General features: G+C 28.1%; 61 protein-coding genes, 3 pseudogenes, 1 riboswitch and 1 other annotated feature. Of the genes and pseudogenes, 51 read left to right on the forward strand and 13 right to left on the reverse strand.

What is annotated here, in order from left to right:
- Positions 1-74: 74 nt before the first annotated feature.
- The gene (locus LLF98_RS10590; protein ID WP_291703326.1) at positions 75-536 is read right to left on the reverse strand and encodes a spore coat protein; all 462 of its coding nucleotides are present in this window, start codon (positions 534-536) and stop codon (positions 75-77) included.
- 273 nt (positions 537-809) lie between these two features.
- On the opposite strand from LLF98_RS10590, the pseudogene LLF98_RS10595 reads away from it, so the two are divergent.
- From LLF98_RS10595 to LLF98_RS10605, 3 genes and pseudogenes are all read left to right on the forward strand, one after another.
- Positions 810-900, forward strand: a pseudogene (locus tag LLF98_RS10595) (metal-sensing transcriptional repressor); the annotation flags it as partial.
- 263 nt (positions 901-1,163) lie between these two features.
- Complete coding sequence (def, locus tag LLF98_RS10600) at positions 1,164-1,619, forward strand: peptide deformylase (protein ID WP_291703328.1); 456 nt, start codon at positions 1,164-1,166, stop codon at positions 1,617-1,619.
- A 411-nt stretch (positions 1,620-2,030) separates the two neighbouring features.
- Positions 2,031-3,860 carry a S8 family peptidase gene (locus LLF98_RS10605; RefSeq protein WP_291703331.1) on the forward strand — a complete coding sequence of 610 codons (1,830 nt, stop codon included), beginning with the start codon at positions 2,031-2,033 and terminating at the stop codon, positions 3,858-3,860.
- Between the two features lie 162 nt (positions 3,861-4,022).
- Here the strand turns inward: LLF98_RS10605 and LLF98_RS10610 are convergent, their stop codons facing one another.
- Positions 4,023-4,790 (reverse strand): gamma-glutamyl-gamma-aminobutyrate hydrolase family protein, encoded by a 768-nt coding sequence (locus tag LLF98_RS10610; protein WP_291703333.1) that lies wholly within the window; start codon positions 4,788-4,790, stop codon positions 4,023-4,025.
- A 1,002-nt stretch (positions 4,791-5,792) separates the two neighbouring features.
- On the opposite strand from LLF98_RS10610, the pseudogene LLF98_RS10615 reads away from it, so the two are divergent.
- From LLF98_RS10615 to LLF98_RS10670, 12 genes and pseudogenes are all read left to right on the forward strand, one after another.
- Positions 5,793-5,894 (forward strand): annotated as a pseudogene (locus LLF98_RS10615) (LacI family transcriptional regulator); the annotation flags it as partial.
- A 30-nt stretch (positions 5,895-5,924) separates the two neighbouring features.
- Complete coding sequence (gene malQ, locus LLF98_RS10620) at positions 5,925-7,412, forward strand: 4-alpha-glucanotransferase (RefSeq protein WP_291703335.1); 1,488 nt, start codon at positions 5,925-5,927, stop codon at positions 7,410-7,412.
- Positions 7,413-7,414: 2 nt separating this feature from the next.
- Complete coding sequence (locus LLF98_RS10625; RefSeq protein WP_291703337.1) at positions 7,415-9,775, forward strand: glycogen/starch/alpha-glucan phosphorylase; 2,361 nt, start codon at positions 7,415-7,417, stop codon at positions 9,773-9,775.
- Positions 9,776-10,135: 360 nt separating this feature from the next.
- Positions 10,136-11,095 (forward strand): D-2-hydroxyacid dehydrogenase, encoded by a 960-nt coding sequence (locus LLF98_RS10630; RefSeq protein ID WP_291703339.1) that lies wholly within the window; start codon positions 10,136-10,138, stop codon positions 11,093-11,095.
- Positions 11,096-11,205: 110 nt separating this feature from the next.
- A complete protein-coding gene (locus LLF98_RS10635) occupies positions 11,206-13,371 on the forward strand; it encodes a type IA DNA topoisomerase (RefSeq protein WP_291703341.1) in 2,166 nt (721 codons plus the stop codon).
- A 1,148-nt stretch (positions 13,372-14,519) separates the two neighbouring features.
- Positions 14,520-15,752 carry an ammonium transporter gene (locus LLF98_RS10640; protein WP_291703343.1) on the forward strand — a complete coding sequence of 411 codons (1,233 nt, stop codon included), beginning with the start codon at positions 14,520-14,522 and terminating at the stop codon, positions 15,750-15,752.
- Between the two features lie 105 nt (positions 15,753-15,857).
- Positions 15,858-16,751 (forward strand): metallophosphoesterase family protein, encoded by an 894-nt coding sequence (locus LLF98_RS10645; RefSeq protein ID WP_291703345.1) that lies wholly within the window; start codon positions 15,858-15,860, stop codon positions 16,749-16,751.
- A gap of 509 nt (positions 16,752-17,260) precedes the next feature.
- Positions 17,261-18,274, forward strand: coding sequence for an ABC transporter substrate-binding protein (locus tag LLF98_RS10650; RefSeq protein WP_291703347.1), 1,014 nt, complete (start codon positions 17,261-17,263; stop codon positions 18,272-18,274).
- Positions 18,275-18,309: 35 nt separating this feature from the next.
- A complete protein-coding gene (locus LLF98_RS10655; protein WP_291703348.1) occupies positions 18,310-19,077 on the forward strand; it encodes an ABC transporter ATP-binding protein in 768 nt (255 codons plus the stop codon).
- Positions 19,070-19,990, forward strand: a complete 921-nt coding sequence (locus LLF98_RS10660) for an ABC transporter permease (RefSeq protein WP_291703351.1) — start codon at positions 19,070-19,072, stop codon at positions 19,988-19,990. Before LLF98_RS10655 ends, LLF98_RS10660 begins: the two co-directional genes overlap by 8 nt.
- A 641-nt stretch (positions 19,991-20,631) precedes the next feature.
- Positions 20,632-21,474 (forward strand): YitT family protein, encoded by an 843-nt coding sequence (locus LLF98_RS10665; RefSeq protein WP_291703354.1) that lies wholly within the window; start codon positions 20,632-20,634, stop codon positions 21,472-21,474.
- A gap of 187 nt (positions 21,475-21,661) precedes the next feature.
- Positions 21,662-22,822, forward strand: coding sequence for a hypothetical protein (locus LLF98_RS10670; RefSeq protein WP_291703356.1), 1,161 nt, complete (start codon positions 21,662-21,664; stop codon positions 22,820-22,822).
- Positions 22,823-22,919: 97 nt separating this feature from the next.
- Here LLF98_RS10670 and LLF98_RS10675 read toward each other — a convergent pair whose 3' ends face one another.
- From LLF98_RS10675 to LLF98_RS10690, 4 genes are all read right to left on the reverse strand, one after another.
- A complete protein-coding gene (locus LLF98_RS10675; RefSeq protein WP_291703358.1) occupies positions 22,920-23,528 on the reverse strand; it encodes a flavin reductase family protein in 609 nt (202 codons plus the stop codon).
- Positions 23,529-23,627: 99 nt separating this feature from the next.
- Entirely contained in the window at positions 23,628-24,941 is a 1,314-nt protein-coding gene (locus tag LLF98_RS10680) for a D-alanyl-D-alanine carboxypeptidase (protein ID WP_291703360.1), read from the reverse strand.
- Between the two features lie 206 nt (positions 24,942-25,147).
- Positions 25,148-25,870 carry a type 1 glutamine amidotransferase gene (locus LLF98_RS10685; protein WP_291703362.1) on the reverse strand — a complete coding sequence of 241 codons (723 nt, stop codon included), beginning with the start codon at positions 25,868-25,870 and terminating at the stop codon, positions 25,148-25,150.
- 18 nt (positions 25,871-25,888) lie between these two features.
- On the reverse strand, positions 25,889-27,247 hold the full coding sequence (locus LLF98_RS10690; RefSeq protein ID WP_291703364.1) for a Mur ligase family protein: 1,359 nt from the start codon (positions 27,245-27,247) through the stop codon (positions 25,889-25,891).
- A gap of 389 nt (positions 27,248-27,636) precedes the next feature.
- Here LLF98_RS10690 and zapA point away from each other — a divergent pair, with 389 nt between their 5' ends.
- The 4 genes from zapA to LLF98_RS10710 all read left to right on the forward strand — a co-directional run bounded on the left by zapA (position 27,637) and on the right by LLF98_RS10710 (position 35,619).
- A complete protein-coding gene (gene zapA / locus LLF98_RS10695; protein WP_291703366.1) occupies positions 27,637-29,673 on the forward strand; it encodes a cell division protein ZapA in 2,037 nt (678 codons plus the stop codon).
- Positions 29,674-30,082: 409 nt separating this feature from the next.
- The gene (locus LLF98_RS10700; protein WP_291703368.1) at positions 30,083-32,446 is read left to right on the forward strand and encodes a U32 family peptidase; all 2,364 of its coding nucleotides are present in this window, start codon (positions 30,083-30,085) and stop codon (positions 32,444-32,446) included.
- A 57-nt stretch (positions 32,447-32,503) separates the two neighbouring features.
- A complete protein-coding gene (locus LLF98_RS10705; protein WP_291703370.1) occupies positions 32,504-34,864 on the forward strand; it encodes an endonuclease MutS2 in 2,361 nt (786 codons plus the stop codon).
- Between the two features lie 32 nt (positions 34,865-34,896).
- Positions 34,897-35,619, forward strand: coding sequence for a DUF523 domain-containing protein (locus tag LLF98_RS10710; RefSeq protein WP_291703372.1), 723 nt, complete (start codon positions 34,897-34,899; stop codon positions 35,617-35,619).
- Between the two features lie 180 nt (positions 35,620-35,799).
- On the opposite strand, the gene putP is transcribed toward LLF98_RS10710, so the two are convergent.
- Positions 35,800-37,275 carry a sodium/proline symporter PutP gene (putP, locus tag LLF98_RS10715; protein WP_291703374.1) on the reverse strand — a complete coding sequence of 492 codons (1,476 nt, stop codon included), beginning with the start codon at positions 37,273-37,275 and terminating at the stop codon, positions 35,800-35,802.
- Between the two features lie 373 nt (positions 37,276-37,648).
- On the opposite strand from putP, the gene LLF98_RS10720 reads away from it, so the two are divergent.
- From LLF98_RS10720 to LLF98_RS10775, 12 genes are all read left to right on the forward strand, one after another.
- On the forward strand, positions 37,649-37,990 hold the full coding sequence (locus tag LLF98_RS10720) for a zinc ribbon domain-containing protein YjdM (RefSeq protein ID WP_291703376.1): 342 nt from the start codon (positions 37,649-37,651) through the stop codon (positions 37,988-37,990).
- A gap of 379 nt (positions 37,991-38,369) precedes the next feature.
- A complete protein-coding gene (locus LLF98_RS10725) occupies positions 38,370-39,599 on the forward strand; it encodes an exonuclease SbcCD subunit D (protein ID WP_291703378.1) in 1,230 nt (409 codons plus the stop codon).
- The gene (locus tag LLF98_RS10730; protein WP_291703380.1) at positions 39,574-43,065 is read left to right on the forward strand and encodes an SbcC/MukB-like Walker B domain-containing protein; all 3,492 of its coding nucleotides are present in this window, start codon (positions 39,574-39,576) and stop codon (positions 43,063-43,065) included. The genes LLF98_RS10725 and LLF98_RS10730 overlap by 26 nt, the downstream gene beginning before the upstream one ends.
- A gap of 172 nt (positions 43,066-43,237) precedes the next feature.
- A complete protein-coding gene (locus LLF98_RS10735) occupies positions 43,238-43,810 on the forward strand; it encodes a 50S ribosomal protein L25 (RefSeq protein WP_291703385.1) in 573 nt (190 codons plus the stop codon).
- Positions 43,811-44,059: 249 nt separating this feature from the next.
- On the forward strand, positions 44,060-45,787 hold the full coding sequence (locus tag LLF98_RS10740) for a phospho-sugar mutase (RefSeq protein ID WP_291703386.1): 1,728 nt from the start codon (positions 44,060-44,062) through the stop codon (positions 45,785-45,787).
- A 309-nt stretch (positions 45,788-46,096) separates the two neighbouring features.
- Positions 46,097-47,197 (forward strand): tetratricopeptide repeat protein, encoded by a 1,101-nt coding sequence (locus LLF98_RS10745; protein ID WP_291703388.1) that lies wholly within the window; start codon positions 46,097-46,099, stop codon positions 47,195-47,197.
- Positions 47,198-47,439: 242 nt separating this feature from the next.
- A complete protein-coding gene (locus LLF98_RS10750; RefSeq protein ID WP_291703390.1) occupies positions 47,440-48,183 on the forward strand; it encodes a WecB/TagA/CpsF family glycosyltransferase in 744 nt (247 codons plus the stop codon).
- Between the two features lie 40 nt (positions 48,184-48,223).
- Positions 48,224-49,768 (forward strand): murein biosynthesis integral membrane protein MurJ, encoded by a 1,545-nt coding sequence (gene murJ / locus LLF98_RS10755; RefSeq protein ID WP_291703392.1) that lies wholly within the window; start codon positions 48,224-48,226, stop codon positions 49,766-49,768.
- Positions 49,769-49,776: 8 nt separating this feature from the next.
- Positions 49,777-51,084: a glycosyl transferase group 1 gene (locus LLF98_RS10760; RefSeq protein ID WP_291703394.1), complete on the forward strand. Its 1,308-nt coding sequence runs from the start codon at positions 49,777-49,779 to the stop codon at positions 51,082-51,084.
- Entirely contained in the window at positions 51,085-52,251 is a 1,167-nt protein-coding gene (locus LLF98_RS10765) for a glycosyltransferase (RefSeq protein WP_291703396.1), read from the forward strand. It abuts the gene before it with no gap.
- On the forward strand, positions 52,235-53,470 hold the full coding sequence (locus tag LLF98_RS10770) for an O-antigen ligase family protein (protein ID WP_291703398.1): 1,236 nt from the start codon (positions 52,235-52,237) through the stop codon (positions 53,468-53,470). Before LLF98_RS10765 ends, LLF98_RS10770 begins: the two co-directional genes overlap by 17 nt.
- A 101-nt stretch (positions 53,471-53,571) precedes the next feature.
- Positions 53,572-54,219, forward strand: a complete 648-nt coding sequence (locus LLF98_RS10775) for a cyclodeaminase/cyclohydrolase family protein (protein WP_291703400.1) — start codon at positions 53,572-53,574, stop codon at positions 54,217-54,219.
- Between the two features lie 104 nt (positions 54,220-54,323).
- Here the strand turns inward: LLF98_RS10775 and LLF98_RS10780 are convergent, their stop codons facing one another.
- Positions 54,324-54,464: a clostri-philic family protein gene (locus LLF98_RS10780; protein ID WP_291703402.1), complete on the reverse strand. Its 141-nt coding sequence runs from the start codon at positions 54,462-54,464 to the stop codon at positions 54,324-54,326.
- Between the two features lie 282 nt (positions 54,465-54,746).
- The gene (gene pdaA / locus LLF98_RS10785) at positions 54,747-55,634 is read right to left on the reverse strand and encodes a delta-lactam-biosynthetic de-N-acetylase (protein WP_291703408.1); all 888 of its coding nucleotides are present in this window, start codon (positions 55,632-55,634) and stop codon (positions 54,747-54,749) included.
- Between the two features lie 237 nt (positions 55,635-55,871).
- Here pdaA and ychF point away from each other — a divergent pair, with 237 nt between their 5' ends.
- From ychF to pyrE, 13 genes are all read left to right on the forward strand, one after another.
- Positions 55,872-56,969, forward strand: coding sequence for a redox-regulated ATPase YchF (ychF, locus tag LLF98_RS10790; protein WP_291703410.1), 1,098 nt, complete (start codon positions 55,872-55,874; stop codon positions 56,967-56,969).
- A gap of 222 nt (positions 56,970-57,191) precedes the next feature.
- Positions 57,192-57,398 carry a hypothetical protein gene (locus LLF98_RS10795; protein WP_291703411.1) on the forward strand — a complete coding sequence of 69 codons (207 nt, stop codon included), beginning with the start codon at positions 57,192-57,194 and terminating at the stop codon, positions 57,396-57,398.
- Between the two features lie 182 nt (positions 57,399-57,580).
- The gene (locus tag LLF98_RS10800) at positions 57,581-58,558 is read left to right on the forward strand and encodes a type I phosphomannose isomerase catalytic subunit (RefSeq protein WP_291703412.1); all 978 of its coding nucleotides are present in this window, start codon (positions 57,581-57,583) and stop codon (positions 58,556-58,558) included.
- Between the two features lie 116 nt (positions 58,559-58,674).
- On the forward strand, positions 58,675-59,529 hold the full coding sequence (locus tag LLF98_RS10805) for an undecaprenyl-diphosphate phosphatase (protein ID WP_291703413.1): 855 nt from the start codon (positions 58,675-58,677) through the stop codon (positions 59,527-59,529).
- A 217-nt stretch (positions 59,530-59,746) separates the two neighbouring features.
- Positions 59,747-60,844 carry a 6-phosphofructokinase gene (locus LLF98_RS10810; RefSeq protein ID WP_291703414.1) on the forward strand — a complete coding sequence of 366 codons (1,098 nt, stop codon included), beginning with the start codon at positions 59,747-59,749 and terminating at the stop codon, positions 60,842-60,844.
- A gap of 92 nt (positions 60,845-60,936) precedes the next feature.
- Positions 60,937-61,713, forward strand: coding sequence for a serine hydrolase (locus LLF98_RS10815; protein WP_291703416.1), 777 nt, complete (start codon positions 60,937-60,939; stop codon positions 61,711-61,713).
- 356 nt (positions 61,714-62,069) lie between these two features.
- Positions 62,070-62,996, forward strand: a complete 927-nt coding sequence (pyrB, locus tag LLF98_RS10820; protein ID WP_291703418.1) for an aspartate carbamoyltransferase — start codon at positions 62,070-62,072, stop codon at positions 62,994-62,996.
- The gene (locus LLF98_RS10825) at positions 62,997-63,428 is read left to right on the forward strand and encodes an aspartate carbamoyltransferase regulatory subunit (RefSeq protein ID WP_291703420.1); all 432 of its coding nucleotides are present in this window, start codon (positions 62,997-62,999) and stop codon (positions 63,426-63,428) included.
- 55 nt (positions 63,429-63,483) lie between these two features.
- Entirely contained in the window at positions 63,484-64,692 is a 1,209-nt protein-coding gene (locus LLF98_RS10830; RefSeq protein WP_291703422.1) for a dihydroorotase, read from the forward strand.
- A gap of 140 nt (positions 64,693-64,832) precedes the next feature.
- Positions 64,833-65,714, forward strand: coding sequence for an orotidine-5'-phosphate decarboxylase (pyrF, locus tag LLF98_RS10835; protein ID WP_291703429.1), 882 nt, complete (start codon positions 64,833-64,835; stop codon positions 65,712-65,714).
- A gap of 2 nt (positions 65,715-65,716) precedes the next feature.
- On the forward strand, positions 65,717-66,460 hold the full coding sequence (locus tag LLF98_RS10840; protein WP_291703431.1) for a dihydroorotate dehydrogenase electron transfer subunit: 744 nt from the start codon (positions 65,717-65,719) through the stop codon (positions 66,458-66,460).
- A 23-nt stretch (positions 66,461-66,483) separates the two neighbouring features.
- Positions 66,484-67,380: a dihydroorotate dehydrogenase gene (locus tag LLF98_RS10845; RefSeq protein ID WP_291703434.1), complete on the forward strand. Its 897-nt coding sequence runs from the start codon at positions 66,484-66,486 to the stop codon at positions 67,378-67,380.
- A 108-nt stretch (positions 67,381-67,488) separates the two neighbouring features.
- Positions 67,489-68,163, forward strand: a complete 675-nt coding sequence (pyrE, locus tag LLF98_RS10850; RefSeq protein ID WP_291703436.1) for an orotate phosphoribosyltransferase — start codon at positions 67,489-67,491, stop codon at positions 68,161-68,163.
- A 98-nt stretch (positions 68,164-68,261) separates the two neighbouring features.
- Here the strand turns inward: pyrE and LLF98_RS10855 are convergent, their stop codons facing one another.
- A complete protein-coding gene (locus tag LLF98_RS10855) occupies positions 68,262-69,641 on the reverse strand; it encodes a DUF2334 domain-containing protein (protein WP_291703439.1) in 1,380 nt (459 codons plus the stop codon).
- Between the two features lie 567 nt (positions 69,642-70,208).
- A riboswitch (ZMP/ZTP riboswitch) is annotated at positions 70,209-70,287 on the forward strand.
- A gap of 213 nt (positions 70,288-70,500) precedes the next feature.
- Here LLF98_RS10855 and pflB point away from each other — a divergent pair.
- The gene (gene pflB / locus LLF98_RS10860) at positions 70,501-72,732 is read left to right on the forward strand and encodes a formate C-acetyltransferase (RefSeq protein ID WP_291703441.1); all 2,232 of its coding nucleotides are present in this window, start codon (positions 70,501-70,503) and stop codon (positions 72,730-72,732) included.
- Positions 72,733-72,964: 232 nt separating this feature from the next.
- Positions 72,965-73,672 (forward strand): pyruvate formate-lyase-activating protein, encoded by a 708-nt coding sequence (gene pflA, locus LLF98_RS10865; RefSeq protein ID WP_291703450.1) that lies wholly within the window; start codon positions 72,965-72,967, stop codon positions 73,670-73,672.
- 144 nt (positions 73,673-73,816) lie between these two features.
- Here pflA and LLF98_RS10870 read toward each other — a convergent pair whose 3' ends face one another.
- Positions 73,817-73,978: a rubredoxin gene (locus LLF98_RS10870; RefSeq protein WP_291703457.1), complete on the reverse strand. Its 162-nt coding sequence runs from the start codon at positions 73,976-73,978 to the stop codon at positions 73,817-73,819.
- Between the two features lie 115 nt (positions 73,979-74,093).
- Positions 74,094-74,720 carry a 3'-5' exonuclease gene (locus LLF98_RS10875; protein WP_291703459.1) on the reverse strand — a complete coding sequence of 209 codons (627 nt, stop codon included), beginning with the start codon at positions 74,718-74,720 and terminating at the stop codon, positions 74,094-74,096.
- Positions 74,721-75,035: 315 nt separating this feature from the next.
- Here LLF98_RS10875 and LLF98_RS10880 point away from each other — a divergent pair, with 315 nt between their 5' ends.
- Complete coding sequence (locus tag LLF98_RS10880) at positions 75,036-75,989, forward strand: L-lactate dehydrogenase (RefSeq protein WP_291703462.1); 954 nt, start codon at positions 75,036-75,038, stop codon at positions 75,987-75,989.
- Between the two features lie 106 nt (positions 75,990-76,095).
- Here LLF98_RS10880 and LLF98_RS10885 read toward each other — a convergent pair whose 3' ends face one another.
- Entirely contained in the window at positions 76,096-77,070 is a 975-nt protein-coding gene (locus LLF98_RS10885) for a biotin--[acetyl-CoA-carboxylase] ligase (RefSeq protein WP_291703464.1), read from the reverse strand.
- Between the two features lie 221 nt (positions 77,071-77,291).
- Here LLF98_RS10885 and LLF98_RS10890 point away from each other — a divergent pair, with 221 nt between their 5' ends.
- The 4 genes and pseudogenes from LLF98_RS10890 to LLF98_RS10905 all read left to right on the forward strand — a co-directional run.
- Entirely contained in the window at positions 77,292-78,332 is a 1,041-nt protein-coding gene (locus LLF98_RS10890; RefSeq protein ID WP_291703466.1) for a phosphodiester glycosidase family protein, read from the forward strand.
- Between the two features lie 20 nt (positions 78,333-78,352).
- The gene (locus LLF98_RS10895; RefSeq protein WP_291703468.1) at positions 78,353-79,393 is read left to right on the forward strand and encodes a DPP IV N-terminal domain-containing protein; all 1,041 of its coding nucleotides are present in this window, start codon (positions 78,353-78,355) and stop codon (positions 79,391-79,393) included.
- Positions 79,394-79,567: 174 nt separating this feature from the next.
- Positions 79,568-80,206, forward strand: a complete 639-nt coding sequence (locus LLF98_RS10900; protein ID WP_291703470.1) for a site-2 protease family protein — start codon at positions 79,568-79,570, stop codon at positions 80,204-80,206.
- 163 nt (positions 80,207-80,369) lie between these two features.
- Positions 80,370-80,619 (forward strand) — a binding site (T-box leader).
- A gap of 77 nt (positions 80,620-80,696) precedes the next feature.
- Positions 80,697-81,029 (forward strand): annotated as a pseudogene (locus tag LLF98_RS10905) (arginine--tRNA ligase); the annotation flags it as partial.

Here is an 81,029-nt window from a genome sequence, read left to right on the forward strand (position 1 = left end):
AAATCACCCTTACATTAATTTTATGAAAAAGATAAGTTCAATATTTTTAGAGAACTTATCTTTTTTATAAAAATTTATTTTACATTATACATTCCATGGCTATTCATGTAATTAAAAAGTTCTTGACCATGCTTTTGTTCATCTTGTTGAATATGTTGCATTGCCTGCCTAACTATAGGATTAGCAGATTCAAAAACGTCAATATCATAAGTACCTGAAACATATTTTTCTGTAGATAATAAGTCATTACAAAGTATTTTATCATGTTGATTATTTACAGCATCTTGAGTATTACTTTGAGTCAACGGTTGTTTAGCTTGTTGATTGTGACTTAAATTTGGTTGTTGCCCTTGAAGCATTTCATTAATAATATCGTAGTGATGTTGTTCTTCACCAGCAAGTTTATTAAAAAGTTGCTTCAACTGTGCACCTTCAGCTTGCTGAGAATAATTTTTGTATTTTTCAATACAAACTTCCTCTTGAAGCTTTCCATCTTCTAAAAACATTCTTTCTTTTTGACTAAGTCCTATTTGCATATTAATATCACCTCCAGCATATTTTAGACAAAAAATACTTACATTATGTATATAAATTAAGTTTAACTGTGGAGTAGAGGTAGAAGAAGTATTAAAATCTATAGTTTTAGTAGGAGCTGATTCAGAAGTAGTAATATGATTGCTTGATGGAGTAGTAGATGATCCATTATTCTCATTTCTAAAATCATCTTCAAAATATAAAAATAAAATCTAAATAAGAACTTGGTAAAATATAGAGAATCAATTTAATTAAATAAAAATGAAGAGTAAGAAATTTAAGCACTTAAGACATCAAAAGGACAAATTGAAGGAATAATAAAAATGATGGAAGAAGGCAGATATATCAAATCAAATCATTGAAGCATAGTCATTAGATTAAAAAACTAATATACTGATGAAAGTGGTAATCTTGTTAAAAAGTATAGGATAGCTGCAGTTCCTACAATATATTATTTGCAGAAATACTTCAAAATGACTATAATCCCATGTGTTAAAAAAATGCATGGGATTCATTATATTTAATCAAAATCTTGATTGCTTATTTTCTACATATAAAATTCATAAGTTTATGTTAAAATACTGAATATACGAAAGTAGAATATAAAAATTATAAGAGGGGTAATTTAAATGGCATTAAGGCAAATCAGACTTTTTGGTGATGAAATATTAAGAAAAAAAAGTAGAGAAGTTGAAGTTGTAGATGAAAAGATAATACAAATCCTAGATGATATGGCGGAGACTATGTATAATACAGAAAATGGTGGAGGGTTAGCAGCACCACAAATAGGTATACTAAAAAGGCTAGTTGTAATAGATATGGGACAGGGATTAATAAAATTAATTAATCCAAAGATAATTAAGCAAGAAGGAAGTCAAGAAGTTATAGAGGGATGTTTAAGCAATCCGAATGTATTTGGAAAGCTATTAAGGCCAGAAAAGGTAACAATACAAGCACTAAATGAAAAAGGTAGAAGAATAATATTAACAGGTACAGGAGATTTAGCAAAATGTTTTTGCCACGAAATTGACCATTTAGAAGGCATTCTTTTCACTGATTTTGTTATTAAATATATAAAATTATAATAGAATATTAAATTTTCAGATGCCGTATTATTCAGAAATGAATTTGCAGTGTTTTCTACGCAATATGAATAGTATTGATTGTGAAGCTGAGCAGTAAAAAATAATTGCAATAAAAAATTTATGCTAAAAGTTTGAGAATAGCATAAGTTATGAGTTGATAAAAGCAAATATATATATAATAGAGAGTGCTAAGGTAAATTCTTAGCATTCTTTTGTTTCCTACTATCATGCCTTAATTTTTTATAATTAATTTCACACAGTGATATTTTAAGATGATATTATGAAGTAAGAAGAATTATTCGATATATATGAATTAAATATTTCAGATTGCGTATTTTAGAATTTAAAGCATTAAATAAATAATATAAAAATATACATAGTATTAAGTGCGAGTAATATTAGGAGTTAAATATGTCTAATTCACGTGACTGTAATTTATATTATGATCCCAATACAGCAAATTATTTAATTGAATATAGAGGAGATTTTAAAGAAAAAATAGATAAAATATCTTATGCTTGTGGGGATATAATTACAGACACTATTGGGGTTGTATCATTACAGGTTAAAGATTTAGATAGACTTTTAATTGATGTACCAGAAATTGTTTTTTATGCTTTTAGAAATATGTTTGTACTGCAGGATGTTTCACCATCTTCTGTAGATAATATAAATAATATTAAAATTAATCCATACTTGGATTTAACAGGAAGAAATGTACTAATAGGTATAGTAGATACTGGGATAGATTATTTAAATGAAGAATTTATAAGAGAGGATGATACATCAAGAATAATTAATATATGGGATCAAACAATAAAAAATAATACTGATGATTCTGTATATATTGGACAAAATTATTCAAATGAGCAAATAAACAATGCAATTAACGCACATAGAAATAATAAAGATCCATATGAAATTGTGCCTTCAAAAGATGAAATTGGTCACGGGACTAAGGTTGCTGGAATAATAGGTGCGAGAGGATATAATAAAGAACTTCAAGGGATTGCCAATGAAAGTAATTTTGTGATTGTTAAACTTTTTGAATCGTCTAATTTTAAGCAGCAATTAAAAGAAAATAATGTTGCAGACACTCCGGTATATAATGCTTCTGAAATTGTAGCAGGGCTAGAGTATTTAAGAAAAGAATCTATAGAGCGTAGGCAACCTATGGTAGTGTACATTGGTGTTGGAAGTACTGAAGGAAGTCATGATGGCACAGATTTGATTTCTAGATATGTAACATCTTTTGGAAGTAATATAGGACTATGCTGTGTAGCTGGAACTGGAAATGAAGGAGATGCACAAGGACATGCATCAGGAAATATTAAAAATAAAGGAGATATAAAAGTAGTAAATTTAAAAATACCAAGGGAATTAAAATATTTTCACTTTGATATATGGGTACGAAGACCTAATGTTGTTTCACTAAATGTAATTTCCCCTACTGGAGAAGCATCAGCAATCATTGAAGCAAAAATGAGTAAGTTTCAACCAGTCAAATTTGTTTTTTTAAATACTACAATAACAGTTAGGTATTATAATCCTGAACATTTTACTGGACATGAAGTTATAAGTATTACATTCAATGATGTAAAACCTGGAATATGGAGTTTTAATTTAATGGGTAAATACATAACTGATGGAAGATATGACATATGGCTTCCACCTAAAAGTACTTTGCCAGAAAATACAGTGTTCCTTGAACCAGATCCTTTTAATACACTAACAAGTCCATCTGAATCAGTTAATGTAGTTACAGTTGCTTATTATGGAAATAATAATGCTTTAATTGCAGCTTCTGGTAAGGGATTTAATACTAACAATTTAATTAATCCTGATATTGCAACTATGGGAATAAATATTTTAACAACAAAAGTTTCAGGGGGAGTTACAACCTTTTCAGGTAGTTCAGCAGCTACTGCAATAGTGGCTGGAGCTTGTGCTCTTTTATTGCAGTGGGGGATTATTGACGGAAATGATAAATCTATGTATGCAAAAAAGATTACTAGCTATCTTATATATGGAGCGAATAGAAATGAACTTTACAAATATCCAAGTAGAGAAATTGGCTATGGGGATTTTGATTTATTAGGTACTTTTAATATTATTAGTAGGATTTATATGAGAAATAATGAAATGCGTAGTACCAGTAATCTTAATCAAAAAAATATTGAGCAAAATTATGAATTTATTGAATATTATATTAATAAATTATATATAAGGATTCCAAGGTAAGATAGGGAGGAGTTAGATTCAAGGGAAGTATTTCAAAAAAAATGGATATATATCCAAATCCGCAGTGGGGATTTGGAATACTAAATATACTAAAGATGTTTCAAAATATAATATAGTTAATAAATAATAAAACCTAAAATTGTAGCGCAAAATAGTTGATTATTATAATTTAACTTTTTTCTTATTATTTTTAGAAGGTATGTTATTTGATGAAGCAACTATAAATGATTTGAAAAGTTTAAACATATTTTTATCATTATAAACAGTCAGAATTTCAGGATGAAATTGTACACCAACAACAAATTTTTCATTACATTTTTCAATTGCTTCGATTACATTATCTTTAGAATAAGCAGTAACTTTAAAACCAGGAGCTAAATCTTTGATTGATTGATGATGAAAGGAATTAGTGATAATAGAACTTCCTAAAATACTATGTAAAATTGAATTTTCAATAATATTTAGTGTATGAGTTACTGCACCATCTTTTGTTTGTTGTTGATGTTTAATATAACAACCTTCCATATCTGATATATCTTGATACAAGGTACCACCAAAGGCGACATTTAAAATTTGGTGTCCTCTGCATATAGCTAAAATAGGTTTATTAAGTTCACAAGCTATTTTAGCTATTAAAATATCAAAAGTATCTTTATCTGGGAATATATAACCTAATTTAGGGGAAGGTTCTTCATTATATACTAAAGGATTTATATCAATTCCGCCAGAAAGAAGAACACCATCTAGAAGCTCAATTTGCCTTCTAATAGATTCTTCATCACAAAGAATAGGAAGCATAACAGGAATTCCACCTGCTTTAATTACTGATTCTACATAATCATTATTAAGTGATTCTATAACAGAATGAGAATAAGGAGTTTCATGTTTAATAACTCTGCTTGAATTTATACCGATAATAGGTTTTTTCATAATAATAGTACCTCCACTAAGAATGTATATAAATTATACTATATAGAGGCAAGTAAATATTGTCAATTGTAGTTTATTGGTACAAATATAAAGAAATTCTAAAGAATATAAAAATAAATATTTACAAAATAAACAAATCAAGTACAATAGAATTGACGATAATTTATTTCTTGAAGAAACCTAAGATAAAAAGAGCCGTTTAGGTGGATATGTATTAAATGAAGAGATTTTTTTAAATTATCATAATAGTATTTAGCATAATGCAAATTATGACTTTAACAGCCTTTGCATATGAAAAATTTCAGAAATTAGAGGATATAAAAGATAATATTTATAAGCATTTTGAAAATAGAGACGCAAATTTTACTTTTTTTAATACTTTCAGTAAATAAAATAAAAGATTTTTTTGGAAATTACTTTGTAAAATAATTTCTGAAAAAGTCTTTTTATTTTTAAATTTGAAAGTGAAACTTATTGATAATAAACAAGAAGTATACATAAAATATTTAATAAAGTTTACAAATTCAGGTACTTTATTTTTGGCATATATAGATATAAACAGAAGTATTTAATTTAGGGATAGTGTAAAAATGAATATTCGACAAATTGAGTAGTTCAAAAATTATATTTATGTTATTAATATTACAATATTCAGGTCATTAGCTTTTATGAAACTTGAACTACGCCTAAAAAATAATAAAGTTGTATAAATATTCAAGTTTTGTTAAAATGTTATTAAATAAATTTAAAAGAATTTTTATTATATAAACATTACTAAAAAGCAAATGAATATAATAAAACATGCTTAATATTTATTACAGAATTTTATATAAAAATTATAACTTAAGATTAAATTAATTGGAAAACTGCAACGATACCGAGATTATTTTGTATCTAATAGAATAGTACAGTTTTAAGAGTTTTTAATAATCACCCAGATGTTAAAGAAAGTACAAGGCAAAAGGTTTTAGAAATTATAAAGAGGGATATGATGCAACAAGCTATTTAATAAATAAAGGACATAAAAAGATAGTAGTAATTTTGGGTGAAACTAATGATATGAGTGTTAGTTTGTGGAGATTAGAAGGATACAAAAAAGCACTTTTTAAGCATTAATAGGGTGGAGGAATGAGAATGGAAAGAGGTAGTGGAATCATTATGCATATAGCATCTTTGCCAGGTAAATATGGAATAGGTACATTTGGAAAAGAAGCATATGAATTTGCTGAGTTTTTAAAAAAGGCTGGTCAAAGGTATTGGCAGATACTTCCTTTAGGTCAAACAAGCTATGGAGATTCACCGTATCAGTCAGTTTCAGCGTTTGCGGGGAATCCGTACTTTATTGATTTTGATATTTTGGAAAAAGATGGACTGCTAAAAAAAGAAGATTATAATGCAATAAATTTTGGAGATAATTCTGAAGTTATAAACTATGGAGCATTATTTACAGAAAAAATGAAAGTATTAAGGATTGCATATGAGAATTCTAAAAAAAATGAATGCAATGATTTTAAAATTTTTGAAAAAGCAGAATCGTATTGGCTTGATGATTATGCTTTATTTATGGCATTGAAAGTTAATTTTAATTTAAAAAGCTCTCAAACTTGGGATGATAATATTAGGTTAAGAAAAGAAGAAACTTTAAATAAGTACAAAGAACAGCTTACTGATGAAGTGCAATATTGGAAGTTTTTGCAATATGAATTTTTTAAGCAATGGACGAGTTTAAAATATTATGTTAATAAATTAGGCATTGAAATTATAGGAGATATACCAATATATGTGGCTGAAGATAGTGCTGATTTATGGAGTAATCCAAAAGTATTTTTATTAGATGAGAAAACTTTAAAACCAATAAAAATTTCAGGATGTCCACCTGATGCATTTTCAGCAACTGGACAACTTTGGGGAAATCCTATTTATGATTGGAAATATCTTGAGGAGACAAGCTATAAATGGTGGATAAATAGAATTAAACAAAGCTTGAAACTTTATGATGTAATTAGAATAGATCATTTTAGGGGATTTGAAGCTTATTGGTCTATACCTTATGGAAATAAAACCGCAGAAAATGGAGAGTGGGTAAAAGGACCAGAAATGAAATTATTTAGTGCTATAAAAGAAGAATTTGGAGCTATAAATATTATAGCTGAAGATTTAGGTTTATTAACTGAAGAAACTATAAATTTTAGAGAAAAGTCAGGATTTCCAGGAATGAAAGTATTAGCATTTGCTTTTTCTGGTGGCAGTAAAAATGCATATCTTCCACACAATTATGAAAAAAATTCTGTGGCTTATACAGGAACACATGATAATGATACAGTAAGAGGTTGGTTTGAAACTACAGGAGGTAAGGCTGAAGTTAAAAATGCAATTGAATATTTAAAGTTAACAGAAGAAGAAGGTTATAATTGGGGATTTATAAGAGGGATATGGAGTAGTGTTGCAAATACTTCTATTGCACTTATGCAAGATTTTTTAAATCTTGGGAATGAAGCAAGAATTAATATGCCATCAACAATGAAAAATAATTGGAGTTGGAGAGCAAAAGAGAATGTTTTCACTAAGGAGTTAGCAAATAAAATTTATAGATTAACTGAAATTTATGGAAGGTGTGAATAATTGTGGAGAAGCAAAAAATAAAAGATGGTATTGAAAGATACTTAAAAGTAAAACATGGGGTAAAATTGAAAGATGCACAAGATTATGAAATCTTTAATGCAGTTTCACTAACAATTTTGGAAGAAATAATTGACGATTGGAATGCTACAAATGAAACTTATAACAAAGGAAGAATGGCATACTATTTATCAGCAGAATTTTTAATGGGCAGAGCACTAGGTAATAATTTAATGAATTTAGGTTTATATGATGAAGTTAAAAATGTATTAAAAGAATTAAATATAGATTTAAATAAAATTGAAGAAATAGAGGAAGATGCGGGTCTTGGGAATGGGGGGCTTGGAAGACTTGCAGCATGCTTTGTAGAATCATCAGCAACTTTAGACATGCCTTTAGTTGGATATGGAATAAGATATAGCAACGGTTTATTTAAACAAAACATTGAAAATGGATTTCAAACTGAATGTGAAGATACATGGCTTAAATATGGAGAAGCGTGGAGTATTAGAAAAGACGATGAGACTCAAATAATAAATTATTCTGATATGGTAGTAAAAGCTGTTCCTTATGATGTACCAATAATAGGATATGGAACTAAAAATATAAATACATTAAGATTATGGCAATGTGAAGCTTTAAGAGAATTTGATTTTAATTTATTTAATAATCAACAGTATATTGAGGCAGTATCAGGAAGAAATAAGGCTGAAGATATATCAAGAGTATTATATCCAAATGATACAGCGGAAGCAGGAAAAATATTAAGACTTAGACAACAATATTTCTTCTCAAGTGCATCAATGAAAGATATAATAAAGAAACATAAAGCCAAATTTGGAAGCGATTTTTCAGAATTTGCAAAATATAATGTGGCTCAATTAAATGATACTCATCCAACAATATCAATTCTTGAATTTATAAGAATATTAGTGGATGAAGAAAATGTTGATTTCTGGAATGCTTTAGCAATTGCAAAAGCATTCTTTGGATATACAAATCACACTATACTTGCAGAAGCTTTAGAAAAATGGAATATAAGATTAATTGAAAGACTATTTCCGAGAATATTACAAATCGCATATCAAGTTGATGATGCTCTAATGAATGAATTAAGGCAAAAGGGCTATGATGAAGGTGCAATTTGGAACTTTAGAATTATTGCAAACGACCAAATGAGGATGGCTAATTTAGCTATATTTGTAGGAAGAGCTGTAAATGGAGTTGCTGCACTTCATACAGAAATTTTAAAGACAACCGAATTAAATAATTGGTATAATTTATATCCAAATAAATTCCAAAACAAGACTAATGGAATTACTCCGAGAAGATGGCTTAGACTTTGCAACATTGAATTGTCTGAATTTATAACTGACTTATTAGGAAGTGAAGATTGGGTTAAAAAATTAGAATTACTTAAGGGATTAGAAAAATATAAAGATGATGATGCAGTACTCGAAAAGCTTATGGCAATTAAACATAAAAAGAAAGTTGAATTAGCAGAGTACATTAAACTAGAAGAAGGAATTGATGTAGATCCAAATTCATTCTTTGATATCCAAATAAAAAGATTGCATGAATACAAGAGACAATTATTAAATGCTTTATATATTTTAGATCTATATTATAGAATTAAAGAAAATCCAAATTTAGATATACCAAAGACTACATTTATATTTGGAGCTAAAGCCTTCCCAGGATATAGAAGAGCTAAAGGTATAGTTAAATTTATAAATGAAATAGCTAGACTTATTGATAATGACGTAGAAGCTTCTAAGAAAATTAAAGTTGTATTTGTACATAACTATAGAGTGTCTTATGCACAAAAGTTATTTCCAGGTTCTGATTTATCTAAGCAAATTTCTACTGCTGGAAAGGAAGCTTCAGGAACAGGAAATATGAAGTTCATGTTAAATGCAACTCCAACATTTGGAACTTATGATGGAGCTAATATAGAGATTGTTCAAGAAAGTGGAGAAGAAAATAACTATATATTTGGACTTAAAGTTGAAGATATTGAAAGAATAAAGCATAACTATGATCCTAAATGGTATTATAGAGAAAATCCAAGCATTAAGAGAGCCGTAGACACGTTAATTAATGGTACTTTAGAAGATGGTAAGACGGGATATTTTGAAGATTTGTATAATGCATTATTAGAGGAAAGAGATCAATATTATGTACTTGCTGATTTTGACTCATTTAAAAAGACACAGGAACAAGTATTTGAAGATTATAAAGACAAAAAGAAATGGGCTCAAAAATGTTTTGCTAATCTTTATAATTCAGGAGCATTTTCAAGTGATAGAACTATAAAACAATATGCTGATGAGATTTGGAACATAAAACCAGCACCAATTAAATAATATTAAGATATAGAACAATTCTAAAATAAGGTGAAGATTTGTAGATATAGAGATTAAAATACTATATCTATGGATCTTTCTCTATGTGGGGAACTAGATAATTTAATGTATGATGTACAATTCCTTTACTTCACAATGTACTGTGAAGTGTACATTCCAAAGCTGTGTATAAGTTTTAACTTCAGATTAATAGTAGCGTATTTGATTGGGAAATATTAGAGTGTAAGTTTACATTTATTTAGATGTACGATATTATTAAGATAATAAAAGTATAGTTAATAACGTAGAGATTTTGAAGAAAAGTGATATATATAAGATATTAAATTAAGATTACTTTAAAGTTAGAAAAGGGGATTAAATATGAAGAAAATAGTAGTATTAGATGGTAAAACCTTAGGTAACGTAGATTACATTAAATTAAATGAATTTGGTCAAGTAGTTTATTATGATTTAACTTTAAAAGAAGAAGTTGCTGAGAGAATTAAAGAGGCTAATATTGTATTAACCAATAAAGTTGCATTAAATAGGGAAAACTTAAGAGATGCAAATGAGTTAGAGCTTATATGTGAAATGGCTACGGGATACAATAATATAGATATAGAGTATGCTAAAGAAAAGAATATTGCAGTAGCTAATGTTACTGGGTATTCTACTACTACTGTAGCGCAACATACATTTGCTATGTTACTTCATTTGTATGATAATATAAATTATTTTGATAAATTTATTAAAAGCGGAGACTACTCTAAGTCTTTAATGTTTACTAACTTAGAAGCACCATATAAAGATTTGTGTGGGAAAGTATGGGGAATAATAGGCCTTGGAAACATTGGAAAAAGAGTGGCAAAAATAGCTCAAGCTTTTGGTGCAAGAGTAGTATATTATTCAACTTCAGGTAAAAATGCAGATTCAGATTATGCAAGAGTAGAATTTGATTCTTTGTTAAAGCAATGTGATATTATTTCTATACATGCACCTTTGAATGAAAAAACTGAAGGATTAATTAACTACCAAGCTTTTACCAGAATGAAAAAAGATGTTGTATTAATAAATGTAGCAAGAGGTCCTATAGTAGTAGATGAAGACTTGGCTAGAGCTATAGATGAAGAGATAATAGGTGGAGCAGCTTCAGATGTATTTAAAGTAGAACCGATACCATCAGAAAGTCCATTACTAAAAGTTAAAAATAAAGAAAGATTGGTACTGACACCACATATTGCATGGGCAAGTGAGGAAGCTAGAAATAGATTGTTTACAGATTTGTTAGAAAATATTAGTGCGTACAATAGAGGCGAAAAAAGAAATAGAGTAGACATTTAAAATATTGACCTGTATATTTTTAGGGAGAACTTCAACTAGTTTTATTTTTAGTTTAATGTTAATATATATAGTGCTAAAAGTAGTAACTAAAGGAGGATAATAAAAATATCATGGCGAAAGTTATTATTGCGGAAAAGCCATCTGTTGCAAAAAATATTGCAGATGCATTTAAGATAAAAAATAGAAAAGATGGTTATTTTGAAGGTGATGGATATTATATAACATGGGCATTTGGACATCTTTTGCAACTTTATGACGCAAAGGATTATGATGAAAATATGAAGGGTTGGAGATTTGAAAAATTTCCATTTATTCCAGAAAATTTTTTGTATAAGGTAAAATGCGATAGTGAAGATAGAACTATAGAAGATAAAGGTGCGAAAAAACAACTTGGAATAATAAAGAGTTTAATTGATAAAGATGACGTTGATAGTATTGTTTCAGCAACTGACTTTGATAGAGAAGGTCAAGTTATAGCTGATGAATTATTTGGTTATTTTAAGGTGAAAAAGCCTATATATAGATTGCTTTTAAATGAATGGACACCTGATGAAGTTAAAAGTGGTATGGAAGCTTTAAAGAATAATAAAGAGATGCAATCACTTCAAGATGCAGGCATAGGAAGGCAATGGAGTGATTGGATTATTGGGATTAATCTAACTTCTGTAAGTACATTAAAATATAAGTTTGAAGAAAATAAGACTATTAATATAGGTAGAGTTTTATTACCTACATTAAAGATTATTTATGATAGAGATAAAGAAATAGAAAACTTTACAGCAACAACTTACTATAAATTAATATCAAATTTTAAAAATTTAAGTAATGAAGAATTTGAAGGACTTTATTATGAAAATGATTCTGAAAAGTTTGAGAAAAAAGAAGATTTAGATAAATTTATTCCTTTGTTAGAAGGAGCAACTGCTAAGATTATCGATAAACAAACAGAACTAAAAAAGGAATATCCACCTTATTTATTTAATTTATCAAACTTACAAGGTTATGTTACAAGTAAATATAAAGGTTGGACATCTGATAAGGTTTTAAAGGTTGCACAATCTCTTTATGAAAAGAAACTTACAACTTATCCGAGAACAGCAAGTGTAGTTCTAGAGGAAAGTTTGAAGGATAGGGCAAAAAAGGTTTTAGACACATTAAAAGTTGGATTACCATACGAAAAGGACATTAAATTTAATACATCTAAAAGAATTTTTGACAGTTCAAAAGTTGAAAGCCATAGTGCTATAACTCCAACATATATTAAACCATCAGGATTATCTCTAGATGAAAGAATCGTATATGAAGCGATTAAAAATAGATTTATAATACAGTTTATGCCTATTGCTCAATTTGAAGAAACAAAAGTTACTTTGAAAGCAGATAACTCAGAAGTTAAGGGTATATTTATTTCTAAGGGAAAAGTAAAGCTTATAGAAGGCTGGAAGGTAGTAGAAAAAATAGAAAGTAAGGATATAATTCTTCCAAAGATTGAAATAAATGAAAATGTGGATGTTATAAAATCAAGTGTGAATGCAGTTACTAAAAAGCCTCCTAAGTATCATACGGAAAAGACACTACTTAGAGTTATGGAAACTTGCGGAAAAGGTATTGAAGGCAAAGAAGATTCAGAAGAAATGATGCAAGCTATTTTAAGCGGATATAGTATAGGTACACCGGCAACACGTGCAGAAACTATAAAAAAATTGAAGGACATAGGATATTTAAAGACTAAAGGAAAAAATCTTATGTGCACAGACCTTGGAAGAAATTTAGTAGAAATTTTCCCAGTAAAAGATTTATTGGATTTAGAGTATACAGGAAGACTCGAAAAAACTCTTTCTGATATTGAAAAAGGTAAATTTGATAAAAGCGATTTTATGAAGTTAATAATAGATTTTACTATTAAGTCCGTTGATTCAATAAAAAAAGATGATGGTGCATTATCAAGATTTAAAGTAGAAATACCTAAAGATATTGAATGTTTAGGGCCTTGTCCTGTTTGTGGGAATCCGGTGGTTGAAAGTGAAAAAAGCTTTGGATGTAGTAACTGGAAAAATGGGTGCAAATTTACCATTTGGAAAGATGACAAATACATTAAGTCATTTGGTAAAAATGTATCTAAGGAAATGATTGAACTTTTACTTAAGAATGGTAAAGTTGGATTTAGAAACTTAAAAAGTAAAAAAGGAAATACATTTTCAGCATATTTTAAATATGAAAAGAATGAACAAACTGGATATTTTAATTGGAATATTGAGTTTATAGATAATAAATGATTTTAGAGAACACTCCAAAAAACATTGACATTTATAAAGGAAAAATGAAATAATACATATAGGAACTGAAGAATTTTAAATTCGTAGAAAAAGAAGATATATTAAGATGTGCAATGAGGCAGATATTGATTTGAAAGAATTAATATCTGCTTTTTTAATACAAGAAAATATTAAATTATTGAGGTAGGAGATTATATAATTGAAGAAGATTGTGAATTTGCAGAGGGGGTTGAAATTATAAATTTACCTGGTCATACGCCAGGGTTACTTGGATTAGTAGTTCATCTGAAAAATGAAGGAACCTTAATTTTTCCTCAAGATTGTGTATATAATTCAGAAATTTATGGACCACCTATTAAAGTATCTGGTTTACTTTATGATAGTATTTCTTTCTTCAAATCAATTAATAAAGTAAAAACACTAGAAAAAAAATATGGTGCTAAGGTATTTTTTGCACATGATGATGAATTTTTCAAAACAATAAAAATTGCTCCGAAATATTATAAATAATTTAAAGGATTTATAAATTTTATTTTGATAATACCTTTAATCTATAGGATAGTATTTAGTATTAAAAACTACTGAATACTGTCCTAATTAAATTTGTTAATATAAAATGAGAAAGAAGGTTTATGTATAATGAAGAAATATAAAGAAAAATTTAAAAATGTACCTGATGGCTTTGCAGAAACATACAGTATAGAACTTTATATGAAGGAGTAACCGATTATTTTAGAAAATAAATTACTGAAAAATATCGAAAAATATTGTGGAAATGTTAAAGTTATATCTAATGAAAATTGTAAAATTAAAGTTGTGGTTACAGATTTAATGGCAATTATATTAGATTATAATGAAGTTGCATAAATGAAAATTCATAATTTGTAATATTATAGTGCATATGTGAATATGAAATGAAAAAAAAGTTACATTTTGTATTGACATATAAAAGGTATGCTAGTAAACTTATAAAAGTAATTTAAAATAATTTCATATAATTTGTAGAAAACAATGACGTTTTCATTTCTAAGAGAAAGATATATCTAATGGTGGATGTACCTTTTTGAAATGAGGCGTCTTTTTTTATTAAAAAGGAATTTATCAATGAATTAAAAATTTAATAACAAATTATTCAAGGGGGAATAGAAATGCAATTATTAAATGGCGCAGACATGGGATTTGTAATTATTTGTGCTGCATTGGTAATGCTAATGGTGCCAGGATTAGCTTTGTTTTATGGTGGTATGGTAAGGAGCAAAAATGTATTGAGTATTACAGTACAGAACTATGCAGCTCTCGTTATTATATCTCTACAGTGGATTTTTATAGGCTATACCTTAGCCTTTGGTCCTAATGGAAATGGGGTAATTGGCGGATCGGATTGGAGCTTTTTGAAAAATATAGGAATTGCACCTAATGCAGATTATGCAGGTACAATACCACATTTGGAATTTGTAGTATTTCAATTAATGTTTTCAGCAATTACTGCAGCCGTTATTTCAGGTGCTGTTGCTGAACGTATGACTTTTCCAGCCTTTTTGATCTTTATCATTTTATGGAGTACATTAGTTTATGATCCTATTGCTCATTGGGTATGGGGTACAAATGGATGGTTAAAAGATTTGGGCGTACTTGATTTTGCTGGAGGACACCCTGTTGAGATAAATTCAGGTATTTCTGGACTTGTTGCAGCAATATTTATTGGCAAAAGAAAGAAATCAAGTCCAGAGCCACATCATATACCTATGGCAATACTTGGTGGCGGACTTTTATGGTTCGGATGGTTTGGATTTAATGCAGGAAGTGCTCTTGCTATGAATTTTACAGCTGTTAATGCTTTTGTTACTACAAATACTTCAGCAGCAGCAGGCGCAGTTGGATGGGTAGCTTGTGAATGGATTCTTTATAAGAAACCTACAGCATTAGGAATAGTCAGTGGAGCTATAGCTGGATTAGTTGCAATAACTCAAGGTGCGGGTTTTGTAAGTCCTATATCAGCTATATTTATCGGACTAGCTGGAGGAGCTTTAAGTTTCTTTGCTATAGCTGTATTAAAGAAAAAATTAGGATATGACGATGCACTAGATGCTTTTGGCTGTCACGGAGTAGCAGGAATCTGGGGATCTATAGCTACGGCTGTATTTTCATCAAAGGCAATTAATCCAGCAGGTGCAGATGGATTAATATATGGAAACTTTGCTCTTCTAAAAGCTCATTTAATATCAACTTGTGCTACTGCTTTATATGCAGCTATTGTAACTTTTGCAATACTTAAGATTATGAGTTTTGTGATGAATATAAGAGCTACTAAAAATGAAGAAGCAGAAGGATTAGATATCTCTTTACATGGAGAAGAGGCTTATTCAGGATTTAACAGGTAGAAATTAGTTTTAATAAAAAGGTAGGAATTTAAATTGATTCCTACTTTTTTTATATTAAAATACATATATAGTATAGTAACTAGTTTAATGAAGGTAGGATGATATATGAAATATCCTCTTAAATTTGACAACAATGGAAATTTTAAAATTGTTCAATTCACAGATTTACACGAAGGTCCAGATAGAGATAAAGCTATAGATTTAATGAATAAAATATTAGAATGTGAGAAACCTAATCTGGTAGTTTTAACTGGAGATAATGTTGATGGTAAATGTAAAACATTAGATGATGTAAAAAGTGCTATTAATTATATAGCTGAACCAATGGAAACTAGGCATATACCTTGGTCCATAGTTTTTGGTAATCATGACGATGAGCACAATATGATGAGTAAAGAAGAAATGATGAATACCTATATGGCTTTTGAATACAATATAAGTCAAATAGGTTATAAAACTTTTGATAGAATTGGCAATTATAATCTTCTTATAGAAAGCTCAAAAGATAACACACCTAAGTTCAATATTTATATGATGGATTCAGGTAAATATGCACCTTCTTTTATTGGTGGATACAATTGGATAAAATTCACTCAAATTTGTTGGTATAAGAGAACTGCCTTGAATTTAAAACAAAAATATAACAAAATAGTACCATCACTTATGTTTTTCCATATACCATTAAAAAAATTCAAAGAATCATGGAGTAGTGGATTAATAAACGGTGAAAGAATTGAAGCAGAAAGTTGTGCCAAGATAAATTTATGTTTTTTTAATGCTATTGTTAAAACTGGTGATGTAAAAGGTGTATTTGTAGGTCATGATCATTTAAATAATTATTTGGCTGCTATTAATGGAATTAAACTTGGATATGCAGGATATACTGGTTATGGAACTTATGGACAAGATAATATTCCTCGTGGTGCAAGAGTATTTCTTATTAATGAATCAAGTCCAGCTAATTTTGAAACGTGGCTGAGAAAAGAAGGTGATAAATAATTAATAAGTAGCATTTAAGATTATTCATTCATATTATTGTAGTACTAAGTGAAACTTTTTAGGTGGAATTTTAAGATTCAAATACTAAATTACAAGAAGAAAATGCGAAACTTAAAAACCAATTAAGTAAGTTTCAATCATTAGATATTGAAAATACTCTTACAGTGGCTAATGAAACGACTATAGATGTAAAACAACAAAATATACAAGCTTAAAATTAAAGGGCTATTAAAAAATAGAAATTTGATTTCTACTTTTCAATAGCCCTTTAAAGTTTTTAGAAAAAATATTTGGTATATAAGTTTAAAAAAGAAAAATAAAATAATTGAAGCTTCTTTGTTAAAAAATGTTAGGTAAAAATCTTTTTAATAGATTTAACAATACTAACAAGCTCATGAAATTTCAAAAGCCCAAAAGTCCTTTTCTTAACATAAATCATATATATTAGAACAATCTTCGATTAAACGTCATATTATACACCATGAATATTATTAGGAGATGCTTTCTTCGTGAGAAAGAAGTTAAAGGTGTTAACTGCTTTATTAATTTCAAGTGTAACAGCTATATCCATGTTTGGATGTAGTAATGCTAAAACTAATGAAGGTAAAGTAACTGTACGTTTAAATGAAGTAACTCGTTCTGTTTTCTATGCACCAATGTATGTTGCAATGAGTGAAGGATTTTTTGAGGAAAATGGAATTGAGATTGATTTACAAACAGGTCAAGGTGCTGACAAGACCATGCAAGCAGTTTTAAGTAAATCAGCAGATATTGGTTTTTGTGGACCTGAGCAAACAATTTACATTAACAATCAAAGAAGAGAAGATTATCCTATACTTTTTGGACAGCTAACTCAAAAGGATGGTTCTTTCTTGGTTGGTCGAACTAAGGACGACAATTTTAAATGGAAAAATATCAAAGGAAAAGATGTTATAGGAGGCAGACCTGGTGGTGTTCCTGCAATGGCTTTGGAGTATGCTATGAAGCAAAACAATATTAATCCTAAGAGTGATGTTAATATGGTTACTAATATAGATTTTGCAGCAACAGCAGGTGCATTTAAAGGCGGTACTGGAGACTATGTAGCACTTTTTGAACCAACAGCATCAGTTCTTGCAAAAGAGGGAACTGGAACTATACTTGCATCAGTTGGGCAAGAGTCAGGTCTTATTCCGTATACTTGTTACTTCACTACAAAATCTTATATGGATAAAAATTCAAAAGTAATTGAAAATTTTACAAAGGCAATTTATAAAGGTCAACAATGGTTTTTTAGTCACAGTACAGAAGAAGTGGCTGATAGCATAATTCAATATTTCCCAGGTACTGATAAAGAGACAATTATGACTGTTATAGACAACTACAAAAATATTGATGCCATAGCACATACTCCAGAGATTAAAGAAGAAAATCTAAGTAGACTTATGGATATAATTACAGATTACGATGCAAGTTTAATGCCACAAAGACCTGAATTTAATAAGATAGTAGATAATTCATATGCTCAAAAAGTAGTTAAGTAGATGTCATGTAGAGATGAGAAGGTGGTGATTAAAATTTGAGCTTGCTTAAAATATGCGATGTATCCATGAATTATCATTCTATTAAAGGAGAAACACAAGCTTTAAATAATGTGAATTTTGAAGTAAATGAGGGTGAGTTTATTTCTATTTTAGGTCCATCAGGATGTGGCAAATCTACTTTGCTTAATATAATGAATGGATTGTTAGAGCAGTCAAGTGGATATGTATTATACAAAGGTGAAGATATAAAAAATAATTTAGATAAAATAGGATATATGTTTCAAAAGGATCATCTTTTTGAATGGAATACTGTTTGGGAGAATGTAACTCTTGGATTAAGAATAAAAAAACAATTAAATAATGAATCAAAAGAAAAAGTAAATGAATTATTAGACACTTATGGATTATTAAGGTTTAAGGAGCATTATCCAAGTGAACTTTCTGGTGGAATGAGGCAAAGAGTTGCCCTTATAAGAACTTTAGCTTTAAAACCTGAAATACTTTTTTTAGATGAACCATTTTCAGCACTAGATTATCAATCAAGACTTTTAGTATGTGATGATGTTTATAAGATAATAAAAACAGAAAAAAAGACAGCAATTATGGTAACTCATGATATTGCAGAAGCTATTTCTATATCTCAAAAAGTAATAGTATTAACTAAAAGACCATCAAGTGTAAAAGTAGAAATTCCTATAGATTTTGGAAATGATAATTTAACTCCATTTCAAAAAAGGAAATCTCCACAGTTTAGTGACTATTTCAATAGACTATGGAAGGAGTTGGATCAAAGTAATGAGTAAGAAACATGAGATACATTTGTTAAAAAAACAAAAAGAAGAGAATACGAGTAGAAAAAGTGACTATTTAACTGAAAACACTAAAGTGAATAAAAAATATGAAAAAGTTAAAGTACAAGATAAAGTCAGTAACGAACATGAAATATATTTAAAAAAAGTAAAGTCTACTAAAAGAAGAATTGTAATTATTAGAATCCTTATACTTGTTATTTTCATTGCTTTGTGGCAAATGGCTGCTAGTTTAAAATGGATTGATCCATTTCTAACTTCAAGCCCAACTAGAGTTATTAAATCTTTTGTATCTTTATATGAAGATGGAAGCTTATTTAAGCATATAGGTATTACTTGTTATGAAACTATTTTAGGATTTTCTTTAGGTACAATTTTAGGTGCATTAATTGCAGTAATTTTATGGTCGTGCCCTCTTGTATCAAAAATATTAGACCCATATATAGTAGTTTTAAATGCACTTCCTAAGGTTGCTTTAGCTCCAATTATAATTTTTTGGATTGGAAATGGTATGCCTGCTATAATTGTTATTGCACTTTTAATTTCAGTTGTAACAACAGTTATAAGTGTTCTAACTGGATTTAATGAAATAGATAAAGAAAAAATTATGCTAATGAATACCTTCAGAGCATCTAAGACACAAATATTAAGATATTTAATATTTCCATATTCTATTCCCATTTTCATTTCAGCTCTAAAAATAAATGTAGGACTATCTTGGGTAGGCGTAATAATGGGAGAGTTCTTGGTAGCTAAGAATGGATTAGGATTCTTAATAGTCTATGGAGGACAAGTTGCTCAACTAGATATGGTAATGATGAGTATTGTAATTCTTGCTATAATTGCATTTATTATGTATGAAATGGTTGCATTTACAGAAAATAAGTTTGTAAAAGATAAGAATTAAATCTAAGGTTTTCTAAATAAATATGTAATAAGGCATAATCAAAAAATAACAAGTCAGCATGCTAGTCTATTTTGCGTGATACTTCGTCGGTAAGTTTCGCTAATAGCTCACTATGAACGAAACTCACTTCCTTGTCTGACGTAAAGTGAAACTTTTCAGGTGGAATTTTACATTCTAACTGAATCTAGTTGAACCTATCTTAAGGCAAAATATAGATCGCATCATGGACTTGTTATTTTATTTCATATGCCTAATATAAACACAGTCTCAAAATATATAAATATAACGATGTTTATTAAAAACGTAACCTTTGCTTAACGTAAAAGGCAGTTTTACTTATTGAGGTAATAGTAGTAAATTAAATTATATAAGACACATTCAAAAAATAACACACCAGTATGCTTGCATATTTGGTCTGTTATTTTTTTGAAGATATTTACGTAATTGAAGGGTTAAAAATTATTTTAAAACAATTCTTTATTTTTTCATAGTAAATGGGTAATATATGTATTATAATATAAAATTGTTTAGTATAAGCTCAAAACAAATATATTTAATTAAATTCCTACAGTTTATTATATATTAGTTGTTAATTAATATGTGATTTGTAGATGAAATGATTTCAAAATAGGGAGAATGACATGAAAATATTAAAAGAATATGGAATTATAACAATAGGAGTAGTCTTAGTACTTATATCATTAGAGTTTTTTTTCTTTCCAAATAAAATAGCTTCAGGAGGAGTGTCAGGATTAGCATTAGCAATTAATAATATCTTTAAAATAGATACAGGAATAGTAATGGTAATATGTAATGTTATATTATTTGCATTAGCGTTTATATTTATTGGAGGAAATTTTGGAATTAAAAGCATGTATGCAGCATTTGGATTAGCATTTGCTTTATCAATTATAGAAAAAACTTCTAAACCAGTAGCATTTACAAATAACTTAATGCTTGCTTCAATATTTGGAAGTGTACTTTTAGCTTTGGGAACAGCAATTATGCTTACTCAAGATGCTACAACAGGGGGTACTAGTATTACAGCGAAAATACTAAGTAAATATGGAAACATAGATTTTGGTAAGGGACTTTTAATATCTGATTCTATTGTAGTAATACTTGCAATGTATACATTTGGGACAGAACTAGCTTTATTTGGATTATTAAGCATATACTTAACTGGACATTTAATTGATAAATTTATAGATGGATTTAATCTATCAAAGCAAGTTATGGTATTTACTGAGCAAGAAAAACTTGTAGCTGAGTACATAATTAAGGATATAAATAGAGGATGTACGGTGTTTTATGGAAAGGGTGGATACACAGGAAAGCATAGTTGCATGATTTTAACTATATTAAATAGAAGTCAATTTATAAAACTAAAAAAGTTTATTAAAAATAATGATCAAAATGCTTTTATAACAGTTAATGAAACAAGTGAAGTTTTAGGAAAAGGATTTAAAAGTTTAAGTGAATAAAAAATAAAAAACACATTTATATAAGGTTCGCGTATATAATCAGACTACAAAAGTTGTTTAGCAATATTTACTTGTTGATTATTATAATGAGTGCAAATTATAATTATGTAGACAAACTGATTAGTAAGTATAAAAAAGAATTAACAAATGAGGATGTTGAAATAATATATGTGGGAGAATAGTAAAGATGGAGTGTGACGATGAACTACTTATAGCTTACGGGCTAGGGTATGCTTTTGAAAAAAGCAAATTATTAATTATTTCAGAAATTGAAGAAAAAATAGTATTGAAACATGAAATAAATATTATAGAAGAAATAAATAATATTAATAAATTTAAAGAAAAACTTTATACTAAAGGTAATTTTGAATTTCCCAATGATTATATTGTAAACATAGAAGAAGCTTTAGAAGAAAAGTTATCAAAAATCATCCCTATAATTACATCAATAAAACCTAAAAATAAAAGTATAGAAACGCAATCTCATCTTATGGAGGAATATATCAAAAGAGATTTAAGCCAATTGCGATTAAGAAAAGAAGGTTATATACAAAAAGACTCAACTTTAATTAAAGAATATTTAGATAATTGTACCGAAGATTTAGGGACAAATGTAAAAGATAAAAATCAAAAATTCTTAAAATATAATAAACTAATTCTAAAAACTATTCTTACTGCTAGCTTTGGAAATGAATTTAGTCATTTTTTAAGCAAACAAGGACAAGCTGGCATAATGAGTAGAAAGGATAAGCTTATAGAAAAACAATTAGAATATGAACTTGAGAATAACATCTTAATAACAAAGAAGTATAGCGAATTTGATTTTTTAAATTTATTATTATTTCTTGAAGAATGGCAAAAGAAATATTTTATATGGGATGAAAAGTATACAAGCTTAATGTTTTCAATTAGTAAAAATGGTGAAAAATATAATAGTCAAAAATCAGAGATAAAAGATTTCGTAATATCTTTTATCAAAGGAAAGAGATATTTATATTTTCCTTTTGGCAAGTATAATGAAGATAATGTATTTATAACCTTGGATGATCAAACATATCATAATAATACTAAGAACAAAGAAAATAATATAAACATAGAAAATAAACGAAGTAAGGTAATTTTAGAAAAAAAAGAAAATAATTTATACCAAATTACTTCTGTTGATTTTCAAGAAATTGATTTAGACTATAACAAGGAATTAGGATATTTATTTTCATATAGGAATGATAATGTTGACGTTTATTTAGTTATTTATGATCAAAAGAATCAAGAAGTAAGTTATGTAGATAAATTTGAAGTTTTGAAGACAAAAATGATTGAAGTATTGGAAAAGTATTTTATTCAATGAAGTTACGAATCACTTGATGATATAAAAATAAAGGGCTGTTTCAAAATAATTAGGAGTATTTTGAAACAACCCTTTAAACTTTTGCATTCTTGAATAGTTATTTTTTTGATGATTCGTTAAGCTGTCTACGTTTTTTAGTTTTCTTTTTCATAACTGAAAATCCAAAAGAACCAATAGGTTTTTTAGCTAATGGAAAGTATTCACCGTGACAGTAAGACATCATATTTGCATTTTCAAAATGAATTTTACCTTTTTCGTCTAACAAATCTTCATTAACATGAGAAGCAACAACTTCAGCTATAAACATATCATGAGTTCCAAGTGGAATTATATTCTTCACTTTACACTCAATATTTACAGGGCATTCATCTATATATGGGGTCAATACTTTATGGCTTTCTTTTAAAGTAAAGCCCATTTCAGTTATTTTATCATTCTTTTTACCAGACCTAACTCCGCAATAATCTACTTTCTTTACTAAATCAGAACTAGGTAAATTTACAACAAACTCCATGGATTCTTTTATATACTCATAAGATAATCTTTCTGGTCTTATGGAAATATAAAGCATAGGCGGTTTTGTATTTATAGTACCAGTCCAGCCAACTGTAAAAACGTTGGTTTTACCAACATTATTTTTGGAAGTAATTAAAACCACAGGTACTGGGTTTAAAATTACACTTCCTTTAAAATTAATTTTATCCATTTTAAATTACTCCTTTAAACAAATACATCTTCAAAATAAATGGGAAGTATACCAACCAATTTACTTGAAGATGTGTAAATTAATTTTATAAAAACTAGATTAATATCTTCTTCTGTTCTTGTAACTATTCTTTTTACGTCTTGAATTAGATGCCATATTTTTAATAAGTGCAACTAAAGTAATAATAATAACTATAGCTACTATGGTAGATATATATATTATTAAATTATCTTTAATTAGTGCACCGAGTGAAATATCTACTGCACCTGTAACTTCTTCAGTATGATTTCTTGTGCTATAAGTTAATTTAATATTTTTATTAGAAACTAAACTCCATGCACTAGAATCAGTTCCATTATAAGTGATTTTAGATTCATCATCATTAATTGCATTCTTATAATATGTTACATTTTGAGTTAATTTAATTGGTACAGAAATAGTTTTTGAAGGACCCCAAAAACCAAATGCTTTATATTTTACATCAGCAGTTCCAACATTTTCTCCACTAGATTTATAGGTTTCTTTAGTAGCTTCATAACTGTAATCCATAATAGAATCCATATCATTGAATTTTGTCATATCTGCATTATCAATTTGTCTACTTTTAAGTACAACACCTATTATTTTTCTACCATCTCTTTCATAGACTGTAGCTAAACATCCACCAGCAGGAACAGTAGTTCCGGTCTTTCCAGCAATATTACCATTCTTACCTAGAGTTAGATTTCTATTTTCTAAAATTATTTTAGAATTTTTTAGAGTTATAGGAGCTTTTTGAAGTTCCATTGTGTCTCTTTCCCAAGGAGTGTCAAAAGCTGCTTTTGTTATTAAAGATAAGTCAAAAGCTGTAGTATAATGATTATCATTATGCAATCCATTAGGTGTAATAAAATTACTGTTATTAGCTCCAAGCTCTTTTGCTTTTTTATTCATTAAATCAGCAAAGGCATTAACATTACCTGAAATATTATCCGCAATAACGTAAGCAGTATCATTACCTGAAAATAACAATAACCCCTTCATAATGTCATCAGCAGATACTGTATCGCCAGGCTGCATAGTATTGTGCATATAATTTATATTTAAAGAATATTCAGGTTGTTCTTTTGCTGATTTAGTATACTCAAGTTCATCAGTTGGTTTTTTATTTTCAGCTAATAATAAACCCGTTAAAAGTTTTGTTGTACTAGCCGGATATCTTTTGCTATCAGCATCTTTGCAATATATTATTTCTCCAGTATCATAATCCATAGTTAAAGCTGATTCACCTTTAATTTCTGGTAAGCTATTTGCAGTAGTTTCAGTTTTAGATTTTGTCGTAGAATTTGCTGCATAACTTGCCGTAGTTAATGGGCTAAATAAAGAAAGAGAAAGGGTTAATACAAGTGCTTTTAAAACTAAATTTTTTTTCAAATCAAATCTCTCCACTTCCATCTAGGGATCTGAAAAAAATAAAAATTCAAAGCTGTTATGTAAACATGTATTGGATAATTATTTTTTTCAGATGCCTTCAATATATTAAAACATTTTTAGTATAACATTTATGCAACGATATAACAATAAATGTTATATTAAAAAATTACTACAATATATAACAATTTATAGGTGTATATTTGGGGTTATTTTAGCCTTTCCATTATAGATTCTTTTGCTTTTTTCTCAAATTCATCATTTAATGAATTTAATTGTACTTCTTCACCATATTTTTTATGAAGTGCTAAAGTTAAAAGCCTATCTGCAAACTCAGGATTCTTAGAAAGAAAAGAACCATGGAAATATGAGCCAAAGGTATTTTTATATATACATCCTTCAAATCCATCTTCTCCATTATTACCATATCCATGAATACACTTTCCAAGAGGAGTGTGATTATTTATGTAAGTTCTTCCTGAATGATTTTCAAAACCGACATAAGTTTCATTGAATTTTTCATTAAATATTTCAGTGTTTCCAATGAATCTAGTATCGCCCCCTTCAGTATAAACATCTAAAATGCCAAGGCCTTCTATTTTTTCACCATTTGGCGCAGTATAGTATTTACCTAATAATTGATATCCACCGCATATGGCAAGAAGAACTTTTTCATCTTCAATATAGCTTGTCAAAGTTTCTTTCTTTATTTGATTTAAATCATTTGAAACTATAGACTGTTCATAATCTTGACCACCACCAAAGAAAATAATGTCCACATTTTCTTTATCTATATTTTCACCTAAAGAACAGTTTATTATATTTACATCAATGCCTCTAAGTGCTGCTCTATGTTTTAAAATAAGTACATTGCCTACATCACCATATACATTTAATAAATCGGGATATAAGTGACAAATAGTTAGTTCCATAACTTAAACCTCCGTATCTTACCATAATTTATTGATATAACCTTTTGAATGAAGATATTTTCTATAATTAATCATTGCAGTATAAGTTGCAAGGATGTATATTTTTTTAGAAACAGAACCTTTGATTTTATCTGTTAGTTCTTCATAATCTTCTTTTAAAATAAACTTATCTATATTTAAACCAGCAATTTTTAATCTTACTGCCATATCATACATTCTAATTCCTGATACAAAAACATCTTCTATCTTTAGCGTAGATATTTTTTCGAAATCTACATCCCATATCCAAGAAACATCACGCCCATCAGCATAATTATCATTTAACATAAATACTGCTGAAAATTCATTTTGATTAAGAGCAAGGGTGTCTAATGCTTGGTTATATCCAGCAGGATTTTTAACTAATATAATTTGTATATCTTTATTATCTATGGTTATTTGCTCTTGTCTACCAAAGCTTGAACTTTGATTTTGAAGGGATGTTTTAATTACTGAATCTTCAATACCAAGTTCTTTTGAAATTGCAAATGCACATAATGCATTATAAATATTATAAGCACCTGATTGACTTATAAAAACTTCAGTCTCATTAATTAAAACAGAAGAATTTTCAGGTGTTAAATCAAAGATTTTATTTACAGCATAATTAAGTTCAGAACGTTTATAGCCACATTCAGGACAATAAAAGTCCCCTAAATGATTATAAGTAACTAAGTTATAGGAATAAGGTGCTTTACAAAACTTACAGAATTTTGCATCTGCATTTAAATCTAAAGTAACATTTTCTTTAATTGGAGTATTAAAACCATAATACACAATTGGATTTTTTATATCTAACTTTCCAAGTAAAGATTCATCACCGTTTAATACTAATTTAGATTCAGGAACCTTAGCTACACCCTCCATAATTTTAACTAAAGTCGTATAAACTTCTCCATATCTGTCTAACTGATCTCTAAATAAATTAGTTACAGTTATTATTTCAGGTGTTAAATGTTCTGTAATAAATTTCACATTAGCTTCATCAACTTCTATTATCGCATAAGGATTTTCTTTCTTTTTGAAAAAAGAATAATTTGCAATAAAACAAGCTACAATACCAGGATATAAATTAGCTCCAGTATTATTAGTAATAACATTAAATTTATTTCCTTTTAATATGTTATAAATCATGCTAGTAGTAGTTGTCTTACCATTGGTTCCTGTTACTAAAATTACTTTATATCCTTTGCTTACTGTTTTTAAGATTGACCTATCAATTTTTAATGCTATTTTACCAGGAAAATTACTTCCACCTTTTAAAATATGCTTTGAAAGAAATGCAGTAATTTTTGATAATAAAATGCTTAAAATATATTTAATATTTATTTTACTCACCGCCCAATTCTATTTATATATAAGAATGATTAACAAAATAAAACAATGTTAATCATTAAAAAGAAAACACATTAAATTTATTGTACTTTGACGTATGTATAAGTTTTTTGTTAACCATAAAATATTAACTATGCAATATATCTTATATAATAATTAAACAACAAAATAATCAAAATAAGTATAGCACAAAAATTAATAATTACGAAAATGTTTTTAATATCTAAAATAAAAATAAGAGTTTAAAATTCATTTTTAATGAAAGCATATTGAAAAAGTACCAACACAATGTACTATGATTTTTTTCAGATGCCTGACGTTACATAATTGTTTTATTAGCCAATATGCCCTATAATTAAAGGAGATAAAGAATTTTAAGAGGTGCTATTATTATGATTAAAGTAACAATTAATATAAATGGTATGAATTATAACTTAACAGGAGAAAAAGATGAAAAATATTTGCTAGGGGTGGCAAATTATGTTGATGGAAAGATTAAAGAGATAATTTCTAAAAGAGCAAATCTTAGTACAACTGCAGCAACTGTTTTAGCGGCTGTAAATATTGCTGATGAACTTTATGAATGTGATTTAGAATTAGATAAGGCTATTAAAGTTAAGAATGATATTGATGATGAAAATGTTTTATTAAAACAAAAATTAGATGAAATTAATCTACAACTAGAAAATGCTCATAAAGAAAAAATGAATGTTAAAGATGCCTTTGGAAAAAGAGAAATTGAATTAAATAAAAGATATGAAAATATTGAGGGAACTTTTAATTCGTTGAATAATCAAATCAATGAGCTTAAGTCAGAAAATGAAAAATTAAAGACAGAAAAAAAAATAATGACTAGTGAAGCTAAGAAAAATAAGAATAATAATGAAATTTTAAATAAAGAAATTATTGAATTAAAGGACAAGAGTAAGCTTCTTTATAAAAAAGTAGATGAAGCTAAAAATAAGGAATATAGATTAAATAAGCAACTGCAACAATCTAATGTACAAATAAACACTTTAACAAGTAAAATAACTAATATTACTAAGGAAAAGGATAAAATAATTACAGAATTAACTGAAATTATTAATAAAGAAGATATTAATAAACAACATATTAATAAAGAATATGAGCTATGTAAGAATGAATTAGAAAAATTAAATAAATTATATTCTGAATGTAATAAAGAACTTACTGAATGTAAGATAAATTTAGAAAAGCAAATAAATAAAAATAGCGAAATTGAATTTAACTTAAATGAAGAAAAACAACAATTAAATAACAGAATTAAAGAATTATTATTAAATGAAGAAGATATAAATAATAGAATCAATGAATTAATTAAAAATAAAGAAGAGTTAAATAAGAATTTAAATATTGAAAAAGGAAATGTTAGTGAATTAACTAAGAAAATAGAAGAAAATAATATGGAAAATGCTGAACTTAATAAGCAATTAAATGATTTGTTTGAAGAATCAGATAAGGAAATTACAGAATGTAAAGAAAAAATAAGCAATCTAAACAAAGAAAATGAGAATTGCATGAATCAAATTAATTTACTAAGTGAAGAAAAAGAAAGTTTAGAAGGTGAAATTAATAAATTAATTACAAACCAAGATGGCTTAAATAGTGAAATCAATAATATGAGAGATATTAATGATCAATTATCAAAGGAAATAGAAAAGTGTGACAAAGATAAAGAAGTCCTAGATAGTGAAATTAATAATTTAAAGATAAAACAAGATATCTTAAATAATGAAATCAATAATATGAGAGTTAGCAATGAAGAATTATCAAAGGAAATAGAAAAATGTGATAGAGAGAAAGATGCTTTGGAAGAAGAAGTGAAAATTACTAAAAGTAATAATGAAAGATTGAAGTATGAAGTTGAAGAAGCTCATGAAAAAAGTGAAGAACAAATTAATCTTAAAAATAAAGAAATAGAAGAACTGAGTAAAACTCTTGAAACTACAGAATATAATTTCAGAAGAACTAAAGAGGATTTAGGCAGTAAAGAAAGAGCTTTAGTGAGATTGGAAAAGGAATTAGAAGATAAAGAAGGTATTTTTTTAAATTTAAAAAGACAAATAGAAGCTAAGGATAAAGATTTGAAATCTATAAATCAAGAATTAGAAAACAAAAATAAAGATTTACTACAATTAAAAGAAGAATTAAAAGAGAAAAATAACACATTAATAAATTTAGAAGGAAATTTAGATATTAGTAAAGATTCTATAAATGATTTAGAAGAAAAAATTTTATTATTAGTTAAAGAAAAAGAAGAAATAACTAGTGAAAATAATAAACTTAATAAAGAATCTAAAACTTTTCAACACAAGATGTTTCAATTACAAGCTAAGATAATAGATACAGAAATAGAAGTTGCAAAAATAAAAAAAGAGCAAGTAGGACCTATTGCTAAAAGAAGATAACTACTTGATATAGATACCTAAAGTGAAAACTACATTTATGGAATTTTCTGTTGAGATAAAGGGTACTTTGATGCAACACTGCATAAAAAGAGTACCCTTTATTTCTAGTTTGAGATACGTATTAAAAGTACAAGGGTAGAAACTTGACTCATTTACAAACAATGGTTAAGATTTAATATGATATAATAAATTAATAAGCGACTCATATGAGTGAGTTAGCTAAGTTGAAATTGAAAAATGTAAACTGATAAAAAAAGCACGAAGTGCAACCAAGAACTTTTAAGCACAAACGAGAATATTTTATCAATAAAAAAGTGTGAATCTATCTTTGCTATAAACAAGTTTAACTTATATGTGTTTTTTGAGTAACCAAGAACAAGATTTGGTTATTAAAACTTAGGAGGAAAATATGAATAAAATTGAATTACTAGCTCCAGCAGGTAGCATGGAAAGTTTAATTGCTGCTATAAATAATGGCGCAGATGCAATATATCTTGGGGGAAATAAGTTTTCAGCTAGAGCTTATGCTTCAAATTTTGATAATGAAACTATGATAAAAGCTGTGGATTATGCACATAGTTACAATGTAAAAGTATATGTTACTATAAATACTATTTTAAAACAAAGTGAATTAAAAGAAGCCTTAAAATATGCAGGATATCTTTATGAAATTGGAGTGGATGCATTAATAATTCAAGATGTTGGATTGATAAGCTTGATTAGAGATATATATCCAAACTTCGAACTTCATGCATCAACTCAAATGACAGTTCATAATGGAGAAGGTGCTTTGTATTTTAAGGAAAAAGGTCTGCAAAGAATTGTCTTATCTAGAGAGCTTTCATTAGATGAAATTAAATATATTTCAACGGATTTGGGCATTGAGACAGAAATATTTGTACATGGAGCTTTATGTGTATGTTATTCAGGACAATGTTTAATGAGTTCTATGATTGGTGGCCGAAGCGGAAATAGAGGGAGATGTGCACAACCTTGCAGAATGCAATATACTTTAAAAGGTGAAATTTTAGGCGAGAAAAAGGGATATCTTTTAAGTCCTAAGGATACATGTTTAATTGATGATGTAGATTCAATTATAAAAAGTGGAACTGCATCTTTAAAGGTTGAAGGAAGAATGAAAAAGCCAGAATATGTAGCTGGTGTTACAAGAAATTACAGAAAATCCATTGATAAGGTATTAAAAAATGCAAAGTTTGATTTAAATAAGGGCAGAAATGAATTAGCTCAGTTATTTAATAGAGAAGGTTTCGCTAAAGCATATTTATATAAAAATGTAGGAAAAGATATGATGAGCTATAATTATCCTAAAAATACAGGAGTGTTTATAGGACAGGTTACAAATAGTGGAGAAGTTGTCTTAGAAGAAAATGTATCTTTAGGTGATGGAATAAGATTTTATGATGATGGATTTACTTTAAGTAAGATTTTAAAAAATAATAATGAAGTCAAAGAAGCTTTTCGAGGCGATACAGTTAAATTATTTCCAACTGGGGGATATAAAAAGGGTTATAGATTATATAAAATGTCTGATAAAAAGTTGTATGATGATTTAAACAAGGATATAAAACCTTATAAGAGGAAGATATCTTTAATTGGAGAAGTTGAGTTTAAGATTAATGTTCCGCTTGTTATTAAAACAAAATTCAATGGAAAAGAATATAAAGTTTATGGTGAACATGTTGAAGTTGCAACTAATACTCCTATGACAAGAGAAAGAGTTGAAGAATCATTAAAGAAGTCAGGAGAGATTCCGTATAAATTTGAGCAAATAGTTTTTGATACTTTTGATGATGGATTTATCAGAATAGCAGCAATAAATAATTTAAGAAGAGAATTGTTTGAAAAGATTTTAAAAGACGAAGTGAGTTCATACAGAAAAAGAAGAATTCAAGAAACTACTAAAACAAAGAATGTAAAATGTAATGAAGATTTAGGTTATATTTATAGCTGTATTACAAAAGATCAATTAAAAGTATTACGTGAAAATAAAAATGTTAAAAATATAGCTTTAGATATATTTTATAGCAGACAAAAGAATGCTATAAATAAAGAAGACTTAAAACATTTATATGAACAAACTTCAAAGGATAAAAACATCTATTTAAAATTACCTAATATCATTAAAAGTGAATTTAATAATATAGTTGAAATTATAGATGAGTTAGTACCTTACATAAAAGGAATAATCACATGTAACGTTGGAATAATAAAACTTTATAAAGACAAACTATTTATAATAGGAGATTATAAATTAAATATTTTCAACAAGGAAGCAGCTGAATTTTATTCTGAAGATGTGGATATTCCATGTATAAGTTTGGAATTAAACAGAAAAGAAATCAAAGAAATGATGAAAGATATCAATTGTAAAGTTGGAGTTAATATTTATGGTAATACTGAACTTATGGTCAGTGAATATTGTCCTATAGGCAGTACTTTTGGAGGTAAGTCTTCTAAAAAAGAATGTAATGGTGCATGTATGAAGGATAACTTCAAATTAATTGATAGAATGAATGAAAATTTTAGTGTTCTAGCAGATAACAATTGTAGAAGTCACATTTTAAATTCATTGGCTACAAATTTAATTGAGCAAATAGAAGAACTTAAATCTTTTAATATTACAAACTTTAGAGTAGATTTTAAAGATGAAAGCTATGAAGAAGTTAATGATATTTTAAATCAAATTGCTTATGGTAAGAAAAATGAAAATAAGAAGTATACTCAAGGTCATTATAGACGTGGAGTTGAATAATAATTAACAGTTAACTGTTAATTATACACTGTTAACTGATTGTAAGGGTGTGTTGTAATGAATGAACGTTCTCTAAGAATATTAGAGTTTTATAAAATCAAAGAGAAAATTAAAAAATATGCAAGAACAAATGCTGGTAAGGCAATGGTAGAAGCTCTTGAGCCTTATGATAATGTGTATGAAATAAATAACAAACTAGAGGAAACAAACGAAGCTCTTGAAATTTTAATTACTAAGGGAAATCCACCTCTTGAAGGTCTTTTTGATATACATGAAGGGCTTGAAAGGGCTAAAAAAGGTGGTACTTTAACACCAGAACAATTACTACGAGTTGGAAGTATGCTTAGGGTTTCTAGAACTATGAAGGAATTTTTTAAGAGAGAAGAAGCTGAAAAATCATATCCAAGGCTTAAAGATTTAGCGTACATATTAGTTCCTATAAAGCCATTAGAAGATGAAATAGAAAGAGCTATAGTATCAGAAGAGGAAATTAGCGACAAAGCTAGTCAAACTTTATATAATATAAGAAGAAGCCTTAAAGAAAAGAATTCTTCAGTTAGGGAAAAAATAAACTCTATAGTTAGAAGTAATTCAAAATATCTACAAGATGATTTATATACTATGAGAGGCGATAGGTATGTAATTCCTGTAAAGTCAGAATATAAGAGCCAAGTTCCTGGGCTTGTACATGATCAAAGTTCTACTGGAGCTACATTTTTTATTGAGCCTATAAGTTTAGTAAATTTAAATAATGAAATAAGAGAATTAGTTTTAAAAGAAAAAGCTGAAATAGAAAGAATATTAACTGAACTTTCTTTAAAAGTTCAAGATCATGGAGAACAATGCTTAAATAATTTAAAAATACTTGTAGAATTGGACTTTATATTTGCAAAAGGAAGATATGCGTCTTCGCTAAATGCAATAAAACCAATAGTGCGCGAAGATGGAGTATTTAATATATTATCAGGAAGACATCCTTTAATAGACCGTGATAAGGTTGTACCTGCTGACATTTACTTGGGAGAAGAATTTGAAACATTAATGATAACAGGTCCAAACACTGGTGGTAAAACTGTTACTATAAAAACAGTTGGATTACTTCACATTATGGGATTAAGTGGACTTTTAATACCTGCTCGTGATAATTCATCTATAGCTTTCTTTAAAGAGATTTTTGCAGATATAGGTGATGAGCAAAGTATTGAACAAAGTTTATCTACTTTTTCATCCCATATGACTAATATAGTTAATATTATGAGACATGTAGATGATAAGTCATTAGCACTATTTGATGAACTTGGAGCAGGTACTGATCCTGCAGAAGGTGCAGCACTTGCAGTATCTATTTTAGAAACTTTAAGAAAGAGGGGAGCAAAATTAATTGCAACTACTCATTATAGTGAACTTAAAGCATATGCATTAAAAACAGAGAGGGTTGAAAATGCTTCTGTTGAATTTGATATAGAAACTTTAAGCCCAACTTATAGATTATTAATTGGTGTACCAGGAAAATCTAATGCTTTTGAAATTTCTAAGAGATTAGGACTTGTAGAAGGTGTAATAAAACGAGCTAAAGAATATATGTCAGAAGAAAATCTTCAATTTGAGAATTTGATTAGAGAGCTTCAAGAAAAGAGTATAATAGCAAAACAAGAGGCAAGGGAAGCTAAAAAGCTTAAAGATGAAGCTGAGGAACTTAAGAAAAAATTTGAAGATAAGCTTGAAAGATTAGAAAAAACTAGAGAAAAAGTTTATATGGATGCTAGACGTGAAGCAAAAGATATAGTATCAAATGCAAAAGATGAAGCAGATGATATTTTAAAAGCTATGAGAGAACTTGAAAAGCTTGGAATAGCAACTGGTGGAAGGCAAAGGCTTGAAGAAGAACGTAAAAAGCTTAAAGCAAATTTGGAAGCTCAAGAAAAAGGCATTCATAATATGAAAGAAAATCAAGGTGAAGTTATAACTAAAGTCACTGTTGGAATGGAAGCATTTTTACCTTCGTTGAATCAACAAGTAATAATTATCTCTATGCCAGATAATAGGGGTGAAGTTCAAGTTGAAGCTGGAATTATGAAAATAAATGTTAAATTAAAAGATTTAAGAAAAACTAAAGTTACCAAATCAGAAAAGGTAAGAAAAAAGAGAGAAGTAAAGCTTAATTTAAGTAGTGTGGAATCACGAGTAGATTTAAGAGGTTTAGATGCAGAAGAAGCATGCTATAAAGCAGATAAATATCTAGATGATGCTTATTTAGCTAATCTAGGAGAAGTAACTATAGTTCATGGTAAAGGAACTGGTGTACTTAGAAAAGCTATAAACGATATGCTTAAAAGACATACCCATGTAAAGTCATATAGATTAGGTGCTTATGGCGAAGGTGGAGATGGAGTTACTATGGTTGAGCTTAAGGGATAATCTTAATCATTTATTGAAATAGAGGTGATTTTATGTATATAATAAGTGCATGTTTATGTGGAGTTAACTGCAAATATAATGGAAAGAATAATTTAAATGATAGATGTTTAAAATTATTTAAAGAAGGAAAGGCTGTTTTAGTTTGTCCAGAACAATTGGGGGGATTACAAACACCTAGAAATCCAGTTGAACTAAATAATATGGCAAGTGAAGTATTAGAGGGAAATGGAAATGCATTAAGCAATAAAGGCGAAGATGTAACTAAACAATTTTTAAATGGGGCTTATGAAACATTAAAAATTGCAAAAGAACTTGGATCTACTAAAGCGATATTAAAAGAAGGAAGTCCTTCATGTGGAGCTAATTTTGTATATGATGGCACATTTACAAGTAATAAAATTAAAGGTAAAGGAATAACAGCATATCTTTTAGAAAAAGAAGGAATAACTGTATTCTCAGATGAAGACTTAGAAGTAGATAATAGTAAATTAGTATATCTTAATGAATTTGACAGAGAAAAAGCTAAAAAGAGAAAACTTTTTGAGTTAGAAGAAGAAAGTGAAGATGAAGAATATTTTGATCTAACTCAAAATTTAACAGATATGTCAGAGTTACCTCCAAAGGTTGAAGAAAATGTTAAGAAACTTATGATTTCATTAGCACGTGACTTAATGGGGTTTGAAGAAGTGGATGAAATTGCAGAAGCAACAGGGTTAAGTGTTGAAGAAGTTGAAGAAATATTAGACGAAAAATAATCTCACAATATTGATAAAAAAATATTATATTTGGCTTCATTTAAAAATATAGCTTGACCGATTGGGCTACACATAGAAATTGTTGCTGGTAAATTTAGTAATAATTAAGTTAAAGGAGATACTTGTTTCATAAGTATCTCCTTTAACTTATATGTGTTTAATTTTTAAAATTCTAGACATTTATTCAATATCTGCTAGTATATTTTTCATCTGACGAAATTCATCATGAACATCTTCAGTAACTTCTTCAGTTAAAAGACTAACAATAACAACAGAAAGAATAGATAGTACGAAACCTGGAATCATTTCATAAATATAAGCAGATAAACCAGTCGTGATCCATATGATAACTGTTAATCCACCAACAATCATTCCTGATAGAGCTCCCCATTTAGTCATTCTCTTCCAGTAAAGACTTAATAGAAGTACTGGTCCAAAAGCTGAACCAAAGCCAGCCCACGCTTGACCAACTATACTAAGTATAGTCTTATTTGGTAAGTATGCTAATATTGTTGCTAAGGCTGAAATTACAACTACTGCTAATCTGCCTATTACCATTTGTTGCTTTTCAGAAGCTTCTTTATTAAAGAAGGTTAAATAAAAGTCTTTTGTAATTGAACTGGAACAAACCAAAAGCTGAGAGGAAAGAGTACTCATAATAGCAGCAAGTACTGCAGAGAGTATAATTCCTGTAATAAAAGGATGAAATAAAATGTCTCCAAGACGAAGAAAAACTGTTTCAGGATCACTTAATGGGCTTTGGTGTTGAGTAAAATATACAAGGCCTATAAGACCACTTGCAACAGCTCCTAAAAGACCTATAGCCATCCAGCCGATACCGATTCTTCTTGCTGATTTTAATTCCTTTGCAGAGTTTATTGCCATAAAACGAACAATAATATGTGGCTGACCAAAATATCCAAGCCCCCAGGCTAGAAGGCCAATAATTGTAGAGATACTGGTTCCTCTAAACATATCAAATAACGCAGGATCAATATTTTGAATTTTACTTATAAATTCTCCAGGGGCTAAACCTACATTTATATAAGCTACAACTGGAACTACAACTAAACATATAAACATTAAAGTTCCTTGGAAGAAATCTGTAAGACTTACGGCTAAAAATCCTCCAAAATATGTATAAAGAACAACAACAGATAAAGTTACTACTACACCCATTGTATATGTTAGTTTAAAAGTATCAACAAATAACTTTCCTCCAGCCACAATACCTGATGAAATATAAAGAACAAAGAAAACAAGAATTATCATACCTGATACAAGTCTAAGCATGTTAGATTTATCCTTAAAGCGATTTTCTAAGTAATCTGGAACTGTTAATGAGTCATTAGCTACCTCTGTATAAACTCTAAATCTTGGAGCTAATAAAAGATAATTTAAATAAGCTCCGAGTGTTAATCCAATTCCTATCCAGATACTGGAAATTCCAGTTAAATAAACTGCCCCAGGAAGTCCCATAAGCATCCAGCCACTCATATCACTTGCACCGGCTGAAAGTGCTGTAACCATAGGACCAAGACCTCTTCCTCCTATCATATAATCTGAGAGATTAGATGTTTTTCTGTAAGAATAATATCCTATTCCAAGTAAAATGAATAGGTATACTCCAATTGCAACAATTGACCATAATTGCATATTAAATTGCCTCCTTAAAATTATTTAGTATTAAAAGAATATTATCATAAAAATATCATGAATATATTATCATATTATTTAAAAAACAACAAATCAATTAATTTGAATTTTCTATTTAAAAAATATTTGACTGAAAGTTTTTCTGAAAAATAGAACAAATATAATAAATTTTAAAATATATAATTGGAAAATTAATGTCAAGGAGCATTTAAAGGCGTATTTGCCAACATAAGAAGATTATGATAGTATATTAACGAATATAAGGAACATACTATATGTTAATAAATTTTAAGTTTGTAATTAATATTGTTATGAATTTAGAAAAATAAATTTAAAATAATTGTTTAATAATACGAATGGAGGACATGAAAATATGTTGGATTTACCAAAGTGCCCAAAATGTAATTCAGAATATACTTATGAAGATGGAGGTCTTTTCATTTGCCCAGAATGTGCTTATGAATGGACTGCAGAATCAGAAAATAAAAATAATGAAGATGAAAAGATTGTTAAGGATTCAAATGGAAATATCTTAAACGATGGTGATTCTGTAACAATAATTAAAGATCTTAAAGTAAAGGGAAGTTCATCATCAATAAAAATAGGGACTAAAGTAAAAAATATACGTTTAGTTGATGGAGATCATAATATTGATTGCAAAATTGATGGATTTGGAGCTATGAAATTAAAATCTGAATTTGTTAAAAAGGTATAAATATAGCTTTAGTTGAACAGAAATGAAATAGGTTATAATATTAAATAAGTAGTGATAGAGTTAGGCATTAAGCCTAGCTCTTCATTTTTTACATATGCATGGGTTAGATAGAGGAGATTTATTTAATTTTAATAAAAATAAATAATTTAAAGAAGAAAAAGTAAATATTCAAGGAAAAGAGATTTTTCAAATATATGTATAAGTTTGAAGAACCAAACAAAGAAGTGATTTAAATTATTGTGCTTTGAGTTTGGTTCTTTATTTTGGGATTTAGAACTAGAAATTATACAATATTGAAAATTGTATTGGAAAAGATATCTTCGAATAGTCTATAATATTATTAGCTAAGATGAGAAATTTAATAGGGAGGCGTTAGATTTTGAGGATATTACATACAGCGGATTGGCATCTAGGTAAAAATTTAGAAGGCCAAAGCAGAATGGATGAGCAGGAACAATTCTTAAATGATTTTGTAAAAATTGTTGAAGAAAATAATATAGATTTAATTATGATTGTAGGGGACGTTTATGATAGTTCAAATCCTCCAGCAAGGGCGGAAAAAATGTTTTATGATACTTTGAAAAGATTATCAGGAAATGGGGAGAGGCTTACTTTAGTTATTTCAGGGAATCATGATAATCCAGATAGATTGGTTGCAGCAGGACCCCTTGCTCGTAATCATGGAATTATTATGGTTGGAACTCCAAAGACTGTGGTTTCTTGTGGAGAATATGGTAAGCATAAAGTAATAGAATCAGGGGAAGGGTTCATTGAAATTGAAATAAATAATGAAAGAACAGTTATTTTAACTGTACCTTATCCAAGTGAAAGAAGATTAAATGAAGTCATTTATAATGGCATGGATGAGGAAGAAGAAAAAGTTAAATCATATAGTGATAGAATATTTTCTTTATTTGAATCTTTAAAAAGTCATTATAGGGAAGATACTATTAATTTAGCTACATCTCATTTATTTGCTATGGGAAGTGAAGAAAGTGGATCTGAACGAAGCATTCAACTAGGTGGAAGTTATATTGTCGATGGTAGTTGTTTTCCAAAGGAAGCACAGTATGTAGCCTTAGGACATGTGCATAAGCCACAAATAGTGCCAGGTACAAATAAGAAAGCTAGATATTGCGGTTCACCTATTCATTATAATAAAAAGGAAATCACTTTTAATAAGAAATGTTTTATAATTGATGTTAAACCTAATGAAGAATGCAATATAGAAGAAGTAAATTTAAAAATTTATAAGCCTATTGAAGTTTGGAAATGTTCTAGCATCGAAGAGGCTATTTTAAAATGTTATGAAAATAAGGAAAGAGACTGCTGGGTTTATTTAGAGATTAACACAGATAGATATATAAGAGAAGATGAAATAAAACAAATGAAAGATTTAAAGAAGGATATTTTAGAAATAATGCCTAAAGTTAAAAACTTAGAAGAAGAAATTTCTTTAGATTTAAGTGATAAGTCCTTTAAAGAAATATTTAAGGATTTTTACGTAAAAGAAAGAGAAACTATGCCAGAAGAAGAGGTTGTAGAATTGCTTTTATCAATTATTAGTGAGGAAGGTGAAGTCGATGAAGCCAATCAAGCTGAAGATTAAAGGACTAAATAGCTTTATAGAAGATCAAACTATAGACTTTGATAAATTAACTGATAGAGGATTTTTTGGTATATTTGGACCAACAGGGAGTGGAAAATCTACTATATTAGATGGAATAACCTTGTCATTATATGGAAGTATGTCTAGGAAAAGTTCAAATTATATTAATACCAATTGTGATAGATTAAATGTAAACTTTGAATTTCAAATATCTGGAGCTGAAATTAAAAGATATGCTATAGATAGGGAGTTTAGAAGAAAAAAAGATGGAACTATAAACTCTGGAAAATGTAAAATAGTTGATATAACAAATTCTGAAGAAGAAGTTTTAGCAGATGGGGTTAAAACTATAAATAAAAAAGTTGAAGAAATAATAGGTCTTAATTTAGAAGATTTTACGAGAACTGTTGTATTGCCACAAGGAAAATTCAGTGAGTTTTTGAAACTGGAGGGTAAGGACAGGCGAGATATGCTTGAAAGGTTATTTAATCTTCAACAATATGGAGATAATTTATCTAGAAAGCTAAATGTGAAAATTAGTAAAGAAAAAACTGAGAATAGTGTTTTGATTGGACAATTAAGTGGATATAACGATATAAGTGAAGATAAATTAAAAGAAAAAGAAGAAATACTTGAAGAATTTAAGAATAACTTAGGAATTCTAAAAAGTGAATTAGAAATAATAGAAAAAAGTTATAAAGAAAATGAAGAGATATGGAAGTTACAACTGGAATTAGCAGAATACAAAGATAAAGAAAGAATTCTTAAAGAAAGGGAAGACGAGATAAATAAGGATATAGAAAGAATAAAGCTAGGAGAATCAGGGGCAAAGGTTATACCTTACATGGAAGCTTTTGAAAATACTATAAAAGAATTTCATGAAAATGAAATGCAGTTAGATAAATTTAAATTAGTAATAGATAAGATAAATGTAGAAAAAGAAAAAATAGAAAATCTATGGAAGACCTCAAAAGATAATAAGGAAAATAAACTTCCTAATTTAATGATAAATGAACAAAAGGTTAAAGATGCTATTGAAGAAAAAAAGTTAATAGATGTTTTACAAAATAAAATAAATAACTTAAAATCAGAAGTTAAAGAGTTTGAAGTTAAGAGTAAAAAATATCAAAGTGAACTTATTAATATAGATGTAGAAATAAAAAATAAAAACAAAGAAATTAAAGAGGATGAAAAAACATATGATGATTTGAAAATTGATCAAAACCTTAAAGAAAAAGTTCAACAAGGAATAATTGCAGAAGAAAAATTAGAAAATATAAAAGCGATTGTAAATAAGGATGATCATAAGAAAACTTTTCTTGAAAAGGAAAATGATGAAACTATAATTAAAGGGATAGCCTTAAAAGACATAATAGAAAAAGTAAATAAAGATTTAGAAGAAAATGAAAAGCAATATGAATATTTACTTGAAAATTCACCAGGAGAACAAAAGGATTTAGTAGACTTAAATCAATTAATAGTTGAAAATGATCAAAAGTGGAAGAGCTATGATAAGTCAAACGATGAAATAAAAGCTTCTAAAGATGAAATAAAAGCTTTAAATATAGAAATCATAAAGAAAAGAGAAGAAGGAAAAAAACAAGAAGAAGAATTAGAGAAAATTAAAAATAAACAAAAAGAAATTATGAGAGAAAATTTAGCTCATCAGCTTAGAAAAGAGCTTAATGAGGGGGAAATATGCCCCGTATGTGGATCTACTCATCATATTAAAGAAAATATAAAACAGGTAGAGATATTAGATTTAAAAACTATAGAAGACGAAATAAAAAACAAAGAAAATTTAATAAAGGTTATTAATAATAAAGTCATTCAAAATGAAACTAAAGTTACTAATTTCAATGAAAAGATAAAAGTGAATGAAGATGAAATAAAGAAATTAGGAGCTGAATTTAAAGAGAAACCTTTAGATAAATTGAAAAATGAATTTACGAATTTACAAAATGCCTTAGAAAATTATACTAAGGGAAAAAATAGCTTAGAAAAAAAAATTAATAACTTAAGAAATGAAATAAACATTAAAAATGGAGAAATAAATGCATTAAGAGCTATAGTAACAACAAATAAAAGACAATTAGGAGATTTAGAGAACAATATTAAAGATAATACAGAAAAATTTAAAAACTTAGAAAATAGCCTGAGTTTATTAAAATCAGAAACAGGCATAAATGATTTTAATAAAAAGAATGAAGAAATTAAAATAATTGAAAAAGAAAGAGAAAAATTAGCTAAGATAGTTAAGCACAACAGAAAATTAATTGAAAGTCTAGAAAATAAAAAAGAAAAATTGAATAATGAATTAACTTCTATAAAAGAAAAATTAGCTAAGGATAATGCAGATTTGGCTGGATATGAAAAAAATAAAGAAGAAAAGCTTCAATCAATAAAAAATAAAGTCGACGATGAAAATGATTTAGATTCACTGCTTAATAAAATTCAAAAAAATATAAAAGGTATTAACGAAGAGTTTCAAAGTGCTGAAAATAATAAAAACAGAATAGAAAAAGAATTTACAGATTATAATGAAAAATTAATAGCTACAATTAGCAAAGACAAAGATTTAAGTAACAGAAAAAAAGAGCAAGAAGTACAGTTAGCAGTAGCAATTGATAGTGAAGGCTTTAATTCCTTGGAAGATGTTAAGAAAAATTTAATTGAAAAAGATGAAATTGATAAGTACAAGAAAAAAGTTGATAGCTATAAAGACAATATATCAAAAGTAAGTGGAACAATTGAAAGTTTACTTAATAAAATAAATGGTAAAGAGTTAACAAAAGAAAATTATGAACAAATAAAAGTATTGAAGAATAGCAAGGAAAAAGAATTTAATGAAGTTAATGAAAATAAAATTAAAATTGATGAAGACTTAAAGAATATAAAAGAAAAGTTAGAAGAGCAAAAAGATCTTTTAGAAAAAAAGAAGAAATTAGAGCATAAACTGGCTTTGCTTAGTGATTTGGAAAAATTATTTAAGGGAAAGAAGTTTGTTGAATTTGTAGCAGCAAATAAGCTGAAATATGTGTCTATTGAAGCCTCTAAAAGATTGAAAGAAATAACACATGGAAATTATGGCTTAGAAGTTGATGGAAATGGAAGATTTATTATTAGAGATTATAAAAATGGTGGAGCTAAAAGAGATGCAACAACTTTATCAGGAGGGGAAACCTTCTTAGCATCATTAGCACTAGCTTTAGCATTATCAGCTCAAATTCAATTAAAAGGAACAGTACCACTAGAATTATTTTTCCTTGATGAAGGTTTTGGAACTTTAGATGATGAGCTCCTAGAAGTTGTTATGAGTTCCTTAGAAAGAATTCACAATGAAAAACTAAAAGTAGGAATTATAAGTCATGTAGAAGCTATAAAAAATAGAGTACCAGTAAAACTTATTATTACACCAGCAGAATGTGGTATGGGTGGAAGTAAGGTTAAAATTGAGAGAAGCTAAAACAATAGAAATAGTATTATAAAAAAATCATCCCTCTAAGAATTTTAATAAAATATTAGAGGGATGATTTTTTTATACAGATATGAATAAAATCCCATTAAATTAGGAATAATTAGAAAATAGATAGTTAATAACTAACTAATTATGAAAGAAAATTTAAGGAGGATTTAGAATGAATGAATTAGTTTTAAATAAAAGATTAAATAAAACTGCTAATGCAGTTAAGCAAAAAAGAAGAGAAGGAAAAGTTCCTGGAGTGGTTTATGGTAAGAAATTAGGAAGCTTAATGTTTGAAATAGGTGAAATGGAATTAGTAGGAGAACTTTCAAGAAATGGAGAACATGGTGTTTTAAAATTTGATTTGGATGGCTATAATGGAACTGCTATAATTAAAGAAGTTCAAAAAGATCCAGTATCACACAAAGTGATTCATATAGACTTGGAAGAAATAAATGGCAATAGTATCTTGCAAACAGAGGTGCCAATTAAACTTGGTGGCAAAGAATTTTTAGGTAAGAAGGGGATAGTAATACAAAATCAAAAGGATTCTGTAAAAATAGCTTGTAAAGCACAAGATTTGCCTAAATCTATACAAATTGATGTTTCAAATGCTAGATTAGGCAGTGTTTATAAATTAAGTGACTTAGAGGTCGGAAGCGAAATTTCTATTGTAGATAATTTATCAACGGTATTTGCATCTGTAGTTACACGTCAATTTATAGCAACAGAAGGTCCAGAAGAATAGTAAATGCTCAAGTGGATATTGTTTAATAATATTAATATTATGAGTATAAAACAGTCTAAAATCTTAAGGGATTTAGACTGTTTGATTAAAAATAATAAATATAAAAGATACTATTGTTACATGGGATGAATTAAATAAGTGTAGGATAAACTTTTATTAGTTTATCCTATTAAAATACATAAAACTATTTGTAAATATAAACAAATATTGTATAATGTAATAGAGAAAAAATGGGGAGGGGAACATAAAATGAATTACGAGGAAAAATATAACACATGGGTTAATTCTGATATTATTGATGAGGCAACAAAAAACGAGTTAAAAAGCATATCTGATGACAAAGAAATTGAAGATAGATTTTATAAAGACTTGGAGTTTGGAACTGGTGGACTAAGAGGAGAAATTGGTGCTGGAAGTAATAGAATGAACGTATATACTGTTGCTCAAGCTACACAAGGATTTGCAAATTACTTAAATGACAGCTTTAAAGATCCTTCAGTTGCAATTGCATATGATTCAAGAAATATGTCTAAGGAATTTGCAAAGGCTGCAGCTCTTACTTTATGTGCAAATAATATAAAGGCATATTTATATGAAAACTTAAGACCAACACCAATGTTATCTTACACAGTAAGAGAATTGAAATGTAGTGGTGGCATAGTAGTTACAGCTTCACATAATCCAAAGATATATAATGGTTATAAAGTATATGATGAATTTGGTGGACAAGTAACTGATGAAAAAGCAAATATAATTATTGATAGTGTTAATGCAGTAGATGATTTTTCAAAGATTAAGAATATAGATGAAAAAATTGCTTTAGAAAAAGGTTTGTTAACTTACATTGGAGAAGATTTAGATAAACTTTACTATGAAAAAGTTAAGGGATTAACTATAAGAACAGATTTAGTTAAAGAAAAATCTGGGAAATTAAATGTTATATACACTCCAATTCATGGCTCAGGAAATGTTCCAGTAAGAAATGTATTAGAACAATTAGGATATAGTAATGTTAAAGTAGTTAAGGAACAAGAAGCTCCGGATGGAAATTTTCCAACAGCATCTTATCCGAATCCAGAAAATCCAGATGTATTCGAATTAGCTGTAAAGATGGCTAAAACTGAAAATCCAGATGTAATCTTTGGAACTGATCCAGATTGTGATAGAATAGGGCTTGTAGTTAAAGATAATACTGGAGAATATAAAGTTTTAACTGGTAACCAAACAGGTTTACTTTTAACTCATTATGTATTAAGCTCATTAAAAGAAACTAATAAGTTGCCTCAAAATGGAGTTGTTATTAAAACAATTGTAACAACTGAAGGTGCTAGAAGTATAGCAGAAGATTTTGACATTGAAATTATGGATGTATTAACAGGATTCAAATATATCGGTGAAAAAATCAGAGAATTTGAAGACGCAGGAAATAAGACTTATCTTTTTGGATTCGAAGAAAGCTATGGATATCTTGCAGGAAACTTTGTACGTGACAAGGATGCAGTAATAGCTTCTATGTTAGTATGTGAAATGTGTCTTTTCTATAAAGAGCAAGGAAAGAGTTTATATGATGCATTAATAGAACTATATAAAAAGTATGGATACTTTAAAGAAAATCTTGTATCATTAGAATTAAAGGGTAAAGAGGGTCAAGAAAAGATAGGTGCTTGTATAGAAGCATTAAGAAGTGATCCAATAAATGAAGTTGATAAAATAAAGATTGTTACAAGATTAGATTATAAATTAAGCATTGAAGAAAATACTGCAAATAATACTAAAGCTACTATTGACTTACCTAAGTCTAATGTATTAAAGTACATCTTAGAGGATGGTTCATCTTTTGTAGTAAGACCATCAGGAACAGAACCAAAGATGAAGATTTATTTAGCTGTAAAGAGTAGCAGTTTAGACAATGCAGAGATTGATATTGCGAAATTTAAAGAAAAAGTAATGGAAATAATTAATGCAAAATTAAACTAGATTTCCAGATAAATTGCTATCATCTTTTAGATGATAGCAATTTCTTTAAGTAGGGAATCCAAAAGTGAGAGTCCAAAAGTTATGCTCCAAATTTTATATTTGGCTCCTCGAATTTTCACACCGTGCATATATGATTTTGTATGAGTCACTTACTCAGTGAATGAATGTGAGTCGAGTTTCCTTATAAAAAGTAATTCTTAGCTGCAGATACGAACTATCAGATAAAATAATTGTTAGTAATGAATACTTAGATAGTTAACAATTAACTGAATTAAGTGTTGATAATGACAATTAAACAAGAGGTGTAAAATGAGTAATTACAAGACAATGTATAAAGATAAATTAAGTAAAGTATTGTTTTTAGAGATGAAAAAGGATGGCTTTAAAAAGAGTATTAATATTCCGGATAATGTGAAGTTTAAAAATGATGATCTATATATGCCAATAAGTGCTGAATATGTTGCAGCTAATGCAAATGATGAAATAAAGCTAAGTAATTTACCAATATATTATTTTATTGAAGGAATGTTTATTGCTTTTGGTGCAGATAAAAATATCAAATATAATGATGATTATGGGACAATTTTGTCATATATTCCTGATTCTGAGGAATGTGTAAAAAGCCTTATTGCAGATAGAATAAAGAAAGACAGATTAGAAGATGCTTATATTTTATTAAAAGGACTTTATAGATATACTAAGGAAGAAGAAATTTTAACTAAGCTATTGGCTGTAGGTGAAACCATAAGACAAACAGATTCAACATTTGCAGAATTATTATTAGAAGATATTGATGAATGTAAAGAAAGATTTGAAAAATCTCCAGAGCCATATCTTTATAATGCTTTAATACTTAAAGATGAAGGGAATCACAAAGGTGCAGAAGTAGAAATAAACGAATTTATAAATAAAGGTGGAAAAAGAACGACTGAAATTGATCAAATTATAAATGATATTACTAATATAAGTCATTTTGAGAAAGCAGTTGAACTTTTAAAAGATGAACCTCAAAAAGCAATTGATTTGTTATTGCCATTAAGTGAAGAATTTAAAGAAAATCCATTGGTTTATTATTACTTAGGCGTTGGTTATAGAAGAATTGAAAATTACAATAAAGCTATCCATTATTTAAGTCAAAGTCTTTCTATTGAATCTGGAAGTCTTGAAACTGTTAATGAACTTGGAATGAGTTATGCATGCATTGGAGAGTATGAAGAAGCAATAAAATATTTTAGAAAAGCATTTGAAGCATCTAAGGAAGTAGAGATATGCACAAATATAGTAATGTGTTACATAAATTTAGGAGATAAAGAACAAGCAAAGATTCATTTAGATATTGCTAAAAAATTAGCTCCAGAAGATGAAATAGTAATTGAAATAGATCAAATGTTAAACAGAACAATAAAATAAATATGTCAATGTACAATGCACAATGCACAGTTAAGGAATAAAGCTCACAAGGAGAAAGTTAGAAGAACAAAATGTAAAATGCTCAAAGGGAAATTTCATGTTTCCAAATATAAAATTTGAAGATTTGCTTTTCGATTCTCACTTTTGGAGCAACACTTTTCTTGTGGGATTTAAAATATATTTTCAGAAATTCTTGAATTGTGAATTGCGAATTGCGAATTGTCTAAGTTTTAGGAGATAATATGTTTACAAAAATACTTAAATTTAATATTTTTAATGAAGATAAGAATAGTTTAATGAATTACATAGAAACCTTTGATAAAGTAAATATAATATCTGGGAATCCAGAAGTATTATTTAATGGATTAAATAATACTATTCTTAAAGAAAATTTTAATGATAAAAATTCTGTAATAATACCTGATGGAGTAGGAACAGTTCTTGCATCAAAATTATTAAAAAAGCCAGTTAAAGAGAAAATAGCTGGAATAGATGTTGTTAGAGAAGTTTTAATTAAAGCAAATTCAGAAAAAAAATCAATTTATTTATTAGGTGCAAAAGAAGAAGTTCTTAAGAAATGTGTAGAAAATATTAAATTTGAATTTCCTAATTTAAAAGTTTCAGGATTTCATAATGGATTTTTTGATTTAAATAATTGTGATGATATAATTGATGATATAAAAACGTGTGATCCATGGGCTATTTTTGTAGCTATGGGTTCTCCAAGACAAGAAATATTTATTCAAAAAGTTATGAATGTTTCAAATACTCATATATTTATGGGGGTAGGCGGTGTCTTTGATATATATGCAGGAGAACTTAAAAGAGCACCACAATTTATGATATCTTTAGGGTTAGAGTGGTTGTACAGAGTTATAAAAGAACCTTTTAGAATAAGAAGATTAATTTCAATACCTAAATTTCTACTATTAGTATTAAAGAATAAAAATACAGTTAATGATATTAAGGCATATTCAAAAAAATAATAAGTTAACTAAAGTGAAATGCTAAAAAATAGGTGATAAAATGAAAAAGGGAAGCAGTTTAATTAAATCTACGTTTATAATAATGATAGTATCTTTAATAAGTAGAGCACTAGGGTTTGTTCGTGATATGCTTATCGCTAAAAACTTTGGTGCAGGAATGTATACAGATGCCTATAATATTGCAGTAGCAATCCCAGAAACTATATTTACATTAGTGGGACTTGCAATATCAACTGCTTTTTTGCCTACTTTAAGTAAGATCAAAGCTAAAAATGAAAAACAAGAGATGTATAACTTTGCTAATAACGTAATTAACATATTGTTTATAATTTCTTTAATTTTATTTATTATCACAAGTATTTTTTCAAAAGAATTAGTTTTTATACTTGCAAAGGGATTTTCAGAAGAAGCAGCATTACTCGCAATTAAATTGACTAGAATCACATTAATAAATCTTTTGTTCTTATCAGTTAATGCATGTTTCACTTCATTATTACAAGTAAATGAAGATTTTGTTATTCCAGGAATTCTAGGGTTGTTTTTTAACCTGCCTATGATAATATATTTATTAGTATTTAAAAATTATGATATTGTTGGATTAACTGTTGGATTAACGATTGCAAATGTTATAGGTAATTTCTTTAGGGTAGCAGTTCAGGTACCATCATTGATTAAACATGAATACAAATATAAATTTATAATAAATTTAAAGGATGAAAGATTAAAAGATATTCTTATATTAATAATTCCCGTAATTATTGGAGCAGGGGCAAATTCTTTAAATATGGTTGTTGATAAAAGTATTGCATCATATTTGCCTGATGGTTCAATTTCAGCTCTTGATTTTGCACAAAAGCTTATATTCTTTATTAGTAGTATTATTACGACTTCAATTGCAAGTGTAGTATATCCGCTTATGGCAAATATGAGGAATAATGATGATAAGAATGGATTTGTAGAAACATTAAAAAAATCAATAGTATATCTAGCTATATTATTAATTCCTATTACTGTTGGAATTATAATATTTGATAGAGATATAGTTAGTATCGTATATGAAAGAGGAGAATTTAAAGAATATGCGGTAAATCTTACAACTTTAGCCTTATTAGGATATGGAGTTGGAATATTTTTTACTGGAATAAGAGATATTTTAAATTCAACATTATTTTCTATGGGAAAAACAACAACAACAACAATTAATGGAATTATAGGGGTTTGCATTAACATAATTTTGAGCATAATTTTATCAAAATACATAGGCATAATGGGGATTGCTTTAGCTGCATCAATAGCAATGGTAGTAACATCAATACTTTTGTTTATAAGTATTTTAAAATTGGAAAAAGGATTTGAAATAAAAGATACATTAAAAAATACAAGTATAATAATCATAAATTCTGTAATAATGGGAATTGTGATTACAATTATAGTATCTTATTTAAGAGATAGATTAAATTCAATAATAATTTTATTAATTGGAACCATAATTGGAAGTATTATATATGTTATGTTATGCTATATATTTAAAATTGAAGAAGTGATTGAAATAAAAAGTTTGATTTTTAAGAAGATTAAAAGATAGGAGGACATATGAAAATATTATTTATTGCCTGCTATTCACCATTGATAAATAATTCTGCTGCCATTGAAACGTTGCAATATTTAAATAAATTAAGTGAAATTAATAATAATGAAGTACATCTTTTAACTGTTAATTTTCCAAAGAATTCAATATATTATGATGAAGCATTACGTTCTATGATGGATGATAAAATAAAAATTCATGCTGTTGATGGTGGAATTGTCTTTAAAAAATTAATGCCTAAAAATATTGATAATTTTAATGAGAAAGCTAATGATTTACCACTAAAAAATAAAAATGGTAATAATAAGAAAATTTTGAGAAGAATAAAAAATTCTCTAGTTATACCAGATATGTATTATGGATGGGCAAGAAAAGCAGGAAGATATGGAATAGATTTAATGGAAAAAGAAAAATTTGATGTTATATTTTCAATGCATGAGCCTCCATCTTCTCATTTATGTGCTTATTATATTAAGAAACAGTATAGAAATATACCTTGGATTACTTATTGGAGTGATCCGTGGCTTAAGGATTCTACAAGGGAAAAGTCTTTTGTTATAAAAAAAATACTTGAAAAGCATATGGAAGAAAATATTGTTAATCTAGCAGATAAATTTATATTTGTTACAGAAGCAAATAAAAATGAATATTTAAAAGATTATGAAGCACTAAAGGATGGACATAAAAAAACTTTTATATTAAATAGAGGTTTTGATTCAAAATTATATGAAAAATTATTTCGGGAAGAAACTCCAAAGCTTATAGAAAAAGATAAACTTAATATTATTTATACTGGAGAAATATTTTCTAAGCTTAGAAATATTAGGCCTTTTATTAAAGCAATTGAAGAAATCAAAGAAGAAGATATACACGCATATAACTTGCTAAATGTTTTATTTTTTGGAAATATAGATGATATAGAAGGCAAAAAGAGACTGCAAAACTTAGAAATAGCAAATGTATCACCTAGAATACCTTTTGATGATGCACTTAAATATATGTTAAATGGAGATATTTTACTTTTGTTTGGAAATAAAAACTCTAAGCAAATACCTGCTAAGATTTATGATTATTTTGGAGCTAAAGGCAGGATATTTGTAATTTATGGAGATGAAAATGATCCAATTAAAAAAGTAGTAGAAGATCACCAAAAGTGTATTGTAACTGAAAATAATGTGCAAGGAATAAAAAGCAAAATTTATAAGTTAATAGAAATGCATCGAAATAAAGAAATAAATTGTGCTCCAGACTCTAATTATGAATGGAATTCAATAGTTGAAAGATTAAATAAAATATTAGGAGGCGATGATTAAATGCATATAATGGTCATTCCATCCTGGTATTCTTCAGCTAAGAATAAAGTTCACGGTAGTTTCTTTAAGGAACAATTTAAAGCGCTTGCAAATAGTAATGAAAAAATTACTGTTGCATACAATGAAATTTGGCCAATTACTATGTTTGGAAAAATTCATGAAAAGCACGGAATAAATTTTAATATAGAAGATAATCTCAGAACTTATAGATATAAAGATTATAATTATTTGCCTAAAACTCCATTAATGTTTAAAAGTTTTAATAAAAGAATGGATAAACTTTATCAAGAAATTGTTAAAAATGAAGGCAAGGTTGATATTATCCATGCTCACTCAGCGTTTTGGGGAGGAATAGCAGCTGCTTTTTTAAGCAAAAAATATAATATCCCATTAGTATTAACAGAACATTCATCACTTAAATATGCTAAGTATTCTAAGGAAAGTTATAAAAAATATATTTATGAAGCTTATGAAAATGCAGATTGTTTAATTGCAGTTGGAAATGGACTGAAGAAAGAACTACAGGAATATGTTAATAAACCTATTGAAGTGATTCATAATATGGTTGATTTGCAATTATTTTGTATTGATGAAAATGCTGAAGACAAAAATTCAAAAAGTAATGCAGAGTTTAAATTCTTTTCATGTGCTTTTCTTGAAGAAGGAAAAGGAATGGAATGTTTAATTAGAGCTTTTACAGAAGCTTTTAAAAATGAAAAAGTAACCTTAAGAATAGGGGGAGATGGCTCACTTAAATTGTCGTTAAAGAAACTTATTGAAGAGTTAAGTATGGACAATCAGATAAAACTTTTGGGAGCTTTATCAAGAGAAGAAGTTTCTAAGGAAATGAGAATCTGTGATGTGTTTGCTCTGCCATCTGAGCATGAAACCTTTGGTGTTGTTTATATTGAAGCTCTTGCATGTGGCAAGCCTGTAATAGGAGCTTATAACGGCGGAGCAGAAGATATAATAAGAGAAGATAATGGAATAATAGCTAAAAAGAATGATGTGACTGATTTAGCCGAAGCATTAATAAGGATAAAAGAAAATTATGAAATGTATGATAAATATGAAATAAGAGAAAAAACAATTTTTAGCTATTCGGAAAAAGTATTAGTTGAAAGGCTAAAAGGAGTGTATAAAAAGGTATATGAAGGAAATAATTAAAAATATATATAAATATGTAGATAATAAGTTTTATTTTAAGTTGCTATATTTATTCGTGAGTTTGACTACTGTGACTATGTTAAAATATGTACCAGGAATAAGAGTATTAAATTATATAGCATTAGCGTGGGGGATAATTTTAATTTTATTGATGGTATTTAAAAATTACAAATATAGAAAAATTTATAGGTTTGATATACCTTTAATATTATTAATTATAGTAACATTTATACTTAATGTTACAGTATATAGAAATGTTGAAAATATAAAAGTTTGGTTAATTAATTTGATTTTATTTGTGACTATATTTACAGTTGATATTTTTAGAAATAAAAAAAATATAATTAAAGAAATGAATATAATAACATATTTTTATGCTATTTTTATGTTTATTGCTTCTAGTATTTCATTAATAATGAAAATTTTTAACATAAAAATAGAACTTGGAGATGTGATATTTGAACTTGGTGGTATTCATGGTGGCATATTTGAAAATAAAAACGCTATTTCAATAGCAACAGCAATTGCAATGGTTATGTGTATATATCTTAGCTCAATTGCCAAAATGAATAAAGAAAAGATTTTTTGGATATTTAATATACTTTTGCAATTAACAACAATGATAAATTCAAACGGCAGAAGTGCACTCTTAATAGTAATAGCAGTAGTATATTTATTTACTTTTGCTTATTATAAAAATAAATATCTGCGAGGAGCACTAATAATTTTATCAGTAATCGCCATATTTGGAGTAAGTTTTTTAGTGAGTGAAGAAACAGTTAGAATATTTACAAGTGGTAGAAGTAGTCTTTGGACTTCAGGAATTATGGCTATAGAAAAACATCCTTTGATTGGAGTTGGATATAATAATTTTACAGATGCAGTTAGGAGTGCTAGGGATACTACTGATTTACCAGGCCTTGATTATGGCGGAGTCCACAATATATATTTACAGATTACTATAATAAATGGAATTGTTTCATTAGCACTTTTACTATTATTTTTAATTTTATTTTTAATATTTATAATAAAGCACTTAGATAAGTTAAAGAAAAAAGATAAACTTCAAATGACAACATTAACGTCTATGTTAGTTGGAATTCTTGCGGTAAATCTATTTGAAAGTAATTTAGTATATATAATTAGTTTTATATCTATTATATTCTGGATATATGCAGGATATTTAGTATCAATTTTAGATAATAGAAATGTTGAATAGAATTTATTGAATATTACAACATTAATGATTATAAAGAGAAAGGGAGTGAATATTTAGTGGGATTGTGTAGTTGACATGCAATCTCTTACTAAAGATAATTTATGAAATTTTGTGATGAAAGTATTAAACAGTTTTTAGAGGAATTAGGGTCAGATTTATCAGCACCAGGTGGTGGAAGTGTAGCTGGACTTATTGCTGCACTATCTGGAGCGTTAAATTCTATGGTTTATTCTTTGACAGTAGGTAAAAAAAATTATATAAACCTACAGGACAGCGAAAAAGAGATTATTGATAAATTTCAAAAAGAAGCTAAAGAATTTACTTTAAGAAGCTTAGAGCTTATGGAAGAAGATAGAGAAAATTTTCTAAAACTAATGGATTCTTATAAATTACCGAAGGATACTGAAGAAGATAAGGAAAAAAGAACATTAACTATAAAAGAAAATACAATAAAATCTATGGAAGCACCGTTAATTTTAGCAAGAGTAAGCTTAGAATTTTATGAGAATCTAAAGATTATGGCTAAGTATGGGAATAAAATGTTGTTATCAGATTTAGCGATTTCTGCAATTTTACTACATTCTGCTATAGAAAGTTCTATAGTAAATGTTAAAGTGAATTTAAATGGACTTAGAAGTGAAGAATTTTTTAAGAATATTGATAATGAATTACATGAAATTATGCAAAAATCAATTAAAGAAAAGAATTCTATAACTGAAGATGTAAACTGTGTAATTTATTCCAATTAATATTGTTAACTTACGATTACAGTTTTAGATATGGTAAATAAGTACAATAATATAAAAGAGATACTTAGTGATGATTTTAGTTAAACTAAGTATCTCTTTAAATTTTAGTCTATTGGTTTTCCTTCAAAATTTGTATATTTAGGTTTAGTTTTATGGTTTCCACCAAGATTGTCTTGTTTATCGTGTAGATTTTGTCTTCTTGCTCCTTTTTGTATCGGGTTAATTGCTCCATCTTTATTTGGCATATTATACACCTCCCTTTTATGTGCCTTATTAAGTATTTTGTGCTTATATAAAATTTTGATACATTTTATTTTTTTTGAATATGCCTAAATTTAAATATGGATATTAAATAAATATATACAGGTATTGAAAAATATTATTATATCTAAAAATTCCTCTGCAAAAGTAAGTAGTGAAGTGAATGAGTTCCTTAAAACCAAATAGGTCTAAAAATATAATGTCTTCAAGTAATTAGTACATAAAAAGAATGCCTCAAAATAATTTTTATTTTGAGGCATTATCTTTTATTCAGCAGGTAAATCATTTAATGATTTAAATTCATATCCTTCTTCTTGGAGAGTTTTAAGAACTGTTGCAAGTATTTTTGTATTTGTACTTGAAACTGCATGTAAAAGCATTATGGAACCAGGATGAGCTCCCTTATCTATTTTTTGTATAGCATAATCTTCAGCTGGTTGATTATTAACTAACCAATCTTTATATGCAAAACTCCAGAATATAGTTTTATATCCTAAATCTTTAGTCATTTTTAAAGACTCTTTAGAATATTTGCCCATTGGAGGTCTAAAGAATTTAGGCATATCTTTCCCTATAAGTTCTTTGTAGGCATCTTCTACGCCTTTAAATTCTGCTTCAAATTTTTCTTTGTCATGTATTTGTGCCATAGATGGATGATTTACACTATGGTTACCAACTATATGTCCCTCATCAACCATTCGTTTAACTAGATCAGGCTCTTTACTAATGTAAGGTTTAACAACAAAGAAAGCAGCAGGTACTTTATATTCTTTTAATATATCTAGAATTTCTCCGGTATGACCATTTTCATATCCTTCATCAAAAGTAAGATATATAATTTTGCTGGAAGTATCACCTAAGTAATAAGCAGAGTTTTCTTTAAGAAAATCAACAGATTCTCTTGGTGCTTCAGAGATTTGATCTTTTCCTTTACCAACATAGTACCAGTTAAGTTCATCTTCATCACTAAAAGAGAAAAAAATATCTCTTATATTATCAATATCTGAAATGTCTCCAAAGATTCCATCTTCTTGAAAACATTCATTAGCATCGATATCTTCATTATTTGCAGCATTTACATATTTTGGCGGAGAAATTATAATTAAATTTAGAGCTAAAGAAAGAGCAATAGTAGTTTTTGTAAACTTTTTCATTTTTTTCACCTTCAATCTTTAAAATGGTTATATTGAATATCTTAAGGTTTTATCATTCATAGTATTTGAAATTTACTAGGGAATAACCATGGTAAATTATATATATGATTGAACTTAAAGGAAGTTTTGGCACATACCTTACAGACGTTATGAAGTTACAGTTGAAATAAAAAAGGTTCTAGAGTATAATTTTTAAAGGCATATTAAAAGTTAGAAGTTAGAAAGGAATGTACATAGATGAAATTAGGTATGGTAGGTTTACCGAATGTAGGTAAGAGCACATTGTTTAATGCGATAACAAAGGCTGGAGCGGAATCAGCTAATTATCCATTCTGTACAATTGAACCAAATGTTGGAGTCGTAAGTGTTCCAGATAAAAGATTAGATGTTTTAGAAAAAATGTATAATACAAAGAAAAAAGTATATACAGCCATAGAGTTTTATGATATAGCAGGATTAGTTAAGGGAGCTTCAAAGGGTGAAGGATTAGGAAATAAATTCTTATCACATATTAGAGAAGTTGAAGCAATAGTTCATGTTGTTAGATGTTTTGATGATGGAAATGTTGTTCATGTTGAAGGTTCTGTTGATCCTATAAGAGATATAGAAACTATAAATTTAGAATTAATATTTTCTGATTTAGAAGTTTTAGAAAGAAGAATGGAAAAATCAATAAAACTTGTAAGATCTGGTGATAAGACTGCGAAGTTTGAATATGGAATTATGGAAAAAATTAAGGAACAATTAGAAGCAAATAAGCCTGTTAGAACTTTAGAAGTTACAGAAGAAGAAAATGCTTTTATAAAAAGCTTATTCTTAATTACTTCAAAGCAAGTTTTATATGCTTGTAATATTTCTGAAGATGATGTTATGGAAGGCAACTTTGATAATGATTATGTTAAAAAAGTTAAAGACTATGCAGCAGAAGAAAATTCAGAAGTTATGGTTATAAGTGCTAAGATTGAGGAAGAATTATCAGGACTTGAAGATGATGAAAAAACTGAAATGTTACAAGAATATGGACTAGATGAATCAGGCTTAGACAAATTAGTTGAAACTAGTTATAAATTACTTGGACTTATGAGCTATTTAACAGCCGGAGTTCAAGAAGTTAGAGCCTGGACAATAAAAAGAGGAACTAAGGCACCAGCAGCAGCAGGTAAGATTCACTCTGATATTGAAAGAGGATTTATTAGAGCAGAAGTAGTTGGATATAATGATTTAGTTGAATGTGGTTCAGAGACAACAGCTAAAGAAAAAGGAAAATTTAGACTTGAAGGAAAGGACTACATAATGGAAGATGGAGATGTAGTTAATTTTAGATTTAATGTTTAAGGTATGTTCCACCAAATAACAAGTTAATATACATAGCATCTTTGACTTGTTATTTTATTTTATGTACTTAAAGCATATGTATAAATTATATAGATGAAAAATGTGGCTTAAAAGAGTGAGATTAAAAACCCTGCTCTTTTTTTTATGTGCCTAATATATTGTTACAATTTAATGAATATTATGCAAAATGTAGATTTTTATATCAAAGTTTGTTAAAATAAAATGCATGTATTAAAATTAAATGAAATTTTTCAAACAGTTTATGAGACTAGAAATAAAATTATAGATACTAAAAAAGAAGAAATAGACACATTTGAAGATAAAGATATAATAACTGATAATTATAATAGAGCTAAAATTTTATCGGATTCAGACAACAAAAGAAATGGCACAACATTAACAATACTAGATCTTAAATTATTTTATTAAAATTAAGGAGAGTTTGATAGATTGTAGTCATGATAGCTGTGTATAGTTTACTAAATAACATAACCAATAATATAAAAGTAAACTATAAATAAGTGTGTTCGATTTAATGTAAATTAAAAAGTAATATAAATTATAACGCTACTATATATATAGTTATACTATATATTCGGTGGGGGAATAAAATGTATCCAATTAAATTTGAGAACATATATTATGAAAGAATATGGGGAGGTAAAGATTTAGAAAAATTTAGAGATAATGTTCCAGATGGTGTTATAGGTGAGAGTTGGGATATTGCTTGTCATAAAAATGGTATAGGTAAAGTTAAAAATGGCAAATTAAAGGGAAAAACTTTTTATGAAATAATAAAGCTTTATGGAGAAAAACTTTTAGGAACTAAGATAGACACAAAGGAATTTCCGCTTTTAATTAAATTAATAACTGCACAAGGCAAACTTTCAGTTCAAGTTCATCCAAATGATGAATACGCAAACAGAGTTGAGAAAGATTCTGGTAAAACAGAAGCTTGGTATGTAGTAGATGCAAAAGAGAACGCTTCATTAATTGTTGGAACAAAAAATTGTGATAAAGAGAGGTTTAAAGAAGCAATTAATGAAGGAAATTTAGATAAGTATTTAAATAAAATTTTTGTGAAAAAAGGTGATTTTTTCTATATACTAAGTGGATTAGTTCACTCTATATGTGAAGGTGTGTTAATTGCAGAGATTCAACAAAATAGTGATACTACATATAGAGTTTATGATTATAATAGAGAAAGAGAAATACATGTTGAAAAGGCATTAGATGTAATAGATTTTTCTCTTGAAGGAAAGAATTCAAATGGTATATTAATACAAAAAGATGGATATGATAAAACATATCTTTGTTTAGGAGAATATTTTACAATACAAAAATATAAAATTAATATATCTGCAAAGGAAAAAAGTGAAGCAGAAAGATTTTATTTATTTACATGTGTTGAAGGTAATGGTGCAATAAAATACAGTGGCGGAGAAGAAAAAATACTTATGGGAGATAGTATTTTTATTCCAGCAACTCTTGGAGATTATGAATTAATAGGGAATTTTACGTTACTAAAAAGCTATGTGCCTAATTTAAAAAGTGAAGAAAAAGATATACTTAGCATAATAGAAAAATAATAATAATATAATTAAAGGAGAAACTAAAAAAAATTTGCTCCTTAATTGTTTAAATAAATTTTTGTGTAATTAAAAAAGCACTAAATAAAATAAATAAGAGGGAGAATGACATTTAAATGGGATTAGATATTTTATTTATAATTAAGGCTATTATTGTAGCTATAGTTGAGGGGCTTACAGAATTTATTCCTGTTTCTTCTACAGGACATATGATACTAGTAGGAAGTATTATTAACTTTCAAGGTGACTTTTCTAAAATGTTTGAAGTCGTAATTCAATTAGGTGCAATACTTGCAGTTATAGTTTTATATTGGAAAAAGGTAAAGGATAGTGTAATTGAATTTTTTACTTATATATTTACAAAAGGTAAAGAAGGGAAAATAGGATTTAACTTTGGTATAAATGTTTTAGTGGGATGCATTCCAATGGGGATCATAGGAGTACTATTTTATAAACAAATAAAAAGTTTATTTATGCCTCAAGTTGTTGTTGCGGGATTTATAATTGGAGGTATTTTACTTATAGTAATAGAAAACAAATTTAGAAAGAATAAGAATCATTCTACAAAGAGCTTAGATAATATAACTCCACTACAAGCATTAAAAGTAGGAACATTCCAAGTGCTTTCTGTATGGCCTGGAATGTCAAGAAGTGCTTCAACTATTATGGGCGGTTGGATTGCTGGACTTTCGACACCAATAGCTGCTGAATTTTCCTTTTTCTTAGCTATTCCAGCTATGGTAGCAGCATCGGCAAAAGATCTTTTGGAGTTTGATTGCTCAGGAATGGATTTAACATTGTGGATTGCATTAATAGTTGGATTTATTGTAGCATTTGTAGTATCAATAGTTGTTATGGATAAATTTGTTTCATATTTAAAGAAAAGACCTATGCGAGTATTTGCAGTATATAGAATAGGTGCTGGTATAGTATTTGAAATACTAATGTTCTTTGGATTTTTAAAAATTTAGATTATAAAAAAGGTTATTTGAAAATTAATGAACAATACACAATTAATTATGTATTGTTCATTAATTTGATTTATTATTTAAAGAATGAATATCTTATAAATTAATACTTTTCAGAAATCAAAGGTTATGCTATTATAAAGCAAATAGTCAGAAAATAATGACAATTTAATTTAAAGTATAATTTCGAAAGGGAATTATGGTATAGGAGGATTTAAAAATGGCCAAAGATATTAAAAAGATAGCTTTATTAACTGGAGGCGGAGATTGCCCAGGATTAAATGCAGTTATAAGAGCTGTAACAAAGTCAGCAATATTAAATTATAGATATGAAGTTATTGGATATAAATTTGGATATAGAGGACTATATAATAATGATTTCATTAAATTAGATTTACTAACTGTATCAGGTCTTTTATCAAGAGGTGGAACAATACTTTATAGTTCAAATAAAGATAATTTATTTGATTATTCAGTAGAGGAAGATGGAAAAATTGTTAAAAAAGATGTATCAGATGTAGCAGTTGAAAATTTAAAAAAAGAAGGCGTAGACGTTTTAATAGTAATTGGAGGAGATGGAACATTAACTTCTGCTAGAGATTTTTCAAGAAAAGGAGTTAATGTTATAGGAGTTCCAAAGACTATAGATAATGATTTAGGTTCAACAGATATAACCTTTGGTTTTAATACATCACTAGAGATTGCGACAGAAGCCTTAGATAGATTGCATACAACTGCAGAATCTCATCATAGAATTATGATTCTTGAAGTTATGGGAAGAAATGCAGGTTTTATAGCTTTAGAATCAGGAATAGCTGGTTCAGCTAGTGTTATTTTGTTACCAGAAATTCCATATGATATAAATAAAATTGTTCAAAAAATTGAAGAAAGAAAAAAGAATGGAAAGTTATTCACTATTATTGTTGTATCAGAAGGTGCAAAGCCTAAAGATGGTGAAGTTGTTGTAGCTAAAATAGTAGCTGATAGTCCAGATCCAATTAGACTGGGAGGAATTGGAAATAAATTAGCTATTGATTTAGAAAATTTAGTTAAGGAGAGAGAAGTTAGATGTACAGTGCTTGGGCACATTCAAAGAGGCGGAACCACATGTACATTTGATAGAATATTATCAACAAGATATGGAGTTGCTGCTGTAGAACTTATCAATGAAGGCAATTTTGGTAGTATGGTATGTTTAAAGGGAAATGAAGTTACTTATGATAGTTTAGAAAATGTTATTGGAAACAATAAACAAGTAGATCCAAATGGAGAATTAGTAACCATGGCAAAGAAAATAGGTATATCATTTGCTGATTAATTAGCTAAGAAGAGTGCTGATTCATAAATTATGTTTTAGCACTTATAAGATACCTAATAACATTAAGAGTATTTTAGAAAGTGGTGGGTATTATGAAAGAAATTAAAAGATATTTAGAGTCCAGAATAGGAACATATTCATTTTTCTTTGAAGATTTCGAAAGTGGATTTAGTTTTGGTTATAATGAAAATGTACAGATGATAAGTGCTGGATGTATGAAACTTCCAATATCAGTATCTGTAATAAAGTATGTTGAAGATGGAAAAGGTTCATTTTTAGATAAGATAAAAATTGAAGAAGAAGATAAAGTTTATGGAACAGGAATATTACATGAATTTGATAATAGAGAATACACTATATTTGAATTATTAGTTGCAATGCTTATACAAAGTGATAATACAGCAACAAATAAGCTTATAGATATAGTAGGTATTGATAATATAAATGAAGATATAATAGCTCAAGGATTAAAAAATACTAAATTAAATAGAAAGGTTTCAGATGAACGAGCAGCAAGTAGTGGAATTGAAAATATAACAAGCGCTTTGGATTTAGCAAAGATATGGAAACACTTATATGATGGAAGTTATTTAAATAAGAAAAATAGCACAATGCTTATGGATATATTACAAAGACAACAAATGAAAAATAAATTGGCTCTTTATATACCAGATGATTTAAAATATGAAATTTCAAGCAAAACAGGTGATAAGACTAGTGTAGAAAATGATACAGCATTAATTCATGTTCAAAAGGGATCATTCACATTTACTGTCCTTTCAATGGGAATTCCAAACAGTGTATACGGAACAGTGACCCTTGCAAAGTGTGGTAAGATGATGTGGGATAGTATAATGAATAATTTTTAAGTTAAGAAAATAACTCCTAGAAAACTAGGAGTTATTTTTCATTCTGATATTTATATATAAACAAAGATTAGAGTAAATTATTTTTATTGACACAATATCAAAGAAATGTTATCCTTACACAAAGAATAACCTTTAATTTGATACAGAGAGATCAATAAGGAAGTTATATAATACCAGTATATTTTAGGATTACTATGCCTTCCTTTATTTAATAAGGAGGCTTTTTTATATATTATTATATAATTTTCTCCATTAGGGTACGTAAAAGAAAATATTGAGTCAAAAGTAAGACTCTTGTTACTTTAAAAAATAGACCTTAATATGCACAGGGAAATTAGTAAGGAGTGATGATAAAAATGGCAAAAGGCATTAGACATTTAATAGAACCCATGGATTTTACAGTAGAAGAATTAGATGAAATATTTAATTTAGCACATCAAATAATGTCACATCCAAATGATTTTTCTCATATATGTGATGGAAAAATTTTAGGAACTTTATTTTATGAACCAAGTACGAGAACTAGATTGAGCTTTGAAGCAGCAATGATGAGACTTGGTGGTAAAATTCTTGGTTTTTCAGAACCAAATTCAACATCAATTTCAAAAGGAGAAACTTTAGCTGATACAATTAAAATGGTATCAATATATTCAGATATTATAACTATGAGGCATCCAAAAGAAGGTGCAGCAAAAGTTGCAAGTATTTATTCTAATGTTCCAATAATTAATGCGGGTGATGGGGGACATCAACACCCAACTCAAACTTTAGCAGATTTACTTACAATAGCAAGCTTAAAGAATGGATTAAATAATCATACAATTGGAATTTGTGGGGATTTAAAGTTTGGCAGAACAGTACATTCACTTATAAAAGCAATGTCAAGATATAATACTAAGAAGTTTGTACTAGTATCACCGAAAGAGCTTTCGATACCACAATATATAAGAGAAGAAATTTTAGAGAAGAATAATATTGAATATACAGAAGTTGAAAAACTAGAAGATGTAATTGAAAACTTAGATATTTTATATATGACAAGGGTTCAAAAAGAAAGATTCTTTAATGAAGAGGAATATTTAAGACTTAAGGACAGTTATATATTAGATAAAGCAAAAATGAACCTCGCGAGTGATGACATGATAGTAATGCATCCACTGCCAAGGGTAAATGAAATTGCATATGAAGTAGATGAAGATAGCAGAGCTTCATATTTTAAACAGGCTGAATATGGAATGTATGTAAGAATGGCATTAATGATTAAACTTTTAGGGGTGATGTAAATGCTTGAGATAACAAGTATCAAAAATGGAATAGTAATAGATCATATTCAAGCCGGAACAGGTGTTAAGATATTTAATTATTTAGAGTTAGATACTAAAGATTATAGTGTTGCGCTTATAATTAATGTAGATAGTAAAAAACTTGGCAAGAAGGATATAATAAAGATAGAAAACTATGATAAGCTTGATTATACTGTGTTAGGGTTACTTTCACCAACAATAACTATATGTGAAGTAGAGAATGAGAAAATTGTTAATAAAGTTATTCCAACACTACCAAACAAAGTGGAAAATATTATAAAATGCAAAAACCCAAGTTGTATAACAATTCAGGAAGAGTATGTGCCACATTCCTTTATACTTGTTGATAAAGAAACAGGTAGATATAGATGTGAATATTGTGATGAAATAACCAAGTTATCAGATTTGTAGTAGTTATGGATACCAAAATGAAAATTGTGCATTGTGCATTGGGAGTAGGTGTTAAATGGAACTGTTAATTAAAAATGCAAGAATTGTAGATGTAACTCAAGATTTTATAGGAGATATATATATTAAAGAAGGATTGATAGCAGAAATAGCTAAAAATATAGAAAGAGATGATGTAGAGGTACTAGATTGTCAAGGTAAGACTTTAATGCCAGCATTTATAGATACTCACGCTCATTTTAGAGACCCAGGTCTTACATGGAAAGAAGATATTGAAACAGGTTCTAGAGCAGCACTTAAAGGCGGATATACAGGAGTTTGTTTAATGGCAAATACTAATCCTATATGTTCATCAAAGGAAACTTTAGAATATGTAAGAACTAAATCAAAAGAACTTAAATTAATAGATATACATCAATGTTTATCAGTTACAAAGAACTTTGATGGAATTACTTTAAGTCATTTAGAAGAGCTTGCAGAGGATAAGAAGATTAAAGCAATTTCAGATGATGGAGTTGGAGTATCTAATTCAAAGACAATGCTCGAAGCAATGGAAATTGCAAAGAAAAATAATTGGATTATAATGTCTCATGCAGAAAGTCCGGAATTTTCAAAGGTAGATATGAGAATAGCTGAAAATATGATGACTTTAAGAGATGTAGAATTAGCTAAATTAAGTAAAGCTAGATTACATATGTGCCATGTTAGCACAAAAGAATCAATAAAATATATTATTGATGCGAAAATGAGCGGAGCCAATATAACATTAGAGATTACACCGCATCACATTGGACTTACAAGAGATATAAATGACTATAGAGTTAATCCACCAATTAGAGAAAAAGAAGACGTAGAAGCAATAATAAATGCCATTAAACTAGGCATGATTGATACTATAGGAACAGATCATGCACCACATACAACAGAAGAAAAGAAAAAAGGTTCGCCAGGAATGGTTGGACTCGAAACAGCTTTTTCAATTTGCTATACTAAATTAGTTAAGGAAAATAGCATTTCATTAAATAAATTGAGTGAACTTATGTCTTATAATCCTGCAAAACTTTTGGATATGAACAAAGGAAAAGTTAGTGTAGGAATAGAAGGAGATTTAGTTTTGGTAGATACTGATAAAAAAATAAAAGTAAAAGCAGCAGAATTTGCATCAAAGGGTAGAAATACACCATTTGATGGTATGGAGTTTTATGGCGAAGTACTTGCGACAATAAAGGGTGGAAAAATTAAATATACACAGATGAAAAAAGCGTGAAGCGCAACCAAGAACCTATGGAAAAAGTGCAAAGCACATTAAGAACTTAGTAAGTGCAATCAAGAATTTATGACATATATAGAATTTTATTAAACGAATATGATTCTATATGTGAGTTGAATAGAAAGGGGAATTTTAAAGTGACAAGTTACATAATTGACAAGTTATATGATAGAGTTGAAAAAAGAGGGGTTGTTTGTGTTGGTTTAGATACAGCGTTAGACTATGTACCTGACCACATAAAGAATGGTAGAACTCCAGGAGAAGCAATATTTGAATTTAATAAGCAAATCATAGATGCAACGTATGATGTATCTGCATGTTTTAAAGTTCAAATTGCATATTATGAAGCATTAGGCTTAGAAGGTTTAACTGCTTATAAGAAGACTTTAGATTATTTAAGAGAAAAAGATGAAATAATAATAGCAGATATAAAAAGAGGAGATATAGCAGCAACAGCAACAATGTATGCAAAAGCTCATTTTGAAGGAGATTTTGAAGCTGATTTTATAACCTTAAGCCCATACATGGGAATGGATAGTATAGAACCATATTTACCTTATTTGGAAAAAGGTAATAAAGGAATATTTAGCTTGGTTAGAACATCTAATCCAGGAGCAGAAGATATTGAATATTTAGATACTACTAATAATAAAAAAGTTTATGAAGTTGTAGCAGATAAAATAACTGAAATGGGTAAGAATTATGAAGGAGAATGTGGCTATACTGCAATAGGTGGGGTTATGGGATGTACTCATGTTGAAGAAGGGAAGAAGATAAGAGCAAACTATAATAACATGTTTTTCTTAATTCCAGGGTATGGTGCACAAGGCGGAAAAGCTGAAGATGTTGCATTATACTTAAATAACGGAAATGGTGGAGTTGTTAATTCATCAAGAGGAATATTACTTGCTTATAAGAAGGAAAGTAAACCAGAAGAATTTGCTTTATGTGCTAGAGAAGAAGCTATAAAGATGAGAGATGCAATTAGAGATGCAGTGAAAGCTCAGGAGGTAAGATAAAGATGGCTATAACTTACAGAAGTGCAAAGGTGATTTCAAATGAAGAAATTTCAAAGGATATATATAAATTAGTTGTAGAGGATGATAGTGAAATAAAAGCAGGGCAATTTTATATGCTGAAACTTAATGGGGCAACATTTCTTCCAAGACCTATAAGCATATGCGAAAAGTCTGAAAATAAACTAACATTTCTATATGCAGTAGTAGGTACTGGGACTAAAGAATTTACAAAGCTTAAAGAAAATGATGAAATAAATATTACAGGTCCACTTGGAAATGGATTTGATTTAGAAAAAGAGTATAATAAGGTTGCGTTAGTTGCAGGAGGAATAGGAACAGCTCCTATGTTAGAACTTGCAAAGAAATTAAGAGAAAAGAATCCAAATCAAGTAATAGATTTATACGCAGGTTTTAGGGATGATATCTATTTAATCGAAGAATTAAAAGAATATGTTAATGAGGTACACGTATCTACAAATACTGGTAAGCATGGGCATAAAGGCTTTGTTACGGACATTTTAAAGGCTGAGAACTATGATACAGTTTTATGCTGTGGACCTGAAATTATGATGAAAAAAGTTGTAGACATGTGCAAAGAAAAAAATGTTAGTGTGTATGTATCAATGGAAAAACATATGGCATGTGGAGTTGGTGCTTGTTTAGTATGTACTTGCAAAACAAAAGATGGAAATAAGAGGACTTGCAAAGATGGTCCAGTATTTGATGGATACTATGTGGAATTATAAAAAACCAAAGGAGGAATAATAAAATGATGAAAGTAAACATTAATGGAGTAGAATTTAAAAATCCTGTAATTGCTGCATCAGGAACCTTTGGTTTTGGTGGAGAATACAATAATTTTTATGATGTTGGAATACTTGGAGGAATATCTTCAAAGGGACTTACAATTAATCCTAAAGAGGGGAATGATGGCCTTAGAGTATATGAAACACCATCAGGAATGATGAATTCAGTAGGATTAAATAACCCTGGAATAGATGCATTTATACAAAATGAACTTCCTAAGATGAAGAAGCTAGGAACTAATGTTATAGCCAATATTGGTGGTGGCTGTTTAGAGGATTATGTGGCAGCAGTAACTAAAATTAATGATACAGATGTAGACATGATTGAACTTAATATTTCTTGTCCTAATGTAAAACATGGGGGTATGGCATTTGGAATTAAAGCAGATGTAGCTTATGATGTTGTTAAAGAAATTAAAGCTATAACTAAAAAGCCATTAATGGTTAAATTATCACCTAATGCAGAAGATATAGTTGCTATGGCTGTAAAATGTCAAGAAGCAGGAGCAGATTCAATTTCTCTTATAAATACATTAAAAGGAATGGCTATTGATATATATAGGAGAAAGCCAGTATTCAATAATATAACAGCAGGTCTTTCAGGCCCCGCAATAAAGCCAGTAGCTCTTAGAATGGTTTATGAGGTAGCTAAAGCTGTTGAGATTCCAGTAATAGGACTTGGTGGAATAGCAAGTGGAAAAGATGCTGTTGAATTCATGATGGCTGGTGCTAGCGCAATTCAAATAGGTACTATTAACTTTGTAAATCCTATGGCTGGAAAAGAAATCATTGAAGAAATGGAAGCATTTTTAAAAGAACAAGGAATAAAAGATATTAATGAAATAGTAGGAATTATATAAATTAATTATCAATAGTAAATTATTAGTTCTTTATGATTGAGCACTGATAATTGACAATTGATATTTGACAAGTGTTCATTATAGAGAAAATATATTGGAGGAATTAATATGAAAGCTTATAAAAAAGAGTTTATAGATTTTATGATAGAATGTGGAGTATTAACATTTGGAGATTTTGTTACTAAGAGTGGAAGAAAAACTCCTTTCTTTGTAAATACAGGAAATTATCAATCAGGAAGTCAATTAAAAAGACTTGGTGAATTTTATGCAGAAGCTATAAAAGAAAATTTTGGAGATGATTATGATGTGCTATTTGGCCCTGCATATAAAGGAATACCATTAGGAGTTACAACTTCTATAGCACTTTCAAATTCATTTGATATTGATGTTAAATATTGTTCAAATAGAAAAGAAGTAAAGGATCATGGAGATACAGGAATTCTTTTAGGAAGTAAATTAAAAGATGGAGATAAGGTATTAATAGTTGAAGATGTTACAACAGCAGGAACTTCAATTTATGAAACTATGCCTATATTAAAAAGTCAAGCAGATGTTAATGTTAAAGGGCTTATAATATCAGTAGATAGAATGGAAAGAGGTCAAGGAGATCAATCAGCATTAGTTGAAATTAGAGAAAAATTTGGATTCAAAACTTGTGCTATTGTTACTATGGCTGAAGTTATAGAATATCTTTATAATAAAGAAATTAATGGTAACATACTTATAACAGATGAAATTAAAGCAAGAATTGATGATTACTATAAACAATATGGGGCAAAATAAAGTTATTGAGTAATATAAAATACTTGCAGTAAATTTAATTATTAAAATTTACTGGAAGTATTTTTGCATTTCACAATACTTATAAAGTATTGATTTTATTATTTATCTTTAAGCTCATCAATATGGACTGTTGTATATTCATCAGCTTTAAGAGTTTTAACTATTTTTTGTAAGGGTGACTTTTCATCAAAGCTTACATTTAGTTTGTTATTGTTAGTATTAAAATTTATATAATTAATTTCAATAGATGGATGATAGTAAAAGCTATTAAGTACATCAGAGTCATCGTTATTAAGTCCATTAATTATATCAGAAGTATCTAAATCGTCGTGCACACGTCCTAAAGTTGCTGGAACGTATAAGTGGTAATCATCGGGTGAATATACATTCTTTTTTGTGCTGTCAAAAGGGATATATATAAATTGAAAATAATCTTCAATAACTTTTCGTTGAAGCTCAGTGCCTCTATAATGAGGACTTTCATAAAAGTAGATAGGAATATTTAAAGCACTTGCAGTATCAATTCCATTTTCAACTATAGCTCTAGTTTCGAGGATTGTATTATTTACATCTTTAGACATTTCTTCGCCAGATCCACTTCTTTCATCACCATGTTGATGAGTATAACCATGAAGTCCGATTTTTCCACCTTTATTAAGTAAATAGTCAAGCAAATTTACAAATCCTACATTTGTTATATTATCATTTGTTAATAGATCATTATCGATATTGTCTGGAGGAGACTTAAATCGAGGAATCCAACCAACATGAAATTTCATACCTTGAGAATATAGAAGATCAGCCATGCATTTTACTTTTGTTTGATTTTTGTCTACAGTATTTGTATAACCACAAGTAAAGTCTTCAAATCTAATTAAAGCAATTTTGTCACTATATAATACTGAAGAATCTTCAGGTGCTTTAACATTGCTAGGAAGCAAACTAATATTATTATTTTTAAAGTCAAATATAGCAATTAAATTAAAAAGTTCTTCTATATCTGATATTGAAATATAATAATTACCATTACTATTTATCAAATTACCGCGAAGAGAGCCTGTGCTAGAATTTATATCATAAGAATCTTCAGTTAACGAAATTTTATTATCATCATTAGATAACGAAATGGAATTATCAGAAGTATCAATAGTATAATTAAGTTTATTACAAATAAATTTAAGAGGTATATAATATCTTTGAGCCTTAAGTAACATGGGAACATTAGTAATATTGGTCTCATTTAAAATATTTAAGCTTACACCATTAACTTTTGTTACAGGTATATCTGCAAATTTAATTTTGGGAGTATAGGGACTTTTAAAATTATTTTCTGGAAGTAAATTAGAGTATACAGTCTTATTTATAATAATTAAATCATTTCTGAAAAAATTACAATAAGCCAGGATTCGGTAAAATATAAATATAGATAAAATTATTGCTAAAAAAGAAAATATAGATAGCTTTGCATTCCTTTGCATATGTTTTGTCTCTCCTTTTAATTATGTATAAAGTGATTCTTAGCTTCAGGTGGAGTTTTATTAATAACAATACGTTATAATACCTAAAGCTTAGAAGAACTTATCTCCACAAGGGGTACCTCATCCAAGAGCTAGCAACCGTTATCTCCCACTTAGAAGAAGTGGGAGATAACGGTTGCTAGCTAGCGAATAAATAAATTTCGTAAGAAAATTATAACATTACTTTGTATGAATTACTTTTTATAAATGTCAAATTTATGTTATATTTTTCAAAAGTGGTTGACATCTAATATCAAATAATTAACAATTCGTATGTATAGACTAAACTTAGATTATATATATAATATTTATTTATATTAAAGTATAAATGATAATTTGAAAAATTCAATTATTATTTTTGTAAATTAAATAATAACTTTCAAAATAGTGAAAACAAATAATAACTGATAAGCGATATTATGGGTGAAATTTGAAGTTATGGATACAATAAAGTATGAATAACCGATAAAAATCAACAAATTTTTATATTGACAAATTAATTAGCCCGTAGTATTATAATTACAAGAAATCTAGTCATATGACTGACGGAAGTGGGTTTACCACATGAAGTATGACTATAAGAAAGCCGACCGTCTGGGCAGAAAGCCTGGATAGTCGGCTTTCTTATTTTCTGAAAGAAGTAAGTTTAATTTAGCAAAAATAATTTTGAGGAGGAATATATGTCTTTGTAAATAGCGATAACAAATATTAAATGATAAAAGATATCATTGACAAGAGTTAAATTTATGTGTACAATAATAGTATGAATTGATAGATAAAAAAATAAATTTTTACTTCAAAGTATAAAGGAGGATAACAAATGTTTAAACAATGGGATGGTTTTAAAGATGGAACTTGGCAAGAAGGTATAGATGTAAGAAACTTTATACAAAAGAATTATAAATTATATGAAGGAGATGCAAGTTTCCTAGAAGATAAAACTGAAAAAACAAGCAAGGTATGGAAAAAAGCATATGAATTAATAGTTGAAGAAGTTAAAAAGGGAATTATTGATGTAGCTACTGACGTAGTAGCAGGAATTGATAATTATGCCCCAGGATATATAGATAAAGATAATGAAGTAATAGTTGGACTTCAAACAGATGCTCCACTTAAGAGAATTGTAAATCCATTTGGTGGAATAAGAATGGTTCAAAGTTCATTAAAAGAATATGGTTATAAATTAGATGAAAATATTGAAAAGTATTTTCCACAATATAGGAAAACACATAATGAAGGAGTATTTGACGCTTACACAAAGGAAATCAGAGCTGCAAGAAGTGCTGGACTTTTAACAGGGCTTCCAGATGCTTATGGTAGAGGAAGAGTAATAGGGGACTATCGAAGAGTTGCGCTTTATGGTATTGATTATTTAATAGAAGAAAAGAAAAGAGATCTTGATAATTTAAATGGTGATATGCTTGATGAATTAGTAAGAAAAAGAGAAGAAGTAAGTGAACAAATAAGAGCATTAAGTGCTATAAAATCAATGGCCGCTACATATGGAGTAGATATTTCAAAACCATCAGAAAATGCTAAGGAAGCAGTTCAAGCTTTATACCTTGGATATTTAGCAGGTGTTAAGGAAAATAATGGAGCTGCAATATCATTTGGAAGAACATCTACTTTCTTAGATATATATATTGAAAGAGATTTGGAAGCTGGATTAATAAATGAAAAAGAAGCTCAAGAATTAGTTGATCAACTTATAATAAAATTAAGATTGGTTAGACATCTAAGAACACCAGAATATAATGAATTGTTTGGTGGAGATCCAACTTGGGTAACTGAAGCAATTGGAGGTATGGGTATCAATGGAAAGGCACTTGTAACAAAAAACTCATATAGATATCTTCATACTTTAATAAACTTAGGAACATCAGCAGAACCTAATCTTACAGTTCTATGGTCAGATAAATTACCAGAAAACTTTAAGAAGTATTGTGCAGAAATCTCAATAAAGACAGATGCCCTTCAATATGAAAGTGACGAAGCCATGAGACCAATTTATGGAGATGATTATGCTATATCTTGTTGTGTATCTGCTATGAAGGTTGGTAAGCAAATGCAATTCTTTGGAGCTAGAGCTAATATAGCTAAATCACTTTTATATGCTATAAATGGTGGAGTAGATGAATTGAAGGGGATTAAAGTAGTACCAGAAATTCCAAAGCTTACAGATGAAGAAGTTCTTGATTTTGATAAGGTTAAAGCTAATTATGATAAGGTGTTAGAATATGTTGCCAAACTTTATGTTGATTCAGTTAATATAATTCATTTTATGCATGATAAATACGCTTATGAAGCTAGTCAAATGGCTTTACACGATACAGCTGTGGAAAGATTGACAGCATTTGGTATAGCTGGACTTTCTGTAGCTACAGACTCATTATCTGCTATTAAATATGCAAAAGTTAAGCCAATTAGAAATGAAGAAGGAATTGCTATTGACTTTGAAGTAGAAGGAGAATTTCCTAAATACGGAAACGATGATGATAGAGTAGATGATTTAGGAATAGCATTAGTTACTAAATTCTCAAATGAACTTAAGAGACATCCATTATATAGAGGTGCTAAACACACATTATCAGCACTTACAATTACATCTAATGTTATGTATGGTAAAAAGACAGGTACAACTCCAGATGGTAGAAAGAAGGGCGAGCCACTAGCACCAGGAGCTAATCCAATGCATGGTAGGGATGTAAATGGAGCACTAGCATCACTTAACTCAGTAGCTAAAATACCATATAATGAAATATGCCAAGATGGTGTTTCTAATACATTCTCAATTGTTCCAGATGCACTTGGAAAAGATGAAACACAAAAAATTAACAACTTAGTTGGAATTTTAGATGGATATTTTGTCCAAGGAGCTCATCATTTGAATGTTAATGTTCTTAATAGACAAACATTAATTGATGCGATGGAAAATCCAGATAAGTATCCAACACTAACAATTAGAGTTTCAGGATATGCTGTTAATTTTAGCAGATTATCAAAAGAGCAACAATTGGAAGTTATAAGCAGAACATTCCATGAAAGTATCTAATCAATAGTTTGGATTAGATAAAAGTATAGGGACAGAACCTTGGATAGAAAGTAAAATTACTTTGATTAATCCAAGGTTCTGTTTGCTTTTATAATATAAATGCAGTAGAATTTTAATGAATAGAATATGTATGTAATGCAAACTGAAAAATTAAGAAATGAATATTTTAACGGATTTAAAACACTTAAGGAAATTATACTATAATTGTTAACTAAATAAAGGTGGTATATTTATGGCTAAAGGAAGAGTTCATTCAATAGAATCAATGGGGCTTGTAGATGGCCCTGGAATAAGAATGGTAGTATTTCTTCAAGGTTGTGCACTAAGATGTAAGTTTTGTCATAATCCTGATACTTGGACGTCTAATGGTGGGGAGGAGTATACACCAGAAGATTTAGTAAAAAAAATTGAAAGATTTAAAACTTATTTTGCAAGTAGTGGAGGTGGAGTTACATTCTCTGGTGGAGATCCTTTAAGGCAACCAGATTTTCTTCTTGAAACATTAAAACTATGTAAAAACAAAGGCATAAATACATGTCTTGATACGTCAGGATATGGCTTTGGAGATTATGATGAAATATTAAAATATACAGATTTAGTATTATTTGATGTAAAACATTTTACTAGAGTTGAATATAAAAATATTACAGGTATGGAAATTGATGAATCCTTAAGATTCTTAGAGGCAATGAAGAAAAATAATACTAAGGTATGGATAAGACATGTTGTAGTACCTGGATTAACAGATGGAGAAGAACATCTAAAAAAACTTAAGGAATTTATAGATACCATACCAAATGTTGAAAAGGTAGAATTATTGCCTTATCATGTTCTAGGGGTAAATAAATATAAAGTTTTAGGAATTAATTATCCACTAGATGAAGTAAAGGCTATGGATAAGGAACTTGTAAAGAAGTATCAAAAAGAGTTATTTAACTAAGCTAAGGCATATGAAAGAAAAGAACAAGTGAAATATGCAAAATAAACTACCGTAGACTTGACCTTTTTTATGCCCAAATAAAAAAGACTATAGGAAAATCTTATAGTCTTTTTGTTGATTTAGTTAGATAGAGATGTATGGCAATTAATCATCAATAGAAAAATTATCTTTGTTAAAAGAACATATAGGACAGACCCAATAATCTGGTAAATCGTCAAAGTCTACACCAGGATTAATGCCACCATCAGCATCTCCAACTTCAGGATCATAAATATACCCACATACTTCACAAACATATTTTTTCATTCTATCACCTCAGTATATAATTTAATAGAAACATAAGTAATTAGGGTTGTGAATTATAGTATATTATATTATATTATATTATATGAGTTATTTATTAAGGTGTTAATCATAAAAATTATATATTTAATTTTTTAGATTTAAGAATATTTGTAAAATATCCTTTAGGGAAGTACCCCTTTTTTAAGCCTTCTATAACAGTTAAATAAGTTGCGGTTGTATCAAATCGTGCATCGTGATAACTTCCACTACCTTCAAATAATCTTTCAGATGTTTCAATAATTTGATTTGTTGAAATATTAAGCCAATCTATTACTTCAGCTAATTTAGGATTTTTAATTTCTCCATTAGCTTTTGGAATTTTACATATATCTCTATAGTAAGCCATAGTGCAGAAAGCATTTTTGGGAGCGAACTCTTCACCTAAGGTTAATAGTTCATGCTTTAAAAATCTAACATCAAAATTAACATTATGCCCTATTAAGAAATCAGAATTAGTAAAATCTTCGAGAAATTCTGGAACTAAATCTTCAAAATATTGTCCATTAGATAATTCATAAAGTTTTTCTAATGAGAAACCATGAATTTCTTGTGCAGAAGGATCCATTTCATCAACTGTAAAGAAAAAGTTTTTACCAGTAGTTACTTGGGGTTTTACTCCAGCATCAACAGTTATGTAACTTAATTGACATATGCTACCAGGTTTTATACTGGTGGTTTCTGTATCAAAAAATAATAATTTCATTAAATTGTACCTCCATCTTATACCTAAGTCATCTAAAAAATAACCCTTAAAAGACGACTAAGCCAAAATTTCATTATTTTAGAATTCTGACTTGTTATTTTTTATATAGCTTAGGTTGCTAAATTTAATTATATAGTATTTACGAAAAATTTCAAATGAGTTCTAATAAATGGTAATAAATATTATTATTTAATAATATTTAAGAGAGAAAAATTAAAGGTTTATAATAAATTATGAAAAAAATTTAACAAGTAATAATAAATTCCAAAGATGGATATAATAAATCAATAGTATAAAGCAAGGAGGAAATTAAAAATGATTCAAACAAGGCGTAAAGTATCTATAATAGGGGCAGGATTTGTAGGAGCAACAACAGCATTTGCTTTAATGAATAGTGGTGTAGCTACAGAAATATGTATATTTGATATAAATATGAATAAGGCAATGGGAGAAGTTATGGATTTAGTTCATGGTACATCTTTTGTAAAGCCAATTAATATTTATGCAGGTAATATTGAAGAAACTAAGGATTCAGATATTGTTATAATCACAGCTGGAGCAGCACAAAAAGAAGGTGAAACTAGATTAGATTTAATTGAAAAAAATTATAATATATTTAAAGGATTTGTTCCACAAATTTCAGCAGCAAGTCCAAATGCAATTTTATTAGTTGTATCAAATCCTTGTGATGTATTAGCATATATAACATATAAATTATCAGGATTTCCAAAAGAAAGAGTAATTGCATCAGGAACTGTATTAGATACATCAAGATTAAAATATGTTATAGGTAAGTACTTAAATGTAAATAATAATAATATTCATGCATATGTTTTAGGGGAACATGGTGATAGTGAAGTTGTAAGCTGGAGTACTGCAAGCATAGCAGGAGAAAGCATTGATCAATATGCTGAAAAGTTTAATCTAGAATGGGATAAAGAAGTAAGAGAAGTAATTGAAAGTGATGTTAAAAATGCTGCTTATGAAATAATAAGCAGAAAAAATGCAACATATTTTGCAGTAGCATTAGCGATAAATAGAATAGTAGAAGCTATATTAAGAGATGAAAATACTATTTTAACTGTATCTTGCTTAATAGAAGGAGAGTATGATATTGATGATGTTTATTTAGCAGTACCAACAATTCTTAATAGCACAGGTGTTGTAAGAATTGTAAATCCAGTAATAGATAATGAAGAAGAGTTACGAAGATTAAAAGAATCAGCAAGTGTATTAAAAGGACATATTCAAAAAGTTATTAATAAATAAGAAATTAAAAGAGATTTTATTAATAGCTTATATAATTAAAATAGGTGATTATATAATACATAGAATATTGCGAAAAACTTTAAGTATTTCGCAATATTTTTTTAACTTAGTTATTAATTCCATTAAAGCTTATTTCACCTGCAAGTACTGCTTTTTGATTTCCTTTATTATCTTGGACTATAAGATCGCCAGCATCTGATAAAGAAATGCAAGTGACAATTTCTTCTGTGTTATATGTAATCAATTTTGCTTGCTTTCCAAAAACATTAGAGTTTTCTCTACAAATTGAAATTGTTTCAGAAAGATCAAGATTATCTATAAATTTGTTATATAATTTTTCAAAGTGATTTAGAAATCCTGCAAGTATTTCACTTCTTTTAAAGTCTTTATTATATTGAATTTTTAGAGAGGTTGCAGTAGTTTTTATGCTTTCATCAAAATCACCTTCATTTATATTAATATTCATACCTATACCTAAAACTAAATAATGTATACTATCCATATCACACTTCATTTCAGCTAATATTCCACAAAGTTTTCTATCATTTAGAAGTATATCATTAGGCCACTTTATAGTGCTACTAATATTAAAATCTAGGAGTGTTTTATAAATAGAAGCAGCAGCAATTTGAGTTATTTTAGGAGCTTCAGTTGGAGGAATATGTGGTCTTAAGACTAAAGTAAACCAAAGTCCACCACTCGGGGAAACCCATTGTCTATTGAAACGTCCACTACCAAGAGTTTGTTTTTCAGCAATTATTATACTGCCATCTTCAATGCTTTTTTGCGCAAATTCTTTTGCTTTAATATTTGTAGAATCTATGTCATCAAAGTGAATTATATTTTTTCCAATTATAGATGTTTTTATTAAGGGTAAAAGCTCGCTTTTATTTAATAAGTCAGGGGAATAAATTAGTTTATAACCTTTATTTGAGATTCCTTCTATTAGATAACCCTTTGATTTTAAATTTTTTATGTGCTTCCATATAGCAGTTCTTGAAACATTTAATGTTGAACTTAAATATTCACCAGAAATATAATCGTTAGCATTTTTCAATTCATTTAGAATTTTATCTTCCATAACTATGAACCCTCCTTGCATGATCTAGCTAAAATTTATTATATCATAATAATAAAATTTGTAACAAAGATTAGATTTAAATCGTTAATTAAAAGAAAATGTTATGAATTGGGGAAACGTTAAATTAATTGTAGCCATTTAAATAAAAATAATATATAATTAAGTTTGGCATAATTTAAAAATGCAAGTTAATGTAAGGTATTTCTAGAGAGGATAATAAAATGAATAAAAAAAATAGAAATATAAATCAAAAATCTAAACCTCAATTAAAAAAAGCAAAGAAAAAGGCGAGAAGATTCTCGACTTTAGCAATAATGTCATTTTTTATATTTGAAATTCTTTTCACAACATGTACATTCCCATTTATGCTTTTATATGGACCATTTAAAAATGCAAAAAGTACATATGTTGGAGCTGCAATGACTTCAATGAATCATCAATATTTAGCAAAATGTTTTTTGTCCGATGCAAAAATAGCAGAGATTTTGGGTCAGAATTCAACTGAAACAACTAACGAAACAACTAATACATCTCAAATTCAAATTCCAAAGGTTAAGGATGAGACTATCGAGAGTTATGAAATGACTGATAATTCTAAATATAAAGGATATTATCTTGTAATAAAGGATTCAACAAGGATCAAAATTGGATATACTTCTAAATTAAACGTGGAAGGTGAAACTACATCTCAAATTGCTATAAATAATGATGCTATTGCTGCAATTAATGGTGGAGGATTTACAGATAAATCATCTAATCAAGACTGGACAGGAAATGGAGGTTTCCCAATAGGTCTTATAATGAGTGGTGGGAAGGTTGTATTTAATGATTTGGGAGCGAATGGAGAATCGGATTTGCTTGCAATAACAAAAGAGGGTGTAATGCTTGTAGGTAAATATTCTGTAGAAAAACTTCAAGAACTTGGAGTTCAAGAAGCCTTGAGTTTTGGACCATCATTAGTTATTAACGGAAAAATGACTTCTATGAGTGGAGATGGAGGTTGGGGTATAGCACCAAGAACTGTAATAGGACAAAGGAAAGATGGTGCAATAATTCTTTTAGTTATAGATGGTAGAGGCGCAAGTAGTTTGGGAGCAACATTAAAAGAAGCACAAGAGGATATATATAAACTTGGTGCAGTTAATGCAATGAATTTAGATGGTGGAAAATCAACAACAATGTATTATGATGGGGATATTATCAATACACCATCAAATAGCATGGGTGAAAGATCAATTCCAACAGCAATTATTGTTAAGTAAACAGAAGGTGAGGTCAAGTTATGAAAGCGTCTAAGAAGATAATTGCGTGGGCAATATTATCTATAATATTACAAGTTGGTGTATTATATATTTTAGATAACTTTGTATTTAAACATTCATCAGACTTTCGAAGTAAAAAGATAGAAATTCAAAAAGATAAGACTAAAGATATTAATGCAACTATACCAACTGGTGCTGAAACAATAAATGTATCTTATGATGGAAAATATTTGACTTATAATGAGAATAATAATTTATACATACAAGACACTAAAACAGGGACTAATACTAAAATAACAACAGAAAGTGAATGCAATATTCTTTATTATAAATGGTTTTCAGATAGAGATAGACTTATAATAGCTAAAAAGGTAGAAAAAAATGGAGAATCTAAAATTCAACTTGTGACATATAATCCTCAGAATTCTAATGAGACAGCTGTTAGCAATATATGTACATACCAAGAAGACATGGAAGTTAAAAAAGTAAGTGAATCCACTATTACAGGGGTATATTATGTAGATATTTATAAAGGTGGTCTAAAGAATACAGTTTATAGAATAGATATAAATGAGACTTTGACTAAACTTTCGCTTCAAACTAATGTTTTAGGGAATATGCAAGTTATACCACATGAAGATAGATTAATATATGAAGATACAGTTAACAGCAAGTTTTTTGCTACAAGTCCTAATAAACAACTAACATTTAATTCCAATAAGAAATTAACACTTTTAGGGATTGATAGAAAAGATGTTATATATATGGGAGAGCTTAATGGAGATAAGGTAGCAAGTATAGTTTATGGTAAAATTAGTGAAGATACATCTACTTGGAAGAAAGTGACCCTTGATTCAGTTGTAAGTAGTGAAGATTTGTATTTTAGTAATGATAGTGAAATATTAATTAATGATAATCTTAAAGGAAGCGTTAAAAACTTGACTACTGGTAATGAAATTGAATATGAAGGAAAACTTATTCAAATTAAAGAAGATTTTATAGCTACTATGGATAGTAGTGGAAAGCTAGTTTATAAAAATTTTAAATCACAAAATAAATAATAATTAGGCATATGAAACAAAATAGACAGAATACTGATTAGTTATTTTTTGAATGTGCCTTAATAAAGAGCACTCAATCTTAGTGATTGAATGCTTCTTTGTTTTCAAAAATATGTATGACTGTATATTAAATATGGTATAATACAAAACATATATAATAAAAAGGAGGAAAATATGAATTCTATACTTAATATGATTTTAATGATTCCAGGTATGCTTATTGCTTTTACATTTCATGAATATGCACATGCATACGTCGCTGATAAACTGGGAGATAAAACACCAAGATTTCAAGGAAGATTAACTTTGAATCCAATTGCACATATTGATCCTATGGGATTTATAGCAGTTTTAATTTTTAATTTTGGATGGGCAAAACCAGTACAAACTAATCCATCAGCATATAAGAATTATTATAAAGATGATTTGAAGGTAAGTTTAGCAGGACCAATTACCAACTTTTTAGTTGCTATTATAATTTCATTAATTCTAGGGTTTTATGTGAGTTTTGCATATAGAGTTTTGCCATCAGCATTAGCTGGTGTATTATATTCAATGATATATATGACAATTTTGATTAATATAAATATAGGATTATTTAATTTAATACCAATACCAGGATTAGATGGATTCAGCCTTTTAAGAGATTTACGACCAAATACTTTTTACAAATTCCAAGAGAAATTTTATCAATATCAAATGATTATAATATTAGCGTTTATATTTGTTGGGGGAAAAATAATTTCAATACCAGCACAAATTATATTAAAATCATTGTTAAGTCTTGCTTCTTTAATAGTCAATATTTTTTAAAGTAAAAATGTTAAATTCATATATAATATAAATAATCAAAACTGAAATTCTAATCATATAAAGTATTTAAACGATTATTTATATAAATAAGAGTACAAAATTTAAAGATAATTGAGTTGACAAAATTTAATACAATTTGTATAATTTAATAACATTAATATTGAAATATTCGAAGAAAAGGAGAGTATTTTAGTTGATTCCTTAAGCGAATAGGGATTTTGGTGTAAGCCCTATGGATAGATTAAAAGAAGAGAACCTTAGAGAAATCACCTGAAATGAGTAAGGATGGTCGCAATTAAACTTTGCGTTAAAAGTTAAGGGGTATTTTATTTAGGCACATTCAAAAAAATACAAGTTAGTATGCCTTATATAAAATACAAATAGAGTGGTACCGCGGATAATCCGTCTCTTTGTTTATAAGAGGCGTTTTTTTATTGCAGAAAATACTATAGAATTTTTGTTATTTGAACAAAATTAGAGGAGGATATTTATGGATTATAAAGTTAAAGTTGCAGAATTAATAAAAGAACATGTGGAGTTGGATATTGAATCTATAGAAAAATTAATCGAAATACCACCAAAGCCAGAAATGGGGGATTATGCGTTCCCATGTTTTCAATTATCAAAGGTTATGAGAAAAGCTCCTAATATGATAGCAGAGGAATTGAAAAATTCTATGTGCACTGATGGATTTGAAAGAATTGAAAGTCTTGGACCATATCTTAATTTCTTTGTGGACAAAGGAGTATTTGCAGAAAATACAATTAAGAAGATTTTAGAAGAGGGAGATAACTATGGAGCATCAAATATAGGGGAAGGAAAA

Source organism: Clostridium sp. (assembly GCF_021372645.1).
GTDB lineage: Bacteria > Bacillota > Clostridia > Clostridiales > Clostridiaceae > Clostridium.

Coding starts and splice junctions, on each gene's coding strand:
- LLF98_RS10800 (WP_291703412.1), top strand. CDS start 57,581: ATGTATCCAATTAAATTTGAGAACATATATTATGAAAGAATATGGGGA.
- LLF98_RS10885 (WP_291703464.1), bottom strand. CDS start 77,070: ATGGAAGATAAAATTCTAAATGAATTGAAAAATGCTAACGATTATATT.
- LLF98_RS10840 (WP_291703431.1), top strand. CDS start 65,717: ATGGCTATAACTTACAGAAGTGCAAAGGTGATTTCAAATGAAGAAATT.
- LLF98_RS10705 (WP_291703370.1), top strand. CDS start 32,504: ATGAATGAACGTTCTCTAAGAATATTAGAGTTTTATAAAATCAAAGAG.
- LLF98_RS10675 (WP_291703358.1), bottom strand. CDS start 23,528: ATGGATAAAATTAATTTTAAAGGAAGTGTAATTTTAAACCCAGTACCT.
- pyrE (WP_291703436.1), top strand. CDS start 67,489: ATGAAAGCTTATAAAAAAGAGTTTATAGATTTTATGATAGAATGTGGA.
- LLF98_RS10740 (WP_291703386.1), top strand. CDS start 44,060: ATGAATTACGAGGAAAAATATAACACATGGGTTAATTCTGATATTATT.
- LLF98_RS10750 (WP_291703390.1), top strand. CDS start 47,440: ATGTTTACAAAAATACTTAAATTTAATATTTTTAATGAAGATAAGAAT.
- LLF98_RS10665 (WP_291703354.1), top strand. CDS start 20,632: ATGAAAATATTAAAAGAATATGGAATTATAACAATAGGAGTAGTCTTA.
- LLF98_RS10815 (WP_291703416.1), top strand. CDS start 60,937: ATGAAAGAAATTAAAAGATATTTAGAGTCCAGAATAGGAACATATTCA.
- LLF98_RS10610 (WP_291703333.1), bottom strand. CDS start 4,790: ATGAAAAAACCTATTATCGGTATAAATTCAAGCAGAGTTATTAAACAT.
- LLF98_RS10735 (WP_291703385.1), top strand. CDS start 43,238: ATGAATGAATTAGTTTTAAATAAAAGATTAAATAAAACTGCTAATGCA.
- def (WP_291703328.1), top strand. CDS start 1,164: ATGGCATTAAGGCAAATCAGACTTTTTGGTGATGAAATATTAAGAAAA.
- LLF98_RS10660 (WP_291703351.1), top strand. CDS start 19,070: ATGAGTAAGAAACATGAGATACATTTGTTAAAAAAACAAAAAGAAGAG.
- LLF98_RS10760 (WP_291703394.1), top strand. CDS start 49,777: ATGAAAATATTATTTATTGCCTGCTATTCACCATTGATAAATAATTCT.
- LLF98_RS10900 (WP_291703470.1), top strand. CDS start 79,568: ATGAATTCTATACTTAATATGATTTTAATGATTCCAGGTATGCTTATT.
- LLF98_RS10775 (WP_291703400.1), top strand. CDS start 53,572: ATGAAATTTTGTGATGAAAGTATTAAACAGTTTTTAGAGGAATTAGGG.
- pflA (WP_291703450.1), top strand. CDS start 72,965: ATGGCTAAAGGAAGAGTTCATTCAATAGAATCAATGGGGCTTGTAGAT.
- LLF98_RS10765 (WP_291703396.1), top strand. CDS start 51,085: ATGCATATAATGGTCATTCCATCCTGGTATTCTTCAGCTAAGAATAAA.
- pyrB (WP_291703418.1), top strand. CDS start 62,070: ATGGCAAAAGGCATTAGACATTTAATAGAACCCATGGATTTTACAGTA.
- LLF98_RS10795 (WP_291703411.1), top strand. CDS start 57,192: ATGCATGTATTAAAATTAAATGAAATTTTTCAAACAGTTTATGAGACT.
- LLF98_RS10810 (WP_291703414.1), top strand. CDS start 59,747: ATGGCCAAAGATATTAAAAAGATAGCTTTATTAACTGGAGGCGGAGAT.
- LLF98_RS10770 (WP_291703398.1), top strand. CDS start 52,235: ATGAAGGAAATAATTAAAAATATATATAAATATGTAGATAATAAGTTT.
- LLF98_RS10730 (WP_291703380.1), top strand. CDS start 39,574: ATGAAGCCAATCAAGCTGAAGATTAAAGGACTAAATAGCTTTATAGAA.
- LLF98_RS10710 (WP_291703372.1), top strand. CDS start 34,897: ATGTATATAATAAGTGCATGTTTATGTGGAGTTAACTGCAAATATAAT.
- LLF98_RS10645 (WP_291703345.1), top strand. CDS start 15,858: ATGAAATATCCTCTTAAATTTGACAACAATGGAAATTTTAAAATTGTT.
- LLF98_RS10805 (WP_291703413.1), top strand. CDS start 58,675: ATGGGATTAGATATTTTATTTATAATTAAGGCTATTATTGTAGCTATA.
- LLF98_RS10685 (WP_291703362.1), bottom strand. CDS start 25,870: ATGGAACTAACTATTTGTCACTTATATCCCGATTTATTAAATGTATAT.
- LLF98_RS10720 (WP_291703376.1), top strand. CDS start 37,649: ATGTTGGATTTACCAAAGTGCCCAAAATGTAATTCAGAATATACTTAT.
- LLF98_RS10630 (WP_291703339.1), top strand. CDS start 10,136: ATGAAGAAAATAGTAGTATTAGATGGTAAAACCTTAGGTAACGTAGAT.
- LLF98_RS10605 (WP_291703331.1), top strand. CDS start 2,031: ATGTCTAATTCACGTGACTGTAATTTATATTATGATCCCAATACAGCA.
- LLF98_RS10700 (WP_291703368.1), top strand. CDS start 30,083: ATGAATAAAATTGAATTACTAGCTCCAGCAGGTAGCATGGAAAGTTTA.
- LLF98_RS10670 (WP_291703356.1), top strand. CDS start 21,662: ATGGAGTGTGACGATGAACTACTTATAGCTTACGGGCTAGGGTATGCT.
- LLF98_RS10635 (WP_291703341.1), top strand. CDS start 11,206: ATGGCGAAAGTTATTATTGCGGAAAAGCCATCTGTTGCAAAAAATATT.
- LLF98_RS10590 (WP_291703326.1), bottom strand. CDS start 536: ATGCAAATAGGACTTAGTCAAAAAGAAAGAATGTTTTTAGAAGATGGA.
- zapA (WP_291703366.1), top strand. CDS start 27,637: ATGATTAAAGTAACAATTAATATAAATGGTATGAATTATAACTTAACA.
- LLF98_RS10895 (WP_291703468.1), top strand. CDS start 78,353: ATGAAAGCGTCTAAGAAGATAATTGCGTGGGCAATATTATCTATAATA.
- LLF98_RS10870 (WP_291703457.1), bottom strand. CDS start 73,978: ATGAAAAAATATGTTTGTGAAGTATGTGGGTATATTTATGATCCTGAA.
- putP (WP_291703374.1), bottom strand. CDS start 37,275: ATGCAATTATGGTCAATTGTTGCAATTGGAGTATACCTATTCATTTTA.
- LLF98_RS10830 (WP_291703422.1), top strand. CDS start 63,484: ATGGAACTGTTAATTAAAAATGCAAGAATTGTAGATGTAACTCAAGAT.
- LLF98_RS10780 (WP_291703402.1), bottom strand. CDS start 54,464: ATGCCAAATAAAGATGGAGCAATTAACCCGATACAAAAAGGAGCAAGA.
- LLF98_RS10880 (WP_291703462.1), top strand. CDS start 75,036: ATGATTCAAACAAGGCGTAAAGTATCTATAATAGGGGCAGGATTTGTA.
- malQ (WP_291703335.1), top strand. CDS start 5,925: ATGGAAAGAGGTAGTGGAATCATTATGCATATAGCATCTTTGCCAGGT.
- pdaA (WP_291703408.1), bottom strand. CDS start 55,634: ATGAAAAAGTTTACAAAAACTACTATTGCTCTTTCTTTAGCTCTAAAT.
- LLF98_RS10825 (WP_291703420.1), top strand. CDS start 62,997: ATGCTTGAGATAACAAGTATCAAAAATGGAATAGTAATAGATCATATT.
- pflB (WP_291703441.1), top strand. CDS start 70,501: ATGTTTAAACAATGGGATGGTTTTAAAGATGGAACTTGGCAAGAAGGT.
- LLF98_RS10875 (WP_291703459.1), bottom strand. CDS start 74,720: ATGAAATTATTATTTTTTGATACAGAAACCACCAGTATAAAACCTGGT.
- LLF98_RS10890 (WP_291703466.1), top strand. CDS start 77,292: ATGAATAAAAAAAATAGAAATATAAATCAAAAATCTAAACCTCAATTA.
- LLF98_RS10855 (WP_291703439.1), bottom strand. CDS start 69,641: ATGCAAAGGAATGCAAAGCTATCTATATTTTCTTTTTTAGCAATAATT.
- LLF98_RS10845 (WP_291703434.1), top strand. CDS start 66,484: ATGATGAAAGTAAACATTAATGGAGTAGAATTTAAAAATCCTGTAATT.
- LLF98_RS10640 (WP_291703343.1), top strand. CDS start 14,520: ATGCAATTATTAAATGGCGCAGACATGGGATTTGTAATTATTTGTGCT.
- LLF98_RS10745 (WP_291703388.1), top strand. CDS start 46,097: ATGAGTAATTACAAGACAATGTATAAAGATAAATTAAGTAAAGTATTG.
- murJ (WP_291703392.1), top strand. CDS start 48,224: ATGAAAAAGGGAAGCAGTTTAATTAAATCTACGTTTATAATAATGATA.
- ychF (WP_291703410.1), top strand. CDS start 55,872: ATGAAATTAGGTATGGTAGGTTTACCGAATGTAGGTAAGAGCACATTG.